Source organism: Actinomyces sp. ZJ308, from assembly GCF_011752065.1.
GTDB lineage: Bacteria > Actinomycetota > Actinomycetes > Actinomycetales > Actinomycetaceae > Actinomyces.
Genome location: NZ_JAAIJY010000005.1, coordinates 57,034 through 172,376, shown reverse-complemented (window position 1 = coordinate 172,376; position 115,343 = coordinate 57,034). Strand labels below are relative to the sequence as shown.

The 115,343-nt window shown below is 68.9% G+C and carries 92 protein-coding genes, 1 pseudogene and 1 riboswitch (2 of these 94 only partly in view); of the genes and pseudogenes, 65 read left to right on the top strand and 28 right to left on the bottom strand.

All coding sequences use genetic code 11. From position 1 onward, the window contains the following. From HCR68_RS04470 to aspS, 3 genes are all read left to right on the top strand, one after another. Positions 1-2,028 carry the 3' portion of a hypothetical protein gene (locus HCR68_RS04470; RefSeq protein ID WP_347878298.1) on the top strand. 150 nt of this gene lie to the left of the window's left edge, so only the last 2,028 of its 2,178 coding nucleotides appear in the window; its start codon lies beyond the left edge, outside the window; its stop codon occupies positions 2,026-2,028. A gap of 171 nt (positions 2,029-2,199) precedes the next feature. Next, positions 2,200-2,892: a DNA-directed RNA polymerase II gene (locus tag HCR68_RS04465; RefSeq protein ID WP_167146680.1), complete on the top strand. Its 693-nt coding sequence runs from the start codon at positions 2,200-2,202 to the stop codon at positions 2,890-2,892. Between the two features lie 145 nt (positions 2,893-3,037). Continuing rightward, complete coding sequence (gene aspS / locus HCR68_RS04460; protein WP_167146677.1) at positions 3,038-4,837, top strand: aspartate--tRNA ligase; 1,800 nt, start codon at positions 3,038-3,040, stop codon at positions 4,835-4,837. A 145-nt stretch (positions 4,838-4,982) separates the two neighbouring features. Here the strand turns inward: aspS and HCR68_RS04455 are convergent, their stop codons facing one another. Next, positions 4,983-6,506 carry a serine/threonine-protein kinase gene (locus HCR68_RS04455; protein WP_243858929.1) on the bottom strand — a complete coding sequence of 508 codons (1,524 nt, stop codon included), beginning with the start codon at positions 6,504-6,506 and terminating at the stop codon, positions 4,983-4,985. A gap of 215 nt (positions 6,507-6,721) precedes the next feature. Between HCR68_RS04455 and HCR68_RS04450 the strand changes: the two genes are divergently transcribed. From HCR68_RS04450 to HCR68_RS04440, 3 genes are all read left to right on the top strand, one after another. Continuing rightward, positions 6,722-8,035 (top strand): MFS transporter, encoded by a 1,314-nt coding sequence (locus HCR68_RS04450; RefSeq protein WP_208320500.1) that lies wholly within the window; start codon positions 6,722-6,724, stop codon positions 8,033-8,035. Positions 8,036-8,127: 92 nt separating this feature from the next. Beyond that, entirely contained in the window at positions 8,128-9,162 is a 1,035-nt protein-coding gene (locus HCR68_RS04445; RefSeq protein WP_167146675.1) for an NAD(P)-dependent alcohol dehydrogenase, read from the top strand. A gap of 39 nt (positions 9,163-9,201) precedes the next feature. Continuing rightward, positions 9,202-10,209, top strand: a complete 1,008-nt coding sequence (locus HCR68_RS04440; protein ID WP_208320499.1) for an AraC family transcriptional regulator — start codon at positions 9,202-9,204, stop codon at positions 10,207-10,209. 126 nt (positions 10,210-10,335) lie between these two features. Here the strand turns inward: HCR68_RS04440 and HCR68_RS04435 are convergent, their stop codons facing one another. Then, a complete protein-coding gene (locus tag HCR68_RS04435) occupies positions 10,336-10,659 on the bottom strand; it encodes a hypothetical protein (RefSeq protein WP_043539125.1) in 324 nt (107 codons plus the stop codon). Beyond that, positions 10,643-10,972, bottom strand: a complete 330-nt coding sequence (locus HCR68_RS04430; protein WP_167146672.1) for a metalloregulator ArsR/SmtB family transcription factor — start codon at positions 10,970-10,972, stop codon at positions 10,643-10,645. The genes HCR68_RS04435 and HCR68_RS04430 overlap by 17 nt, the downstream gene beginning before the upstream one ends. A gap of 69 nt (positions 10,973-11,041) precedes the next feature. Here HCR68_RS04430 and HCR68_RS04425 point away from each other — a divergent pair, with 69 nt between their 5' ends. From HCR68_RS04425 to HCR68_RS14430, 4 genes are all read left to right on the top strand, one after another. Then, complete coding sequence (locus HCR68_RS04425) at positions 11,042-11,815, top strand: glycerophosphoryl diester phosphodiesterase (protein WP_167146667.1); 774 nt, start codon at positions 11,042-11,044, stop codon at positions 11,813-11,815. A gap of 73 nt (positions 11,816-11,888) precedes the next feature. Next, entirely contained in the window at positions 11,889-13,268 is a 1,380-nt protein-coding gene (locus HCR68_RS04420) for an MFS transporter (protein ID WP_167146664.1), read from the top strand. A 95-nt stretch (positions 13,269-13,363) separates the two neighbouring features. Beyond that, the gene (locus HCR68_RS04415; RefSeq protein WP_167146661.1) at positions 13,364-13,981 is read left to right on the top strand and encodes an L-threonylcarbamoyladenylate synthase; all 618 of its coding nucleotides are present in this window, start codon (positions 13,364-13,366) and stop codon (positions 13,979-13,981) included. A gap of 57 nt (positions 13,982-14,038) precedes the next feature. Continuing rightward, positions 14,039-14,170: a hypothetical protein gene (locus HCR68_RS14430; protein ID WP_279586967.1), complete on the top strand. Its 132-nt coding sequence runs from the start codon at positions 14,039-14,041 to the stop codon at positions 14,168-14,170. A 16-nt stretch (positions 14,171-14,186) separates the two neighbouring features. Here HCR68_RS14430 and HCR68_RS04410 read toward each other — a convergent pair whose 3' ends face one another. Next, the gene (locus tag HCR68_RS04410) at positions 14,187-14,744 is read right to left on the bottom strand and encodes a hypothetical protein (RefSeq protein WP_243858928.1); all 558 of its coding nucleotides are present in this window, start codon (positions 14,742-14,744) and stop codon (positions 14,187-14,189) included. A gap of 84 nt (positions 14,745-14,828) precedes the next feature. On the opposite strand from HCR68_RS04410, the gene HCR68_RS04405 reads away from it, so the two are divergent. From HCR68_RS04405 to HCR68_RS04345, 13 genes are all read left to right on the top strand, one after another. After that, positions 14,829-16,235, top strand: coding sequence for a replication-associated recombination protein A (locus HCR68_RS04405; RefSeq protein WP_167146658.1), 1,407 nt, complete (start codon positions 14,829-14,831; stop codon positions 16,233-16,235). A gap of 269 nt (positions 16,236-16,504) precedes the next feature. Then, positions 16,505-17,128, top strand: coding sequence for a 30S ribosomal protein S4 (gene rpsD, locus HCR68_RS04400; protein WP_003782217.1), 624 nt, complete (start codon positions 16,505-16,507; stop codon positions 17,126-17,128). 227 nt (positions 17,129-17,355) lie between these two features. Then, positions 17,356-20,067: an alanine--tRNA ligase gene (gene alaS / locus HCR68_RS04395; RefSeq protein ID WP_167146656.1), complete on the top strand. Its 2,712-nt coding sequence runs from the start codon at positions 17,356-17,358 to the stop codon at positions 20,065-20,067. Positions 20,068-20,098: 31 nt separating this feature from the next. Continuing rightward, entirely contained in the window at positions 20,099-20,614 is a 516-nt protein-coding gene (gene ruvX / locus HCR68_RS04390; protein ID WP_167146737.1) for a Holliday junction resolvase RuvX, read from the top strand. After that, on the top strand, positions 20,611-21,825 hold the full coding sequence (mltG, locus tag HCR68_RS04385) for an endolytic transglycosylase MltG (RefSeq protein ID WP_167146653.1): 1,215 nt from the start codon (positions 20,611-20,613) through the stop codon (positions 21,823-21,825). The genes ruvX and mltG overlap by 4 nt, the downstream gene beginning before the upstream one ends. Continuing rightward, the gene (locus HCR68_RS04380; protein WP_279586966.1) at positions 21,818-22,777 is read left to right on the top strand and encodes a shikimate dehydrogenase; all 960 of its coding nucleotides are present in this window, start codon (positions 21,818-21,820) and stop codon (positions 22,775-22,777) included. The genes mltG and HCR68_RS04380 overlap by 8 nt, the downstream gene beginning before the upstream one ends. A gap of 108 nt (positions 22,778-22,885) precedes the next feature. Further along, on the top strand, positions 22,886-24,106 hold the full coding sequence (gene aroC / locus HCR68_RS04375) for a chorismate synthase (RefSeq protein ID WP_167146650.1): 1,221 nt from the start codon (positions 22,886-22,888) through the stop codon (positions 24,104-24,106). An 85-nt stretch (positions 24,107-24,191) separates the two neighbouring features. Continuing rightward, a complete protein-coding gene (gene aroB, locus HCR68_RS04370) occupies positions 24,192-26,087 on the top strand; it encodes a 3-dehydroquinate synthase (protein WP_167146643.1) in 1,896 nt (631 codons plus the stop codon). Then, the gene (locus tag HCR68_RS04365) at positions 26,084-26,650 is read left to right on the top strand and encodes a shikimate kinase (RefSeq protein WP_167146638.1); all 567 of its coding nucleotides are present in this window, start codon (positions 26,084-26,086) and stop codon (positions 26,648-26,650) included. The genes aroB and HCR68_RS04365 overlap by 4 nt, the downstream gene beginning before the upstream one ends. A gap of 90 nt (positions 26,651-26,740) precedes the next feature. Beyond that, positions 26,741-27,304: an elongation factor P gene (gene efp / locus HCR68_RS04360; protein WP_167146635.1), complete on the top strand. Its 564-nt coding sequence runs from the start codon at positions 26,741-26,743 to the stop codon at positions 27,302-27,304. After that, positions 27,304-27,795 carry a transcription antitermination factor NusB gene (nusB, locus tag HCR68_RS04355; RefSeq protein ID WP_167146632.1) on the top strand — a complete coding sequence of 164 codons (492 nt, stop codon included), beginning with the start codon at positions 27,304-27,306 and terminating at the stop codon, positions 27,793-27,795. The genes efp and nusB overlap by 1 nt, the downstream gene beginning before the upstream one ends. 379 nt (positions 27,796-28,174) lie before the next feature. Next, positions 28,175-28,762, top strand: coding sequence for a hypothetical protein (locus HCR68_RS04350; protein ID WP_243858927.1), 588 nt, complete (start codon positions 28,175-28,177; stop codon positions 28,760-28,762). After that, complete coding sequence (locus tag HCR68_RS04345; RefSeq protein WP_167146629.1) at positions 28,759-29,613, top strand: SDR family oxidoreductase; 855 nt, start codon at positions 28,759-28,761, stop codon at positions 29,611-29,613. The genes HCR68_RS04350 and HCR68_RS04345 overlap by 4 nt, the downstream gene beginning before the upstream one ends. Positions 29,614-29,652: 39 nt before the next feature. Here HCR68_RS04345 and HCR68_RS04340 read toward each other — a convergent pair whose 3' ends face one another. Then, positions 29,653-30,516, bottom strand: a complete 864-nt coding sequence (locus tag HCR68_RS04340; protein WP_167146626.1) for a family 16 glycosylhydrolase — start codon at positions 30,514-30,516, stop codon at positions 29,653-29,655. Between the two features lie 390 nt (positions 30,517-30,906). Between HCR68_RS04340 and pyrR the strand changes: the two genes are divergently transcribed. The 12 genes from pyrR (at position 30,907) to HCR68_RS04280 (ending at position 45,718) form a co-directional block, all read left to right on the top strand. After that, positions 30,907-31,578, top strand: coding sequence for a bifunctional pyr operon transcriptional regulator/uracil phosphoribosyltransferase PyrR (pyrR, locus tag HCR68_RS04335; RefSeq protein ID WP_167146623.1), 672 nt, complete (start codon positions 30,907-30,909; stop codon positions 31,576-31,578). Then, positions 31,575-32,564, top strand: a complete 990-nt coding sequence (locus HCR68_RS04330) for an aspartate carbamoyltransferase catalytic subunit (RefSeq protein WP_167146620.1) — start codon at positions 31,575-31,577, stop codon at positions 32,562-32,564. Before pyrR ends, HCR68_RS04330 begins: the two co-directional genes overlap by 4 nt. Beyond that, a complete protein-coding gene (locus HCR68_RS04325) occupies positions 32,561-33,883 on the top strand; it encodes a dihydroorotase (RefSeq protein ID WP_167146617.1) in 1,323 nt (440 codons plus the stop codon). The genes HCR68_RS04330 and HCR68_RS04325 overlap by 4 nt, the downstream gene beginning before the upstream one ends. Then, on the top strand, positions 33,876-35,099 hold the full coding sequence (gene carA, locus HCR68_RS04320; protein ID WP_167146614.1) for a glutamine-hydrolyzing carbamoyl-phosphate synthase small subunit: 1,224 nt from the start codon (positions 33,876-33,878) through the stop codon (positions 35,097-35,099). Before HCR68_RS04325 ends, carA begins: the two co-directional genes overlap by 8 nt. Before the next feature lies 1 nt (position 35,100). Beyond that, on the top strand, positions 35,101-38,463 hold the full coding sequence (carB, locus tag HCR68_RS04315) for a carbamoyl-phosphate synthase large subunit (protein ID WP_167146611.1): 3,363 nt from the start codon (positions 35,101-35,103) through the stop codon (positions 38,461-38,463). Beyond that, positions 38,460-39,344 (top strand): orotidine-5'-phosphate decarboxylase, encoded by an 885-nt coding sequence (pyrF, locus tag HCR68_RS04310; protein WP_167146608.1) that lies wholly within the window; start codon positions 38,460-38,462, stop codon positions 39,342-39,344. The genes carB and pyrF overlap by 4 nt, the downstream gene beginning before the upstream one ends. Positions 39,345-39,496: 152 nt before the next feature. Then, complete coding sequence (gene mihF / locus HCR68_RS04305) at positions 39,497-39,808, top strand: integration host factor, actinobacterial type (RefSeq protein ID WP_167146605.1); 312 nt, start codon at positions 39,497-39,499, stop codon at positions 39,806-39,808. 69 nt (positions 39,809-39,877) lie between these two features. After that, complete coding sequence (gene gmk, locus HCR68_RS04300; protein WP_167146602.1) at positions 39,878-40,471, top strand: guanylate kinase; 594 nt, start codon at positions 39,878-39,880, stop codon at positions 40,469-40,471. A gap of 45 nt (positions 40,472-40,516) precedes the next feature. Beyond that, the gene (gene rpoZ, locus HCR68_RS04295; protein WP_003782157.1) at positions 40,517-40,915 is read left to right on the top strand and encodes a DNA-directed RNA polymerase subunit omega; all 399 of its coding nucleotides are present in this window, start codon (positions 40,517-40,519) and stop codon (positions 40,913-40,915) included. Between the two features lie 11 nt (positions 40,916-40,926). Further along, positions 40,927-42,255 (top strand): bifunctional phosphopantothenoylcysteine decarboxylase/phosphopantothenate--cysteine ligase CoaBC, encoded by a 1,329-nt coding sequence (gene coaBC, locus HCR68_RS04290; protein ID WP_167146599.1) that lies wholly within the window; start codon positions 40,927-40,929, stop codon positions 42,253-42,255. A gap of 68 nt (positions 42,256-42,323) precedes the next feature. After that, complete coding sequence (gene metK / locus HCR68_RS04285) at positions 42,324-43,529, top strand: methionine adenosyltransferase (protein ID WP_167146596.1); 1,206 nt, start codon at positions 42,324-42,326, stop codon at positions 43,527-43,529. Positions 43,530-43,567: 38 nt separating this feature from the next. Beyond that, positions 43,568-45,718, top strand: coding sequence for a primosomal protein N' (locus HCR68_RS04280; protein WP_167146592.1), 2,151 nt, complete (start codon positions 43,568-43,570; stop codon positions 45,716-45,718). A gap of 27 nt (positions 45,719-45,745) precedes the next feature. Here the strand turns inward: HCR68_RS04280 and HCR68_RS04275 are convergent, their stop codons facing one another. The 7 genes from HCR68_RS04275 to HCR68_RS04245 all read right to left on the bottom strand — a co-directional run bounded on the left by HCR68_RS04275 (position 45,746) and on the right by HCR68_RS04245 (position 53,916). After that, positions 45,746-46,471, bottom strand: coding sequence for a TetR family transcriptional regulator (locus tag HCR68_RS04275; RefSeq protein WP_243858926.1), 726 nt, complete (start codon positions 46,469-46,471; stop codon positions 45,746-45,748). A 113-nt stretch (positions 46,472-46,584) separates the two neighbouring features. Next, a complete protein-coding gene (locus HCR68_RS04270; RefSeq protein ID WP_167146588.1) occupies positions 46,585-47,949 on the bottom strand; it encodes an MFS transporter in 1,365 nt (454 codons plus the stop codon). A gap of 136 nt (positions 47,950-48,085) precedes the next feature. After that, the gene (locus tag HCR68_RS04265) at positions 48,086-49,099 is read right to left on the bottom strand and encodes a DMT family transporter (RefSeq protein WP_167146585.1); all 1,014 of its coding nucleotides are present in this window, start codon (positions 49,097-49,099) and stop codon (positions 48,086-48,088) included. A gap of 181 nt (positions 49,100-49,280) precedes the next feature. After that, complete coding sequence (locus tag HCR68_RS04260) at positions 49,281-50,408, bottom strand: serine/threonine protein kinase (RefSeq protein WP_167146582.1); 1,128 nt, start codon at positions 50,406-50,408, stop codon at positions 49,281-49,283. Positions 50,409-50,621: 213 nt separating this feature from the next. Beyond that, entirely contained in the window at positions 50,622-51,602 is a 981-nt protein-coding gene (arcC, locus tag HCR68_RS04255) for a carbamate kinase (RefSeq protein ID WP_167146579.1), read from the bottom strand. A gap of 3 nt (positions 51,603-51,605) precedes the next feature. Further along, complete coding sequence (gene argF, locus HCR68_RS04250; protein ID WP_167146576.1) at positions 51,606-52,613, bottom strand: ornithine carbamoyltransferase; 1,008 nt, start codon at positions 52,611-52,613, stop codon at positions 51,606-51,608. A 79-nt stretch (positions 52,614-52,692) separates the two neighbouring features. Then, positions 52,693-53,916, bottom strand: coding sequence for an arginine deiminase (locus HCR68_RS04245; RefSeq protein WP_167146573.1), 1,224 nt, complete (start codon positions 53,914-53,916; stop codon positions 52,693-52,695). A 359-nt stretch (positions 53,917-54,275) separates the two neighbouring features. On the opposite strand from HCR68_RS04245, the gene HCR68_RS04240 reads away from it, so the two are divergent. From HCR68_RS04240 to HCR68_RS04180, 14 genes and pseudogenes are all read left to right on the top strand, one after another. Next, the gene (locus HCR68_RS04240) at positions 54,276-54,944 is read left to right on the top strand and encodes an HAD family phosphatase (protein ID WP_167146570.1); all 669 of its coding nucleotides are present in this window, start codon (positions 54,276-54,278) and stop codon (positions 54,942-54,944) included. Positions 54,945-54,982: 38 nt separating this feature from the next. Then, a complete protein-coding gene (gene fmt, locus HCR68_RS04235; RefSeq protein WP_167146567.1) occupies positions 54,983-55,957 on the top strand; it encodes a methionyl-tRNA formyltransferase in 975 nt (324 codons plus the stop codon). 263 nt (positions 55,958-56,220) lie between these two features. Next, positions 56,221-57,612 carry a transcription antitermination factor NusB gene (locus HCR68_RS04230; RefSeq protein WP_167146566.1) on the top strand — a complete coding sequence of 464 codons (1,392 nt, stop codon included), beginning with the start codon at positions 56,221-56,223 and terminating at the stop codon, positions 57,610-57,612. A 36-nt stretch (positions 57,613-57,648) separates the two neighbouring features. After that, complete coding sequence (rpe, locus tag HCR68_RS04225; RefSeq protein WP_167146563.1) at positions 57,649-58,353, top strand: ribulose-phosphate 3-epimerase; 705 nt, start codon at positions 57,649-57,651, stop codon at positions 58,351-58,353. A 410-nt stretch (positions 58,354-58,763) separates the two neighbouring features. After that, on the top strand, positions 58,764-60,608 hold the full coding sequence (locus HCR68_RS04220; RefSeq protein ID WP_167146559.1) for a biotin carboxylase N-terminal domain-containing protein: 1,845 nt from the start codon (positions 58,764-58,766) through the stop codon (positions 60,606-60,608). Between the two features lie 54 nt (positions 60,609-60,662). After that, positions 60,663-62,231, top strand: a complete 1,569-nt coding sequence (locus HCR68_RS04215) for an acyl-CoA carboxylase subunit beta (protein WP_167146725.1) — start codon at positions 60,663-60,665, stop codon at positions 62,229-62,231. Positions 62,232-62,346: 115 nt separating this feature from the next. After that, positions 62,347-71,793, top strand: coding sequence for a type I polyketide synthase (locus HCR68_RS04210; protein ID WP_167146556.1), 9,447 nt, complete (start codon positions 62,347-62,349; stop codon positions 71,791-71,793). A gap of 256 nt (positions 71,794-72,049) precedes the next feature. Next, positions 72,050-72,556: a holo-ACP synthase gene (locus HCR68_RS04205; RefSeq protein WP_167146553.1), complete on the top strand. Its 507-nt coding sequence runs from the start codon at positions 72,050-72,052 to the stop codon at positions 72,554-72,556. Positions 72,557-72,653: 97 nt separating this feature from the next. Continuing rightward, positions 72,654-74,147: a sodium/proline symporter PutP gene (gene putP, locus HCR68_RS04200; protein ID WP_167146550.1), complete on the top strand. Its 1,494-nt coding sequence runs from the start codon at positions 72,654-72,656 to the stop codon at positions 74,145-74,147. A gap of 52 nt (positions 74,148-74,199) precedes the next feature. After that, positions 74,200-75,312, top strand: a complete 1,113-nt coding sequence (locus HCR68_RS04195; protein WP_167146547.1) for a glycerate kinase — start codon at positions 74,200-74,202, stop codon at positions 75,310-75,312. Positions 75,313-75,354: 42 nt separating this feature from the next. Further along, positions 75,355-75,630: pseudogene (locus tag HCR68_RS14160) on the top strand (N-acyl homoserine lactonase family protein); the annotation flags it as partial. A 113-nt stretch (positions 75,631-75,743) separates the two neighbouring features. After that, positions 75,744-76,220 (top strand): hypothetical protein, encoded by a 477-nt coding sequence (locus HCR68_RS14155; RefSeq protein WP_243858932.1) that lies wholly within the window; start codon positions 75,744-75,746, stop codon positions 76,218-76,220. Positions 76,221-76,357: 137 nt separating this feature from the next. Continuing rightward, positions 76,358-76,507, top strand: a riboswitch (FMN riboswitch). Between the two features lie 182 nt (positions 76,508-76,689). Beyond that, positions 76,690-77,601, top strand: a complete 912-nt coding sequence (locus HCR68_RS04185; protein ID WP_243858925.1) for an ABC transporter permease — start codon at positions 76,690-76,692, stop codon at positions 77,599-77,601. A 53-nt stretch (positions 77,602-77,654) separates the two neighbouring features. Then, on the top strand, positions 77,655-78,701 hold the full coding sequence (locus HCR68_RS04180) for an ABC transporter substrate-binding protein (protein WP_167146544.1): 1,047 nt from the start codon (positions 77,655-77,657) through the stop codon (positions 78,699-78,701). 45 nt (positions 78,702-78,746) lie between these two features. Here the strand turns inward: HCR68_RS04180 and hisG are convergent, their stop codons facing one another. The 7 genes from hisG to HCR68_RS04145 form a co-directional block, all read right to left on the bottom strand. Further along, positions 78,747-79,592 carry an ATP phosphoribosyltransferase gene (gene hisG, locus HCR68_RS04175; RefSeq protein WP_167146541.1) on the bottom strand — a complete coding sequence of 282 codons (846 nt, stop codon included), beginning with the start codon at positions 79,590-79,592 and terminating at the stop codon, positions 78,747-78,749. A 49-nt stretch (positions 79,593-79,641) separates the two neighbouring features. Next, complete coding sequence (locus tag HCR68_RS04170) at positions 79,642-79,905, bottom strand: phosphoribosyl-ATP diphosphatase (protein WP_075404422.1); 264 nt, start codon at positions 79,903-79,905, stop codon at positions 79,642-79,644. Between the two features lie 162 nt (positions 79,906-80,067). Next, positions 80,068-81,723, bottom strand: coding sequence for a hypothetical protein (locus HCR68_RS04165; protein WP_243858924.1), 1,656 nt, complete (start codon positions 81,721-81,723; stop codon positions 80,068-80,070). Continuing rightward, the gene (locus HCR68_RS04160) at positions 81,720-82,529 is read right to left on the bottom strand and encodes an ATP-binding cassette domain-containing protein (RefSeq protein ID WP_167146538.1); all 810 of its coding nucleotides are present in this window, start codon (positions 82,527-82,529) and stop codon (positions 81,720-81,722) included. Before HCR68_RS04160 ends, HCR68_RS04165 begins: the two co-directional genes overlap by 4 nt. 98 nt (positions 82,530-82,627) lie before the next feature. After that, positions 82,628-83,416, bottom strand: a complete 789-nt coding sequence (locus HCR68_RS04155; protein ID WP_167146535.1) for a response regulator transcription factor — start codon at positions 83,414-83,416, stop codon at positions 82,628-82,630. Beyond that, positions 83,413-84,846 (bottom strand): histidine kinase, encoded by a 1,434-nt coding sequence (locus HCR68_RS04150; RefSeq protein ID WP_167146533.1) that lies wholly within the window; start codon positions 84,844-84,846, stop codon positions 83,413-83,415. Before HCR68_RS04150 ends, HCR68_RS04155 begins: the two co-directional genes overlap by 4 nt. Next, positions 84,839-86,011 carry a DUF3866 family protein gene (locus HCR68_RS04145; RefSeq protein ID WP_167146530.1) on the bottom strand — a complete coding sequence of 391 codons (1,173 nt, stop codon included), beginning with the start codon at positions 86,009-86,011 and terminating at the stop codon, positions 84,839-84,841. Before HCR68_RS04145 ends, HCR68_RS04150 begins: the two co-directional genes overlap by 8 nt. 68 nt (positions 86,012-86,079) lie before the next feature. Here HCR68_RS04145 and HCR68_RS04140 point away from each other — a divergent pair, with 68 nt between their 5' ends. From HCR68_RS04140 to HCR68_RS04110, 7 genes are all read left to right on the top strand, one after another. Further along, on the top strand, positions 86,080-87,156 hold the full coding sequence (locus HCR68_RS04140; RefSeq protein WP_208320498.1) for a WYL domain-containing protein: 1,077 nt from the start codon (positions 86,080-86,082) through the stop codon (positions 87,154-87,156). Between the two features lie 2 nt (positions 87,157-87,158). Then, positions 87,159-88,175: a WYL domain-containing protein gene (locus tag HCR68_RS04135; RefSeq protein ID WP_167146527.1), complete on the top strand. Its 1,017-nt coding sequence runs from the start codon at positions 87,159-87,161 to the stop codon at positions 88,173-88,175. Positions 88,176-88,295: 120 nt separating this feature from the next. After that, positions 88,296-88,559 (top strand): Sec-independent protein translocase subunit TatA, encoded by a 264-nt coding sequence (gene tatA / locus HCR68_RS04130; RefSeq protein ID WP_167146524.1) that lies wholly within the window; start codon positions 88,296-88,298, stop codon positions 88,557-88,559. A 45-nt stretch (positions 88,560-88,604) separates the two neighbouring features. Continuing rightward, positions 88,605-89,426 carry a twin-arginine translocase subunit TatC gene (tatC, locus tag HCR68_RS04125; protein WP_167146521.1) on the top strand — a complete coding sequence of 274 codons (822 nt, stop codon included), beginning with the start codon at positions 88,605-88,607 and terminating at the stop codon, positions 89,424-89,426. Positions 89,427-89,476: 50 nt separating this feature from the next. Next, positions 89,477-90,448, top strand: coding sequence for a diacylglycerol kinase family protein (locus HCR68_RS04120; protein WP_167146518.1), 972 nt, complete (start codon positions 89,477-89,479; stop codon positions 90,446-90,448). 22 nt (positions 90,449-90,470) lie between these two features. Further along, positions 90,471-93,440, top strand: a complete 2,970-nt coding sequence (locus tag HCR68_RS04115; RefSeq protein WP_167146515.1) for a DEAD/DEAH box helicase — start codon at positions 90,471-90,473, stop codon at positions 93,438-93,440. A 103-nt stretch (positions 93,441-93,543) separates the two neighbouring features. After that, positions 93,544-94,464: a DUF808 domain-containing protein gene (locus HCR68_RS04110; protein WP_167146514.1), complete on the top strand. Its 921-nt coding sequence runs from the start codon at positions 93,544-93,546 to the stop codon at positions 94,462-94,464. A 3-nt stretch (positions 94,465-94,467) separates the two neighbouring features. Here HCR68_RS04110 and HCR68_RS04105 read toward each other — a convergent pair whose 3' ends face one another. Both HCR68_RS04105 and HCR68_RS04100 read right to left on the bottom strand, forming a co-directional pair. Further along, positions 94,468-95,154: a response regulator transcription factor gene (locus tag HCR68_RS04105; RefSeq protein WP_167146512.1), complete on the bottom strand. Its 687-nt coding sequence runs from the start codon at positions 95,152-95,154 to the stop codon at positions 94,468-94,470. Then, a complete protein-coding gene (locus tag HCR68_RS04100; RefSeq protein ID WP_167146510.1) occupies positions 95,151-95,954 on the bottom strand; it encodes a histidine kinase in 804 nt (267 codons plus the stop codon). The genes HCR68_RS04105 and HCR68_RS04100 overlap by 4 nt, the downstream gene beginning before the upstream one ends. A 148-nt stretch (positions 95,955-96,102) precedes the next feature. On the opposite strand from HCR68_RS04100, the gene HCR68_RS04095 reads away from it, so the two are divergent. From HCR68_RS04095 to HCR68_RS04080, 4 genes are all read left to right on the top strand, one after another. Then, on the top strand, positions 96,103-96,834 hold the full coding sequence (locus HCR68_RS04095) for an ABC transporter ATP-binding protein (protein ID WP_167146508.1): 732 nt from the start codon (positions 96,103-96,105) through the stop codon (positions 96,832-96,834). Further along, positions 96,831-98,333, top strand: coding sequence for an FtsX-like permease family protein (locus tag HCR68_RS04090; protein ID WP_167146506.1), 1,503 nt, complete (start codon positions 96,831-96,833; stop codon positions 98,331-98,333). Before HCR68_RS04095 ends, HCR68_RS04090 begins: the two co-directional genes overlap by 4 nt. An 89-nt stretch (positions 98,334-98,422) precedes the next feature. Then, entirely contained in the window at positions 98,423-100,072 is a 1,650-nt protein-coding gene (gene lnt, locus HCR68_RS04085; RefSeq protein ID WP_279586964.1) for an apolipoprotein N-acyltransferase, read from the top strand. Positions 100,073-100,134: 62 nt separating this feature from the next. Then, the gene (locus tag HCR68_RS04080; protein WP_167146502.1) at positions 100,135-100,974 is read left to right on the top strand and encodes a polyprenol monophosphomannose synthase; all 840 of its coding nucleotides are present in this window, start codon (positions 100,135-100,137) and stop codon (positions 100,972-100,974) included. Between the two features lie 12 nt (positions 100,975-100,986). On the opposite strand, the gene HCR68_RS04075 is transcribed toward HCR68_RS04080, so the two are convergent. Beyond that, complete coding sequence (locus tag HCR68_RS04075; protein WP_167146499.1) at positions 100,987-101,346, bottom strand: RNA polymerase-binding protein RbpA; 360 nt, start codon at positions 101,344-101,346, stop codon at positions 100,987-100,989. 263 nt (positions 101,347-101,609) lie between these two features. Here HCR68_RS04075 and HCR68_RS04070 point away from each other — a divergent pair, with 263 nt between their 5' ends. Next, positions 101,610-102,731 carry an ATP-dependent 6-phosphofructokinase gene (locus tag HCR68_RS04070; RefSeq protein WP_167146496.1) on the top strand — a complete coding sequence of 374 codons (1,122 nt, stop codon included), beginning with the start codon at positions 101,610-101,612 and terminating at the stop codon, positions 102,729-102,731. A 26-nt stretch (positions 102,732-102,757) separates the two neighbouring features. Here the strand turns inward: HCR68_RS04070 and HCR68_RS04065 are convergent, their stop codons facing one another. Both HCR68_RS04065 and HCR68_RS04055 read right to left on the bottom strand, forming a co-directional pair. Next, positions 102,758-103,714 carry a hypothetical protein gene (locus tag HCR68_RS04065; RefSeq protein WP_243858923.1) on the bottom strand — a complete coding sequence of 319 codons (957 nt, stop codon included), beginning with the start codon at positions 103,712-103,714 and terminating at the stop codon, positions 102,758-102,760. After that, positions 103,711-106,110 carry an excinuclease ABC subunit UvrA gene (locus HCR68_RS04055; protein ID WP_167146494.1) on the bottom strand — a complete coding sequence of 800 codons (2,400 nt, stop codon included), beginning with the start codon at positions 106,108-106,110 and terminating at the stop codon, positions 103,711-103,713. The genes HCR68_RS04065 and HCR68_RS04055 overlap by 4 nt, the downstream gene beginning before the upstream one ends. Positions 106,111-106,360: 250 nt before the next feature. On the opposite strand from HCR68_RS04055, the gene HCR68_RS04050 reads away from it, so the two are divergent. The 4 genes from HCR68_RS04050 to HCR68_RS04035 all read left to right on the top strand — a co-directional run bounded on the left by HCR68_RS04050 (position 106,361) and on the right by HCR68_RS04035 (position 110,007). Beyond that, the gene (locus HCR68_RS04050; RefSeq protein ID WP_167146491.1) at positions 106,361-107,473 is read left to right on the top strand and encodes an ABC transporter permease; all 1,113 of its coding nucleotides are present in this window, start codon (positions 106,361-106,363) and stop codon (positions 107,471-107,473) included. Next, positions 107,470-108,201, top strand: a complete 732-nt coding sequence (locus HCR68_RS04045) for an ABC transporter ATP-binding protein (RefSeq protein WP_167146488.1) — start codon at positions 107,470-107,472, stop codon at positions 108,199-108,201. The genes HCR68_RS04050 and HCR68_RS04045 overlap by 4 nt, the downstream gene beginning before the upstream one ends. A gap of 44 nt (positions 108,202-108,245) precedes the next feature. Further along, complete coding sequence (locus HCR68_RS04040; protein WP_167146485.1) at positions 108,246-108,869, top strand: SGNH/GDSL hydrolase family protein; 624 nt, start codon at positions 108,246-108,248, stop codon at positions 108,867-108,869. 109 nt (positions 108,870-108,978) lie between these two features. Further along, positions 108,979-110,007: a LacI family DNA-binding transcriptional regulator gene (locus HCR68_RS04035; protein WP_167146483.1), complete on the top strand. Its 1,029-nt coding sequence runs from the start codon at positions 108,979-108,981 to the stop codon at positions 110,005-110,007. A gap of 76 nt (positions 110,008-110,083) precedes the next feature. On the opposite strand, the gene HCR68_RS04030 is transcribed toward HCR68_RS04035, so the two are convergent. The 4 genes from HCR68_RS04030 to HCR68_RS04015 form a co-directional block, all read right to left on the bottom strand. Next, complete coding sequence (locus HCR68_RS04030) at positions 110,084-112,153, bottom strand: PTS beta-glucoside transporter subunit IIBCA (protein WP_208320502.1); 2,070 nt, start codon at positions 112,151-112,153, stop codon at positions 110,084-110,086. A 221-nt stretch (positions 112,154-112,374) separates the two neighbouring features. After that, positions 112,375-113,919, bottom strand: coding sequence for a GH32 C-terminal domain-containing protein (locus HCR68_RS04025; protein ID WP_167146477.1), 1,545 nt, complete (start codon positions 113,917-113,919; stop codon positions 112,375-112,377). Positions 113,920-113,995: 76 nt separating this feature from the next. Beyond that, a complete protein-coding gene (locus tag HCR68_RS04020) occupies positions 113,996-114,241 on the bottom strand; it encodes a hypothetical protein (protein WP_167146474.1) in 246 nt (81 codons plus the stop codon). Continuing rightward, positions 114,238-115,343, bottom strand: the 3' portion of a protein-coding gene (locus HCR68_RS04015; RefSeq protein WP_167146471.1) for an inorganic phosphate transporter. It continues 133 nt past the right edge of the window; the window shows 1,106 of its 1,239 coding nt (coding positions 134-1,239); the start codon falls outside the window, past its right edge — the gene reads right to left on this strand; it ends in the stop codon at positions 114,238-114,240. Before HCR68_RS04015 ends, HCR68_RS04020 begins: the two co-directional genes overlap by 4 nt.

Sequence of the window (115,343 nt, the reverse complement as noted above, 5' to 3'; positions counted from 1 at the left end):
GCCGTCCTGACCGGCTGGTGCCACGACGGCGGGAGAATGCTGTCGGACCCTACGGTCACCGTCAACGTCATTGACGGGGGCACGGTGTCCTCCTACCTCATTCCCCGATTCAAGGTCGAGCTCGATCCAGAGATTGGGGGAGGAGAGCAGAGCGCGTTCGTCCCTACGGAGCTTCTCGTCAAGGCCGTACGGGATGCAACGGGTGATGCTGCTTGGGAGGTCGGCTCCAGGCTCTTCAGCCTCACCTACACCAGCGGAACGGTCAGCGCCACGACGGGCATGTTCTCCTTCGTCAAGCAGGACCCCGACGTCGTCAATCCCTCGTCCCCGGAGCCGACACCCGAGCCCACCTCGGAGCCGACGACCGGCCCGACGCAGGAGCCATCCGCAGAACCGACCAGGGACCCCACGGCCGAACCAACCAGCGACCCCACCGCCGAACCGTCGCAGGAGCCGACTGAGGAGCCGTCTCCAACGCCGTCGCCGTCGCCTGAGCCGACGGCGACCGCCGCACCCACCGAGTCCGCCAGACCGGATCCCGCACCGACTCCATCAGCAGGCCCGACGCCGACTCCGACGAACGAGACCTGTCTGCCGAAGCCGACCGTCACGGTCCTCAACCCCGACGGCTCGGATCCCAGGAACAGTGACCCCGCGTACCAGCCCGAGCACAGCATCAGAGTCTCCGGCAGCGGCTGGTGCGAGAACGGAGCAGCGATCGACGGCGACAGGGCGATCGAGGTCAAGCTGGTCGTCTACAGCGGCTACGTCATTCCACGAACGGCCTCGGTGCCCGTCACCTTCAGCAACGGGGCCTTCAGTGCCCAGCTCGCCCTGTCCTCCCTGTACGCCGGGACGGATCTTGCGACGAACCGCTACTACCTCCAGATCTCGCCGATCGGTTCCGCACAGAGCGGCGTCACCAACATCTTCAGCTACGAGGCGCCGACGACACCTGAGCCGACCCCGACTCCGACGGCCGCCCCCACACCAACCCCGACTCAGAAGCCGACAGCGGAGCCCTCAGCCCCCGCGCCCGCCTCGCCGTCGCCCACCCAGTCGGCCGACCCGGCTCCTGTCCCCTCTCCGAGTCCCTCCACCGAGCCGGGGCCCGAGCCGTCGGCGTCTTCTGCTCCGCCCGCCGAGCCCTCGATCTCCCCCTCCGCTCAGTCCACGCAACCGGCCCGTCCGGCACCGACCTCGGACCCCGCAACATCCTCACCGGACGGGGCGGACCCCGGCACCCCCAACACTCAGCCGGACGCCGGTAATGCAGGTGGAAACAGCTCTGGTGGAGGCGGGGCCCGGAACGCCTCAGGTACAGGAACGTCTGAGACGGGTTCCTCGCCCGCGGGTGTCCCGGCCCAGTCCGAAGGCGATCGGACTCGGACTCGGAGCAGTGGCCGTGGCGATGACTCCGCCCCTAACGATTCCCAGGACTCTGAGTCCTCGGCGCAGGCCTCTGCCGAGGCGAGTCCCTCTGAGGACCGGACTGTCCGTCCCGACCGTAGCCCAGTGCCTCCGGTGACCAGCTCGGCACAACTGAGTGCGGACAACGCCGGTTCCCTGTCCGGGTCGCGCCAGGGCAACATCGTCAACCTCGTGCTTCCCAAGGCCAAGGTCTCGGCGGGGGAGTGGGTGTCGGTCTTCGTCTTCCCCGGAGCCACGACCAAGGGCTGGGTGCAGGTCGATGAGGCCAACAGCGTCTCCATCGATATCTCGACACTCGAGTCCGGCTCCTACGAGCTGGCGGTGGCCGATCGTGACAACAGCCTTCTGGGGTGGGCGAAGCTGGAGATCACCTCGGCATCCTTCGATCCTCGGAGCCCGGCACAGGCTCAGCTTCTGACCTTCCCGGACAAGGACGCCCCCGCCTCCATGGGGCTCAGCGCCAACGACGTACTCCTTGGGGGCGCCGGAGGACTGCTGACTATCGGCGCCGGCAGCCTGCTGGTTGCCGCCCGCTCAGGACTGCCGCTTCGCGCGCCGCGCGTTCCCCGACGACTGCGAATGCCGCGCAGGCACTGAAGGGGCCGCACCAGGAGATCGTCAATGTCATCGTCAAAGAGGCAGAACAGGCAGCCACTCAGAGGAGGTGAGAAACAAGTGACCCGGTTGACTCAACTCATCACCCGGTGCGCTTGGCATGCGCCGCAGGCCCGACGCCGGATCCGCACCCGGCACCTCGAGATACCGCGCGTGCTCGTCATCGTCTGCTCCGTTCTGCTCGCCTCCCTGGTGGCGCTGGTATCCACGAGCCCTGCTGCCAGGGCCGACACCAAGACCGACCCCTCCACCACAGGGACCGCCTCGACCGTCAGTCCTTCGACGGTCGCCGTTGGAGGAACGATCATGTACACGGTCTCAGGGTTTCCCGGTGGCGTGACGGTTCAGGTGCTCATCGACGACGGCGCACTGGTGGCCTCCCGCCCCTCCGAGTCCGAGGTGGTCACGACGATCACGATCAAGCAGGACGGCACGGCCTCCGGCTCCTTCGAGCTGCCCGAGTACGTCGAGCAGGGAAGCCACTGGCTGCGATTCCGGGTCTCCGGGGCCCAGGGGGTGACCGCTCAGGAGGGAAACGCGGCGGACTACACCAACAAGAGCCCCTACTTCACCGTCTCAGGTGTCACAGTCATCGGGGGAGCCGCTCCTCCCACCGTTCCACCGGCACCGACGCCGCCACCCCACCAGGTCGCCGCGACGGGCGGATCGAGCGGTTCCGGAGCATCAGGCATTCAGGCCGCCGGCCCGAGTGCGGAGCCGGCCGGTTTCCCGATCATCGGTACCTCCATTCTCGTGCTCAGCATGATCCTGGTCGTGCTGTCGGTGCTCGTGGCGGTCAACCGGCGCAGAATGGCGGACTACCAGCGCCGTCGGGCTACGATCTGAGCCGGGGCGGGCCACTGCCTGTGCCGCTGCGCGGCGGCTCGGCCTGATGCCGGGCTCCTTGTAAACTGCCGCCGGCGCCCGCCCGTCTCGTGGTGCGCCCCGACGGGCACCGGTTCAGTGCCCCACACGGAAGGAACCCAGCACCGTGCTGCGAACTCGTACCGCAGGCTCCCTGCGCGCCTCAGACATCGGCCAGGTCGTCACCCTCACCGGATGGGTGGATCGACGCCGTGACCACGGCGGCGTGGCCTTCATCGACCTGCGGGACGCTTCGGGCATCGCCCAGGTCGTCATCCGCGAGGAGGTCGCTCACGACCTGCGCGCCGAGTACGTCCTGGCCGTCACCGGCGAGGTGAGCGCCCGACCCGAGGGCAACGCCAACCCGAACCTGCCCACCGGCGAGATCGAGGTCGTCGTCTCCGACGTCGAGATCCTCAACCCCTCCGCGCCGTTGCCCTTCCAGGTCTCCGACCATGCTGAGGACGCCGGGCAGGTCGGCGAGGAGGCGCGTCTGCGCTACCGCTACCTCGATCTGCGGCGCAGCGCCATGCAGCACGCCATCCGCCTGCGCGCCAAGGCCAGCCAGGCGGCCCGCAGGGTCCTGGACTCCCACGACTTCGTGGAGATCGAGACCCCCACCCTGACCCGCTCCACCCCGGAAGGGGCCCGCGACTTCCTCGTCCCCGCCCGCCTGGCGCCGGGATCCTGGTACGCCCTGCCGCAGAGCCCCCAGCTGTTCAAGCAGCTCCTCATGGTCGCCGGCATGGAGCGCTACTACCAGATCGCCCGCTGCTACCGCGACGAGGACTTCCGCGCCGACCGCCAGCCGGAGTTCACCCAGCTCGACGTGGAGATGAGCTTCGTCGAGCAGGACGACGTCATCGCCGTCGCCGAGGACGTACTGCGCGAGGTGTGGGCGCTGATCGGCTACGACCTGCCCACTCCGATCCCGCGCATGACCTACCGCGACGCGATGGAGAAGTACGGCTCGGACAAGCCCGACCTGCGCTTCGGCTGCGAGCTGGTGGACCTGACCGACTACTTCAGGGACACCACCTTCCGCGTCTTCCAGAACCCCTACGTGGGCGCCGTCGTCATGCCCGGAGGGGCCTCCCAGTCACGGCGCACCTTCGACGCCTGGCAGGAGTGGGCCAAGCAGCGCGGAGCCAAGGGCCTGGCCTACGTCACCGTCGCCGAGGACGGGAGCCTCGGCGGCCCCGTCGCCAAGAACATCACCGACGCCGAGCGGGCCGGTCTGGCCGGCGCGGCCGGTGCCGAGCCCGGCGACTGCATCTTCTTCGCCGCAGGCCCCGTGGACTCCTCGCGGGCCCTGCTGGGCGCCGCCCGCCTGGAGATCGGCAAGCGCTGCGGCCTCATCGACGATGACCAGTGGTCCTTCGTCTGGGTGGTGGACGCCCCCCTGTTCAAGCCCTCCGCCGAGGCCCGGGCCGACGGCGACGTGGCCCTGGGCAAGTCCGCCTGGACCGCGGTCCACCACGCCTTCACCTCGCCCAAGCCGGAGTGCCTGGACACCTTCGACACCGACCCGGGAGGCGCCCTGGCCTACGCCTACGACATCGTGTGCAACGGCAACGAGATCGGCGGCGGTTCCATCCGTATCCACCGCAGCGACGTCCAGGAGCGCGTCTTCAACGTCATGGGGATCGGCGAGCAGGAGGCCCAGGAGAAGTTCGGCTTCCTGCTGGACGCCTTCAAGTTCGGGGCCCCGCCGCACGGCGGCATCGCCTTCGGGTGGGACCGGATCGTCTCCCTGCTGACCAGGGCCGAGTCCATCCGCGACGTCATCGCCTTCCCCAAGTCCGGTGGCGGTTTCGACCCACTGACCGAGGCTCCCGCCCCGATCACGCCCGAGCAGCGCAAGGAGGCCGGAGTCGACGCCGAGCCGGACAAGGCCGACAGGCCCGCCGGCGCGAACAGGGCCTGAGATCCGGCCTTCAACGGCGCACCGATAGTCGGTCAACGGGTGTGCGACAGAGTGATCGCTCTGTCGCACACCCGTTGGCCGGCCGCAGTCCTATAACCGGCCCAGGACGCAGGCGAAGCCGCGATTGCCCGCGGCCCACTCCTCATCATTGGGGCCAAGCGTGTTGATCGAGTAGCTGGTGGACAGGTCGAGTACCGTAGCGCTCCGCGTACTCGCTGGTGCAGGCGGCATTGACCTGGGGATCATCCGTCATGGCCTCGGAGGCGCTGGAAGCCGTCGTGGCCGGGTCGAAGGTTCCGCCGGCGAAGACGATCCAGTCGGCCCGGGAGCAGTCCACCTGGCTGACGCTCGTGCCGCCTACGACCGAGGTAGTCCGGCTCAGGCAGGTCCCCAGAGGCCATGGCATCTCGTCGGAGTAGGGAATGCCCTGAGCATTGACCTGCGCGGGAGTCGGGGCGGGCGTGGGAGACGGCGAGGCCTTCTCAGAGCTGAGAGCCGTTGCCCGAGCCGTCGCCGTGGGGGCACTGCTGGCGCCCTGACCCGTCAGGGCGTTGGCGCGCGAAACGGGCGACGCCGAGGCCCGCTGAGCGGCCCGGTTCGCCGAGGAGATTGACGGAGTCAGGATGCTTGCGAGCACGACGGCGGCAATGACGACGCCGGCTGTCAGGCCGAGTGCCACAAGAGCGAAGACCCTGCCTGAGGATCTTCCGCCGGATGCACCGGCCGGGACCGGGGCGGAAACGGGATATGGCGTCCCCATCGCTGGGCTAATCGCTGAGTGAGCCGCCGGGCGAGGGGCGCCGATTGCCGGGCTTGAGACGTCACCGGCTCGGTGCAGCGCCTCGGTGAGCTCGTGGCCGTCTCGGTAGCGCTGTGCGGGGTCGGGGTGCAGCGCACGGTCGAGGAGGGGGCGCAGTGCCTCCGGTATACGCGGGTCCGAGGTGTCCACGGGGACGGAAAGGCCGTTGATGATCTCCGGGAGGCTCAGCGCCCCGCCGTCGGCGGCGCGACGAGGGCCGCGGCCGGTCAGGAGCGTGAACAGGACAGCCCCCATCGACCACACGTCACCGCTGGGTGTGGGGTCCGCCAGAGTGAAGGCCTCCGGTGGAGCGAAGTCCGGCGTCATCGTATCCAGGGTGACGGAGGACTGGATGCCCTCGCGCTGGATGGCTGCGAGTCCGAAGTCGCTCAGGCGCGGGCTTCCGTAGGCGTCGATAAGGATGTTTCCGGGCTTGATGTCGCGGTGCAGGACCCCGGCCTCGTGAGCGGCCCCCAGAGCGGAGGAGACAGCCGTGACGATGCTGACGGCCTGGGCCGCGCCGAGCTCCCCTCGCTCCAGGACCTGGGCCAGGGAGCCTCCGTCGCAGCGCTCCATGACCAGGTAGGGACGCCCGTCGGGCAGTACCCCGGAGTCGATCAGTGAGACCGCGTTCGGGTGGCCGCTGATCCGGCTGGCGGCCGCCATCTCCCGCATGAAGCGTCTACGGTTGCGCTCGTCGTGCAACGGCCTGGAGTCGATCTTGACCGCCACCGGACGCTGCAACGAGATCTGCTCCCCGGCGTAGACGGTGGCGAAGCCTCCCTGCCCCAGCGGCTCTCCCAGACGTACACCGGGCACAGTCGCTGCGACGTGCGCAAAGGCGTCGGGAACAGGGAAGGGACTACTCATGGGCTCATGATCGCTGCGAGCGCACATCGGCGCAAACCCGATCAGACCCGACCCTCACGCCTCCACCCGCTCACTGCCGGATCGAACCGACCGGTCAAGAAAGTATCAGAACCGGGCACACGCACCCATCGTGCGACTCAGGAGCCGGCGGCACTCTGGAACCGTCATTGAGATGCTGCGGAACGGGCCGTGGCGCACACACGATGGAGTGACTGATGAAGAACCTCTCACCACCCCGGATCCTGATCCCGGGACTCATCGCTATCGCGATCTTCATGACCGGCGACGGCTTCGAGCTGACCTTCCTGTCCAAGTACCTCGTCTCTCAAGGACTGGCGGCAGCACAGGCCTCGAGTATCATCACCGCTTACGGTCTGATGGCCGCGCTGGCGGGCTGGGCCTCCGGCGTGCTCGCCGAGACCTTCGGGGTCCGCCGCATCATGCTCGTCGGAGCGGGGCTGTGGATCTCGGTCCACCTGCTTCTTCTCATCGTTGCCGTTCCGAGCGGCTCCTACGCACTCATCCTCATCACCTACGGGGTACGCGGTCTGGCCTACCCGCTGTTCATCTACTCCTTCGTCGTCTACATCACGCAGAAGATCCCCGCCAGCACCCGGGCTTCAGCAATGGGGTGGTTCTGGACGGCCTACTCCGTAGGGATTGGTTGCCTGGGCTCCTGGATCCCCGCACGTACCGTGCCCATCATCGGTGAATACCTCACCCTGTGGCTGTCCCTGGCCTGGACCGTTCCCGGTGCCATCATCTGCCTGCTGCTGGTGGCCAGGGGCGAGCCCCGGAGAAGCGCGAAAGGGCTGCGTGACACACTCGTCGAGCTCTCCGCGGGCGTGAGCATCCTCGGGCGCAACCGCCAGGTCGTCCTGACCGCCGTCGTTCGCGTCATCTGCAATCTCAGTCTCTACGGATTCCCCGTCATCATGCCGCTCTACCTCACCGACAAGCACTACGGCGACGGATGGTTCACCATGAGCCAGTGGATGACGATCTGGGGCATCCAGTTCGCCGTCACCGTATTCGGCAACCTGTTCTGGGGATGGATCGGGGACCGCTTCGGCTGGATGCGACAGATGCGCTGGTACGGCTGCTGGTTCTGTGCGGTCGCCACGCTCGGCTTCTACTACGTGCCCCGGGTGCTGGGCGGCAGCATCATCGCCCTGGCCGCAGCCGCCGTCCTACTCGGCATGGGAGTCACGGCCTTCGTGCCGATGGGTGCTGTTTTCCCCGCACTCGCGCCGAAGGAGCAGGGAGCCGCCATCTCCATCAACAACCTCGCCTCCGGGCTGACCACCTTCGCCGGACCGGGGCTGGTCACACTGCTCATGCCGTTCATCGGCATCGGAGGAGTGTGCTGGACCTATGCCGCGCTCTACCTCTCCGGCTCCCTCATCACCATCTGGATCCGTCCGCCTCAGCCCGGATTCGACGATCGCGGTCGCCGTCTCACGACAGCGACCGGCCGCGAGCCGCGCACCGACCCCACCGCTCCCGTACTGGCAGAGGCCGTTGCCTGATGACAGCGGCGATGCCCTTAACCACCAGCTGACCACCAACTGACCACCACCCCTGCACCCACTCGTTCTCACACCCATTGAGGAGAAGAATCATGAAGGCCGTCGTTCTTGAGAAGCAGCACGAGATCAGGGTCCGCGAGGTGCCCGAAGACCTCACCTGCGGCCCCGGAGAGCTTCGCATCGCACCGCACACCGTCGGTATCTGCGGCTCGGACGTCCATTACTACACGCACGGACGCATCGGCCGGTACGTGGTGGAGGCGCCCATGATTCTCGGTCACGAGGCGTCCGGAGTCGTGACCGAGGTGGGCCACAGTGTCGAGGGCTTCGCCGTCGGCGACCGCGTTGCCATGGAGCCCGGTGTGCCCGATACCGGCTCACGCGCGTCGCGTGCGGGCATGTACAACGTCGACCCGGCCGTGTCCTTCTGGGCCACTCCGCCGGTCGACGGGTGCCTCGTCGAGGAGGTCATCCATCCCGCTGCCTTCACCTACCACCTTCCCGACAAGGTCTCGTTCGCCGAAGGCGCTCTGATGGAGCCTCTTGCCGTCGGTATGCACGCAGCCACCAAGGCTCGTATCACCCCCGGTGATGTCGTGGCCGTCTCAGGCGCGGGAACGATCGGACTGCTCACTGCGGCATCAGCACTGGCCGGCGGCGCCTCGAAGGTCATCATCTCCGACATCTCTCCGGTCAAGCTCGGCATCGCCTCCCGCATCCCTGGAGCCCACGTGGTTGACGGGCGCGAGCAGCGGCTGCTCGACGTCGTCGGCGAGCAGACCGCGGGCTGGGGCGCTGACGTCGTCTTCGAGTGCTCCGGTCACCCCAGCGCTTATGAGGACCTGTGGAAGATAGGCGCCCCCGGCAACCGGACCGTTCTCGTCGGCATCCCCGTTGACCCGGTATCGATCGATATCACCGAGGTACAGGCCCGTGAGACACGCATTGAGAACGTCTTCCGCTATGCCAACGTCTATCAGCGAGCCATCGATCTCGTCGCCGCGGGAAGGATTGATCTGAGTCCCTTCATCACGGCGACCTACGATATGGACCATGCCGTCGACGCCTTCGAGCGGGTTGCCGAGGGACGACCAGGCGACGTCAAGATCCAGATCACGGTCGGCTGAATCCAGCGAGAGTCTCATGGGGAGGCGTGGGAGGCCATCATGGACACCACCTCAGCGTCGGCATCCTCTATGCCCCAACGTGGCGGTGCAGGTGTCGCCGTGGCGCAGTTCCGGCCCGCGACCTCGCTGACGTCGACTACCGGTGATGACGGCACCGGAATCGGCGACCTCGAGGTGGTGCTCCCTGATCTGGGCTCGACGGTGCGATGGTTCCAGCACGGGTACCCGACGCCGCTGGCGCGCTGGCACCACCATCCCGAGATCGAGTTCCATCTCATCGTCGCCTCGCACGGGCAGATGATGGCGGGGGACCGGACGCTGGACTTCGCCCCGGGGCAGGTCACGCTGATGGGGCCCGATCTTCCGCACAACTGGCTCTCGGATCTGGGGCCGGGGGAGTGCCTCAAGGAGCGCGATGTTCTGTGCCAGGTGCTACCGCAGCGGGTTGCCGCCGCGGCACATGCTCTACCGGAGCTCTCGGGCTTCGAGGCGCTTGTTGAGAGATCTCGGCGCGGAATCGTCCTGGGCGGGGCGAGCGCCGCTGCCGCCGCCGAGCTGCTCACCGTGATGGGGCGTCAGCAAGGCATGGGGCGTCTCGGCACGCTTCTGGCCTTGGTCGAGGTCTTTCTCAGTGCCCCGGGCAACGAGTGGCGGCACATCGCTACGCGAGGGTACGTCCCCAGTCTCGATGACGTCACCGCCGGCCGCATCAATGAGGTGCTCACGTACATCGAGGACAATCTTGAGGGAACGCTGTCGATGCAGACGGCGGCCTCCCGGCTGGCCATGAGTCCCTCGGCCTTCTCGCGTTTCTTCCACTCGACAGCCGGCATCACCTTCTCCGCCCTTGTGCGTCGTCGAAGGATCGCGCGCGCCTGCCACCTGCTGCGACGTACCGACCTGCCCGTTGCCCGTGTCGCCGACCTGAGCGGGTACACCAACCTGGCGAACTTCAACCGGCGTTTTCGCGACGAGACCGGAACGACGCCGTCGAGTTATCGCAGGGTGTCGCAGGCGGCGCTTGATGACAGCTTGACGACCGGTTGACGACCGGTTGACGACTCCGCCTTGAGATACGGAGACAACGGGTACTGCCTGCGTGCGGCCCGAATCACTGTCTAAGGATTCGGGCCGCACGCAGGCAGTGATCCCCGCTCGGGCCTGAGCGGCGTCTCAGGCGGCGTGGGTGCAGGTGGGGCAGGAGCAGTCCTCGCAGGCGCACGAGGAGCAGGAGTCCGAGCAGTGCTCGCACGAGCAGGTGTTGTGGTTGCAGGTCGGGCAGGTGCAGTCCTCGCACTCGCACACGGCGCAGGAGTCCGAGCAGTGCTCACAGGAACAGGTGTCGCACTCGTCGTAGTGGCCGTTGTCCTCGTGGTGGGCGTGACCGTTGTGAATGTAGTCCACGTGGTCCCCGTGGATGACGGCGAGGTGGCCGCAGTTCGGGCCGTGGGTGTGGTGGTGGGCCTCGGCGGGGCGGTGCTCAGTGGTGGCAGTCATGGTCATGCTCCTTCGTATGTTCAAGGGTGTCGATGAAGATCGATGCGACGTGGTCGTCGATAAGGGAGTAGCTCTGGCGCCTGCCGTCGCGGACCGACTCGACCAGGTGGGCGTTGCGCAGGACCCGCAGGTGGTGGGAGACCAGAGGCTGCGAGACGCCGAGGAACGTCACCAGCTCGGTGACGTCGGCCGGCGAGCTGATGAGGCGGTAGACAATGCTCGCCCGCATAGGGTGAGCGAGCGCCTTGAACAGCTGCACCACGGCGGAGTCGTCCCCCAAGGGGGCCTCCGGTGGTGTCGCGACCTCTCGCATGCAAGAAAGTTTATATCAAACCGTTTTGATGTCAAGGCTACGTTCGTCGCCTCGTGTAGCATTCCGGCCATGTCATCGGCGACCTCAGACACTGCCAGGTTCTCGTTCGACGGCGAGCGCATGATCATCGGGCACCGAGGCCTGAGCTCACTCGCCCCGGAGAACACGATGGCCGCGTTCCGCGCTGCGGTGGATCATCACCTGGCGTGGGTGGAGGCCGACGTCGACGTCATCGCTGACGGAACCGTCATCATCTGCCACGACTCGACCCTGGATCGGACCACCGACCGGACGGGCCGGTATGACGCCCTGACCGTCGCCGACCTGTCGGGCATTGACGCCGGAAGCTGGTTCTCCCCCCGCTTCAACGGTGAGCCGCTCCCGACCCTGGCACGTCTCATTGACCTCATGAACGAGACCGGCCTCAACGCCAACATCGAGATCAAGCCCAACGAGACCGGGCGAGAGGCGACGCTGCGTCTCATCGACGGCGTGGTCGCGCAGCTCGAGAGACTGCGCCCAGGAGTGGAGGTCATTGTCTCCTCCTTCAGCCATGTCCTGCTCCACCTGTTCAAGCAACGCGCTCCGAAGGTGCCCGTGGGATGCCTCTACGAGAAACACACGCTCTCAGGCGACTGGAGGAGCACGCTGGAGATCGTGGGAGCCGATTACATTCACCCCGAGGACTCGAGCCTGACCCGGGAACAGGTTCAGGCCTTTCGAGCCGAGGGCTACGGCGTCAATGTCTGGACCGTCAACTCGCTCAGCCGGGCTAATGAGCTCTTCAACTGGGGCGTCACCGGCGTCTTCTCAGACATCGCCCACCACATCCCTCGTCGCTGACGACCCTCTGCTCAGCACACATCCCTGACGACATCCCTTGATCAGCATCCCTTGAAAGGACGGGCCTGGCCCCATGACAGCGTCCATCACCGGATCCGACTCCGACTCACCACTGCCCGGAGTCATATCGGAATCGGTGCCCGGTCCTCATGCCGCGGAGCACCATCGCTCCCCACTCCGACGGCGCCCGATATTCCTTCGCCGCGACCGCGTCGGCGCATTCCTCAGCATCGCACTGTCCGGCCAGCTCGTGTACGCCGCCTTCGAGGCGCTCAAGGGCTCCCTCATGCTGCAGGTCTCCGACGTCCTGGGGATCGGGATCGACGGCTTCGGCGCCATGATGAGCGTCATCGGTCTCGCCATGTACATGTACGTCCCGGCCGGATGGATCAACAACCGCTTCACCATCCGCTCGATCCTCGTGACGTGGTGCGCCTGGAGGCTCGGCACGCTCCTGGTCCTCTACCTGGTTCCAGGGGTGTCGTTCACCATGATGCTCGTCATCGCCTTCACCTGGGCGGTCTGGGACGCCATCGGGTGGCCGGCGGTGGTCAATGGCCTCACCTTCATCTCCCGCGATGATCGTCGCCGTGGCAGGGGCATGGTCATGGGCTTCTTCGAGGCGATCAGGCGCAGCGTGGAGTTCATCCTGGCCATGGTCGTCGTCGCCTGCGTCTGGGCCCTCCCTCAGCACTGGAAACCGATCGTCACCGGATTCGCGGTCGGCTACTCCCTGCTGCTCGTCCCCCTCATCGTCTGCCTGCTCCGCTTCGTACCGAGGAGCGCGATCGCCCACCAGGACAGCGCCTCAGCGAATACTGCAGCCCTCATCGGGCTGCTGAAGGTGATCGCGCGCCCCCGCATCTGGCTGGCCGGGCTGGCGGCCATGTGCCTGTACTGGACCTACGTCAATCTCATCTACTCCTCAGCCCCTTACCTCAAGCTCGTCTACAACGTCTCCGACGGCGTGGCGGGACTGTTCGGAGCCACCGCCACCAGCCTCGTCGGCGCCCTCATCTGCATTCCTGCGGGGTTCGTCGCCGACTACGTCTTCAAGTCCTCAACCGCCATGATGACGGCGGCGCTGACCGTCATCGCGATCAGTGCCGCAGCGGTGTACATGCTGCCGTCCTCGAAGACGATGATGTGGCCGGCGATCATCCTCCTCATCGTCATGGCGGTAGGGGTCTTCATGGGCAAGTCCGTCATCCTGGCCCCGATCGCCGAGCTCGACCTGCCCGAGGAGATCAACGGCTCCGCCATGGCGGTCGCCTCGTTCCTCGCCTACGCCTCCATCATCTGGGGCAACTCGATGACCGCCGGGATCGTGGAGTCCCACCGCCACGACGCCTATGCCGGCTACCAGATCATCTTCCTCATCACTCTCAGCGTGGCGCTGGCGGGGGCCGCCTGCGCCTTCGCCCTGACTGTTGTCGGGCGCCGGCGGCCGTAGTCCGACGCAGTGAATGCACAGCGCATGCACGGTGCATCCGCGGTACATGGCCCGGAATGCTGTGTGAGCGCAGTCACCAGGGGTAGGGTGAGAGCATGTCACGCTACATCGAGCTCCACCCCGTCAACCCGCAGACCCGTCTGGTTGAGAAGGTCGTCGACACGCTGCGCGACGGCGGCCTGGTCGCCTATCCCACCGACTCCGGATACGCACTGGCCTGCGCGCCGGGGAACAAGGAGGGTCTGGACCGCATCCGCACCATTCGCCAGCTCGACGGCAAGCACAACTTCACCTTCGTGTGCGCCGACTTCGCCCAGGTGGGGCCCCTGGCCATCGTGGGCAACAACGCCTTCAGGCTCATCAAGCGCCTCACCCCGGGGCCGTGGACCTTCATTCTCAAGGGCACCAAGGACGTACCCCGGATGACGCTCAACCCCAAGAAGCACACGCTGGGCGTGCGCATCCCCGACCATGCCATCACCCAGTCCCTCGTCGCCGAGTTCGGCGCCCCCATCCTGTCATCCACCTTCATCCGCCCCGGCCAGGACGAGCCGGAGACCAACGGGTGGGAGGTCGAGGAGTCCCTGGGGCACCTTATCGACGTCGTCATCGAGGGACCGGTGGGGCACGGGGAGCCGACCACCGTCGTCGACCTGACCGACGACGTCCCCGAAGTCCTGCGTGAGGGCGCGGGCGATATCAGCCTGCTGTAGCGACCGGTTCTCCCACAGCGTTTCCTCGGCGTTTCCCACCGTGTTCGCCGGGTCCGCATGGCGGGCCCGGCGAACACTCTGCGCAACCACCAGTTCCACTCGCCCAGAAGCATCATGGTGGCCGGGATCGGCAGCATGCGGACGATCGAGGCCTCCAGCGTCACTCTCGACGGCGCGGCCCCGGCGTGACATCGCTCGGATCGCGCTACCGACGCCGCCGGTGCCTGCGCCAGTGGCCGACCAGGCCGACCGTCAGGGCCACGGGCCAGGCCAGCATGGGCCCGTAGCACAGGGAGAAGACGACGAGCTGGGCGGGGCTCATGCCCTCGACCGGCGTCCAGGACGGCGGGTCGCGCAGGAGGGCCAGGGTGAAGGAGAGGGCGACGTCGTAGATGATGAGGTAGAGCAGGAGGTTGCCCGCACCGCCCACGATGACGGGCAGTCGGCGGGGGACCGACCGCCCGCCCGCGCCCGGCACCCATGGCGGGAGTCTCTCGCCCCACGGCCGGCACAGTCCCAGGCAGGCCAGGGCGGCGCCGACCTGGATCAGCTCCAGGACCACGACGTAGGCGATCCCGCTCGCGCTGGTGCGGAAGAGCTCCGCCCGCCCGAAGCCCACGTCCGCCCCGGCCAGCATCGCCACCCGCCAGGCGACCGAGGGCAGCGGGCACAAGAACGCCGCCCAGCACGCGGCCGCGGCCCACGGCTGCACCGGCGCGGCGACCGGCGTCAGGACGGGCGGAGGGCGGGTGATAGAGCTCATAGTCGAAAACTACTCGGATTCGGCATTGCCGCATATGCCCGGGCGCGCCCACGGGGCCGACGGCGGGGGAGATAGGGTCCTGCCATGGACCTGTTCGAGTCGGCCGGCACGGATGACACCGGGCTTCCTGCGGACTCCCACGCGCCTCTGGCCGTGCGGATGCGCCCCCGCACGCTCGATGAGCTCGAGGGGCAGGCGCATCTGCTCACCCCCGGTTCCCCGCTACGACGACTCGTGGAGCCCTCAGAGGCGCCGGAGTGCGAACCCGAAGGCACGCAACGCGGCACGACGGCACGACGCCCCGGAGCGTCCCTGTCCTCAGTCATCCTGTGGGGACCGCCCGGAACCGGGAAGACAACACTGGCCTACCTGGTGGCACGTGGCAGTGGGCGACGCTTCGTAGAGCTGTCCGCAGTGACGGCGGGGGTCAAGGACGTGCGCGCGGTCGTCACCGATGCCCGACGACGCCTGGCGGCGGGGGAGGAGACGGTGCTGTTCATCGACGAGGTGCACCGCTTCTCCCGTTCCCAGCAGGACGCCCTGCTGCCCAGCGTGGAGAACCGCTGGGTCACGCTCATCGCGGCCACCACGGAGAACCCGTCCTTCAGCGTCGTCTCACCGCTCCTGTCGCGTTCCCTGCTTCTGACCCTGCACCCCCTGGGTGCCGATGACGTCGGGCGCCTGGTCGATCGAGCCCTGAGCGACGAGCGCGGCCTGGCCGGGGCCGTGCGAATCGGTGAGGAGGCCCGCGAGCAGATCGTGCGCATGGCCGGTTCCGACGCCCGCAAGGCCCTCACCGTGCTGGAGGCCGCCGCGGGAACGGTCCTGGCGAGGCAGACGGATCCCGGCTCGCGTCCCCTCATCGAGATGGCCGACGTCGAGCAGGCCGCCGACGTGGCTGCGGTGCGCTACGACCGCGCCGGCGACCAGCACTACGACGTCATCAGTGCCTTCATCAAGTCCATGCGCGGCTCCGACCCCGACGCCACCATGCACTACCTGGCGCGCATGATCGCGGCCGGAGAGGACCCCCGGTACATAGCCCGCCGCATCGTCATCCACGCCGCTGAGGACGTCGGGCTGGCCGACCCCGCAGTGCTGTCCACGGCCGTGGCCGCGCAGCAGGCGGTCGCCATGATCGGGATGCCGGAGTCGGGACTCGTCCTGGCCCAGGCGGCGCTCGCCGTGGCTACCGCGCCCAAGTCCAACGCGGTCACCGTGGCGCTCAACGAGTCCCTGGCGGACGTGAGCGCGGGCAAGGCCTCGGCCGTGCCCGTTCACCTGCGCGACTCCCACTACGCCGGGGCCGAGGGGCTCGGGCACGGCAAGGGCTACCGCTACCCGCACGACTTCCCCCATGCCGTCGTCGGTCAGCAGTACCTGCCCGAGGGGCTTGAGGGCAGTCGGTACTACCGTCCCAACGGCAACGGCTTCGAGAGGCAGCTGGTCTCCCGCCTCGAGGCGGTCCGGCGCATCCTCGACGAGAGGTAGGCGGAGGTAGGCCCGGATGCCCTCGGAGATCTCCAACCGAGCCACCACTGAGGACCGTCTCACACCGGGCGGTTCCGGCATGGGTTTTGACCGGTGAGCACGCTAGAGTTCTCGAGTTGTCCACATCGGAGACGATCGGCGCCGCCTGCTGGTGCCACCGCTCCACGCCGATGCGGACCTCCTGGGGTCCCGGCCCGAACCGCGGCTGACCCCGCGCCGTCGGCACCAGCCCACGGCGTGCGACCACCAATCCGACAGGAAAGAAACACATGAGCTCTTCGCGCTCCCGCCGTCAGGTGCGTCTGTCTCGCGCCCTCGGCATTCCGCTGACCCCCAAGGCCGTGCGCTACTTCGAGCGCCGTCCCTACGGCCCCGGTGAGCACGGCCGCGCCCGCCGCCGCACCGAGTCCGACTACGCCGTGCGCCTCAAGGAGAAGCAGCGCCTGCGCGCCCAGTACGGCATCCGCGAGGCCCAGCTTCAGCGCGTCTTCGAGGAGGCCCGTCGCGGCCAGGGCCTGACCGGTGAGTCCCTCGTCGAGCTGCTCGAGATGCGCCTGGACGCCCTCGTCCTGCGCTCCGGGATCGCCCGCACCATCGCCCAGGCCCGCCAGGACGTGGTCCACCGCCACATCCTCGTCGACGGCAAGGTCGTGGACCGCCCCTCCTACCGCGTCAAGCCGGGCCAGACCATCCAGGTGCGTCCCCGCTCCCAGGTGATGGTCCCCTTCCAGGTCGCCGCCGCCGGCGCCCACCGCGACGTGCTTCCCCCCGTCCCGGACTACCTCAACGTGGACCTCGAGAAGCTCTCAGCCACGCTGGTGCGCCGCCCCAAGCGCGACGAGGTCCCCGTGACCTGTGACGTCCAGATGGTCGTCGAGTACTACTCGCGCTGACGCCCACGCTTACCTGACGCCGGGGCGCCCCGGACCCATGAGAGGTTCGGGGCGCCCCGGCGTGGGAGTACGCTCACCAGGGAGCAACCCGATCGGCTCCGGCCCACGGCCACCTGGATCCGCCGGCCACCAGGCGGGCCGGTCAACCACACCACACCGTCCACACGTCCCGGCACACGGCCCGAGCGCCGAGTGCCCGGACTCACCTCGAACAGGATGAGGACCCCATGCGCACATCCGAGATCCGCAGCCGCTGGCTGGACTACTTCGCCGCGAACGAGCACGAGATCCGGCCCTCGGTCTCCCTGGTGTCGCCCGAGCCCTCCATCCTGTTCACCGTGGCGGGCATGGTGCCCTTCATCCCCTACATCCTGGGTACGGAGGAGGCCCCCTGGCCCCGGGCGGCCTCGGTGCAGAAGTGCATCCGTACCAATGACATCGACAACGTCGGCGTCACCACGCGCCACGGCACCTTCTTCCAGATGAACGGCAACTTCTCCTTCGGCGACTACTTCAAGGAGGGGGCCATCTCCTACGCCTGGGGCCTGCTGACCGGCAACCGCGATCAGGGCGGCTACGGTCTGGACGGGGACCGGCTGTGGATGACGATCTGGGAGGAGGACAAGGTCTCCTTCGACTACTGGACCCGGGAGATCGGTGTCCCCGCCGAACGCATCCAGCTGCTCCCCTTCAAGGACATCTCCTGGTCGACCGGCCAGCCCGGACCGGCCGGCTCCTGCTGCGAGATCCACTACGACCGCGGCCACGCCTACGGTCCCGACGGCGGCCCCGCCGTCGACACCCAGGGCGACCGCTTCCTGGAGATCTGGAACCTGGTCTTCGACGAGTTCCTTCGTGGAGAGGGCAAGGGACACGACTTCGAGCTCCTGGGCAAGCTCGACCAGACGGCCATCGACACCGGTGCCGGCCTGGAGCGCCTCGCCTTCATCATGCAGGACAAGCCCAACATGTATGAGATCGATGAGGTCTTCCCCGTCATCAAGGTCGCCGAGGAGCTCTCCGGCAAGAGCTACGGCCGAGGCACCGCCGGTCCCCAGGCCGGGGACGCCTATCACGACGACGTGCGCATGAGGATCGTGGCCGACCACGTGCGCTCGGCCCTCATGCTCATCTCCGACGGTGTACGACCCGGCAACGACGGGCGCGGTTACGTCCTGCGCCGGCTCATCCGACGGGCTGTCCGCTCCATGCGCCTGCTCGGCGTCGACGAGGCGACCATGCCCACCCTGCTGACCGCCTCCAAGGACGCGATGAAGGCCTCCTACCCCGAGCTCGAGTCCGGCTGGAGCACCATCTCGGAGGTCGCCTACGGCGAGGAGGACGCCTTCAGGCGCACCCTGGCCGCCGGCACCACGATCCTGGACACCGCGGTGGCCTCGGCCAAGAAGGACGCAGGAAAAACCGGGCGCCCGCTGGTGTCCGGCAGGAGCGCCTTCGAGCTGCACGACACCTACGGCTTCCCCATCGACCTCACCCTGGAGATGGCGGCCGAGCAGGGGGTCGACGTCGATGAGAGCGCCTTCCGCAGCCTCATGAACGAGCAGAAGGAGCGCGCCCGGGCCGACGCACGCGCCAAGAAGACCGGGCACGCCGACATCCGTGTCTTCCGTGAGCTGGAGAAGGAGATGGGCGGCGGTTCGGCCTTCCTGGGCTACACCGACTCCTCCGCCGAGGGAACGGTCACCGGACTCATCGTCGATGGCGTCCCGCAGAGCGTCGTCACCGCCCCGGCCGACGTCGAGGTCATCCTCGACCGGACCCCCTTCTACGCCGAGATGGGCGGTCAGCTCGCCGACCAGGGCACCATTCGCCTGGCCGACGGAGGTACCGTCGAGGTCAATGACGTCCAGGCCCCCGTCAAGGGTCTGCACGTCCACCGCGGCACCCTGACCGAGGGCACGATCGCGGTGGGGGAGAAGGTCTTCGCCCAGATTGACGCGGCCCGTCGCCTGGCGATCGCGCGCGCCCACACCTCCACCCACATGGTGCACAAGGCGCTCCACGAGATCGTCTCCGACAACGCCACCCAGGCCGGCAGCGAGAACTCCCCCTCCCGCATGCGCTTCGACTTCCGCCACGGCTCGGCCCTGGCCGGGGACCAGGTCGCCGGCATCGAGGAGCTGGTCAACGCCAAGCTCTCCGAGGACCTCTCCGTGACCGATGAGGTCATGGACATCGACGCCGCCCGTGCTGCGGGTGCCATGGCGCTGTTCGGGGAGAAGTACGGCAAGGAGGTGCGGGTCGTCTCCATCGGCGGCGACTGGTCCAAGGAGCTGTGCGCCGGGACTCACGTACCCACCACCGGGCACATCGGCCGCATCGCGGTGGTGGGCGAGTCCTCGATCGGCTCGGGCGTGCGTCGTATCGACGCTCTCGTCGGTGACGGCGCCTACGGCTACCAGGCCAAGGAGCACGCCCTGGTCTCTCAGCTCTCCACCTTGGTCGGGGGACGCCCCGAGGACCTGCCCGAGCGCGTCGAGGGGCTCATGACACGACTCAAGGAGGCCGAGAAGCGCCTGGCCGCGGCCGAGCATGCCGCCCTTTCCGCACGTGCAGCAGGTATCGTCTCCGACGCCGCGCGCGTCGGCGGGGTCAGGCTCGCCTCGGCCGACCTCGGCAGTATCGGATCCGCTGACGCCGTGCGCTCCCTCGCCCTCGACGTCCGCAGCCGGCTCGGTGACTCCGAGCCCGCCGTGGTCGCCGTCGGTGGTGTTGTCAACTCACGCCCGGTCGTGGTGGTCGCCACCAATGCCGGCGCTCGTGACCAGGGCATTCGTGCCGGCGCACTCGTGCGCGCCGCGGCTCAGGCGCTGGGCGGCGGAGGCGGCGGCAAGGACGACCTGGCCCAGGGCGGCGGACAGAACCCCGAGGCCATGGACGAGGCTCTGCGCGCCGTCGCCGACCAGGTCACGGCCTGATCCGGTGAGCCCCTGCTCCCAAGCGGATCACGTGACTGAGTCATCAGCGAATCCGGCTCCCACGGGGTTCCGTCCCGGGGTGCGACTCGCCTTCGACGTCGGAAAGGCACGTATCGGTGTCGCTCGTTGCGATCAGGACGCGATCCTGTCGTTTCCTGTGGCAACTCTCAGGCGGGACCGTTATGGTGCTGATCTCGATGAGGCCGTTGACCTCGTCGAGGAGCACGGTGCCTTCGAGGTGATCGTCGGTCTGCCCAAGCACATGGGCGGCGGCAGCTCGAGCTCGACCAGGGACGCCCGCAGATGGGCCGGTGACCTGGCGAGTCTCCTTCCGCGGCAGGTGTGCGTGAGGATGGTCGACGAGCGGCTCACCACCGTCACTGCTCACCGGGATCTGCACGCGGCCGGTCTGAAGGAGAGGAGCTTTCGCGGTATCGTCGACCAAGCGGCAGCGGTCGTCATCCTTGAACAGGCCATCACAACCGAGCGGATGTCCGGGGTTCCGGCCGGTGAGCGAGTCCCCCCGATCAAGAGAGGCAGAGCGTGAGCCACGACGATTTCTTCGCCGAGCTCGGCATCCAGCGCGATGAAGATGCTGGTGACGCCACAGAGAAGCCCAAGAGTCGTAAGCAACGACGCATGGAGAAGGTCGAGCGCCGTCAGCGCAAGCGGCGCCGGCACTGGCTGACGAGCCTGGTCATCGTCATCATCCTCGCGGCCGTCGGCGTCCTGGGCTACAAGGCCATCGGAATCATGCGAGACGCCTCCGCTCAGTCCACCCGCGCCGAGGACTACCAGGGCAACGGCGAGGGCGAGGTCACAGTGACGATCCCCGACGGGGCCTCGGGACTGGATATCGGCGACATCCTTCAGGAGAAGGGCGTCGTCGCCTCCGGTAAGGCCTTCACCAACGCGGTGAAGAACAATCCGAAGGGCAACACGATCCAGCCGGGCACCTACAAGCTCAAGAAGAGGATGTCCGCCAACGCCGCGCTTCAGGCGCTGCTCGATCCCGAGACCAAGGGCGACCACACCCTGACGGTCTCTGCGGGCAACACCAAGCAGATCGTCAAGGACCGGCTCAAGCAGGTATCCAACTTCACCGATGAGCAGATCGAGGCGGCATACGCCGACACCGCGTCCATCGGTCTGCCGGCCGAGGCCGGCGGCAACGTCGAGGGCTGGCTCGCTCCGGGGACCTACGACGTCACCGAGAACGCGACCCCCACGGACCTGGTCAAGCAGATGGTCTCCCGCACCCAGACCCAGCTCAATGACCTCAAGGTTGCCAAGGAGGACTACCAGGCGGTCCTGACCAAGGCCTCCATCGTCGAGCGCGAGGTCAACGACCCCAAGTACTACGGGCAGGTGGCACGGGTCATCGAGAACCGCCTGGCCCAGGTGGACGGAGAGACTCAGGGCAAGCTCCAGATGGACTCGACGGTGCAGTACGGTCTGGGGCGCTTCGGTGGTATCCCCAGCTCCACCGAGCTGGGGGACGCGAACAACGCGTACAACACCTACGTGCACCAGGGGCTCCCCCCGGGACCGATCGGCAGTCCCAGCGAGGAGGCCATCAAGGCGGTTCTCAACCCGCCGGCCGGAAGCTGGCTCTACTTCGTCACGGTCAACCTCGAGACCGGGGAGACCCTGTTCTCCTCCACAAGCGAGGAGCAGGCCGCCAACACCAAGAAGCTCGACGAGTACTGCAAGAACAACGAGGAGATCTGCAACGGCGGAAAGAAGAAGAGTGGATGACACGGAGGGCGTAGGGTTGCGCCGCCGAGCCGCCGTCATCGGTATGCCGGTGAACCACTCGCTGTCTCCCGTTCTGCACCGGGCCGCCTACACCGGGCTCGGCCTGAGCGACTGGTCCTATGAACACCGCGAGACAGAACCCGAGGCTCTGCCGGGGCTGCTCGACGAGCTGGCCGCCCCGGCTGAGACCGGGCCGATCTGGGCGGGCCTGAGCGTGACCATGCCCCACAAGCAGGCTCTCCTGACACACCTGGACGTCATCGATCCCCTGGCCGAGGCCGTAGGAGCGGTCAACACGGTGGTCGCCCAGCGCAGCGGCGCAGGGGAGGCGCTCCTGGCGGGCTTCAACACCGACGTCGCCGGCATCGTCGGTGCGCTGCGGGAGACCGCCGGCCAGACGATCACAGGCGCCGCCCACAGCCTCCCCCGTGTCGGCCGGGCCGTGGTCCTCGGGTCTGGCGCCACCGCCTGCTCGGCGCTGGCGGCGCTCGGCGAGCTCGGGGCCGGCCATATCACCGTCGCCGCACGCCGCCACGCCGGCCCCGGCCGGGCGCTCAGTGCCGCGCACCGCATGGGGCTGGGCGTCGAGGCTCTCACCTGGAAACCGACCGACCCGGCTTCTCACACCGAGGTGGCGCGGCGCCTGGCCGTGGCCGACGTCGTCGTCTCCACCCTGCCCGCAGGGGCGGCGGACCCTCTGGCCGGTCCGCTGGATGAGATCTTGGACCGCTCGGGCGGAACCCGGCCTGGAGCTCTCATGCTCGACGTCGTCTACGCCCCCTGGCCCACGCAGATCGCCGAGGTCTGGGCGCGCGGCGGGGGAGCCGTCGCCCCGGGGTGGCTCATGCTCCTGCACCAGGCCGTGCCCCAGGTCCAGCTCATGACCGGGAAGCAGCCGGACATCGAGCCCATGCGCACGGCGCTCCTGTCAGCACTGACGACTCAGCCCTGACAGTCCTGACAGGGTCCTCAGTCCCCGTCACTGACTGACTCCCACCGGGTGGGCGATCTACGATGCGGCGCAGCGGAGACACCGTGAGGGTGTGAGAGTATCTGTCTCATGCTTCGATGGATGACGGCCGGGGAGTCCCACGGCGAGGCCCTGACCGCGGTGATGGAGGGCGTTCCCGCAGGTGTGCGGATCTCCAGCGAGGAGATCCGGGCCGCGCTGGCCCGCCGTCGTCTGGGGCACGGGCGGGGCGCCCGCCAGGCCTTCGAGCGCGATGAGCTGCGGATACTGGGCGGAATCCGCCACGGCAGCACCATCGGCAGCCCCATCGCGCTGCAGATCGGCAACTCCGAGTGGCCCAAGTGGTCCACGGTCATGAGTGCCGATCCGGTGGACCCGCGTGACCTGCTCATCGACGCAGGCACCGGCGACGAGCGCGAGATCGCTCGCAACCGTCCCCTGACTCGCCCCCGGCCCGGGCACGCGGACCTTCCCGGCATGCTCAAGTACGACCTGGATGAGGCGCGACCGGTTCTGGAACGGGCCTCGGCCCGTGAGACCGCCGCCCGGGTGGCGCTGGGGGCGCTGGCCGAGGCCGTCCTGGAGCAGGTCGCCGGTATCCGGCTGGTCAGCCATGTCGTGCGCATCGGAGCCGTCGCCCTGCCCGACGATGTCCCCCCTCCCACCGCTGACGACACCGAGCGTCTCGACGACGACCCCGTGCGCTGCACGGATCCCGCCACCAGCGCCGCCATGGTCGCCGAGATCGACGCCACCAAGAAGGACGGGGACACTCTGGGCGGCGTCGTCGAGGTCGTCGCCACCGGTGTCCCGGTGGGGCTGGGCAGCCACGTCTCGGCCGATCGCCGCCTTGACGCCCGGCTCGCGGCCGCGCTCATGGGTATTCAGGCCGTCAAGGGCGTCGAGATCGGTGATGGCTTCGCTGAGGCGGCCAGGCGCGGCTCGGCCGCTCACGACGAGATCGTCTCGGTCGCCTCCGGGGAGCTCACGCGGGCCACGAACCGTGCCGGCGGCATCGAGGGCGGAATCTCGAACGGCTCCGCGATTCGGGTGCGGGCCGCCTTCAAGCCGATCTCCACGGTGCCTCGGGCCCTGCGCACCGTCGACATGGCCACCGGTGAGGCGGCCACCGGGCTGCACCAGCGCTCCGACGTGTGCGCCGTCGTGCCCGGTGCCGTCATCGCCCAGGCCATGACCGCCCTGGTTCTGGCCGATCTTCTCCTGGACAAGACCGGTGGCGACTCGGTGGCTGAGGCCCGACGCAACCTTGAGAGCTACCTGGCCCGCATCGCGGAGCGGACGCAGTGGTGATCACGGCGGTGAACCGAGTGGTGAGTCGGGCGGTGAGCGCGATACTGGTGTCCACGGTGAGCTCAATGGTGAGGGAGACACGATCATGACCTGGAAGCACGTTCCGACCATCGCCTTGCGCGACGACCAGCTGCCCCTGGTGCTGGTGGGACTGCCCGGTGCGGGCAAGACCACCCAGGCCCGCCTCCTGGCCCAGGCCCTGGGTGTCCAGGTCACCGACACCGATGCCGAGATCCGCCGTCGTGCCCGGATGACGATCCCCGAGATCTTCTCCATAGAGGGGGAGGAGGGCTTCCGCGACCGTGAGCACCGGGCCATGCGGGCCGTCCTGGACTCACCGGCGGCCGCCCAGGGTGTCATCGCCCTGGGCGGGGGAGCAGTGCTGCGCCCCGAGAACCGCGAGCTGCTGCGCGGTCACACCGTCATCCACCTGTCGGCCTCCCCGCGCACGGCCGCCAGGCACGTGGGCGATGGCGCAGGCCGTCCCCTCATGACACCGGACGCCGACTCCGACCAGACGCGCGCCGCCCGGCAGCGCAGTGAGAGCCATGATGAGAACTACGGCGAGAACCCTGGTGAGAGCCGCGGTGAGCACGACGGCGTCCTGGCACGGATGGAGGCGCTTCACGCGCAGCGCTCAGCGCTGTACTCCGAGGTGGCGACCCTGACCGTGCCCACCGACGGGCTCAGCCCCCAGCAGGTCGCCGCCCTCATTCTCGTGGCCCTCGGGGTCCACACGCCCCAGGCGGTCAAAGTCCTGGCACCCATGGCGGACAGTCCGACGGCCTCGGCGACGGCCCCCGGCGGCTCACCCCAGCGCCGCCGCATCCGGCCGTCCGGGACACCCGAGACCCGCAGCGGCTCCAGACGTGTCACCGTCTCCGGTGACCGCTCCTACGATGTGCTCATCGGCCACGGGCTTCTGACCGACCTGGACCGTGTCGTCCGGGATGCTCCGGGCGCAGGCGCCGGAGGCGTCGCCCTCATCCATGCCAAGGCCCTGGCAGAACGCGCCGCCGGCATCGAGACGCAGCTCGTCTCCCAGGGATTGCGTGTGCTTCGGATCGAGGTGCCCGACGGCGAGGCGGCCAAGAGGGCACGCGTCCTGGAGCACCTGTGGGAGCGGCTCGGTTCCTTCCGCCTGGGGCGTGACGGACTCGTGATCGGTCTCGGTGGCGGAGCGGCAACGGACCTGGCCGGTTTCGCGGCCGCCACCTGGCTGCGTGGAGTGCCTGTGGTGCAGGTGCCCACGACCCTGCTGGCCATGGTGGACGCCGCCGTCGGCGGCAAGACGGGGATCGACACTCCGGCAGGTAAGAACCTGGTAGGCGCCTTCCACCCACCGGCCGCCGTGATCGCCGACCTGGATACGCTGTCGACCCTGCCGGTCGCCGAGCTGCGGGCAGGGCTCGGCGAGGTCGTCAAGTGCGGGCTCATCGCCGACCCGGTCATCCTCGATCGCGTCCTGGCCGAGCCCGCCGACTGCCTGGCCTGGGACTCCCCGGTCCTGGCCGACCTGGTGGCCCGTTCGGTCGCGGTCAAGGCCGCCGTCGTGGGGGAGGACCTCACCGAGGCGGGGCTGCGGGAGATCCTCAACTACGGGCACACCTACGCTCATGCGATCGAGAAGGTCACCGGGTACTCCTGGCGGCACGGAGAGGCCGTCGCCGTGGGCTGTGTCTTCGCCGCCGAGGTCGCCCACCGCAGCGGCAACCTGAGCAGCGACGCGCTGGCGCTGCACCGTCAGAGTTTCGAGGCGGTCGGTCTGCCCGTCTCCTTCCCCGAGGGCCGCGGCCGGTGGGAGGAGCTCAAGGCGGCGATGCTGAGCGACAAGAAGGTTCGTGGCGGTCGGCTGCGTCTCGTCCTGCTCGACGACGTCGCCAGGCCCGTAAGGGTGCAGGCTCCCAGCGAGGACGTCCTCCTCAAGGCTCACGAGGCCGTCACAGCTCATACCGGCTCGGCTGGAAGGAACGGGGCTTGAGCACCCGCTCACCCAGCGTCCTGGTTCTCATCGGTCCTCCGGGAGCGGGCTGCTCCAGCGTGGGGCGAGCCCTGGGAAACGCCGAGAACCTGCCCGTTCTCGACCTGGGTCGCAGCGTCGCCGACGAGCTGGGAACCAGCCCCGACCTGGCGCTCGTAGCGGTGCCGGAGGCCGAGTACCGCCGGGTCGAGGCCGATACCGCGCTCCGGCTCCTGGAGCGTGCGGCGGCCGGGGGCGGCGTCGTGGCCCTGGGCTCGGGCTGCCTGGGGGATCGTCGGATACGCGAGAGCCTCGCGGACCCGCGGCTCGGCCAAGGCCGGGATCTGCGAGTAGTGGCGCTGACCTGCGCCACCCGGGTGCTCGCCACCCGAAACGGTTTGGACGCGCCCCGGTCCGTGGCCCTGGGCACCGTCCACCACCAGTTCGTCCAGATGCTCCACGAGCGCCGGACCAGGTGCCGGGAGCTGGCCGACGTCGTCGTCGACACGACCTCGACCACGCCCGAGGAGGCCTGCGACGAGATCATGCGCACCGTGAGATCCGGTTTCTCCCGCCACTCGTGACGGGCGTGACACACCCGTGGCCGGGTGAGCCCAGCACGTCGCGGTAGGATCAGCGAGTCCTAGACGCAACGCAACAGTGAGGAAACCCTCGTGGCAACGACGAACGACCTGAAGAACGGCATGGTGCTCAACCTCGAGGGCCAGCTGTGGCAGGTAGTGGAGTTCCAGCACGTCAAGCCCGGTAAGGGCCCCGCCTTCGTGCGCACCAAGATCAAGAACGTCCTGTCCGGCAAGACCGTCGACAAGACCTTCAACGCCGGTCTCAAGGTCGAGACGGCAACCGTTGACCGGCGCGACATGCAGTACCTCTACAAGGACGGGGATGACTACGTCTTCATGGACGTCAAGTCCTACGAGCAGACCTACGTCCCTTCGGCCACTGTCGGTGAGGCCGCCACCTTCATGCTCGAGAACCAGGACGTCATCGTGGCCTTCCACGAGGACGCCGTCCTATTCGTCGAGCTGCCGGCCTCCGTGGTCCTGACGATCTCCCACACCGAGCCGGGTCTTCAGGGCGACCGCTCCAGCGCCGGCACCAAGCCCGCCACCGTTGAGACCGGTGCCGAGATCCAGGTCCCGCTGTTCCTCAACACCGGTGACAAGGTGAAGGTGGACACCCGCTCCGGCTCCTACATCTCCCGCGTCACCGACTGATGGCCGAGAACCCCGAGGAGGGCTCGGCCCACTCGAGCCCCGCATCGCGTCATCCGGTCACCGCCCGTACCAAGGCGCGTCGGCGTGCGATCGAGATCCTCTTCGAGGCCGACCAGCGTGGGATGCTGACCTCCCACGACGCCGAGGAGCTGCGCTCCTTTGCGCAGCTGCGCGCCGTCAGCTCGGCGAACCACACCGAGGCCCCCGCCTACACCCGGGAGATCCTCGACGGCGTGTGCGATCACCTGGCCGACGTCGATGAGACGATCCAGACCTATGCCCAGGGCTGGACGCTGGGACGCATGCCGGCCGTCGATCGGGCCATAGCCCGAGTCGCCACCTGGGAGATCGTCTACAACGATGACGTCGACGCCCCCGTCGCCGTGGATGAGGCCATGACGCTCAGCCGAATGCTCTCCACGGACGAGTCCCCCCGGTACCTCGGGGGACTCCTGGGGCGCATCGGCGACCTCGCGGACACGTTGCGTTGAGCTCCTGGATGCCTTGCTCACGACATGGGGCGTACTCCCTATGCCGTGATCCGGGCGCGACCGACCGGCGTAACCTAGCCTGGACCACGTCCATCCGCCGATGCCGGAGCCTCCTGTGACCCAGCTACCTCCCCATGACCCCAGTGACTACCCCTACATCAAAGGGGATTCGGCGTCCTCAGACGGGGCGCATATTCCGCAGGACCCCGTACGGCCGAGCTCCGGTCCTCTCAACGTCGACCGCCCGGCCCAAGGGCCGGGAGCGGGCTATCCCGGTGGACCACCGCCCCTGGGAGGCAACCAGCCGCCTCCGGCAGGACCTGGCGGCTATCCGTGGGGCGTTCCCGGCCCTGTCCCGTACGTTCCCTACCCGCCACCGGTGCTGGTTCCGGTCCCAGGGGGAAACTGGAATGATCCGGCCCTCATCGCAGAACGCAAACGCACCACGAACCGCCGGGTCGCGGTATCGGGCAGCATCGTTGGGCTCATCACCACGATCATTCAGCTCATTGTCACCGCAACCTTCTTCGTTGCCTCCGAGTACCTGGGACCTGACGACATCGGTCTGATCGTGCTGGCCATGCTGATCCTCTTCTTCGGCCCGATCGTCGTCGGCGTCGGGTGGATCAGCAGCTTCGTCGTCTCCCTCATCGCCTGCATACAAGCGCACTCCCAGACCGACAGGACTCAGCCCGACGGCTGGACCGAGGCCAAGATGCCGACATCGGCGCTGCTGGCCGCCAGCATCGTGCTCGGCATCCCCACCGTGATCATGTACGCGACCCTGATCGAGGCTGCGGAGAGCGACAGTGATCGGCTGATCAACGGCACTCTTGGACCGATGACCGTCTTCTGGGCCGTGGTCCAGGTCCTGCTGACAGTGGGGTACATCTATCTTCTCAGGAGGATCACAGCACTGGACGCCAGTGTGAGTCCACGCTCGACGTCGGAAGGAGAACCGCAATGAGCACACCTCTGATCGCCGTCACAGGCGCCACCGGGAAGATCGGCGGTGCGGTAGCCGAGCAGCTGCGCGATGCCGGTCTTGCCCCACGGCTCCTGGTCAGGGACGTCTCCCGGGCTCCCGCGTGGGCGGGCGACGTGTCCGTGGCCGACTACGGGAACGAGCAGGACGCCGTCCAGGCCCTCTCCGGTGTCGACCTCCTCTTCATGGTCTCGGCGGCCGAGTCCGAGGACCGCCTGGAGCAGCACCGCATCTTCATCGCCGCCGCGGCGCGGGCCGGGGTCAAGCACGTGGTGTACACGTCTTTCCTAGGGGCCTCCCCGCAGGCAACCTTCACCCTCGCCCGCACCCACTGGTACACCGAGGAGGCTCTGCGAGACTCCGGGATGGGCTACACCTTCCTGCGTGACTCCTTCTACACCGACTTCTTCATCGAGATCGGGGCCGAGGGCTCCATCACCGGACCCGCCGGCGGCGGGAGAGTAGGGGCGGTGGCGAGAGCCGACGTCGCCGCAGCCGCAGCCGCGATCCTCAAGGATCTTGCTACCGGTGATCGGCGCCATGACGGCGCCACCTACGACCTCACCGGCCCGCAGGCCTTCACCATGGAGGAGGCGGCGCAGATCATGACCGAGGTCACTGGGAGGAGGACGGTCTACCACGAGGAGACCGTCGAGGAGGCCTACGCCTCCCGTGCCCACTACGACGTTCCCGACTGGGAGAAGGACGCGTGGGTGAGTACCTACACCGCCATCGCCACCGGTGAGCTCGACGTCGTCTCGGACGCCGTCGAGCGGCTGACCGGCAGACACCCCCTCAGCCTGCGCGACCTGCTCAGCCAACCCCGCCCGTAGGGAGCCGACCAGGGGCGGAGGCCAGGGACATCGATCCGGCTACCCGTCCATCGCACGGACAACGATGTAGTCGATGTCCACCTGGGCCTGAGTGAAGCCCTCGTGATTGAGCCGTCCTCGATGAATGCTTCCGGTGTGCGTGGTCATGCAGAGGTGGTACGAGGAAGCGGGACCGAAGCAGGCATCGAACTCCTGCTGCGAGGCCGAACGCGGCACCTCGTGGTACGGCTGACCGTCGAAGAGGAAGAGGATCCTCTCAGGAGTCCTCTCCATCCCGTAGGTGTGCCACTGGGTGAGATCGGGCCGCGGTGAGACCCCCAGGTTGCTTCCCGTGCCTCCCGCCTGTCCGAAGTGGACGGTCGACTCGGCGATGCCGGTGGCGCTACCGCCGCCGTAGGTCTCGACCACATCGATCTCACCTCCGTTCCTCTCGTCGTCCGCTCTCAACCAGATCCCGGCGAACAGCCCCTCATCCGACTGAGGGAAGCGCGCCCTGGTCTCCAGCGAGCCGTAGACGAAGGAGAAAAGCCCCTGCGTGGTGACGAAGGTCTGGTCGACGTAGCGAACGGTCTCCTCCTTGTCGAAGCGATTCTGGAAACCCTTGAGCGCAGTGGCGCGCTTGCGCCACAGGAGGTGCCCGACGCCATCACTGACGCTGTGGGTGTCATGCGTGAACACCCCCCAGTCGTAGCTCGTGCAGGACTCGGGCTCCAAGCGGTTGTCCCGCCATCGGGACGAGGAGAAATCGGGTCCTTGAGAGAACTGCTCATCGAAGATGACGGAGCCGAAGCTGTGCGCCGGTTCGGCTCCGACGGCGGGCGGGTGGGAGAGCAGGCCGGCAGCGGCCAAGCCGGTCCCGGCGCCAAGACCTGCGATGACTGAACGTCGAGTAGGGAGAGTCATATCATTCCTTGCTTGAGAAGAAGTCGCTGACGCGGCAGCGACCCGGGTCCTTACCTGCCTCGCGACATCGTTCAGCTCTCAATCGGGCTCAGACGGATCCGGCACTCACTTCTCAAGCTCTCGACATATTGTGACGATCTCGCTGTCCAACGTCTGACGACGCTGCGGCATTGGAGCAAGAGTATGACATTTTCACGGAGCTTCTGTAGATGGGGATCACTCCCTCTTGCGATCCGCACCAGGCACCGGACCGATTCACCCTGCGCCGGCGTGATCTTCGTCTCGGAGAGTCCTTCGGTTCTGTCGCGCGGAGCCCATCGCGGCGACGTAAACTTACGGTCGACCGACATCCTTTAAGTCCGTCCGGAGAGGCGGGGAAGGAGGCCTGAAATGGCCGAACGTTTGTCAGGCGCTACCAGCGCACCATCCTCGGGCAAGGAGATCCTCGGACCTCCCGAGATAGCCCGATCCCTGTTCCGTATTGCGCACGAGATCCTGGAACGCAATCACGGATCCCAGGACGTCGTCGTCCTGGGGATCCCCAGCGGGGGAGTACCTCTTGCGCTCAGACTCGTCGAGGCGCTCGCCGTCGCCTCGAAGGAGGGGACCCGGCAGAGCGAGCCGGCGGGGCAGTCGAAGGTGACCGGTGCAGGGGTTCCGGTCGGCACCCTGGACATCACCATGTACCGAGACGATCTGGGACGTCACCCCATCCGCGTGCCTCGTCCCACGGAGATCCCCCAAGGGGGTATCGACGGCAAGGTCGTCATCCTCGTTGACGACGTCCTCTACTCCGGGCGCACGATCCGGGCCGCCCTCGACGCCCTGGGCGCTATCGGACGTCCCCGGGCCGTGCAGCTGGCCACCCTCGTCGACCGTGGTCACCGGGAGCTGCCCATCCGGGCCGACTACGTGGGCAAGAACCTGCCGACGTCCCGTGCTGAGAAGGTCGTGGTCTCCCTGACCGAGCTCGGCGCCTCCACCGACGCCGTCACCATCGTTCCTGCAGACGTCCCCACTGAGCGTTCGAGTGAGCGCACCGACCAGGAGGCCACCCGATGAAGCACCTGCTCTCCGCCAAGGACCTGACCCACGACGAGGCGGTCATGGTCCTGGACACCGCCGAGGCCATGGCCGCCACCCAGAGCCGCGCGGTCAAGAAGCTTCCCACTCTGCGCGGTAAGACCGTGGTCAACCTCTTCTTCGAGGACTCCACCCGCACCCGCCTGTCCTTCGAGGCGGCCGCCAAGCGCCTGAGCGCCGACGTCATCAACTTCTCCGCCAAGGGCTCCTCGCTTTCAAAGGGGGAGTCCCTCAAGGACACCGCCCAGACGATCATGGCCATGGGAGCGGACGCCGTCGTCGTACGCCACTCGGCCTGCGGCGCCGCCCACCTGCTGGCCCACGCCGGCTGGATCAACGTGCCCGTGCTCAACGCCGGTGACGGCACCCACCAGCACCCCACCCAGGCGCTTCTGGACGCCATGACCCTGCGCCGCTGGTACGTCCCCGGTGCCCCCGACACCGCGGACGGCAGCCCCGCCCCGCAGGGGCGCGACCTGGAAGGAGCGCGCGTCATCATCGTCGGAGACGTCCTGCACTCCCGGGTGGCCCGCTCCAACGTGGACCTCATGACGGCGCTCGGTGCCGAGGTCACCCTCGTGGCACCTCCGACGCTGCTTCCCATCGGCATGGAGAACTGGCCCTGCGAGGTCTCCTACAACCTCGACGAGGCGATCGAGCGGGTCCGGCCCGACGCCGTCATGATGCTGCGCGTCCAGCGTGAGCGCATGAGCGCCGCCGGCGGCGGCTTCTTCCCCAGCCCCGCCGAGTACTCCAGCGTCTACGGCCTCAACTCCGCCCGTCGACGGGCCATGCCGGAGCACGCCATCGTCATGCACCCCGGCCCCATGAACCGCGGCCTCGAGATCACCGCCGAGGCCGCCGACGACCCCCGCTCGCGCATCATCGAGCAGGTCGGCAACGGCGTCTCCGTGCGCATGGCCGCCCTCTACCTCCTCCTCGCTGACGAAGGGAACCAGCTGTGACCTCCCACCTCCTGACCGGTGTCCGCCCCTACGGTGAGGACCCCACCGACATCCTCATCACCGACGGCACCATCACCGCCATCGGCCCCGACGCCGTGGCGAAGGCCCCCGCCGACGCCGTGCGCCACGACCTGAACGGGCTCATCGCCCTGCCCGGGCTCGTCGACATCCACACCCACCTGCGTGAGCCGGGCGGGGAGTCGGCCGAGACCGTCTACACCGGTACCCGGGCCGCAGCCGCCGGCGGCTACACCGCCGTCTTCGCGATGGCCAACACCACCCCCGTCCAGGACAGCGCCGGCGTCGTCGAGCAGGTCCTGCGGCTGGGACGAGAGGCCGGCTGGGTTGACGTCCAGCCGGTCGGCGCCGTCTCCGCCGGTCTGGCCGGCGAGCACCTGTCCGACATGGGCGCCATGGCCGCCTCCGCCGCCCGGGTGCGCGTCTTCTCCGACGACGGCAAGTGCGTCTCCGACCCCGTCCTCATGCGCCGGGCACTGGAGTACGTCAAGTCCTTCGACGGCGTCATCGCCCAGCACGCCCAGGACCCCCGCCTCACCGAGGGCTCCCAGATGCACGAGGGCGTCGTCTCCGCCGAGCTGGGCCTGCGCGGATGGCCGGCCGTTGCCGAGGAGTCGATCATCGCCCGCGACGTCCTGCTGGCCGAGCACGTCGGCTCGCGCCTGCACGTATGCCACCTGTCCACCGCCGGCAGCGTCGACATCATCCGCTGGGCCAAGGCCCGCGGCATCAACGTCACGGCCGAGGTGACCCCGCACCACCTCCTGCTGACCGATGAGATGGCCCGCACCTACTCGCCCCTGTACAAGGTCAACCCGCCGCTGCGCACGGCCGAGGACGTCGAGGCCGTCCGCCAGGCCCTGGCCGACGGCACCATCGACGTGGTCGGCACCGACCACGCCCCCCACCCGCTGGAGGACAAGGACTGCGAGTGGCAGGCCGGCGCCTTCGGCATGACGGGGCTGGAGACCGCGCTGAGCATCCTGATCGAGACGATGGTGAGCACCGGTCGCATGACCTGGCGCGACATCGCCAGGGCCATGTCCTCGGCACCGGCCCGCATCGGTCGCTTGAGCGACCAGGGGCGTGAACTCGAGATCGGTGCCCCGGCCAACGTCACTGTGGTGGACCCCCAGGTACGTCGCACCGTCGACGGCGCCACCCAGTGGACCAGCTCCACCAATACCCCCTACGCGGGCATGGAGCTGCCGGGACAGGTCATGGCCACCTTCCTCCACGGCCGCCCCACCGTCCTGGACGGGGCCCCCGTCGAGGCCCCTGCCGGCTCGGCCCATGCCTGAGTCAACCCACCGCCCAGCCGCCCTCCTCGTCCTGGAGGACGGCTGGGCCCTGCGGGGCCGTAGCTACGGGGCTCAAGGACGCACCATCGGGGAGATCGTCTTCTCCACCGGGATGACCGGGTACCAGGAGACCCTCACCGACCCCTCCTACCACCGCCAGATCGTGGTGCAGACCGCGCCGCACATCGGCAACACCGGAGTCAATGACGAGGACGCCGAGTCCGACCGCATCTGGGTGGCCGGATACGTCGTGCGCGAGCCGGCCCGGCGAGCCTCCAGCTGGCGGTCCCGTCGAGAGCTGGAGGACGACCTGCGCGGCGCCGGCATCGTCGGGCTCTGCGAGGTCGACACCCGGGCCCTGACCCGGCACCTGCGCGAGGCCGGCGCCATGCGCGGCGGCATCTTCTCCGGAGAGGCCCTGCCGGCCGGCGCCACCGATCCCGGTGGTCCCAGCCGGGCCTGCATCGACATCTGCCTGGAGGCCGTGCGCAGCGAGCCGCCCATGACCGGCCGCGCCCTGGCCTCCGAGGTGACAACCCCCTCGGGCTACGTCGTCGAGCCCAGCGGGCCGACCGAGGGGAGCGAGCCGGTCGCGGTACTGGCCGCCATCGACCTGGGCATCAAGTCGCGCACCCCGTGGCAGCTCGCCGAGCGCGGCGTGCGCGTCCACGTCCTGCCCCAGTCCACGACTCTCTCCGAGATCCTCGCCCTCAGGCCCGACGGGGTCCTGTTCTCCAACGGCCCCGGTGACCCGGGAACCGCCGACGCCGAGATCGGGCTTCTCCGGGGCGTGCTCGACGCGGGTATCCCCTTCTTCGGCATCTGCCTGGGCAACCAGCTCCTGGGACGGGCACTGGGATACGGCACCTACAAGCTCGCCTACGGGCACCGAGGCGTCAACCAGCCCGTCCTGGACCGCGCCACCGGCAAGGTGGAGATCACCGCCCACAACCACGGCTTCGCCGTCGACGCACCGGTCGACGCCCCTTCCGTCGCTCCCTTCGACAACGGCCGCTACGGGCGGGTGGAGGTCTCCCACCTGGGACTCAACGACGGCGTCGTCGAAGGACTGCGGGCACTGGACCTACCGGCCTTCTCCGTGCAGTACCACCCCGAGGCGGCCGCCGGCCCCCACGACGCCGAGCACCTCTTCGACCGATTCATCCGCCTCATGCGGGAGCACCGCCAGGGCCAGGACCGCGAGGACACGAACTGACATGCCTGCTCGCCCTGATATCACCTCCGTCCTGGTCATCGGATCGGGCCCCATCGTCATCGGGCAGGCCTGCGAGTTCGACTACTCCGGGACCCAGGCCTGCCGCGTCCTGCGCAGCGAGGGCATCCGTGTCATCCTGGTCAACTCCAACCCGGCCACGATCATGACCGACCCCGACGTCGCCGACGCCACCTACATCGAGCCGATCACCCCCGAGGTGCTGACCACCATCATCGCCAAGGAGCGGCCCGACGCCCTCCTGCCCACCCTGGGCGGGCAGACGGCTCTCAACGCCGCCATGAGCCTGGTCGAGCGCGGCGTGCTCGAGGAGTACGGCGTCGAGCTCATCGGCGCCTCCGCCGCGGCCATCAACGCCGGGGAGGACCGGGACGAGTTCAAGGACGTCGTCGAGCGCTGCGGCGCCGAGGTCGCCCGCAGCGTCATCGCCCACACCATGGACGAGTGCCGCGCCGGGGTCGATGCCCTGGGCGGCTACCCCGTCGTCGTGCGCCCCTCGTTCACCATGGGCGGCCTGGGCAGCGGCGTCGCCTTCGACGACGCGGACCTGCGTCGCATCGCCGGCGCCGGCCTGGCCGCCTCCCGCACCACCGAGGTCCTCCTGGAGGAGTCGATCCTGGGATGGAAGGAGTACGAGCTCGAGCTCATGCGCGACACCGCCGACAACGTGGTGGTCGTCTGCTCCATCGAGAACGTCGACCCCGTGGGCGTGCACACCGGAGACTCGGTCACGGTGGCCCCGGCCCTGACCCTCACCGACCGTGAGCTCCAGCGGCTGCGGGACATCGGCATCGCCGTCATCCGCGAGGTCGGGGTCGACACCGGCGGCTGCAACATCCAGTTCGCCGTCGACCCGGCCACCGGGCGGATCATCGTCATCGAGATGAACCCCCGAGTCTCCCGGTCCTCCGCCCTGGCCTCCAAGGCCACCGGCTTCCCGATCGCCAAGATCGCCGCCCGCCTCGCCGTGGGCTACACGCTCGACGAGATCCCCAACGACATCACCTCCTCCACGCCGGCCTCCTTCGAACCGACCCTGGACTACGTCGTCGTCAAGGTCCCGCGCTTCGCCTTCGAGAAGTTCCGGGGCGCCGACCCCCGGCTCACCACCACCATGAAGTCGGTGGGGGAGGCGATGGCCATCGGTCGGTCCTACACCGAGGCCCTCCAGAAGGCCATGCGCTCCCTGGACAAGAAGGGCACCGTCTTCCACTGGGACGGACCGGCCCCCACCGCGCAGCAGACCGCCGATCTGCTGGAGTCCATCGCCACCCCCAGTGAGCACCGGCTGGTCGACCTCCAGCAGGCAGTGCGCGGCGGCGCCACGATCGAGCAGCTTCACGCGGCCACTCGCATCGACCCCTGGTTCCTGGACCAGATGCTGCTTCTGCAGGAGGTGGCCCAGGAGGTCAAGGCCGCGCAGGCTCTCACCCCCGAGGTCCTGGCCCTGGCCAAGCGCCACGGGTTCTCCGACGTCCAGCTCGCCGCCCTGCGCGGCATCAGTGAGGACACGGTGCGCGAGGTCCGCCATGCCTACGGTCTGCGGCCCGTCTACAAGACCGTGGACACCTGCGCCGCCGAGTTCGCCTCACGCACCCCCTACCTCTACTCCAGCTACGACCTGGAGACCGAGGTGGCGCCCCGCGAGCGTGAGGCCGTCATCATCCTGGGCTCGGGCCCCAACCGCATCGGCCAGGGCATCGAGTTCGACTACTCCTGCGTCCACGCCGCCATGGCGCTGTCCGAGCGCTACGAGACCGTCATGGTCAACTGCAACCCCGAGACCGTCTCGACCGACTACGACGTCTCCGACCGGCTCTACTTCGAGCCCCTGACCTTCGAGGACGTCATCGAGGTCTACGAGGCCGAGCTGGCGGCCGGCCCGGTGGCCGGCGTCATCGTGCAGCTCGGCGGGCAGACACCGCTGTCCCTGGCGGCCAGACTGGCCGAGGCCGGGGTGCCGATCCTGGGGACGAGTCCCGAGGCGATCGACGCCGCTGAGGACCGCGAGGCCTTCGGTGTCGTCCTCGCCCGCGCCGGGCTGCCCTCGCCGGCGCACGGCACCGCCCTGAGCGACGAGCAGGCCCGTTCGGTGGCCCAGGGCATCGGCTACCCGGTCCTGGTGCGCCCGAGCTACGTGCTCGGCGGGCGCGGCATGGAGATCGTCTACGACGCCCAGGGGCTCGACGACTACCTCCAGCGCGCGGGTCACGAGCCCGGAGGCGTCTACGGGACCGGGCCGCTGCTCATCGACCGCTTCCTCGACGACGCCATCGAGATCGACGTCGACGCCCTCTACGACGGCACCGAGCTGTTCCTCGGCGGGGTCATGGAGCATATCGAGGAGGCGGGGATCCACTCCGGCGACTCGGCCTGCGTCATGCCCCCGATGACACTGTCCGACACGGAGATCGCCCGCATCCGACGCTCCACCGAGGCGATTGCCGCCGGGGTGGGTGTGCGCGGGCTGCTTAACATCCAGTTCGCCCTGGTCTCCGACGTCCTCTACGTCATCGAGGCCAACCCGAGGGCCTCGCGCACGGTCCCCTTCGTCTCGAAGGCCTCCGGCGTGCAGCTCGCCAAGGCGGCGGCCCTCATCATGACCGGGGAGACGATCGCCTCGCTGCGCCGCTCCGGTCGTCTGCCGGAGTCCGACGCCGGCGTCACCGACCCGGACGACCCGATCGCAGTCAAGGAGGCGGTCCTGCCCTTCAAGCGGTTCCGCACCACCGAGGGGCGCGTCGTCGACACGATCCTTGGACCGGAGATGCGCTCCACCGGCGAGGTCATGGGCTACGACGTCGACTTCCCCCGGGCCTTCGCCAAGTCCCAGGCCGGCGCCTACGGGGGCCTGCCCGGTGAGGGCACGCTGTTCGTCTCTGTGGCGGACCGTGACAAGCGCGCCATCATCCTTCCCGTGGCCCGGCTCGCCGAGCTCGGCTTCACGGTCCTGGCCACCACCGGGACGGCCCAGGTACTGCGCCGCAACGGGATCGACGCCATGGCCGTGCGCAAGATCAGCCAGGGCGTCGGCGTCCACGGTGAGCAGACGATCGCCGGTCTCATCGAGTCCGGCGCCATCGACATGGTCGTCAACACCCCCAAGGGACAGGGCGCCCGCGCCGACGGGTACTCCATCAGGGCGGCCACCACCAGCGCCGACCGGCCCATCATCACCACCGTCCAGCAGCTCCAGGCGGCGGTGCAGGCCCTTGAGGCCCAGCTGCGCGGTCCTTTCCAGGTTCGCAGCCTCCAGGAGCACATCGCCTCCCGCCGGTCACGGCAGAACGCGGTGTCTGAACCTCATACCGTTCCTCGTACCGTTGCCGACAAGGAGACTCGATGAGCCCCGCCGCATCTCACCAACCCGGTCGGCCCAGGAGCCCTTTCGGAGCCCGCCTGGCCGATGCCATGGACGACCGGGGACCCCTGTGCGTCGGGATCGACCCCCACCCGAACCTGCTTGAGGAGTGGGGCCTGAGCGACTCGGCCACCGGACTGCGGGACTTCGCTCTGCGGACCGTCGACGCGGTCGGTGGGCGCGTGGCCGCCGTCAAGCCGCAGTCCGCCTTCTTCGAGCGCCACGGCAGCGCCGGCATCGCGGTCCTCGAGGAGACCCTGGCGGCCCTGCGCGACGTCGGCACGCTGTCCGTCCTCGACGTCAAGCGCGGCGACATCGGCTCCACGATGGCCGGCTACGCCCAGGCCTACCTGTCCGACGGCGCGCCCCTGGCCGCTGATGCCATCACGGTCTCTCCCTACCTGGGCTACGGCTCGCTGACCCCGGCGCTGGACCTGGCGGAGGCCGGCGGCCGTGGCGTCTTCGTCCTCGCCCTGACCTCCAACCCCGAGGGGGCCACCGTCCAGCACGCCGTCAGCGGCGAGCGGGCCGTGGCCGCCGGCGTCGTCGAGGGCGTGACCGCGTCCAACGCAACGGCCAGCGGTGAGGGCAGACTCGGCAGCATCGGACTGGTCGTCGGCGCCACGATCGGTGAGGCCATCTCCCGACTGGGAATCGACCTGCTGCGCGCCAACGGCCCCTTGCTGGCACCGGGCGTCGGCGCGCAGGGTGCGGGTCCCGCCGAGTTGGAGTCCGTCTTCGGGCCGGCTCGCCGTCATGTCCTGGCCTCCACCTCACGCGGGGTTCTCCAGGCGGGGCCCTCCATCGAGGCGTTGCGGGCAGCGGCGCTCACGGCGACGCACGAGGCTGTGACGGCTCTTCGCTGAGGCTCTCCGGACGTGGACCCACCGCCGCCTGGGCGTGTGTTCGGGAACACGAAGTCGGTGCCGGAATACCGTCCCCTGCGAATGCGAGTGCACCCAACCCGACTTATGCTTGTGGTGCGGGTCACTGGAGTTGGACCGGGGAGGAGACCATCATGACGCTTCCTACACTGACACCTGAGCAACGGGCTCAGGCACTGGAGAAGGCCGCCGCTGCGCGCTCGCAGCGCGCTCGCATCAAGTCCGAGCTCAAGAGCGGAGAGCTCAAGCTCTCCGAGTTCTTCGTGGCCTCGGAGACCGACGAGGTCCTGGGCAAGATGAAGGTCAGGGCGCTGCTCGTCTCCCTCCCACGCGTAGGGACCACTACGGCCGACGCCATTCTCTCCGACGTGCACATCGCCGAGTCCCGGCGGGTGCGCGGCCTGGGGGCGAACCAGCGGGCCGCACTGGTGGAGCGCTTCGGCTGAGACCCGCGACAAGACGCCTGGTGAGACGCCGGGTCGTGCCGGCAACGCCAGGTGGGTCATGATGTGACCATGACCGACGCCGTTGCCACCGACTCGTCCGCCCCCGCCCCTGCCCGCCTCACCGTTCTGGCGGGACCCACGGCGGTGGGCAAGGGAACCGTCGTCACCGAGCTGCGCAGACGTCATCCCGACCTCTTCGTCTCGATCTCCGCCACTACCCGCAAGCCCCGCCCCGGTGAGGTCGATGGCGTGCACTACTACTTCGTCACCATCGAGGAGTTCGACTCGCTCGTGGCGACCGGTCAGATGCTGGAGTGGGCCATGGTCCACGGGGCGCACCGTTACGGCACCCCCCGTGGACCCGTCCAGGACCAGCTCGACGCCGGACGTCCCGCGCTTCTGGAGATCGACCTGGCCGGCGCTCGTCAGGTTCGCCAGGTCATGCCGCAGGCGCGACTCGTCTTCCTCGCGCCGCCGAGCTGGGACGAGCTCGTCCGCAGGCTCACGGGGCGCGGCACGGAGGACCCTCAGGAGCAGGAGCGGCGCCTGGCCACGGCGCGTACCGAGATGGATGCGGCCGACGAGTTCGATCACGTCGTCATCAATGACACCGTGGCGAGCGCCACCGCCGAGCTCGAGAGACTCATGGGACTTGGCAGTTAGAATATCGTGGCTCTGAACTATCGAGATTGAACCGGAGGCATGCACATGCTCGGAACCTCTCCCCAGCCCGAGGGCATCACCAACCCGCCGATCGACGACCTTCTGGAAAAGGTCGACTCCAAGTACGGGCTCGTGGTGGAGGCCGCCAAGCGCGCCCGCCAGATCAACACCTACACCCAGCAGCTCGAGGACAACCAGTTCGAGTTCTTCGGGCCGCTGGTCGACTCCGAGGTCGGTGAGAAGTCGCTCGGCATCGCCCTGCGCGAGATCGCCGAGGACAAGCTCGAGGTCATTCCCGGGGACGTTGCCCGCGCCCGCCGCGCCGAGGCCGAGGAGGCCCGCCGTGCCGCCGAGGCCGACATGTTCAGCGACATCTCCCTGGACGCTCCGGTCTCCCTCGAGGAGGGGGAGACTCCCACCAGCCTCGACGACATCCAGTTCTGAGCCATGCTCGTATGAACGAGCTGCAGACCGCTGTGAGTGAACGCGCCGCGACCGCCGCCCCGGGGCCGCGGCGCGTCGTCGTCGGCGTGGCCGGATCCATCGCCGCCTACAAGGCCCCCTTCGTCATTCGTCTGCTGCGCCAGGCCGGGCACCAGGTCAAGGTGGTGGCCACCGAGTCGGCGCTGCGGTTCATCGGGGCTCCGGCGCTGGCGGCGGTCAGCGGCCAGACCGTGTCCACCGGTGTCTTCGACGATCCGGCCGCGGTCGAGCACGTGGCGGTGGCCGAGTGGGCCGATCTCGTCCTGGTCGCTCCGGCGTCGGCTGACCTGCTGGCGCGGGTACGCGCGGGACGGGCCGATGACCTGCTCACCGCAACGATCCTGACTAGTCAGGCCCCCGTCGTCCTGGCCCCGGCCATGCACACCCAGATGTGGCTCAATCCCGCTACCCGGGAGAACGTCGCCGTGCTGCGTGAACGAGGGCTGAGAGTCATCGAGCCCGACTCCGGCCGCCTGACCGGCGAGGACTCCGGGCCCGGTCGCCTGCCCGAGCCCGAGCGGATCGTCTCCCAGGCCCTCGCCGTCCTGCAGCAGGAGCACAGGAGGGGCGACGCCGTCGAAGAGGGGCGTGGCGGCCTCCTCAACGGACGGCACGTCGTCGTCTCCGCCGGCGGCACGCGTGAGCCGATCGACCCGGTGCGCTACCTCGGCAACCGGTCCTCCGGTCGCCAGGGGTGCGCGCTGGCGGCCGCCGCCGCTGAGCAGGGCGCCCGCGTCACGCTGATACAGGCGCACGTCGCCTCGGAGCTGCTCGACGCCCTGCCACCGAGTGTCTCCGTCATCGCCGCCGGCACCGCCCACGACATGCTTCACGCGGTGCGAGAGGCCGCCCGTGATGCCGACGCCGTCATGATGGCCGCGGCCGTCGCCGACTACCGGCCCGTCAGTGTGCCGGCCACCAAGATCAAGAAGCAGGCGCCGGCCGGGGCTGGGCGCGCAAGCGGCCCGATGATGTCCATTGAGCTCACCGCCAACCCGGACATCCTGGCCGGCTTGGTGAGCGATCCGCCTCGAGCGGGCCAGATCGTCGTCGGATTCGCCGCCGAGACCGGGGACGACGACGGCGACGTGCTCTTCCATGGACGGGCCAAGGCCCGTCGCAAGGGGGCGCACCTGCTGGCGGTCAACGCGGTGGGGGAGGACCTCGGCTTCGGCGACGTCCCCAACGCGGTCGTGGTCCTTGACGCCCAGGGATCGGAAGTGGCTCGCAGGCAGGGCAGCAAGAAGGAGATCGCCCGGCTTCTCATCTCCCTCACTGCGGGCCTGGTGAACGGTTCCTGAAAGCCCGCGGTGCACTTTCGTGGGTAACGCCACCACGGATCACTACCGGTGGTGACTACGATGGGCGGGTGAGTTCCTCCTTGCGTCTGTTCACCTCCGAGTCGGTCACCGAAGGACACCCGGACAAGGTCTGCGACCGCGTCTCCGACGCGATCCTCGACGCCATCCTTGAGCAGGACCCCACCGCACGCGTTGCGGTCGAGACGATGGTGACGACCGGACTGGTGCATGTGGCCGGCGAGGTGACCACCGAGCGGGCCTACGTCGAGATCCCCGAGATCGTTCGCCAGGAGATCTCGGCCATCGGCTACACCTCCTCGGAGGTCTGCTTCGACGCCCGCTCCTGCGGGGTCTCGGTCTCGATCGGCCAACAGTCCCCGGACATCGCCGCCGGGGTCGACAAGTCCCTCGAGGCCCGCCAGGACGTTGGAGACATCGATCCCCTCGACCTGCAGGGCGCCGGCGACCAGGGACTCATGTTCGGCTACGCCTGTGACGACACCGCGGCTCTCATGCCGCTGCCCATCCACCTGGCGCACCGTCTGGCGGAGCGTCTGGCACTGGTACGCAAGCAGGGGATCGTCCCGGGCCTTCGTCCCGACGGCAAGACCCAGGTGACCATCGGCTATGAGGGACAGCGCCCGGTGAGCCTGGAGAACCTGGTCATCTCCACCCAGCATGACGAGGACCGCACCCGCGCCTGGCTCACCGACGCCCTCCAGACCGAGGTCATCGCGCCGGTGCTGGCGGCCGAGGCCGAGGCCGGCACCGAACTCGCCACCGCCGGCGCCGAGATCCTCATCAACCCCTCGGGTCAGTTCGTGATCGGCGGCCCGGCCGGAGACGCCGGGCTGACGGGTCGCAAGATCATCGTGGACACCTATGGCGGCATGGCTCGCCACGGCGGGGGCGCCTTCTCCGGCAAGGATCCCTCGAAGGTGGACCGCTCCGCCAGCTACGCCATGCGCTGGGTCGCCAAGAACGTCGTCGCTGCGGGACTGGCGAAGCGCTGCGAGATCCAGGTGGCCTACGCCATCGGCTCGGCCCACCCGGTGGGCGTCTATGTGGAGACCTTCGGGACGGCGACCGTTCCCGAGGAGCGCATCATGGCCGCCGTCAACGAGGTCTTCGACCTGCGCCCGGCGGCGATCGTGCGGGACCTCGATCTGCTGCGCCCCATCTACCGCGCCACCAGCGCGTACGGGCACTTCGGACGTCCCGGTTTCACCTGGGAGGCCACCGACCGCGCCGAGGCGCTGCGCCAGGCCGTCTGAGGCTCGTCACCAGCCGGCGGAACCGTTCCAGAGGCCGCATGTCATCCGGGTACGACGACGCTCCCACCCTTGATGAGTCGGGGGCCCGTGCACGTCGCAACGGGCTGAGTCGACAGGGAGAGCTGCTGGACCTGCCCGAGCCCGGTGAGCGCACGGTGACGGTGCCCGGTGTGGCGGACCCGGTTGCCAGGGTTCTTCTGGACTCCCCGGTACCGCATCTGGACCGCACCTTCGACTACTCAGTTCCGGCGGCGATGGACCAGCAGGCCCTGCCCGGGACCCGGGTGGTGGTCCGTTTCGGTGAGCAGGAGATGCGGGGCTGGATCTGGCAGCGGGCGGCCTCGACGACGCACATCGGCCGGCTTGCCCCTTTGCGTCGTGTGGTCTCCGACCTGCCGGTGCTTCCGGAGAGCACGCGCCGTCTCATCGAGGCCGTGGCCACCCGCAGCGCCGGGACGCGCTCCGACGTCGTCCGGCTTGCTCTGCCTGCCAGGCACGCCACCACTGAGAAGGCCGAGCGGGACAAGGCCCCGCGCGATCTGCCCACCTGGAAGCGGCCCCCCACGGGGTGCGGCTGGCAGCACTACGACGGGGGTGAGGAGCTTCTCGGACGGCTGGCCGACGGTGAGGCGCCTCGGGTGGCCTGGTGCGCACTACCGGCGCAGGCGGAAGACGGCCCGAACGAAGCGGCCTCGGCGTCGGCCGGCGGGGGAGACCCGGGGGCCGCGACCAGGCCCTGGCAGGTGTGCCTCGCCCGCGCGGTACAGGCCTGCCTGGCGGGATCCCGAGGTGCAGTCATCATCGTGGCGTCCACTGAGCAGGCCGAGGACCTGGCCGGCAAACTTCGCCAGGAGTTGGGGGAGGAGCCGGTGGTGGTGCTCTCGGCCGAGCACGGCCCGGCCCGGCGCTACCGGGCGTTCCTGGCTCTGCTGCTGGGGCGTGCGCGGGTCGTGGTGGGGACCAGGGCGGCGGCCTTCGCTCCGGTGCGTCGGCTGGGTCTGGCAGCCATCTGGGATGACGGTGACAATCGACTGGCTGAGCCTCACGCGCCTTACGTTCATACGCGCACGGTGCTGGCTCTGCGATCCACCTTCGAGGGCGCCGGGCTGCTCATCGGTGGTTTCAGCCGCTCCGTTGAGGCGCAGTCGTTGGTTGAGCAGGGCTGGTGCAGGAACCTGACGGCGCCTCGGCGCATAGTGCGCAGCGTGGTGCCTCGCACCGAGGCGCCCGGCCCGGCCGAGCTGGACCGGGAGGGCGCCTCCGGGGCGGCTCGGATCCCGTCCCTGGCGCACCGGGCACTGCGCAGCGCCCTGCAGGACGGCCCGGCTCTCATCCAGGTGCCGCGCGCCGGCTATGCCCCGTTGGTGGCCTGCGCCCGGTGCCGCACCGCCGCCCACTGTGCTGTCTGCGGCGGCCCGGTGGCGATGGACCGCGAGGGACGCACCTCCTGCCGGTGGTGCGCTCGGACACTGGTGCAGTGGAGCTGTCACGAGTGCGGCGGCCACGCCTTGAGGATGGTGGCGGTCGGATCAGTGCGTACGGGTGAGGAGCTGGGACGGGCCTTTCCCGGCATACCGGTGGTGGTCTCAGGCGCGCGGGAGGCTCATGGGGTGGTCGGCGAGGTTGACGGGTCACCGCGCCTCGTCGTGGCCACGCCCGGGGCCGAGCCGGTGGCCGAGGGCGGCTACCGGGCCGTGCTGCTGCTTGACGGCGGTGCCCTGTCCTCGCGCCCTGATCTGGGGGCCGCCGGTGAAGCGCTACGGCAGTGGACGAATGCGGTGGTGCTGGCAGCACCGTCGGCTCGCGTCATCTTGCTGGGCGGGCCGGATCCGGTGGCGGCGCAGGCACTGGTGAGGTGGGATCAGACGGGATTCGCCCGCAGAGACCTCATGGAACGGGCCGAGCTGCATCTACCACCGGCGTGGCGAGTGGCTCGCCTGGACGGTCCGGTACGCGGCGTGGAGACCATGCTGGCTCAGGCCGACGCCGATGGTTTCGAGATCCTGGGACCGGTGACACCACCGCCGGTCAACGGTCAGGTCGCCCCGGGCATGGCGAGAGCACTGGTTCGCGCTCCTCGCTCACGCGGTAAGGAGCTGTCCGAGATGCTTGCGATGAGACTGCGCGACCGTTCGGCGCGGCGGGAGGAGCAGGTCCGTGTCGAGATGGACCCCACCCGTTTGTGGTGAACCGCCGACGCCAGTGAGACGGAGAGCTCAGTGGGCGCTGCTGCTCGAATCCGCTGCCGCAGGCACCTTCGCCTTCAACTCGGAGGAGGGCGCTGATCCGCCGGGAACCTGGAAGGACGGCATGCCGTGCGCCAGGGTGATGAGGTCTGTCAGCAGCCCCGCCGCGGTCGACTTGACGTTCCATCCTTCACTGAGCGCGGTGACGGCCGCACCGTCGACGACGGCGATCACCATCTCCGGCTCAAGCGGGCTGTCGAGCTGACGGAGGACACGACGTAACGCGACATTGAGGCGTTGGCGCCCTTGCCGATAGGCCTGTTTGACGGGAGCCGACTGACTGGCGGAGATCAGCTGGAGATAGTGCCCGAAGTAGCCTCCATGAGCCGGTAAAGTGGCCTGAAGGATGAAGCGGACGCGTTGGGACAGGTCCGGAACTCCTTTGAAGGCCTCCACCCGGTCGGCCACCCTCTCCGCACGGGAGGCCCACAGTCCGATGTTGACCAGACCGGCCTGGTGGAGAAGATCCTCCAACCCGTCGAAGTAGTAGGTCGTCGCAGACAGGGAGCACCCCGCACGCTTGGCGACGCTGCGGTGACTGACCGCTGACGGCCCCGATTCACGGATGATGGCCGCTGCTGCGTCGATAATGGCCTGGCGCCGGTCCTCACCTCGTGGTGTGACCCGAGATTCAGTTCGAGAACGTGCATGTGCAGCAGCGTCGTTGCTTACCGCGTCTGCATCTGTACCATCCATGCCCATCATCCTACGACGGTTGGACAGCCTTGTCCGTAACAAGACGGTGATAATGACCTCTCGTAGAGGCAAACTGTGTTCGACTTGTTGACAACTGCTCTTGATGGGTCTGCTCAGGTTGGCAGCTGAGTCTGCTCCTCGGTCAACTCAGACCCGTGAATCGTACGGGACTGGAAGATCGCCACCATCGCGATCAACGCGATCACAGTGAGATAAACCGCAGGAGCCAAGGTAGAGCCAGTCACCTTAATGAGCCAGGTCACTATGAACGGTGTGGTACCCCCAAGGAGTGCATTTGCTCCATTGAAGGACAATGCAAACCCTGAGTATCGCACGTTGGTCGGAAACGATTCCGCCAGAAAGGTTGCCAGCGTTCCATCATTGGCCGTGAGAGCGATCGCGAAAACGATTTGACACGCGATCACAACCAGAAGCATTCCATGGGCCCTGGTCATCACTAGGAACAACGGTATCGTCAGCACAATAAATGCAACACAGGCTGCGATGAGCATCCGGCGACGCCCGAAGGAATCAGACAGATGCCCCATAAGGAAAATCGATGCAATATAAACCACAAGCATCACCGAGGTGGCCAGCGTGGCAGTATCCTGAGAGAAACCAAGTTCCTCGTGAACGTAGGTCGGCATGTAGGTCAACAGCATGTAGAAGGCAACGGCATTGAGACAAGAAACACCGAAGGTGATGAGTGTCTCATGCAGGTGATCCCGCAAAAGAAGGCGTAATGGTTCCGACCAACTTGACGACTTCGGCTCCTGGGGCAGTTCGGCACGCATCTCCTGGTAAGCCGGCGAGTCCTCCAAATGCACCCGGATGTAACGGCCAACTAGCCCTAGGGGGCCGGCCAGAAGGAAGGGAATGCGCCACCCCCAGGTGTTCATGGCACTGTCACTCAGTACCGTGAACATCCCCGTCACCATGAGAGAGCCGGCAAGTAAGCCGCAGGCGGTGGATGCGGGAACCAGGGACGTATAGATGCCTCGACGCGAGGGGGGTGCGTACTCAGCCAGGAAGGTTCCAGCACCTGCATACTCGCCCGATGCCGAGAAGCCTTGGACCATGCGCAGCAGTAGCAGGCCGATGGCACTTAACATACCGATAGTAGAGTACGTGGGAAGAAGCCCAATGAAGAAGGTAGACCCCGACATAATGAGAATAGACCAGGATAAAGCCCAGCGACGTCCCCACCGATCACCCCAGGCCCCCCACACGACGGCCCCGATCGGTCGCAGGATGAAGGACATGGCGAATACGGCGTACGTCGACAGCAGCTGGACGGACTTGTCCGACTCAGGGAAGAAAGCGAAGCCGATGACGGTGGCCAGATAACCGTACGAGGCGTAGTCGAACCACTCGATGAAGTTTCCGATGAAGCTTGCTTTTGCTGCACGCCTCAGTGCGAGACCTCGCTCAGGATCCAGGTGATGGTCGGTCGTGCTTCCTAGGTGGACGGTATTCATAGCCTACGGCTCCGGCTCGGTCGATGTCGACGATGTTATGTATGGACTCGTGATAATGCGTGGATGATTACGCCGATTCCTGTCTGCCTGCGACTCAGCTGCGCATACATCGCAGGCAGACAGGAAGGCATGGTGCTCAGGCCTCGGAGACGCGGGCCCTCCGGGTGACGGCATCCAGGACAATGGGTGCCAGCCCGCCTCCGACAATGAGCAGACCCCCGACCATTCCCACGGGAGTGAGTTGCTCTCCCCAAACAAGGAGACCACACAGAATGGCAACCGGACACTCCCAGTAGGAGATCGTCGAGTACTCCACGGCAGGGAGGTTGCGTCCCGCCACAACCAGGAACCCCAGGGCGAAGAGGCCGCAGATGAGGAAGAGGGCCACCGCCCACATCCAGTTGGTGGAGGTGAAGGACGAAACGCCATGCCATGGGCGCAGGATGATTGACATCACCAGAGTAGCAGACGCCGCCCAGAAAAAGTTCCAAACGCCGCGTACAACTGAGTCAACATCCTTGCGGTAGCCGTAGAAAAACATCGCCAGGCCGTAGAAGACACCTGACAGCAGGCCAAGAAGATCTCCCAGGCTCTTGCGCGGGAACTCGGGGGACGAGGCCGACAGGTCCAGCCCGAAGGTCAGACTTCCATTCTTGAAGTCGATGATGCCGATGGTCAGCAGCATGCCGACGAACACAAGAGACAGGAAGATCCCCGAAAGCACGCTGATCTTCTCCTTACGGAAGATGCGTGCGAGCAGCGCACAGAACAGAGGGCCGGTGTAGATGAGGAAGACGGCGTTGGCGATCGACGTCATCAGTGTCGAGGAGATGTAGCAGCCCAGTGACAGGCCGATACTGACCCCTCCCAGGATCACGGTGGTGCTCAGGCGGGTGCGCCGGAAGAGTCCGGTCTTTCCGGTGAGGACAAGAATGAGGATGAAGCCGAGCAGTCCAACGGTCATACGCCCGAAGGCCAGGAACGATCCGATGACGGCCTTGTCGGCATCAGCGAGACCAGCGGTCGTACCACGGCTGATGGTACCGACGAGCCCCATCCCGGTGGCGGATAGAAGCATGGCAACGGCGCCGAGCTTCTTGTTCATCACGTACTCTGTGACAGAGGATTCGGTAGACGAAGTCTGTGACATGGCAGTTGTGTCTCCTGAGTTCTCTCCCGGCGGGCGCAGCATCATTGCTGGGCCTCGTGCAGCCGGGCCGGTTCTCTCCGCCTCCACGGGGAGTCCGGCAGCCGCGCTGCGAGTACCCGAGCCGGGAACGGTGCGGGGCGGCAGCCCGATCCATGAGCCGCCGCCCCGCACCCGCTTGGAATCAGACCAGAGTCGGGTCAGCGACCTGGTTCGGGAAGTAGTCCTCACAGCCACCCTCGCGGTACACGTCCGCCGTCGCGCAGTGCAGACCACCGCCGAAGGCGTAGGCGTCGCGGAAGGGAACCGGGATGACGTTCATGCCCAGCTTGTCCATCTGCTCCATCTGGTGGACCTCACTGGCCTCGACGCACACGGTCTTGTGGTCGATGACGAGGCAGTTCATGGACAGCCAGACGGAGGAGTAGCACAGCGGCGGCGGAACCTCGTGAGCCGGGGGAGCGGCGTCGACGATCTGCCAGTCATTGGCCTCGAAGATCTTGCGCTGCTCCTCGGGCAGGCGGCGGTGCGGGTTGTTGATGATCAGCCCGGGCCGCAGCGGCACGAAGGTGGCGTCGATGTGGATCGGGTAGGGGTCGCCGGGGAAGTTCACCGCGTGCACCCGCAGGTCGGGGTAGTAGCGCTTGAACCACTCCATCGCCTTGCGGTTGGTGGTCAGACCGTGCTGGATGAACAGGTCCTTGCCCACGCGCATGACGTCGGCGGCGTCCCACATCGGCTCGACCTCAGTGGTCACGAAGTCCTTGGCGGCAGTGCGCTCAAGGCGCTCCTCCAGGGAGATCCGCTCGTCGTAGTAGTTGTGCTTGTAGGACTTGTCCGTCAGCCGCGGGCGAGGAGCCTGGGTCCACTTGAACTCCGGGTCCTCCTCGAAGTACTCGTTCATGAGGGGCCAGTAGGCGAGGTACTCGAAGTACCGGCACCGGAACGAGTTGGCCGACGACATGATCTCATCACCGATGGTGAGCAGGATGTCGCGCGGGGGCATCTGGGTGAAGCCCGACTCCGTGCGGAAGTCAGGCGTCTGGATGGCCTGGTTCCACTGCAGCGGCGTGGGGCGGTCCACCTTGACGCCCAGTCCCTCGAGGATCTTGACGTAGTTGTCGAGCTGCTCGTTGGCGGCCTCGACGGTGGCGGTGGGGCGGGGGCCCCACATACCGCGCATCTCGGAGTCGATCGGCACCTTCTCGGAGGTGGCGGGCTCCTCGGGAGGAATAACCGAGAAGTCTGCGCGCCCGACGATGACGTGCTTGAGCGGGTCGAAGTCGTTCCAAGAGTTGACGATCTTCGTCATGAGTGAGTCACTCCTTTGTGCTCGTTGTGTGGTGTGTGATGAATTGAGACAGATGGATATGTCTACGATTCAACGCTCTCATTCTATCCTGAAGGAACTTCAAAAGTAACCGCAGGAGTATCTGTGTAAAAGAATGACGGCTGAACCATGGCATGGTCATATGTGGTTGACGGCTCTCACCACCTCCTTGCAGGACCGATGCCGTCATGTCGGTCAGGCCCTGCGAATGCGAGTGTCAATTTGCTCGGGAATCGGGGGATGGATATCGTCGGGGCCACCGTAGTTGCCCCCAGGGGTCACGATAGTCCCTGCCTGTCCGTCAATGATGGAAACGGCGTCCTCAAGACGACCGATTGCCGCCATGTCTCCGGTCAGCTCGACAAATCGGCACACCGCCTCGACCTTTGGTCCCATGGATCCACTGGGAAGACCCATGGCTCGCAGCGCCGCCGGCGTGGCTCGTGGAACCTGTTTCTGGTTCTCGGTCCCGAAGTCCTCATAGACGCCGTCGACGTCGGTGAGGATGAGGAGCGCATCGGCCTCCAGTGCCTCGGCCAGGACCGATGCGGTCAGGTCCTTGTCAATGACGGCCTCGATGCCCTTGAGCTTGCCTTCGGCGCTGCGGATGACGGGGACCCCGCCTCCGCCGGAGCAGATGACGATGGCTCCGGCCTCCAGAAGCGTTCGCACCAGCCGGGTCTCGATCACCCTCTGCGGCTTGGGGGAGCCGACGACGCGGCGGTAGTGCTCGCCGTCGGGCTTGACCACCCAGTCGCGTTCCTCGGCCAGCTTCTCCGCCTCCTCCTTGGTGTAGACCTCGCCGACGAACTTGGTCGGGTTGGAGAAGGCGGGGTCGCCGGCCAGAACCAGGGTCTGGTTGACCATCGCGGCCACATGGCGACCCGGCAGGGCGTTCTGCATGGCCTGCAGCAGCCAGTAGCCGATCATGCCCTGGGTCTGTGCGCCGAGGGTGTCGAAGGGGTAGGGCTCCGAGAGCCGCTCGTCGTTGGCGGACTCCAGCGCCAGGACGCCCACCTGAGGGCCGTTTCCGTGGGTGAGGACCAGCTCGTGCTTCTCCGCCAGCTTCGCCAGCTCACGCGCCGCAACCTCGACGTTGTGAATCTGGGTGCTGGCGTCGGGCTTCTCGCCCCTGCGCAGAAGAGCGTTTCCGCCGAGGGCAACAACGATTCTCACGACTCAGTCCCACTCTCCGAGGGTTGCGACCATGACGGCCTTGATGGTGTGCATGCGGTTCTCGGCCTGGTCGAAGGCGACGTTGCGCTCGGTCTCGAAGACGTCGTCGGTCACCTCCAGCCCGTCCATGCCGGTCTTGGCGAAGATATCCTCGCCCACGGTGGTGTGGCGGTCGTGGAAGGCGGGCAGGCAGTGGAGGAACTTCACATCGGGGTTGCCGGTGGCCTCCACCATCTCGGCATTGACCTGGTAAGGACGCAGCAGGGCGATGCGCTGATCCCAGACCTCCTTGGGCTCACCCATCGAGACCCACACATCCGTGTAGAGGAAGTCGACGCCCTTGACGCCCTCGGCGACGTCGTCGGTGACGAGGATGCGGGCTCCGCTGTCCTGGGCCAGCTTCTCGGCCTGGGCCACGACCTCGGGAGGCGTCTGCAGCTCCTTGGGAGCCACCATCCGCACGTCCATCCCCATGAGGGCCGCCGAGATGAGCAACGAGTTGGCGACGTTGTTGCGGGCGTCTCCGAGGTAGGCGAAGGAGATCTCCTCGATCGGCTTGCCCGCGTGCTCCAGCATGGTCAGCTGGTCGGCGAGCATCTGGGTGGGGTGCCACTCATCGGTCAGCCCGTTCCACACCGGCACGCCGGAGAGCTCGGCCAGTGCCTCGACGTGCTCCTGCTTCTTGCCGCGGAACTCGATGCCGTCGTAGAAACGACCCAGGACCCGGGCGGTGTCCGCCACGGACTCCTTGTGACCCATCTGGGAGCCCGAGGGGTCCAGGTAGGTGACCTGCGCGCCCTGGTCGTAGGCGGCGACCTCGAAGGAGCAGCGGGTACGCGTGGAGGTCTTCTCGAAGATGAGGGCGATGTTCTTGCCGGTCAGCCGCTTGACCTCGCGGCCGGCCTTCTTGTCCTCCTTGAGCTGGGCCGCCAGCTGGAGCAGGATGCTCCACTCCTTGGCGGTGAAGTCGAGCTCCTTGAGGAAGCTGCGGTTGTGCAGGGGATGGGTCATGAGGACTCCTTCGTCCAGTGTGGGTGATGGGGTGTACTTACTTCATTGACGCCGAAGGCGCTTGATGGGCGGGGCCGGTTCAGGCGACCGGGTCCCGCAGGGTCGGACAGCTCATGCAGTGCGGGCCGCCGCGGCCGCGGCCGACCTCCGAGCCGGGGATGGTCAGGACCTCGATGCCGCGAGAGGTGAGGTACTCGTTGGTGTTGACGTTGCGCTCGTAGGTGACGATGACACCGGGGGCGATGGCCAGCGAGTTGGAGCCGTCGTCCCACTGCTCACGAGCCGCGGCCATGGAGTCCTGGGGAGTGATGAGGATGGTGAGGTCGTCGATGCCCAACGCCTGGGCGATGACGCGGTACATGTCCTCGGGGTCGTTGCGGGTGACGTTGATCTGCCCGCCCTCGCCCGGGCGCAGGGTGAGCGTCGGCAGCATCCCCAGGCCTCCGTAGGTGGTGAAGGTGCCGACGTCGACCATGGTCATGACGGTGTCCAGGTGCATCTGCGCGCGCGTCCGGTTCATCTCGACGGCGACCACCCGGTCGACCCTCCCACCGGCGAAGAGCCGACTGGCGAGCCTCTCGATGCCCTGGGCGGTGGTGCGCTCCGAGACCCCGACCAGGACGGAGCCGTTGCCGATGATCTGGACGTCGCCGCCCTCGACGGTGGCGGGACCGGCCTGGGTGCCCTCGGACCACACGGGGAAGTCCGCACTCGCGAACCGGGGGTGCCAGCGGTAGATCGCCTCGTAGTTGATGGTCTCGCGCTGCCTGGCCGGCATCATCATCGAGTTGATGGACACGCCGTTGTAGATCCAGCAGGACGTGTCGCGGGTGAAGAGGTGGTTGGGAAGCGGCGCCAGGAGCAGGTCGTCGTCATCCATGGACGCCAGAACCAGCGAGTCGGGGCAGGAGGTCCGCTCGAGCAGCTCGGCCTTGGTGATGCCGGCGATGAGCACCTCGGCCAGGTCTGCGCCGGACAGTCCCTGCGCCAGGGTCCGCAGCGGCTCGGCGGCGCTGGGGCCGTTGGTGTTCTCGTTGACGACGCGGTCCAGGACGTAGTCCCTGGCCTCGGCCACCTCCAGAGTCTCGGCCAGAAGGTCGCCGAGGTAGAGCACCTCGATGTCGCGGTCGGTCAGCACCCGCGCGAACTGGTCGTGCTCCTCCTGGGCCCGCTCGAGCCACAGGACGTCGTCGAAGAGGAGGTGCTCCTTGTTCTGCGGAGTGAGTCGGAGCATCTCACTGCCAGGCCTGTGCAGGATGACCTGCCGGAGCCTGCCGATTTCGGAATCTACGGAAAGATCCATGACTCCCTCTCTGACACAACGCTGTGTCGTTGATGTGGATCATGATGCGCATCACGCGCTATGACGATTGAAGTGGTACGCCTGTACCGGATTGGTACGAGCGTACCAGGATCGACGTGGATTGGAAACCCCCTGGTACGACTGAGTTCCAGGTAAGTTGATCGAGCAACAGTCACCTGTACGTGATATTCGTTTCACCTGGCGCCGATGCTGCTGACGGTCTCGTCAGACGTGACGTGCCAGACAGGTGGCTGCCGGGCATGTTCATAGATGCCATACAAATCGCTTCACCCATCTCACTCCGGGTGGACGGCTGCGACGCCTCCGCCGCATCCGGAGGACGTGGGAGGCTGCCGGGCATGACCGCACTGAGCTCCACCGAGACCGTCTCCCCCTCCGGGCCCGTGCGCGCCGTCGTCCTTGACTACGGCAACGTCCTGTACACCTGGGAGCCGATGGCGGCTGTGGCCGGTTACGTCTCGGTGGAGGCCTGGGAGGAGTTCGTGGCCGACGGCGACTTCCTCGCCTGGAATGAGAGGCTGGACCTGGGGGAGCCCTTCGAGCGAGTGCTCGCCGACTGCGCCCGCGCCCATCCGGACCGCCCCGACTGGGTGGAGATCCTCTCCCTGTACCGCCAGCGCTTCGCCGCCTCACTGACCGGTCCCGTGCCCGGTATGGCCGCCGTGCTCGAGGATCTCCTGGAGGCGGACGTGGCACTGTACGGCCTGACCAACTTCGACGCCGCCCCCTTCGAGCGGGCCCGGCTCCTGGTGCCCCAGCTCGAGCGGTTCGCCGGCATCGTGGTCTCCGGACGCGAGCACCTGGCGAAGCCCGACGCCGCCATCTTCACGCTTCTCCTGGAGCGTTACGGCCTGCAGGCCGCCGGCACGCTGTTCGTCGATGACTCGTCGGTCAACATTCGGGCCGCCGACCGGCTGGGGCTGCGCACCCACCACTTCACCGGCGCGGGGCGCCTGCGTGCCGAGCTCATCGCTGTGGGACTGCTTCCCACGCCGGGCCAACGCTGAAGCCGCATTCGGCGGGGTGGAGCCGTAGACTCGGCCTTATGCGTGTGCTTTTCGCCGGAACGCCCGAGGTGGCTCTGCCCACCTTGGAGGCCCTCATCGCCAGTGAGCACGACGTCGTCGGGGTCCTCACCCGTGCGGACGCCCGCAAGGGCCGCGGCCGCACGCTGCATCCCTCGCCGGTGGCCGCCGTGGCCCGTGAGGCCGGACTCGACGTGCGCACTCCGACCACGCTCAAGGGTGAGGGAGCCCAGGACGTGCGCGCCTGGGTGCGCGGCCTCGAGGCCGACGTCGCCGTCGTGGTCGCCTACGGGCGCCTGGTGCCGGCCGACCTGCTGGATGCGCCCGGGCACGGGTGGCTGAATCTCCACTTCTCCCTGCTGCCGGCCTGGCGCGGAGCCGCCCCCGTCCAACGGGCGATCATCGCCGGGGAGGAGGTCACCGGCGCGTGCGTGTTCCGCCTCGAGGAGGGGCTCGACACCGGCCCCGTCTACGGCCGCATCACCGAGGCGATCGGCACCAGGGACACCAGCGGCGACCTCCTGGAGCGGCTGGCGCGTGCGGGAGCCCCTCTGGTCCTCGACGTCCTGCACTCGGTGGAGGAGGGCGGCGTGCGCCCCGAGCCGCAGGACGACGCGCTGGCCACCCTGGCACCATTGCTCTCCACCGCCGACGGCGAGGTCCGCTGGGATGATCCCGCACTGACCATTGATCGCCGGATCCGAGGCGTGAGCCCGGCTCCGGGCGCTCACACCACCTACCTCGGGGCCAGGTTCCGCCTGGGACCGGTCGTTCCGGTACCGGAGGTCACCGATCTCCTGCCCGGCCAGGTGCGCGCCTCCAAGCGTGAGGTCCTCGTGGGAACCGGTGGCTGCGCCGTCCGCCTGGGGCAGGTCGCGCCCGCAGGGCGTAGCTGGATGCCCGCCGACGCCTGGGCCCGCGGGGCCCGTCCAGAGGTGGGCACCGTCCTGGGGGCTCCGGCTCCCACGAGCGACGACGGCGAAGGGGCACGCTGATGGGGGAGCGACCGGCGCGCCGGGGTGCGCCGGATAATCACGATAATCCCGGTAGTTCCAGTAATTCCGGTGACCACCGCCGCGACCGGGCCGGACGACGGCACGGCAACCACTCTGAACGCGGCAACCACAGTGACCGGACCGGCCGAGGCGGTCGAGTGTCTCGACATGATCGAAGGCGGCGTTCCGGCAGACCGACCGGGACCGCAGGGGCCAGACGCTCACCTCAGCCGTCTCAGCGGCGCTCGGACCCGGCGCGCCGGGTGGCGCTGGAGGTCCTCACCCGGGTGCGTCGTGACGACGCCTTCGCCAACCTCCTCCTGCCCGAGCTTCTGGACTCCGCCGACCTGGACCGGCGTGATGCCGGGTTCGCCACCGCACTGACCTACGGGACCCTGCGCCTGCAGGGACGCTACGACGCCATGATCGCCACCTGCACGGACCGGCCCCTGGAGAGGATCGACCCGGCGGTGCTCGACGTCCTGCGCCTGGGCGCCCACCAGCTCATGGGCATGAGAGTGGCCCAGCACGCCGCTGTGAGTACCACCGTGGACCTGGCGGCCGACTCCTGCGGGCGCGGCGCCGCCACCTTCGTCAACGCCATCATGCGCCGCCTGAGCAGCCAAGGGCCGGAGGCCTGGCTGGCGCTCCTGGAACAGGACGCGCCCGATGAGACAGCCGCCCTGGCTCGCACCCAGTCCCATCCGGAGTGGATCGTCAAGGCGCTGCGTCAGGCACTGGTCACCCACGGCCGCAGTGCCGAGGAGCTGGAGGCGCTCCTGGCCGCCGACAACACGGACCCCGAGGTGGCCCTGTGCGCCCGGCCCGGCCTCATCGCGCCTGAGGCCCTGGCCAAGGCGGCCCGCAAGGCCGACCGGGTCCACGACGCTGAGCCCCGCCTGGGGCGGATCAGCCCGCTCGCCGTCGTCCTGGTCGGGGGAGACCCCGGAAGGATCGAGGCGGTCCGGGACTCCCGGGCCGGGGTCGAGGACGAGGGCAGCCAGCTGGTGGCTCTCATCGCCGCCGAGGCCCCCATCGAGGGGCGCGACGAGCGCTGGCTCGACCTGTGCGCCGGTCCCGGCGGCAAGGCTGCGCTGCTGGCGGCGAGGGCAGACCAGAAGGGCGCTCACCTGCTCGCCAACGAGGTCAGTGCCCACCGGGCGGAGCTGGTGCGCTCCGCCCTGCGCGCGGTGCCGCGGGACGTGGCCCGGGTGCGCTGCGGGGACGGGCGGGACCTCGGCCGCGATGAACCGGGCGCCTACGACCGGGTCCTGGTCGACGCGCCCTGCACGGGGCTCGGTTCGCTGCGCCGTCGGCCGGAGGCCCGGTGGCGTCGGAGCCCCGGGGACGTCACCGTCCTGGCCGAGCTCCAGCGCGAGCTCCTGGCCAGCGCGCTGCGCGCCGTGCGACGCGGGGGAGTGGTGACGTACGTGACCTGCTCACCGCATGCGCTGGAGACCAGTCTCGTGGTGCGCGACGTCACCCGGCTCCTGGAGCGCGAGGGTCTGAGCACCGAGATCCTGCACGCCGGGGACCTCGCCACCCGGCTGGCACCTCAGCCACCGGCCGGCGCCGACCGCGAGATGCTTCAGCTCTGGCCCCACCTCGACGGTACCGACGCCATGTTCTGCGCCCTGCTGCGCCGCACCAGCTGACCCACGACGACCCCGCCCATCAAGAGGAGCACCCCGATGACGGCCATCCACCCCTCGATCCTCAACTGCGACATCGCCCATCTGGCCGACGAGCTCGACCGGATCACGGGCGACGGCGGAACCGAGGGCGTCACAGGGGGTGACGGTGCGGACGGGATCCATGTCGACGTCATGGACAACCACTTCGTGCCCAACCTGTCCTGGGGGCTGCCTGTGGTCGAGGCGGTGCTCGCCCACACCTCGCTGCCCGTGGACGCCCATCTCATGATCCGCAACGCCGACCGCTGGGCCCCTGCCTACGCCGAGGTCGGCTGCCAGATCGTCACTCCTCATGCCGAAGCCACAACGGCCCCGGTGCGGCTGGCGCGCGAGCTCCACCGGCTCGGCGCCGGAGCGGGGATCGCCCTGAGGCCCGCCACGCCGCTCGAGGCCGTCGCCGACGTGCTGGGGGAGTTCGACCTCCTCCTGCTCATGACCGTGGAGCCGGGATTCGGGGGCCAGTCCTTCATCGAGTCGATGCTGCCCAAGATCCGCCGTGCCCGCGAGCTCGTGGGAGCCAGGGGGCTCGACCTGCGCATCCAGGTCGACGGCGGCATCACCTCGCAGACGATCGAGCGGGCGGCCGAGGCCGGGGCCGACGTCTTCGTCGCCGGCTCGGCCGTCTACCGGGCCGACGACGCCCTGGCCGCCATCTCCGAGCTGCGCGATGCGGCATCCTCCCACCGGCATGATCACCAATGATCACCCTTGATTACTGCCATTGACGGCCACTGAGAGCGGTTGCCGACTGTCTGCGCGGCCGCGCCCCCACCTCGAGAAAGGAGATACTCATGAGATGGATGTGACAGGTGGTGCCTTTGGTCACCCCCACCCACAAACCTTGTGGGAAACCTCAAAGGCCTTCAGGGAGTGAAAGAGGCCTTTGTGAGGCGCCCGTTATGCCGCACCATTACTGGTGTCTCGGTTGTTACACCAACGCAACTCTCGGTCTTTGTGAGGTTTCCACAAATGGATTGTGGTGCCCTGACCACGTAACGTCGTCGTCCAGCGGATCTGTCAACCTGCGCTTGTAGGGAAGACACGGATCCACCACCCCGGCCCAAGGAGGGCCCCGCCGCCAACCCGGCACTGTCCAGGCAAGGAGACTCTTGGTGACCCTCTCCCGCATCCTCATCGCCAACCGCGGTGAGATCGCACTGCGTATCGTGCGAACCGCCCGTGATCTCGGGGCGACATCAATCCTTCCGTACACTCCCGAGGACCTCATGAGCCCGGCGGCCGAGCTCGCCGACGAGGCCTACGCGCTGCCCGAAGGCTCGTCCTACACCGACGCGACGGCAATCCTCGAGATGGCCCGCACCACCGGCGCCGACGCCGTTCACCCCGGCTACGGCTTCCTGGCTGAGGACGCCGACTTCGCCCGTTCGATCATCAAGGCCGGCATCACCTGGGTCGGTCCCTCGCCGGAGGCCATGGACGCCCTCGGAGACAAGATGAGTGCCCGGGCCACCGCCGAGCGGGCCGAGGTCGCCCCGGTGCCCGGCATCACCGACTCGGTCACCGACGCCGACACGGTCATCCGCTTCGCCGCCACCCACGGCTACCCGGTCGCCCTCAAGCGCACCGACGGCGGCGGCGGGCGCGGCATCACCGTCCTGCACAACGACGACGAGGTCAGGTCCACCCCCGCCTTCGAGTCCGCGGCGCTGGGCGGGGGCACGCTCATCCTGGAGCGCTTCGTCACCGCCGCCCGCCACATCGAGACCCAGTGCGCCCGGGACTCCCACGGCGGCTTCGCCGTCGTCTCCACCCGCGACTGCTCCCTGCAGCGACGCAACCAGAAGCTCCTCGAGGAGGCCCCGGCCCCCTTCCTGCCCGAGGGCGTTCACGACCGTCTCGTCGAGGCCTCCCGTCGCCTCCTGGAGACGGTCGACTACGTCGGGGTGGCCACCTGCGAGTTCCTCCTGACCCCCGAGGGCGACCTGTGGTTCCTCGAGGTCAACCCCCGGCTCCAGGTGGAGCACTGCGTCTCCGAGGAGGTCACCGGTACCGACCTGGTCGAGGTCCAGCTGCGCATCGCCGAGGGAGGCCGTCTCGGCGAGCTCAATGAGCCCCGCGGTCACAGCCTCGAGCTGCGCATCACCTGTGAGGACCCGGCCCGAGGCCTGGCTCCCTCCACCGGAGCCATCACCCGCCTGCGCTGGCCGGCCGGCCCCGGCATCCGCATCGAGTCCGGCGTCACCGAGGGCGACGTCGTCACCCCCATGTTCGACCCGATGCTGGCCAAGATCGTCGTCACCGGCGCCAGCCGGGAGCAGGCCATCGCCCGCGCCCGGCGCGCCCTGCGTGAGACGGTTGTCGAGGGCGTCACCGTGTGCACGGCTCTGCACGCAGAGGTCCTGGGGCGCCCCGCCTTCACCACGCCCGATGAGGCAGGGCGCCTGACCGTGACCACGCGGTGGATCGAGCACGAGGTACTGCCGGACCTCGCCGACGACGCGGCGTCGTCGGGCACCGATGGGTCCCCGAGCGCAGCGGATACGGTCACCAGTCCGCGCACCCGGTCCAGCTACATCATCGAGCTCAACGGCCGGCGGATGCAGCTGACGCTTCCCGACGGGATCCTCGCCCCATCCAACCCGGCGCGCAGCTTCAGCCCGCGCGGCAACCGGGCCCAGCCTCTGCGCGGCCGCCCCGGCGGGGCCACGCGCTCGACCCGCGGCGGCTCCGGTGGAACCGAGGCCGCCGGCTCCGAGCCCGGCGTCATCGCCGCCCCGATGCAGGCCATCGTCACCCGTATCTGCGTCGAGCCGGGCCAGCAGGTCCTCCAGGGCGATCTGCTCGTGGTCCTGGAGTCGATGAAGATGGAGAACTACGTCCACGCTCTGAATGACGGAACCATCTCGGAGATCCCCGTCAGCGCCGGGCGCACCGTCTCCGCCGGTGACGTCCTGGTGCGCATGCACACCCCCGAGAACAGCTCAGAGGAGGACTGAACCGTGAGCACCGACGCCAGCCCCGGCTCCAGCACGCCGGCACAGGGAACCACGATGGCGGACTCGCCCTCCACCTCGGCCTTCCGCCAGCGCATCGCCCGCGTCGACCGGGAGGCCGAGGAGCGCGCCGCCGCCCGCCAGCACGCCAAGGGCAAGCGCACCGCCCGGGAGCGCATCAACGACCTGCTCGACGACTCCACCTTCCTGGAGATCGGCCGATACACCGGCTCCGGCGCGGGGGAGAAGGCCCGCCCCTCAGGCGTCGTCACCGGCTTCGGCCAGATCGACGGCCGCCAGGTGGCCGTCTACTCCCAGGACTTCTCCGTCTCCGGCGGCGCCCTGGGCACCATCGAGGGCGACAAGATCGTCCGTCTCCTGGACGACGCCCTGCGACTGCGCATTCCCGTCATCGGGCTCATCGACTCCGGCGGCGCCAAGATCCAGGAGGGCGTGGGCGCCCTGCGCCAGTACGGGCGCATCTTCAACCGTACCTGCGCCGCCTCCGGCCTGGTCCCGCAGATCAGCGTCATCCTCGGCCCCTGCGCCGGCGGCGCCGTCTACAGCCCGGCCCTGACCGACTTCGTCATCGCCACCCGCCAGGCCTCCCACATGTTCGTCACCGGCCCCGACGTCGTACGCGCCGTCACCGGTGAGCAGATCAGCGCCGAGGACCTCGGCGGCGCGAAGATCCACGGCTCGGTCTCCGGCGTCGTCCACTACGTGGCCGAGGACGAGGAGGACGCGCTGGGACAGGTCCGCAGCTTCCTGGCCTACCTGCCCTCGTCGGCCGAGGTCGACGCCCCCCTGTACGCCTACGACGACTCCGACGCCCAGGCCGATGCCGAGGCCGCCCGCGGCGTCGGCGAGATCGTCCCTGCCTCCACCCGCCAGGCCTACGACGTCGTCGAGGTGGTCTCGGCGGTCGTCGACCACGGTGAGCTCGTCCAGGTCCAGGAGGAGTTCGCCGCCAACGTCGTGGTCGGCTTCGCCTGCTTCGAGGGCCACCCGGTGGGAATCGTCGCCAACCAGCCGCTGGTGGACGCCGGAACCCTGGACGTCGACGCCTCCGAGAAGCTCGCCCGGTTCGTGCGCTTCTGCGACGCCTTCGGTCTGCCGGTGGTCACCTTCGTCGACGTGCCCGGCTACCGCCCCGGCGCCGAGCAGGAGCACGCCGGCATCATCCGCCGCGGCGCCAAGGTCATCAACGCCTACGCCACCGCCACCGTGCCGCTGGTGACGATCGTCCTGCGCAAGGCCTACGGTGGTGCCTACATCGTCATGGGCTCCAAGGCCATCGGCGCCGACCTCAACTTCTGCTGGCCGGGGGCCGAGATCGCCGTCCTGGGCGCTGCCGGAGCCGTCGGCATCATCCACCGCCGGGACCTGGCCAAGGTCCGCGACGAGCAGGGTGAGGAGGCCGCCACCGCCGAGCACGAGCGGCTCGTGGCCGAGTACACCGACGCCGTCATCAACCCGGACAAGGCCGTGGCCATCGGTGAGATCGACGCCGTCATCGCCCCCGAGGACACCCGCAGCGTCATCGTCGACTCGCTGGCCGCGCTGCGCGCCAAGAACGACGCCCGCCCCGACTCGCCCAAGAAGCATGACAACATCCCCCTCTAGATCCCAGGCCGACTCCCACTCGCAGTCAGCTCCTCCGTCCTCATCCGATCCCAGTTCTGGTAACCGTTCCGAGACCTCCGACCACGCCGTCGCAACACCGAAGGACACCACTACCGTGCATACGACCTCGCAAGCCCCCAGCCCCGCGACCACCATCGCTGAGCGCCTGAGCGGAGGCGAGCCCTACATCATCACCTTCGGAGGCCAGGCCACCCCCTGGCGCCAGACGCTCGCCGACCTGGTCGCCCTGGACCAGGCCCTGGCCGATGACGCCGTGGCGGTCGACCGGGCCGTGTCCGAGCGCCTGGCCCCCGTGGCCACCGACCTGCTCACCGTGACCCCGCGCGGCTCACGGCTCCTGGACGACGCGGCCGCTCCGGTGGTGCCCCAGCACCGCACCACCGCCGACGGCGCCGACGTCTCCGTGCCCGGCATCCTCATGGCCCAGCACGCCGCCCTTGCCTCGCTGCCGGCAGCCGGCATCGACCCCACGGCCCACGCCCCGATGGCTGCCATCGGCCACTCCCAGGGCGTCCTGGGCGTCAGTCTCCTTGAGGCCGTACGGGCCGGGGACCGCGAAAGCGTCGTCCAGGTCCACGCCATCGCCCGCCTCATCGGTGCCGCCGCCACCCGGACCACCCGCCGCCTCGACCTGGGCACGGTGGGGGAGTCCACCCCGATGCTCTCAGTGCGCGGCGTGACCCGCTCGGTGCTCGACGCCGTCCTGGCCCGGGTACCCGGCTCCGAGAGGATCTCCGTGGGCGTCACCAACGGGCTCCAGGCCCACATCCTCTCCGGGAGCCCCGCCGACCTCGAGCGCGTCGTCACCGCTCTGGAGGCCGCCGCCGCCCGCAGCGCCAAGGCCCGCAAGGACCGCCGCCGCGGAGGCGCGGTCCTGAACCCGGTCACCGAGTTCCTCACCACCTCGGTGCCCTTCCACACCCCGCTGCTGGCCGGCGCCGTCGACGACGTCGCCACCTGGGCGGCCGCCTGCGGCCTGGACGAGAAGCTGGCCCGCGACCTGGCCACCGCCGTGCTCATCGACCCGGTCGACTGGCCCGGCCTGGTCACGGGCGCCCTGGGGACCGGCTCGGCCGACCCGGTGCGCACCGTTTTGGACCTGGGGCCGGGCAACGTCCTGGTCCGTCTCACCGAGGGCATCGTGGCCGGCACCGGCACGACCGTCGTGCCCGCAGGGACCGCCCAGGCCATCGACGACCTCGACCGCACCGGCGCCGCCCCCAGGCCCAGCGTCGACCGCTCCCGCTTCGCGCCGCGCATCACCCGCCTGCCCGACGGCCGCCTCACCCTGGACACGGCCTTCACCCGCCTGACGGGCCGCAGCGCCGTCCTCCTGGCCGGAATGACCCCCACCACGGTGGATCCCGCCATCGTGGCGGCCGCCGCCAACGCCGGCTACTGGGCCGAGCTCGCCGGCGGCGGGCAGACCACCCCCGCCGTCCTGACGGAGAACCTCGAGGGCCTGGAGGAGGCGCTCGAGCCCGGCCGCACCGCGGCCTTCAACGCCATGTTCATGGACCGCTACCTGTGGAACCTGCACCTGGGTACCCAGCGTCTGCTGTCCAAGGCCCGCGCCGGCGGCGCCCCCATCGACGGCATCACCATCTCCGCGGGCATCCCCGAGCTCGACGAGGCCACCGCGCTGCTCGAGCGCCTCCACGCCGAGGGCTTCCCCTACATCGCCTTCAAGCCCGGCACCGTGGACCAGATCCGCCAGGTGCTGGCCATCGCGCGCGCCGTGCCCAACAGCCCCGTCATCATCCAGATCGAGGACGGGCACGCCGGTGGCCACCACTCGTGGGAGGACCTGGACACCATGCTCCTGGCCACCTACGACGCCATCCGCGCCGTGAACAACGTCGTGCTCGTCGTCGGAGGCGGTATCGGTACGCCCACCCGCGCCGCCGACTACCTCACCGGTCGCTGGGCCGAGGCCTACGGAACGGCCGCGGCCCCCGTCGACGGTGTCATGATCGGCACCGCCGCCATGACCTGCCTGGAGGCCAAGACCAACGACGACGTCAAGCAGCTGCTCGTCGACACCCCCGGGATCCCCGAGGACTCCGGGGTCGAGGGCGGCTGGGTCGCCTCCGGGGAGTCCATCGGCGGCATGACCTCGGGCCTGTCCCACCTGCGCGCCGACCTCTACGAGATCGACAACTCCTCGGCCCGGGCCTCGCGCCTCATCCAGGAGCTCGCCGGTGACGAGGCCGCCATGGCCGCTCGCCGTCAGGAGATGATCGACGCCCTGGCCAAGACCGCCAAGCCCTACTTCGGCGACGTCGAGGAGATGACCTACCTTCAGTGGGCCACCCGCTACGCCGAGCTGTGCGTCGCCCCGCACGAGGGCCGCCCCGCCACCCGAGCCGACTGGGCCGACGAGGGCTGGTACGACCGCTTCCTCGACCTGCTGCACCGCATCGAGGCCCGCCTGAGTCGGGCTGACCACGGCGAGATCCCCACGCTCTTCGCCGACTACGACGCCGTCATCGACTCCGACGCCGCCCTGGCCGCCCTGGCCGAGCGCTACCCGTCGTCCGCCTCCACCCTCGTGGAGCCCGTCGACGCCGCCTGGTTCGTCGACCTGTGCCGCAAGCACCCCAAGCCCGTGCCCTTCGTTCCCGTGGTCGACGCCGACATCCTGCGCTGGTGGGGAACCGACTCCCTGTGGCAGTCACAGGACCCGCGCTACACCGCCGACCAGGTGCGCATCATCCCCGGTCCCGTGGCCGTCGCCGGCATCACGACCATCAACGAGCCCGTCGGCGAGCTGCTGGGCCGCTTCGAGACCGCCGCCGTCGAGGCCCTCCAGGACGCCGGCACCGGTGAGCAGGAGGCCGCCGGCCGCCTGGGCGCCGATCCCGCCCTGGCCGACGGGGCCCTGGCCGCCCCCGTTGCCGACGCCAAGGAGCTCGTCCAGGTCGCCCCTCACGTCCTGTGGAACGGCCACCTGACGGTCAACCCCGCCACCGTCCTGAGCGATGACGCCTACAACGTCGTCGCGCGCCCGGACGTCGCCGAGGACGCCTACGACCTCGACATCCACCTCGACACCCACTGGGACGGAACTCCCGGAGGCGAGAGGATCCACGCCGTGCGCCGCCTCGTGGTCCCGCTGCGACTGGCCCGCGCCTGGGACGGCGCCGCCCCGCTGGTCGACCCCGAGCGCATCAGCGAGACCATGAACGACCTGCTGCGCGCCACCGCCGGTGTGGGCGCCGTGTCCATCACCGGCGACGACGTCGACCACCTGCCCGAGGTCCGCCCCGCGCAGTCCGGCGCCACGGACGCCCTGGGCCGCCCCGCCACCCAGCCCTTCGGCACCATCCACGGATCCTTCACGCTGGCGAGCACCCTGGGCCACGACCACGCCTCGGTGACGGCCGACGCGCTGCCCGTGGACCTCTCGGCCGCCCCCTTCGTTCCCGACGCCCTGCTCGGCCCCTGCTGGCCGGTGGTCTACGCGGCCCTGGGCAGCGTCGTCGAGGACGGCATGCCGCTCATCGAGGGCCTGCTCGGTGCGGTCCACCTGGACCACACCATCGACCTGCACCTCACCCTCCACCAGCTGCAGGCCGCCGCGGCCACCACCAGCCCCACGATCAACGTCACCGGCTGGGTGGCGGCCCTGGAGGAGTCCAGCGCCGGGCGCGTCGTCGACGTGCGTCTGGAGCTGACCGATGCCAGTGACGGCACCATCGTGGCGCTCTTGCGCGAGCGCTTCGCCATCCGCGGCCGCGCCTCCGGCAATGCCGTGCCCAGCGCGCCCGAGCTGGCCGGCGGCACCGGACGCGAGACCGCTCCGGCCGCCCGTCGCATTTTGCGCCGCACCACCGTCACCGCGCCCGCGGACATGACGGCCTTCGCCCGGGTCACCGGTGACTTCAACCCGATCCACACCTCCTACAACGCCGCTCACGTGGCCGGCATGGACGCCCCGCTCGTCCACGGCATGTGGCTGTCGGCCACCGCCCAGCAGGTGGCGGCCTCCGCCGCCGCCGACGGCTCGCGCCACGTCCTGGCGGGCTGGACCTACGTCATGACCGGTCCGGTGGAGCTGGGCGACGACGTCGAGATCACCGTGGAGCGCACCGGCCTGGTGGTCGGAGGCGGCTACGTCCTGGAGGTCGTCTGCCGCATCAACGGCGAGGTCGTCTCCCGGGGCACCGCCGTGACGACGCCCGAACCCACCGCCTACATCTACCCCGGTCAGGGCATTCAGGCCCCCGGCATGGGCCTGGACGAGATGAGCTCCTCCAGGGCCGCCCGCGAGGTCTGGGAGCGCGCCGACGCCCACACCCGCGCCGAGCTGGGCTTCTCCGTCATCAACCTGGTGCGCGACAACCCCACCGAGATGACCGCCCGCGGCGTCACCTACCGCCACCCCGAGGGTCTGCTCAACCTCACCCAGTTCACCCAGGTGGCCCTGGCCACCGTGGCCATGGCGACCACCGCGCGCCTGGCCGAGGCCGGCGCCCTGGTGGAGAACGCCGCCTTCGCCGGCCACTCCCTGGGCGAGTACACGGCCCTGAGCGCCTACGGGCGCGTCATGCCGGTAGAGACGACGATCTCGATCGTCTTCCAGCGCGGCTCCACCATGCACTCGCTGGTGCCCCGCGACGCCGACGGCGCCTCGAACTACCGCATGGGCGCCCTGCGTCCCAACCAGGCCGGGATCAAGGCCGACGAGGTCGAGGCCTACGTGACGTCGATCTCCCAGGAGACCGGTGAGTTCCTCCAGATCGTCAACCACAACCTGGCCGGCGTCCAGTACGCCGTGGCCGGCACGATCAAGGGACTGGACGCCCTGGCCGCGGACGCCCGCGCCAAGGCCAAAGCCCGCGGCGGCAAGAACCCCTTCATGTTCGTGCCCGGCATCGACGTGCCCTTCCACTCCGAGGTGCTGCGCCCCGGAGTCCCGGAGTTCCGTGGCCGCCTGCTCGAGCTCGTTCCCGACGACCTGGACGTCGAGCGCCTGGTGGGCCACTACGTGCCCAACCTCGTGGCCCGTCCCTTCGCGCTGACCCAGGACTTCGCCCGCTCGATCCTCGAGGTCGTCCCCTCCGAGCCGATCGAGGAGATCCTGGCCGACTGGGACTCCTGGGTGAAGCGCCCCACCGAGCTGGCCCGAGTCCTGCTCGTCGAGCTCCTGGCCTGGCAGTTCGCCTCCCCGGTGCGCTGGATCGAGACCCAGGAGGTCCTGCTGTCCTCCCCGAGCGAGGGCGGCCTGGGCATCGAGCACATCGTCGAGGTGGGCCTGGCGGGCTCGCCCACGCTGGCGAACCTGGCCACCAACACCCTGCGCCTACCCCAGCACGCCGGGCGCCACGTCACCGTGCACAACGCGCGCCGCGACGAGGCCCGTGTCCTGGCCACCGACACCGACCCGGCCGTGGAGCTCACCGAGCCGGAGTTCGACGTCCCGACCACCGAGGAGCCCGCCGCCGAGGCCAGTGCTCCTGCTGAGGCCGCTGCCGAGCAGGCCCCGGCTTCTGCGGCCGAACCCGCACCCGCTGCGGCACCGGCTGCGGGCGGGCCGGTGGATGACCTGCCCTTCGGCGCGACCGATGCCCTGACGGCGCTGCTGGCCCACGCCTCGCGGATCCGTCCCGAGCAGATCGGTGCCACCGACACCACCGAGACACTCACCAACGGGGTCTCCTCGCGCCGCAACCAGCTCCTCATGGACCTGGGCACCGAGCTCGAGCTCGCCTCCATCGACGGCGCCGCCGACGCCGACATGACGGCGCTGGCCGCCACGGTGGCCAAGGGCGCTCCCGGCTACAAGGCCTTCGGCCCGGTTCTCACCGAGGCCATCCGCGTGGGTCTGGGCCGTCTCCTGGGCCCCTCCGGTGTGCGCGCCTCCCGGATCGCCGACCGCGTCACAGGCACCTGGGGCCTGGGTCAGGGCTGGGTCTCCCACGTGACCGCCGCCCTGTTCCTGGGCACCCGGGAGGGCGCCTCGATGCGCGGGGAGGACCTGGCCTCCCTGGGCTCCTCGGCCCCGCTGACCAGTGCCGGAGCCGTCGACACCCTCATCGACGCCGCAGTCCAGGCCGTCGCCGCCGACCACGGGGTGTCCGTCTCCAAGCCGAGCGCCGGCGGCGCCGGTGGAGCGGTCGTCGACTCCGCCGCCCTGGACGCCTTCGCCCAGAGCGTCACCGGTGGTGAGGGCGTGCTGGCCACCACGGCCCGCACCCTCCTGGACGCCCTCGGCCTGGCCGAGAAGGCCACCGTCCCGGCCGACGCCGATGACGAGGCCGCCCGCACCCGGGCCGCCCTGACGGCCCTGGACGCCGAGCTCGGCGCCGGATGGGTCAAGTCCGTCACCCCGGCCTTCACCCCCGAACGCGCCGTCCTCATCGACGACCGCTGGGCCACTGCCCGCGAGGACGTCGCCCGCCTGGGCTCCGGAGAGACCGATCTGGACGCCTCCCGCCACCTCCTGGACCCCGAGCGCTTCGTGGGTCTGGGGCAGGCGGTGGCCGACCACGCCACCTGGTGGGCAGGGCAGGTCAAGGGCTCCCAGCTGGCCGACGCCGCCGAGCGTGCCGCCATCCTGTCCGAGATCGCCCAGGCCGCGCCGCAGGCCCCCCAGGCCGGTGGCCCCACGGTCCGCTGGTCCGAGGACGTCGCCGTCGTCACCGGCGTGGCCCCCGGCTCGATCGCGGCGGCCGTCGCCGGGGATCTCCTGTCCGGCGGCGCCACCGTGGTGGCCACCAGCTCGCGCCTGACCCACGAGCGCCTTGATTTCGCCACCACTCTCTACCGTGAGCACGCCGCGGCCGGCGCCAAGCTGTGGATGGTTCCCGCGAACCTGTCCTCCTACCGCGACGTCGACGCCCTGGCGGAGTGGATCGGCAACGACCAGGTGGTTACCTCCGGTGGCTCCACCAAGGTCGTCAAGGAGGCGCTGGTCCCCACCCTCCTGTTCCCCTTCGCCGCACCGCGCGTCTCCGGCACGCTGGCCGACGCCGGCCCGGCCGCGGAGGCCCAGACCCGTCTGCTGCTGTGGTCGGTGGAGCGCACCATCGCGGCCCTGAGCGCGATCGGCACCGACACCCACGTCGACCACCGGCTCCACGTGGTCCTGCCCGGGTCCCCGAACCGGGGCACCTTCGGGGGCGACGGGGCCTACGGCGAGGTCAAGTCCGCCCTGGACGCGATCGCCAACCGCTGGTCGTCCGAGCGGGCCTGGGCCCAGCGCGTGACGCTGGCCCACCCGCGCATCGGCTGGGTGAGGGGCACCGGCCTCATGGGCGGCAACGACCCGCTGGTCGCCGCGGTCGAGGCCGCCGGGGTCCGCACCTGGACCACCGAGGAGATCGCCTCCGAGCTGACCGACCTGTGCACCACCGAGGTGCGCACCCGGGCGGCTCAGGCCCCCGTGGACGCCGATCTGACCGGCGGCCTGGGCGACGACATCGACTTCGTGGCCCTGCGTGAGAACGCGGCCGCCCAGGCGGCCGCCCCCACCGAGGAGACCGAGGCCCCGGCCGTCATCAAGGCCCTGCCCACCCCGGTCGTCCCGACCCAGCCCACCGCCCCCCAGTGGGGTGAGGTGAGCGCCGACCTCGACGACCTCGTCGTCATCATCTCCACCGGAGAGGTCTCCACCTGGGGCTCGGGGCGCACGCGCCGCGAGGCCGAGCTCGGCATGAGCGGCGGGGAGGACGTCGACCTGACCGCCGCCGGCGTCCTCGAGCTCGCCTGGGGCATGGGCCTACTCACCTGGCAGGACAGCCCCAAGGCCGGCTGGTACGACACCGACGGCGAGATGGTCGAGGAGTCCGACATCCTGGACCGCTACCGTGACGAGGTCGTGGCCCGCTGCGGCATCCGCGAGTTCGTCGACGACGGAGTCATCGCCCCCATCGCCGACGAGGAGGTCACCGTCTACCTCGACCACGACATCACCCTGTCGGTTCCCGACGAGGCCACGGCCCGCACCATCGAGGCCTCCGATCCCGAGCACACCCTCGTGGTGCCCGACGCCGAGACCGGCGAGTGGACCGTCACCCGCCTGGCCGGCTCGCTGGCCCGGGTGCCGCGCCGCGCGGCGCTGTCGCGCACGGTGGGCGGTCAGTTCCCGCGCGACTTCGACCCGGAGCGCTGGGGCATCCCCGCCTCGATGACCCAGGGCATGGACCCGATCGCCTCGTGGAACCTGGTCACCGCCGTCGACGCCTTCCTGTCAGCCGGCTTCACCCCGGCCGAGCTGCTCAAGGCCGTCCACCCCTCCGACGTGGCCTCCACGCAGGGCACCGGGTTCGGCGGCATGGAGTCGATGCGCAAGATGTTCGTCGGCCGGTTCCTGGGGGAGGAGCGTCCCAGCGACATTCTCCAGGAGGCGCTGCCCAACGTCGTGGCCGCCCACGTCATGCAGTCCTACATCGGCGGCTACGGCGCCATGGTCCAGCCGGTGAGCGCCTGCGCCACCGCGGCCGTCTCCATCGAAGAGGGCTGGGACAAGATCGCCCTGGGCAAGGCCGACGTCGTCGTGGCCGGAGCCATCGACGACATCTCCATCGAGTCGGTCGTCGGCTTCGGCAACATGAACGCCACCGCGGAGGCCGCGGCCATGCGCGCCAAGGGCATCTCCGACCGTCACTTCTCGCGCGCCAACGACCGTCGACGCGGCGGCTTCGTCGAGGCCGAGGGCGGCGGCACCGTGATCCTGGCCCGTGGCTCGGTCGCGGCCCGGCTGGGCCTGCCGGTCGCCGGTGTGGTCGGCTTCGTCTCCTCCTACGCCGATGGCGCCCACACCTCGATCCCGGCTCCCGGACTGGGGGCCCTGGGCGCCGGCCGCGGCGGACGCGGCTCGCGCCTGGCCAAGGCCCTGGCGGCCCTGGGTGTGGAGGCCGACGACATCGCGCTGGTCTCCAAGCACGACACCTCCACCGGTGCCAACGACCCCAACGAGTCCGAGCTGCACACGCGTCTGGCGCGGGCCCTGGGCCGCTCCGAGGGCAACTCGCTGGTGGCGGTCTCGCAGAAGACCATCACCGGTCACGCCAAGGGCGGCGCCGCGGTCTTCCAGGTCGCCGGCCTCACCGAGATCCTCGCCTCCGGCGTGGCTCCCGGTAACGCCTCCCTGGACGTCGTCGACGCCCCGCTGGCCAAGGACGCCTTCTGGGTCTGGCCACGCAGGCCCATCCGCCTGTCCGGCCGCGGCGGTGAGGGCGGGCGCGTTCCGGGCGCCGGCCCGGTGCGTGCGGGCCTGCTGACCTCACTGGGGTTCGGGCACGTCTCGGGTCTTATCGCGATCGTCCACCCCGGTGCCTTCGAGGCCGCGCTGCGCCAGGCCGCGGGCCAGGAGGCGGTCGATGCGTGGCTGGCCTCGGCCAATGCCCGTCTTGCCGCCGGCACCCGGCGCCGCCGCGCCGGAATGATCGGTCGGGCCCCGCTGTTCGAGCAGGTCCAGGGCCGCCGCCTGGGTGAGGAGTCCAAGCAGCGCGATCCGCACGAGGTCGAGGCCGCCATGCTCCTGGATCCCGACGCCCGGCTGGGTGCCGACGGCGTCTACCACACGGGGGAGTGACCTGATCCCTCTCAGGATCACAGCCCACCGCTGAGGCAGGCGCTGCGAGAGCAAGGAGACGACGGGGCCGGCCTGGTGAGCACGGAGATCATCCACAGCTCGCCGGGCCGGCTCCTCGTCATATCCTCTTCACCGCTTAAGCGTCCTCCTGCCCGGAGGAGGACATCTTGATCTTGCGCATGATCCATAGCGCTTCTCACCGTTATCGCTATTCTGTATAAATTGTTCCCGAGCGTCCCATTGCGAGGAGTTCACGATGGCTGAGCCGCAGATTCCTGAAATACCGCAGACGTTCCCGGGCACGACGGTCCTGACGGTGGGCACGGACCTGGTGCGCATTCCGGACTTCGAGGCCCAGCTCAATCAGCCCGGAACTGTTTTTGCGCAGCGGGCCTTCACTGCACGCGAGCTTCGCGAGGCTCATCGTCGTGCACAGGAAAAGGGATCGCGCCCTGCGCAGCACCTGGCGGCCAGGTGGGCGGCCAAGGAGGCTTTCATCAAGGCCTGGAGCCAGGCGCACGCACAATACGCCAACGGTCGCGGAAATAGCGCCTCCCCGGTTATCCTGAGCGAGGACGTCGACTGGCGCGAGGTTGAGCTTGTCACTGATCGGTGGGGACGGCCATCCTTGCGCCTGAGCGGCGCTATTGCCCACGCTGTTGAGCACAGCCTCGGACAGGAGGTATCGACCCCAGGGTGCTGGCCGGTTTCTCTGAGCCATGACGGCGACTATGCAGTCGCAATCGTCCTGCATTCACGGTGAGGCCACGCCGGCACAAGACAAAAAGCGGAGTCATCGATTCTGTCGCGCGCAATCGGCCGCGACACGTCTCACCGCTGACTGACATGAGGACATAAGAATGACTGATACCACTTATCAAGCCATTGCGATGATCGTCTATTTCGTGGCCATGCTCGCCATCGGAGGCTGGGCCTACCTGCGGACGGACAACTTCGACGACTACATGCTCGCCGACCGCGACCTCAATCCCTGGGTGGCGGCGCTTTCCGCCGGAGCCTCGGACATGTCGGGATGGCTGCTCATGGGACTGCCGGGCGCCCTGTACGCCAGCGGCCTGGTCGAGGGCTGGATCGCCGTCGGGCTGACGATCGGAGCCCTGGCGAACTGGCTGCTGGTCGCGCCCCGCCTGCGCGCCTACACCGAGGTCGCCAACAACTCCATCACGGTCCCGAGCTTTCTGGACAACCGGCTCCACGACGAACGCCGGCTGCTGCGCTGGTCCAGTGGTCTCATCATCCTGGTCTACTTCACCTTCTACGTCTCCTCCGGCATGGTCGCCGGCGGGAGGTTCTTCGAGTCCTCCTTCGGGATGGACTATCACCTCGGCATGGTCATCGTCGCCGCCATCACGGTGGTCTACACGCTCATCGGCGGGTTCCTGGCCGTGTCCTACACCGACTTCATCCAGGGGCTCATGATGGTGGCCGCCCTGGTCATGGTGCCGATCGCCGGAGTCATGCACGTGGGTGGAGTGTCCAACCTGGTCAAGGCCGTCTCCGAGGTCGATCCCCACTACTGGGCCGTCTGGGGGTCGACGACGACGCTGATCGGCGTGATCTCGGCCCTGGCCTGGGGCCTGGGCTACTTCGGTCAGCCGCACATCATCGTTCGTTTCATGGCCATCCGCAGCCCCAAGGAGGCCGTGGCCGGGGGCACCATCGGGATCGGCTGGATGCTCTTCGCCGTGCTCGGTGCGGCCGGCACCGCCATCGTCGGCGTGGCCGTCTACCAGCACGACAAGAGCAGGCTGGCCGACCCGGAGACCGTCTTCATCACCCTGGGCCAGCTGCTCTTCCACCCGCTGGTCGCCGGGTTCATGCTTGCCGCCATCCTTGCCGCCATCATGTCGACGGTCTCCTCCCAGCTGCTCGTCACCTCCTCGGCGCTCATCGAGGACCTCTACGGATCGATGAACCGCACCCGTGGCAACAACATCAGCAGCAACCGGATGGTGCTCTACTCGCGCATGGCGGTCTTCGCGATCGCCCTGGTCGCGGCCGTCATGGCCTGGAACCCCAGCAAGACGATCCTCGACCTCGTGGCCTTCGCCTGGGCCGGGTTCGGGGCCTCCTTCGGGCCGACTGTTCTGCTGTCCCTGTACTGGAGGCGTCTGAGCGCCATGGGAGCCTTCGCCGGGATGATCACCGGCGCCGTCATCGTCATGATCTGGGGGAACGTCTCCGGCGGTCCCGGAGGCATCCTCGACCTCTACGAGATCGTCCCCGGGTTCCTGGGCAACCTGGTCGTGGCCTGGGCCGTGTCCCGCAAGAACCGCCCCTCGGAGGAGATCTCCCAGGAGTTCGACGCCGCCGTCGCCGCCTCGCGGGCGTAGCCGGGGCAGACCGGTCGGGTCGGAACAGAGCCGTGATCATGAGGACCTGAGCATGAGGATCGTCGTCGCCCCCGACTCCTTCAAGGAGTCCATGACCGCAGTGCAGGCGGCTCGGGCCATGGCCGCCGGCATCCGGGACGTCCTGCCCTCGTGCGCGGTTGCCCGGGTCCCGGTCTCCGACGGAGGTGAGGGCTTCGCCGAGGCCGTCACCGCCGCCTGGGGCGCCTCGTGGCGAGAGGTGACAACCGTCGACGCGCTGGGGCGACCCCGGATAGCCGGATTCGGCCTCGACGGCGAGCGCGCCGTCGTCGACCTGGCCTCCAGCGTGGGACTGGAGCATGTCGCACCGGGGGAGCGGGACGTCATGCGCTCCTCGACTCTCGGACTGGGCCGGGTGATCGCCGCCGCGGTCGACGCCCGCGCCCGTTCACTGCTCATCGGACTGGGCGGCTCGGCCTCCAACGACATGGGCCTGGGGATGCTCGTGGCGCTGGGCGCGCGGTGCCTGGATGGCGAGGGAGGCGAAGTGGAACCCGTTCCTGCCGAGCTCTCTCGCATCAGGAGCATCGACGCTGAGCCCGCTCGCCGTCGGCTTGAGGGCATCAGTATCACAGTGGCCGGTGACGTGACGAACCCACTGACGGGTCCCCACGGTGCGGCCGCCGTCTTCGGGCCGCAGAAGGGACTGACCGAGCCCGCCATCACGCGGGTCGACGGCGAGATGGCGCGCTTGGCCGACGTCCTCGGCCTGAGCCAGTGGGTCTCCCGCCCGGGTACCGGGGCGGCCGGTGGTACCGCCTTCGCTCTGGCCGCCGTGCTCGGGGCGCAGCTCGCCACCGGTATCGACCACCTGACCCGCGTGGTGGGGCTGCGCGAGCAGCTGAATGGCGCTGACCTGCTGCTGACGGGGGAGGGAGCGCTGGACGGGCAGTCCCTGGACGGCAAGGCGGTCAGCGGCGTGCTCCGCCTGGCCCACGAGTGCCGTGTCCCCTCAATCGTCTTCGCCGGACGGGTCAGCATGGGCGTGCAGGCCCGCCGTCGTCTGGCCGACCTGGGAGCCCGGGATATTGTCCAGATCTCCGACCCCTCAGAGCCGTTGGAGACGTCTCTGAGACGGGGCCCGGATCATCTGCGCCGGGCAGTCGCGCATGCTCTGCGGCAGTGAGACCAGCCCTGCGATCCTACCCAGGGAGTTTAGTCTGACCGGATGAAATTGGAGATTCTGCACACGGGAGCCGTTGTCATTGACGAGACTCTTCCCTACCACCGGCCCACGGACCGCCCGCTGTCATGGACCCACCTCGGGCGGGGACGACGCCATCTGACCGAGGCTCCGGTCTCCTGCTACCTCGTCGAGGCGCCGTCGGGCCTGGTCCTGATCGACACCGGCTGGCACACCAGCAACCGCACCCGCCTGGGGCAGCTGCGCAACCTACGTCACCAGTACGCGGTGAACAAGGCGCGCCTGCCCCAGGGGCAGGCGATCCACGAGCAGCTCGAAGCCAGGGGGATCCGGCCTCGGGACCTCGACCTGGTTCTCCTCTGCACTGCGATCACGCCGACGGACTGCGTCTGGTTCGGCAGGCGCCCAGGATCATGGTGGCCGCCACTGAGCTGCGGGCCGCGGAGAAGGACCGGGCCCGTTACCTCCCGCACGAATGGAACGGGGTGGACCTGCAGACCTTCAGCTGGGACACCCGTTTCGGGCCGGTCCAACGAGCCTGGGACGTCTTCGGCGACGGCAGCATCCTCATGGTCTCCGCCCCCGGTCACGCCTGGGGCCTGTGCGCCACGATCCTGCGGGGCGAGGCCTCTGGCGAAGCGGCTCCGGAGTCGTCCAACGGGGCGACCAACCTGCTGGGAGACGATCCGCGAGACGTCGTCATCCTCACCAGCGACGTCGGTTACGGGCGGCCGTCCTTCGAGCAGGGCCTGCGTCCCTCTGTCGTGGTTGATGCCGACCTGGCCCAGCGATCACTGAACTGGGTGCGGGCTGCGGCCAAGGACCCTCGGGTGAAGCACCTGATCGCCAACCACGACCCCGAGCAGCGGCCCAGGACGATCGATTTCTAGAGTCCGCCCGCCGTGGGGAGCGCTGGATCGGATGGCCGAACGTATCCCGTGCCGCTCCATGAAGTGAGCGCGCCCACGCGGATTGAGAAGTTTCGGGTATCGCCGTGGAGCGATCCACGTTGTAGTCTTACCGGCAGCAACGTGCTCCGGGGTCGGTGAAAGTCCGAACCGGCGGTAACAGTCCGCGACCCGCTCGTGCCAGGACTGCCTCAGGCAGCCGGGGACCAGCGGTTGAGCCGGTGGAACTCCGGCACCGACGGTGAGAGTCCGGATGGGAGGATGCGCGTGGCGCCCCGCGGGGAGACCCGCAGCTCAGGGCGATCTCCGGGATCCCACGGTTCTCGTGGGGCCGCCGGATATCAAGCGGGGTGGGCGCCCAGCACGTGTGTGCGCCGGCAGACGGCGCACAGGCGGACCCCGGTGCAACCCGGGGGCACTCGCTCCCGGAAGGACCCGGGAGGAGATCGCCGTGTACAGCCCCAGCCCTATCGGCAAGGCGGCGCAGGCTCAGGCGCCCCGCGCCGTACCCCCCAGCGACCATTCCGAGCCATCGAGCTCGACAGGCTCATCGCCCAGGCCGCCGGCTCGCCGCCGGCGTCGCATCCGCGCTGCAGAGAGCAACGGGCTCTGGCCGGCCATCGGCCTGGGTGCCGCCCTGCTCGTCATCTGGCAGCTCACCACCGGATCAGGCGCCGTCCCTGAGATCTTCCTGCCCAGCCCGCTGGCCGTCGTCGAGCGCCTGTGGCTGAGCCTGACGCAGGCCGAGTTGGGCTGGAGGGCCTGGATCACGCTGCGCGAGGCCCTCCTCGGCTGCCTTCTGGCCGCCGTCCTCGCCCTACCCCTGGCCTGGGGGCTGTACCGCTGGCGGCTGTTCTCACGCGCCGTCCTGCCATACGTGGCTGCCAGCCAGGCGGTTCCCGGCGTTGCCGTCGCCCCCCTGCTGGTGCTGTGGATCGGTTACGGGACTCTTCCGATCGTGGTCCTGTGCGCCTTCATGGTCTTCTTCCCCATCACGATCACGGTGCTCCTGGGGCTGCGCAGCCTGGACAGCGACGTCATGGACGCGGCCCGGCTCGACGGCGCCCACGGTCTGAGCCTGCTCATCCACATGGAGCTGCCCATGTCGCTGCCCGCGATCTACACCGGGCTGCGCACCGGCTTCACCCTGTCGGTCACCGGCGCGGTCGTCGGCGAGCTCATCATGGGCGGCGAGGGTCTGGGCACCGTGCTCTCCACCCAGCAGAGCCGGGGCGACACCACCGGCGTGTTCGCCACGATCACCCTCCTGTGCGTCCTGGCCACCTCCATCCACTGGGTGCTCCACGAGCTCGAGCGACGCAGCCGCACCGTGGACGCCCTGCGGGGCCGGCGCGCCACCTGAGCCCTTTGCAGCAGCCCCCTTCCGATCCTCCGACAGCAAGGAAACCTCTCGCCATGACCATCTCTCGCCGCCTCGTCTCTCAAGCATCCCTCTCACGCCGCCACCTGCTGGCAGGCGGTCTGTCCCTGGCCGGAGCCGGCATGCTCTCCGCCTGCTCCTCGGGGACCGCCAGCCGGGCGGCCTCCGCCTCAGCCGCCGGAGGCGCGCTGACCATCGGCCTGACCTACACGCCGAACATCCAGTTCGCCCCCTTCTACATGGCCAAGAAGGACGGAAAGTACCCCGCGAACGTGACGCTGCGCCACCACGGGTCGCAGGACGCTCTCTTCGACGCCCTCCAGAGCGGGGAGGAGCACCTCGTCATCGCCGGTGCCGATGAGGCGGTGGTGGCCACCTCCAACGGGAGCGACCTCGTCGTCGTGGGTGGCTACTACCAGTCCTACCCGGCCTGCCTCATCGTGCCGGAGAGCTCCTCGATCAACGCCCCCGCGGACCTCAGGGGCAAGACCGTGGGCACTCCGGGCAAGGAGGGGGAGACCTGGTACGCCCTCCAGCTGGCCATGGACGCGGGCTCCCTGACCGAGTCGGACCTGACGATCCAGGAGATCGGCTACACCCAGCAGGCCGCCATCGTCGGCGGCAAGGTCGACGCCGTTGTCGGCTTCTCCAACAACGACGCGATCCAGATGAGCCAGGCCGGCACCCCGGTGCGCACCATCCAGGTGGCCGACCAGATCCCCCTTGTGGGCGCCTCGCTGGTGACGACCCGCTCCCTGCTGGACTCGCGTCGCCAGGACCTCGAGGCCGCGGTGAAGGCCTCGATCGAGGGTATGACCGCCTTCGCCAAGGACCCCGACGCGGCGGTCGAGGCCACGAAGGACCAGGTGGCCGACCTCAAGGTGGATCAGACCCAGGCGGATCGCGCGCGGGAGGTCGCCGTGGCCACCGGCAAGCTGGTCAGCGGCGACGGCTCCCAGCCCATCGGCTCGGTCAGGGTCGACGACGTCGCCTCGATGATCGAGTTCCTGTCCTCCCACAAGCTCCTGGGGGGCAAGAAGACCCCCCAGGCGTCCGAGGTCTGCGTGCCCTTGGGACAGTAGGTGCGCGGAGCCCGTGAGCCGGTCCCCGGCCTCGTAGAGATCGCCCTACAACCGGCAGGCCAGCAGTGAGGAGACGAGGATGGCGCGGGCCCCGACCTCGTAGAGCTCATCCATGACCCGGTTCATGTCCACCCGCGGCACCATGGCCCGCACCGCCACCCAGTCGGGGTTCTGCAGCGGGGAGACGGTGGGGGACTCGATGCCCGGGGTGAGGGCCGCCGCCAGGTGCAGCTTGTTCATGGGGACGTCATAGTCCACAAGCACGTAGGCACGGGCGCGCAGCACCCCCTCCAGGCGCCGCACGAGCGTGGCCAGCCCGGGCTCACCGCGGAACTGCTCGGTGGTGATGAGCACGGCCTCGCTGATGAGGATCGGGTCCCCGAAGGTCTCCAGGCCAGCGGCCCGCAGCGTCGTGCCGGTCTCAACGACGTCGGCGATGAGGTCGGCCACGCCCAGCTGGACGGAGGACTCCACGGCGCCGTCGAGGTGGACGGTCTGGGCCTCCACCCCCCGGGAGGCCAGATAGCTGCGCACCAGGACGTCGTAGGAGGTGGCCACGCGCCGCCCGGCGACGTCGGACAGGGAGGTCATGGTCCCCTTGGGGGCGGCGAAGCGGAAGGTGGAGCGGGCGAAGCCCAGGGGCAGGTGCTCGACGGCGTCGACCCCGGAGTCCAGGAGCAGGTCGCGTCCGGTGATGCCGGCGTGCACGGTACCCTGGCCGACGTACACGGCGATGTCCCGCGGACGCAGGAAGAACAGCTCGACGTCATTGGTCTCGTCGACGAGCACGAGCTCACGGCCCGTGCGGCGGGTGCGGTAGCCCGCCTCGGAGAGCATGGTGATGGCGGGCTCGGACAGGGAGCCCTTGTTCGGGACGGCGATACGCAGCACGGCGGTTCCTGATCTGTGGTGAGGTTGTCGATGAGGAGGGGATCGAGGTCTACAGGTAGCGGTACACGTCCTGAAGGCTGTAGCCCTTGGCGACCATCATGACCTGGGCGTGGTAGAGCAGCTGGCTGATCTCCTCGCAGGCGGCCTCGTCGGACTCGTGCTCGCAGGCCATCCAGGCCTCGGCGGCCTCCTCGACGAGCTTCTTGCCGATGAAGTGGACCCCGCGGTCCAGCTCCTCCACCGTCCCGGAGCCCTCGGGGCGGGTGGCCGCCTTGTGCTGCAGCTCGTTGAAAAGGTCCTCGAAGGTCTTCATGGCCCTAGGTTATCGGAAAGTCGGTGGGCCACCGACCGACCGATCCCTGAGCACGTCCTCCTCCTCGACTGCCCTCTCACCGCGGGTGGGTGCCCTCCCTGAGTGAACAGCACCCACCCGCGGTGAGGGGCCGCCTCATCCCCGGATCAGCCCCAGGGCGTCTCAGTCCCGGACGGCCGCACGCCGGGAGGCCAGGGTTGCGAGCCCCATCGCCACCGAACCGATGAGCAGGCTGAGCCCGACGATCGTCAGCCAGCGTCCCGGGAACTGGTGGGCGACGCTGATCCAGCCCCAGGGAGCGATCCGCCACAGCCAGGTCTCCGCCAGGACGTCATTGCCGCCGATGAGCAGCCCCATGACCACCAGGATGACGTTGAGGACGATCGCCACGACGATCCGGGTGCTCAGCGCCACCGCCAGGCTGACGGCCGCGATCATGAAGGCCACCGCCGGCATCACCATGAACCCGTACACGGGGCCGGTCAGCGCCGGCAGGTCCGGTGCGGTCCGGGTGAGAGTGTCGCCCAGGACTGTCACGGTCCAGGAGGCGACGAGGACCGGGAGGAGGAAGAGAGCGCCCAGGATCGCGGTCGAGGTCAGGATACTGCCGGCTCCCCGGCGGGTGATGAGTACCCGCCAGGCCGGCTGGAGCCGCCCCCAGACCGTGATGCCGACGACGGCTGAGGCGACCGGAGCCCCCATGAGCTCGAGGACGCTCTGCCCGTACCCGGGCGGGTAGGCGGTGTGAAGAACTCCCAGGAGGACCAGCAGCAAGGCCGCCAGGACCGCCCACACCGCCCAGGGCAGGACCCCGGTCATCGCCAGAACAGCACTGCGAGGCCCAGGGACACGGGCCACGCGGGTGGCGGGCGTGGACCGATGCTCCCGGGCGGCCTGCGACACCGACGTAGGAGCCATCTGGAAGGCGGCCTCCGAGGGGGCGTCGTCGCCAGCCCTCCTGCCGGGAAGCAGCCGGCTGAACCGGGAGAAGGAAGGGGCGGAGAGCTCTACGCCCCCGGGAGGACCCGCGAGGACGGCCAGGGCAGTACCGATCAGCGTCAGGGCGCTCGTCAGCAGGAACCCGGGCGCAAGCGGGTAGCTCCACACCGGCGAGTCCTCCTCGAGCAGCACGCTGTTGCCGTGCACACCCAGCAGGGGCAGCGCCGCCCTGGCCGTCCAGGCCCACGGGAACATCCACCAGTCGTCCCGCTCCGCCTGGACCGCCCCCGCCACGGACCAGACGAAACCGAGGACCGGCGCGACTCCGACGGCGACGGCCCGCGCCACCAGGAAGGCCGCCATGCCCCAGGCGCAGGCGCCGGTGACGACGATCCACATGTAGAGGGCGAACAGGAGGTACCTGTCCCAGGGTCCCCACCCGCTGCCGACGATGAGGGCGTGCCCCACCACGGGGGCGACGAGCGCCACCTGGCAGGCCAGGGCCGACAGGCTCAGCACCACCAGACGGGCGACCACCACCCGGCGCGGATCGACGGCGCGCCAGGCCGTTCCGCCCTGGCGCCACCTCTGCTCGCGCCACTGGGCCATCGCCCCGGTCAGCAGCCCCAGAGGAACCGCGAAGGCTCCGGCGTACATGTGCATCCACGCCAGCGCGTTGCCGTTCCACTGAAGCTCCTCGACCACGCCCGAGGAGACCGAGGCGTTGGCCAGGATGATGGTGTGGACCGTGAAGACGAGGGTCGCCCCGATGACGCCCCAGGTGAAGGTGCGCCGGCTACGGGTGATCTCGGCGCGTACCAGGTCCCACAGGCGCACGTTCATCGCGGCCCGTACCCTGACCGGCGTGAGGGCGCTCATGCGCGGGTCTCCGTCTCAATGCCGTGCCCGCTTGCGGCGACGGCCGCCAGGAAGGCCTTCTCCATGGCCCGCTCGTCGTCGGCGTCGGCGAAGTCGACCAGCGGCCCCTCATAGACGAGTCGGCCTGTGGCCAGGACCCCGATGTCGTCGCTCATGCGGGCGATCTCCCCGAGCTGGTGGCTGGAGACGACGACGGTACGGCCCTCGTCCGCCAGGTCCCGTACGAGGTCGCGCAGCTCGATGATGCCCTGAGGGTCCAGGCCGTTCTGGGGCTCGTCGAGGATGAGGACCTCCGGGTCGGCCAGGAGCGCCATGGCCAGGGACAGCCGCACCTTCATGCCGGTGGAGAAGGAGCCGGCGCGCTTCCTGCCGGCGCTCGCCAGGCCCACGCGCTCCAGGAGCGGCGCAATGGTCTGCGGGGAGGTGCCGGTCAGGCGGCAGTGGACGAGCAGGTTGCGTCGTGCGGACAGCTGGGGGAAGAGGGCGGGCCCGTTGATGGAGGCACCGACCCGGGCCAGGCTGCGCCGGGTGAAGGGGGCGCCCTGGATCTCCACACGACCGGCGTCGGGCCTGAGCAGCCCCAGGGCGATGTTGAAGGCGGTCGACTTACCCGCGCCGTTGAGGCCGAGCAGACCGTAGACGCGGCCGGAGTAGGCCGACAGGTCAAGGCCCGTGAGCACTTTCTGACGACCGAAGGACTTCGATATCCCGGCCAGCCTCAGCCCGGGGGTGACACCGGTGGCATGGGCGGGGGAGGGGCGAGGTACTGCTGTCGTAGCAGGTGTCATGGATGTCGTGGATGTCATGACCCCATGCTCGTGCGCGACGGCACTGCGGCGGATCCCCACCAGGGATACAGACCGCACCCGCCACCGCCGCCGCGTCTCCCCCCTGGGGAGGAGAGCTACTGCGGCTGGACGAGCCCGGTGGTCAGGGCGTAGATGACCAGCTCGACCCGGTTGCGGCAGCCGGTCTTGCCCAGGATCGTCTTGACGTGGGACTTGACCGTCGACTCGGCGACATGGAGGCGCTCACCGATGCGGGCGTTGCTCAGTCCCCGGCACACCAGGGCGAGCACGGCCTCCTCCCGCCCGGTCAGCGGCTCGTAGGGTCCCGCTGGCGCCCCAACGACGGGCACGGCGCCGCCGGTCGAGGCTGCCGATGAGGTCGGGGGCCTCGGGGCGCCCGCGGCGACGCCAGTCCCCGCACTCGCATCACCGGCTGGTCGGCCGTCCGTATCAAGGTGGGCCAGGACGGTGCCGGTGACGGCCGGGTCCAGCCAGGACCCGCCGCGGGCGACGACACGAATCGCCTCCAGCAGCGTCGTCGGCTCGGCGTCCTTGAGGAGGAAGCCGTGGGCCCCGGCGCCCAGGGCCGCCAGGACGAGCTCGTCGTCATCGAAGGTGGTCAGGACCAGGATCCGCAAGGCTGAGGTGGCAGACGCGGCGCGCAGCTCACGGATGGCGCTGACCCCGTCCATGACCGGCATCCGCAGGTCCATGATCACCAGATCGGCCCGCCCACCGGCGCTGCCGGCCGGATCGGGGCGCGTGAGCGCATCGGTGGCCTGGCGTCCGTTGGAGGCCTCGAGCACGACCTCCATGTCCGGCTGCGCGCCCACGAGGGCGCTGAAGGCGCTGACCAGCAGCGGCTGGTCGTCGACGACGGCGACCCTGATCGTGCCGGGGGTCATCGGGAGCCTCCTTCTCCTGTCTCATCCGGTCCTTCCTCGCCATCGTGCTGGCCTGGCACCGGGGCGCTCGCGGGCAGCTCGAGCGGGGTGACCGGGAAGTCGACGTCGAGGGTGAAGAAACCGCGGCGGTCGTCGCGCTGGACGCCGTGGGTCATGGTTCCGCCCACGAGCCTGAGCCGCTCCTCGAGGCCCACGAGCCCGCTGCCGCCGACAGGCGAGTGCTCCGGGGGCTCGGAGACCGGGTTGGCGACGTGAAGATGACAGGAGGCCGGTGACAGCGTCAGGCTCAGCTCGATCTGCCCGGATCCGTGCCTGACGGCGTTGGTAAGGGCCTCTCCGACGAGCCGGACGAGGGTCAGGCGCTGTATCGCCGACCATCCCTCGTTGCAGCGTTCCAGAATCTCAGGCGCGGGGATCACCGCGTTGATCCGGGCGCCCGAGCCCCGGGTGGTCTCGATGAGAACCGGGATGGTGCGCAGGTCCGCCAGGGGAGTGATCTCGCCGGCGTCGGAGCGCAGGACGGAGACGAGCCGGCGCACGGAGTCCAGGGAGGCGTCTGCGGTGTCTCGCACGGTGATCAGGGTGGTGCGCAGCCGTTCCTCACCGCCCAGGGCCAGTCCGGTGGCGGCCTGCACCTTGATCGTGGTGAGGCTGTGGCCCACGAGGTCGTGAAGCTCCCTGGCCAGGCTGAGGCGCTCGGCCGCGACCGCCTGGGCCGCGGCGATGGAGACGTCGCGGGCCTGGTTCTCGGCGACTCGGCGTCGGGAGGAGGCCAGCAGGTAGGTCAGGACCACGGCGCCGACGAAGACCAGGCCGGTGAGCGTGCGGCCCACGAGAACGGACCAGGTCAGGCCGGTGCCCGCCGTCTGGGTGGCGCCGGGCTCGTACGGTCTGGCGTAGGAGGCCAAGGTGACCGGGTTGACCAGTGCCCCGGCCAGGGCCAGCAGAAGTGCCGTGGTACCCCAACGGCGATCGGGCTCCCAGCGGGTGACGGTGTAGAGGCTGGTGACCGCCGTGGCGATGATCGGGTTGAGGCCGAGGTTGACCGGGGAGAGGGCCACGAGGATCGCATAGGCCGCCAGCAGGATGTAGGTCACCATGAAGGAGACGCGCAGGAGGCGCAGCCTGCCGAGCTGCGTCAGCGCCAGCGCCAGGCACAGAACGAGGTCTGCCACGTAGACGGCGTAGCCACCGAAACGGAGGATGAAGGTGACCGTCTCCAGGGCGAAGACGAGGAAGACGGTCCCCAGGGCGAGATCCACCACCGGGATGGAGTACCGCGACCAGCGACTTCCCCGCCCCGGCATCATGCGGTGGCGGGCGCGCCAGTCATAGGCGGCCGACAGGCTCGTCGTCAGCGGCGGTGCTTCGTGGACCGGCGCCTCCCGATCCGGCCCGCTGTCATCCGTCCTGCCGTCTCGGTCAGCCATGCGCCGTCCCCGCGTTCAGGATCCGGCGCACATGGCGGCCGGCCGCGGCCGCGGCGATGAAGGCGGCCGCGTCATCCTTGAGGCCCCTCCGCATGGTGGACAGCCTGATCCCGGTCTCCTCCTCAGCCGCTCGCAGCCGCTCCATGAGCCCGTCGGAGGGGATCTCGATGAGCCGGTGCTGCGCGGCACCCGGCCGAGGTGCGCACAGCGCCTCGGCCTCCGCGCGGACCTGCGCCCCCAGCGGACCGTGCAGGTCGGGAACGACGACGTCGGCCTCCGCCAGCGCGACCCGCCCGTAGGCGGTCATCGAGTGGTGCGAGACGCCCAGGTGGCGGGGGCGGGCGTCGGCCTGGGAGACGCGCAGGCAGGCCACCGGGCGCCCGCCCAGCGCGGCGACGGCGTTGACCGCGTCACCGCAGGCCACTCCGGAGAAGCCCCAGGGCGTCTCGGTGCCCAGGTTCCCGGGCCCCTGGATGACGACGGCGACATCGGCGTGCAGAACGTGCCTGGCCGCCAGGAGCGCGTTGTGGACGCTGACCGCCTCGATGTCACCGCCCCAGGCCTGCCCGGCCGTCACGGTCCCGGCCAGCCAACCGGCCTCGCTCAGGGCGGACACGAGGCGGGAGTAAGCCAGGGGCAGGGCCCCGCCGTCGGTCATGACGTAGACGACCCGAGGCTGCTCCTCACCCCGGGGGGCGCGCAGTCCGGCGAGCACGGCAGGCAGGCTCGAGTGCAGGTCGGCCACGACCACCGGCATCCCCTCCAGGTCGAGACTGCCGATCGGCCGGGACAGCAGACCGTGGTGGGCGGTGCCCTGCTCGTCGACACCGGTGACCATGACCTGGTCGGGCATGTAGCGAGCCTTGACCAGATGGCCCTCGCGCGGCGAGTCAGGAGGCAAGACGTCCAGGCGGGCGCCGACCATGGCGTGCCCGCCCGTTCCCAGGGCTCGGTCGAGGGCTGAGACCTCCAGTCTCACCCGCTCCCCGAGCGCGGGCACTCCGGTGAGGGCCTCGTAGGCGACCGCCCGGACCCGTCGGCCGGGAAGCAGGCTGATCGCGCCCTCCGGAGCACCGGTGAGCTCCACCTCCAGCTCCGCGCAGGAGCACCCCTCGCCTCCCCACACCGACCTGGTCCCGGTCACTACGCCGTCGCGCCACATCATGGCCGAAGACTATCGGGGCACGCGCGCCACAAGCCGCAGGCCGTCCAGTTCTCCTAGGCTGGGACACCGTGAGCCAGCAGACCCGCAGCACCGAGGAGCGCCTGGTGAGCCTCCTGCTCACCCTGCGCAACACCACCACCGGGCTCAGCGCCGAGGAGCTCGTCGCCAGCGTGCCCGGTTACGCCTCGAGCGACCCGGCCACCAACCCCGTCTCGGCCCGCCGCAAGTTCGAGCGGGACAAGGACACGCTGCGCGAGCTCGGTATCGAGGTGACCACCACCGGACGCCCCGACGAGCCCCGGTACCGGATCGATGAGGACGACTACACCCTGCCCCCGCTGCACCTGAGCGCCGAGCAGGCCGCCTGCCTGAGCCTGGCCGCCTCCGCCTGGCGAGACGGCGACCTGCCCGCCACGGCCCGGCGGGCCCTGACCAAGTTGCGCGCCGTCAGTGAGGGACCGGCGGGAAGCAGCTCCGCCGGCCTTCCGGCTCTCACCGCGGACCTGTCCGGTGCCGAGGTCCCCGAGGCGCTCGTCGCCGCGGTCGACGAGCGCCGCCTGGTCACCTTCGACTACGTCTCCGCCCGCTCGGGCAGCACCCGGGCCCGCACTGTCGAGCCCCACCACCTGCGCCTGAACGAGGGCGCCTGGTACCTCGACGCCGTCGAGCCGCGCACCGCCGGCGACACGGAAGACGCCCGGGACGGGGAGGGTGCCAAGGACACAACAGAGGACGCAGGGGATCCGGAGGAGGCAGGAGGCACCGCCGTCACGCTGCGGACCTTCCGCCTGGCCCGTATCGCCGGGTCGGTGACCGTCCACAGCCGCCCCGGAGCCTTCACCCGACTGCCCGCCAGCGCTCCCGCCCGCCGGCGCGCGCTCATCGCCGCGCTCCCGGGCCGGGCCCTGGGGCTGCGCCTGGCCGGGGCCCACCTCGACCCGGCGCAGGAGCCGCAGGCCGGGGTGCCCGGGCACCTGAAGGGGCGAGACCTCATCGCCGTCGACTACGAGGATCCCTTCTCCTTCGCCGGTACCCTCGCCGCTCTCGGCGATGCCGCGGTGGTTCTCGCCCCCGAGCCCCTGCGTCAGGCGGTCCTGGCGCATCTGAGGGGCGCCGCCGTGCTCGCCGCACCGAAGGGGGAGTGATGATGGCGCGCGTATCCGCCTCCGACCAGCTCGCCCGGCTGCTCGCCCTGCCCGCCTGGGTCGCGGACAACCCCGGTGTGTCCATCGAGAAGGCCGCCGAGCACTTCGGCGTCACCCCGGCCGTCATTGAGCGTGACGTCAACACACTGTGGGTCTCCGGCCTGCCGGGCGGTCTGCACGGGGACCTCGTGGACTTCGACGCCGTGGACTTCGACGCCGGCCGCCTGCGCCTGGCCGAGCCTCTGGGGCTGGATCGTCCGGTTCGCCTCACCCGGCAGGAGGCGATCTCCCTGCTCATGGCCCTCAGGGTCCTGGCTGACCTCCTCGCCGACGACGAGGCCTCGGCTGCCGGGCTCACCTCCACCCAGCAGGCGCTCACCGACCTGCTGGCCGCGGGTGCCTCCAACGACGTCGATGCGATGGCCGTACCCCGTGCAGCTCTGCCCGTCGAGCGTCCCGGTCACTCCACTCGGACGGCGCAGGTCCTGGGCACCGTGCGCCGCGCACTGCGGGACAAACGGCGCCTCCACCTGGTCTACGTCTCCGCCACCGACACTCCCTCCGAGCGCGATGTCGACCCCATCACCCTGAAAAGTGATGGATCACATATGACTCTCGTGGCCTGGTGCCTCAGTGCCAAGGCCGAGCGCAGCTTCAGGCTCGACCGGATCGAGTCGGCCCAGCTTCTCGACACCCCGGCCATCCGTCACCGCAGCCCACGTCGGAAGGCCGGGCCCGAGACCGATCGGTCTGCGGGGGACAGGCCCCGCGCCAGGTTGACCCTGCGGCCGACGGGCCGCTGGCTCGTGGAGCAGATCCCGTGCGTCTCCCAGGAGGAGACCGCGGACGGCAGCCTCAGGGTCGTTGTGGAGGGACGCGACCGCGCCTGGCTCGTGGGCCTGGTCCTCTCAGCGGGTCGCCACCTCATCGCCGTCGAGCCCGCCGACCTCGCCCAGGATGCCGCAGCGGCCGCCGAACGGGCCCTGGCCTCATATGACACGGGTACGGAAAGACGCTGACGCTAGGCGAGCCGGATCCGTCCGCCTTGGGGAGAACCGGCGGGGGCGGCGTTCGGAGATGCTTCATGCGGCGGCTACACTCGGCCCGTATCGATAGACCCCTACCTCAAGGAGCGCGCCGTGAAGTTCTCTCCGACGCATATCGTCGTCCTGCTTGTCCTCGTCCTGCTGGTTTTCGGTTCCAGCAAGCTGCCTGACATCGCCCGGAGCGTGGGCCAGTCCATGAAGGTCTTCAAGAAGGAGGTCAAGGAGCTGCGCGACGAGGACGACACTGACAAGCCCGCCGCACAGATCCAGCAGCAGCCCCAGGAGGGCACCTACTACACCGAGCCCACCCAGTCCGGTCAGACCGCCCAGAGCACCGAGGGCTCTTCCCAGAAGTGACGTCATCCGGCGAGAGCCGGTGACCTGGAGACGAAGGAGGCCGTGGTGCCCAAGCTCCCTCGGATCAAACGATCGAGGCGCAAGGACAACCCCGAGGCACGCATGTCCATCGGGGACCACCTGCGCGAGCTGCGCAACCGGCTCTTCATCTCGGCCCTGGGTGTCCTGGTCATGTCGGTCGTGGGATACCTGCTCTACGAGCAGGCCTTCTCCCTCATCACCCGACCGATCGAGGCCGCCAATGCGCGAGGCGCCAACCTCACCTTGAACTTCGACACGATCCTGGCCTCCTTCGACATGAGGCTCAAGGTCTCCATCTGGTTGGGCGTCCTGTTCTCCGCACCGTTGTGGATGTACGAGTTCTGGGCCTTCGTGGGGCCGGGCATGACCCGCAGGGAGAAGGCCTACACCTGGGCCTACGGCGTTGTGGGGCTGCTGCTCTTCTCCGCCGGCGCCGCCCTGGGCATGTGGATCATGCCCCACGCGGTCGCCATTCTCACCAGCTTCATCCCCAACGGCCCCACCGCGGGTCTTATCAACGCCGGTGTCTACCTCGCATTCGTGATGAGACTCGTCCTCGTCTTCGGACTGGCCTTCCTCCTGCCAGAGCTTCTCGTCGCCCTCAACATGCTCGGGCTCATGAAGGGCACGACGATGCTCAAGGGATGGCGCTGGGCCGTCGTCGTGATCTTCACCTTCATGGCCTTCGCCAACCCACTGCCCGACCCCTGGTCCATGATCTTCATGGCCCTGCCCGTCACCGGCCTGTACTTCCTGGCCTGCTTCATCTCGATCCGGCATGACAAGCGGGTGGAGCGGAAACGCGCTGAGCTCGACGCCGAGCTGGAGGCCGCCCTGGCCGAGTAGCCGAGGCAGCCGGGCACCCGATCGTTCTTCCTGACTTCATCTACTCCCTCATGCGCATTGCTCTGCTGTCCAACCCGTCCTCGGGACGCGGCCGTCACGCTGCTGCCGACGAGCTCGTCCGCGGGGTCCTGAACGAGGCCGGGCACGAGGTTCTTCACGTGCGCGGAAGCTCGTATGAGCAGGCGCGTCGTGCCGGCCGGGCGCTCCTGGGGGACGGGCCGAGCAGGAGCGTTGAGGCTCTGGTCGTCGTCGGCGGGGACGGCATGGTGCACCTGGGCGTGGACATCGTCGCCACCACCGGCGTGCCGCTGGGCATCGTGGCCACCGGAACCGGCAACGACATCGCCAGACACTTCGGCCTGCCCAGCCGGGACGCAGCCTCCTCCGCCCGCATCATTGACCAGGCGCTGTCCGGTGACGGCGCCATCATGGCCACTGACGCGATCTACGCCTCCCGCCCCGACGCCACCCTGCTGGACCCGCAACGGCGCTGGTCTCTGGCCGTGGTGAGCGCCGGCCTGGACGCAGCCGTCAACGCCCGCGCCAACGCCCTTTCCTGGCCCGCCCGCGAAGGACGTTACGTGCGCGCCTTCACGGCCGAGCTCGCGGCGCTGGCACCCTACGGCTACCGGGTCACCACAGAGAAGGGCACCTGGGAGGGACCGGCGCTCCTGCTGGCGGTCGCCAACACCCGCTACATCGGCGGCGGCATGGACCTGGCTCCCCAGGCCGACCCCACCGACGGCCTGCTGGAGGTCCTGCGCCTGGACCCCGTGGGACGCCCCCACCTGGTCTCCCTGTTCTCCCGGCTCTTCAAGGGAACGCACCTGGATGACCCGGCCGTCCACATCGAGCGCAGCCGCACCGTCACCATCGAGGCGCTCGACGAGCCCACCGGCCGTGACCGGGGTCTGCGCCCGCCCCCGCACCCCTTCGCCGATGGCGAGCCCCTGGCCCAGCTGCCCCTGCGCCTCGAGGCGGTACCCGACGCCGTGCGGCTGCTCCTGCCGGCCCAGCGATGATCCAAGCCGTAGTGTGGCTCCCATGAGCTCACCAGCCGAGCGCTATGCCGCATCCCGTCGTCGACAGGCCGCCGCCAGCAGTGAGCTCGCACGCTTCGCCCGAGGCTACGACTTCCCCCTCGACCCCTTCCAGGAGGAGGCCTGCGCCGCCGTCGAGAGGGGAGAGGGGGTCCTCGTCGCGGCGCCGACGGGTGCAGGCAAGACGGTGGTGGGGGAGTTCGCCGTCCACCTGGGCCTGGCTCAGGACCGCAAGACCTTCTACACCACACCGATCAAGGCGCTGAGCAACCAGAAGTACCTGGACCTCGTGGCCCGGCACGGCGAGGAGAGGGTAGGGCTGCTCACCGGCGACACCTCGGTCAACCCCCATGCGGACGTGGTGGTCATGACCACTGAGGTGCTGCGCAACATGCTCTACTCGGGCTCACGCGACCTGGATCGGCTGGGCTTCGTGGTCATGGACGAGGTCCACTACCTGGCCGATCGCTTCCGCGGGCCGGTGTGGGAGGAGGTCATCATCCACCTGCCTGCCGAGGTCCAGGTGATCTCCCTGTCCGCCACGGTCTCCAACGCCGAGGAGTTCGGCGACTGGCTCGGCCAGGTGCGAGGAAGGACCGCCGTCGTCGTCTCCGAGCAGCGCCCCGTCCCGCTGACCCAGCACATGATGGTCGGGCGCCGTCTCCTGCCGCTGTACTCCCGTCCCGTCGATCCCGCCGGGCCCGCAAGGCTTCCGGAGCATCGCGACGACGCCGGCGAGGGCGCCGAGGAGGTGCAACCCGAGACCTCGACGCAACCTCCGCTCAATCCCGAGCTGCTCAAGGCCGTCAAGCAGGCCCGACGCGCCGCCGCCTCCGGGGGCGCCTCCAAGAACAGCCACCGCAGCCGTGGCGGTGGCTCCGCCCGGGGTCCGCAGCCCTGGAGGCGCTCGGCAGGCGGTGGACGCGCGCCTCGTCGCGGGGAGGGCGGAGCCCGTACGGCTCGGCTCAAGCCTCCCTCCCGGCTGCAGGTCGTCACAGCGCTGGAGGAGGCGCGTCTCCTGCCCGCCATCGTCTTCGTCTTCTCCCGGGCCGGCTGCGAGCAGGCCGTCCACCAGGTCGTGGGCGCCGGTGTGGACCTGACCACCGAGGCGGAGGCGGCGCGCATCCGGGAGATCATCGAGCGGCGTACCGCCGACATCCCGGCCGGTGACCTGGGGGTCCTCGGCTTCCACTTCTGGGCCCACGCCCTGGAGCGCGGCGTCGCGGCTCACCACGCGGGGCTGCTGCCGGTGTTCAAGGAGACGGTCGAGGAGCTCTTCAGCGCGGGCCTGGTCAAGGTCGTTTACGCCACCGAGACCCTGGCGCTGGGCATCAACATGCCCGCGCGCACGGTGGTACTGGAGTCGCTGCGCAAGTGGAACGGGTCGGCCCATGTCACCCTCAGCCCGGGGGAGTACACCCAGCTGACGGGGAGGGCGGGTCGGCGCGGCATCGACGTCGAGGGTCACGCCGTCGTCCTGGCCGCCGACGACGTCGAGCCGGCCACGGTCTCCTCCCTGGCCTCCCGGCGCACCTACCCACTGGTCTCCGCCTTCCGCCCGACCTACAACATGGCCGTCAACCTGCTCGAGCGCATGTCCCGAGCACGAGCACGTGAGGTGCTCGAGCAGTCCTTCGCCCAGTTCCAGGCCGACCGCGGCGTCGTGGAGCTGGCCGCCCAGGCGCGCCGCAAGCGCCGCAGCCTGGAGGCTCTGGAGAAGGACATGACCTGCCGCCTGGGCGACTTCCGGGAGTACGCCGCCCTGCGCCAGGCCATCGCCAACGCCGAGGCGGACCTGTCCCGGGACAAGGCCGCCTCACGCCGCAGTGAGACGGGGCGGGTGATGAGCGCGTTGGGGCGAGGGGACGTCGTCGTCTTCCGCAAGGGCCGGCGCCGCCGCCACGGCATCGTCCTGGAGGTCGGTGCCGACCGGACCGGGACCCCCACCGTCACGGTCCTGGGGGAGGACTCGCGGGTGCTCGCCCTGACCCCGGACACGTCGCCGGACGGCGTCATGCGCGTGGGCGCGCTGCGGGTGGCCGACTCGATGGACCCTCATCGGCCCCGTGACCGCGACCGGCTCGTACAGCGCCTGGTCGATGCGCTGCGGGCCGGAGACCTGGAGGGCGAGACGAGGCGCACGCGCACCCGCTCGAGCCGAGCGCAGGCCCGCCGGGACAGTGCTATTGAGAACCTTGAGCGCCTGCGCCACGAGATGCGCTCCCACCCCTGCCACGGTTGCCCCGACCGGGAGGAGCATGCCCGCGTGGGCCGCAAGTGGTCACGGGCCAGGGCCGAGGCCGAGCGCCTGCAGCGACGCATCGAGACCCGTACCGGCACCATCGCCCGCCTCTTCGACGCCGTGTGCGAGGTGCTGCTCGAGCTGGGCTACCTACGGCCCGTGGACCGCGGTCACCCGGAGCGCGAGCTGCGGGTCACCGGGGCGGGGAAGGTCCTGGCCCGGATCTACGCCGAACGCGACCTGCTCATCGCCGAGTGCCTGCGCACGGGTGTCTTCGAGGACCTCGGCTCCGGCGAGCTCGCCGGGGCGCTGAGCGCCTGTGTCTACGAGCCGCGCCTGAGCGCGCAGTCCATTGGGCTGCCGGTGTCGCCTGGGTCGAGGCTCGGCCAGTGCCTGCGCGCCCAGCTGGGGGTCTCGCACCGAATCCACGACCTGGAGTCCCTGGCCCGTATCGAGGCCTCCTCGGGTGCGGAGCCGGCGCTGGCCGGGGCGGTCCAGGCCTGGTGCGACGGCGCGCAGCTGGCGGACATCCTCGATGCCACTGAGCTGACGGCCGGGGACTTCGTGCGCTGGTGCAAGCAGCTGCTCGACGTCGTCGGCCAGATCGCTACCCTCTCACCGCCACCTGATGCCGACCCCGAGCAGGCCAGGGCAGTCACCGACCTGTCGCTACGGGCCGCCGAGGCCTCCCTGGACCTCGACAGGGGAGTGGTGAGCTGGTCCGCCGTATGAGACGCCTGCGCACTGAACCCCAGCCATCTGTGTCGGGCCTCGGCGAGTAGTCTCGTTCAGTCTCATTGCGGCCGACACCTCGAACGACAGGACCCACGCCCTCATGTCAGGCTTCTTCGCCCTTCTCGACGACATCGCCACGCTGGCCAAGCTGACGCTGTCCACCGTTGACGACACGGCCTCGATCGCCGTCAAGACCTCCGCGAAGGTGTCGGCGGCGGCCGTCGACGACGTGGCCACCACGCCCCAGTACGTCACCGGCATCACCCCGGATCGCGAGCTGCCGATCATCAAGCGGATCACACTGGGGTCCCTTCGCAACAAGCTCCTCATCATCCTGCCGATCGGTCTGCTGCTGACGGCGGTGGCGCCGGCGCTGCTGCCGGTGGCGCTCATCGTCGGCGGAGCCTACCTGTGCTTCGAGGGCGGGGAGAAGATCCTCGAGCGCTTCGTTCACACCGACCACGTCCCGGAGCAGGCCGGCCCGGTCGACGAGGCGCAGATCGTCCGTCAGGCCATCACCACGGACTTCGTGCTGTCCACTGAGATCATGCTGCTGGCCCTGGCCGAGGTGGAGGGGGAGTCCTCCGTACGGCGCATCATCGTCCTGGTCCTCATCGCCCTGCTCATCACCTTCGCCGTCTACGGCCTGGTCGCCGCCCTCATCAAGCTCGACGACGCCGGAGCGCATCTGGCCGGCCAGGGCCGTACGGGTGCCGTCCGATCCGTGGGGCGCGTGATCGTGAAGTCGGCACCCGCTCTTTTCAGAGGCATTGGGATCGTCGGCACCGTGGCGATGCTGTGGGTCGGCGGCCACATCCTGGCGGTGAACCTTGCCAAGGTCGGCGTCCACCCGCTGCACCACGCCATCGAGTGGGCCGAGGAGCTCACCCACAACCCGGTCCTGTCCTGGATCACCGGGACGGCCATGTCCTGCCTCATCGGGGCCGTCATCGGCACGCTGCTGGCCCTGGCCTGGCAGCCCGTGCACCACGCCCTGGCCCGTCGCCGGTCCACCGACTAGTGTCTACTGACTGAGCCTGTCGCCGAGGAAGGCCAGAATGGCGCGCACGCGCCGGTTCTCCTCGGAGGGGTCCAGCCCCAGCTTGAGGAAGATCGCCGAGACGTGCTTGGCCACCGCCGCCCCCGACACGATCATCCTTGCCGCGATCTGGCTGTTCGACAGTCCTCGGGCCATGAGCTCGAGAACCTCGAGCTCACGCGGCGTCAGGTCTGCCAGGCCCGAGTGCGAGCCGCGCACCATGGCCCGGGTGACCTCGGGGTCGGTCACCATGCCCCCGGCCAGGACCACTCGCAAGGACCCCAGGAAGTCCGCGACCTCCGAGACCCTGTCCTTGAGCAGGTAACCCGTCCCGCCGGCGTCGGGTGGCGCCTCGGCGGCGAAGAGCTGCTGGGCATAGGTCGCCGACACGTACTGGCTGAGCACCATGATCGCCACGGCCGGATGGCGGCGACGGATGGTCAGCGCGGCCTCCAGACCGTCGTTCCTCATGGACGGCGGCATGCGGACATCAGTGATCACCGCATCGGGCGGGCGCCCCTGGGTACCCAGGTGATCAATGCGCTCAACCAGCGCCGGCGCACTGCTCTCCCGGGCTACGACGTCGTAGCCCTGACGCTCCAGCAGGCCCGCAAGGCCCTCGCGCAGCAGGGCCGAGTCGTCGGCGAGCACCAGGGAAGGGGCTGTGCTCATAGCTCCTGCCTTTCCGCGTTGTTCCCGCCGTCCCCATTGTCCGTGTTGTCCGTGTCTGGGCTGTCCGGGCCGATTCCGCTCTCGCCACGAGCCAGGAGGAGCGGTAGGTGCGCCGCGACCTGTGTCGGCCCGCCGGGAGGACTGGACAGCAGGAGCTCTCCACCGAAGGCCGCGAGCCGCTCCCTCATACCCACCAGACCGTGTCCTGGCCGGAGCCGGGCCCCGCCGGGTCCGGTGTCGACGACGCACACCCTCAGGCTCCTGTCCACGGTCAGCAGGATCGTGACCTTGGCACCGGGGGCGTGCTTGAGGGCGTTGGTCATTGCTTCCAGAGCGAAGAAGTAGCCCGCCGCCAGAACACCCTCAGGCATCGTCGGCAGGGGATGAGGACAGACGACTCTCACAGTCCGACCACTGCCGTCAGCCCTATCAACCGCCTCCCGGAGAGCCTCAGCCAGGCCGAGCTCGGTCAGTACCCGGGGGTGGATACCGCGCACCGTGGTGCGCAGTGAGTCCAGCCCGCCGGCGATGGCCGCCTTGGCCTCGCTCAAGAGCGAGGCGAGAGCAGGATCCGCAGCGACAGCGGGGGAGATCTGGGCCTCGCCAAGCTTCATGAGCCCGACGACGAGCCGTTGCTGAGCACCGTCGTGCAGATCGCGCTCGATGCGGCGGCGCTCGACCTCGTAGGCCGCGACGATCGCTCGCCGGGATGCCGTGAGCTCGGCGATCCGCCGAGAGGCGAGCGCCTCGTGGGTAGTCGTGGCTCTGCCGGGCCATCGCAACGGAAACCTGAGCTGCACGGTACCAAGGTACCGTGTCCCGTCCGACGGTGTCCCTGAGCAGGACACCGTCGGACGATAGTCGGCGGGGTGGGGTATACCCAGCACTACCTCACCAGGAGTGCGTGCGCTATCGCTATCGCGCGGAGAAGACGGTGAGATAAGAGGTATGAACACTCCACTGATCATCACCAGAGACATCGTCAAACGCTTCGGCACGGTGACGGCCCTGGCCGGCGTGAGCATTGACGTCGCTGCGGGCGAGACCGTCGCGATCATGGGCCCCTCGGGATCGGGTAAGTCGACGCTGCTGCACTGCCTGTCCGGGGTCCTCGTCCCGGACCACGGGGCCGTGGCCTTCGGGGGCACTGAGATCTCCCGCCTCACTGATGCCCAGCGTTCTCATCTACGGCTGCGCGAGCTGGGATTCGTCTTCCAGGACAGCCAGCTCGTCCCCGAGCTGCCCGCCCGTGAGAACGTGGCGCTGCCGCTCATGCTCACCGGTACCTCGACACGGCCGGCGCTGCGTGCCGCCGACGAGATGCTCGCCCGGCTCGGCCTGACAGAGCTCAGGGGCCGCCTTCCCGCCCAGATGTCGGGTGGACAGGCTCAGCGCGTGGCGATCGCCCGGGCGCTGGTGGGCAGCCCCCGTGCGATCTTTGCCGATGAGCCCTCCGGCGCCCTGGATCAGGCCACCGGCCACGAGATGATGCAGCTGCTGACGGCAGCCGTCTCCATGGCAGGTGCGACGCTGGTCGTTGTGACGCACGACCTCAACGTCGCACGCTGGTGCTCTCGTCTCATCGAGATCCGCGACGGACTGGTCCACTCCGACCGACTCCTCAAGGTCAGCACCGCGCCCAGCTCCGTACAGACGGTGGAATCGGGGGCGGCCCGATGAGCAGCTTCGCGAATGCCTCAGCTCCTGTCTCCGTGGCCGCAGCCGCAGCAGGTTCGTCCCGCAGCGCAGCGGGCCGTCCTGGCGCCCTGGCCCTGACCCGTCTCACTGCTCGTCTCACTCGTGCTCGACTTGCCTCCCGCGAAGGGGAGACGCTGCTGTACCTGGCCAGCATCCTGGCCTACACCGTGGCCACCTGCGCGGCTCTGACCGTGGCCGGAGGCACCTGGATGTTCTACAGCCGCGGCGAGCATCCGGAGCGGGTTACCGCCTGGCAGGCCGCGGCCCAGAGCTCGGGCTACGGCTTCGACCGCGTGGCGCAGCAGTACCTCTTCATGTCCCTTCTGGCCTGCGCCATGCTGGTGCCGGCCATGGTGGGGCTGGCCTCCAACGCCGCGGTGCTGGGAGCACGCAGCCGCGAGCGGCGCCTGGCGGTCCTGCGCCTGCTGGGTCTGTCCGGGGCCGATGTCACCCGCATGTCTTTGCTGGACGCCTTCGTTCAGTCCGCCGCCGGCGCGGTCATCGGTACCGTCGTCTACCTGGTCACGCTCCCCGCCTGGGGCGGCCTCACTGTCATGGGCACCCGGATCACCCCCGGTGAGATGATCCTGCCACTGGGATACCTTGCCGTTGTCCTCGTGGGAGTGATCCTGATTGGCCAGCTCTCGGCCTGGCGGGGTCTGCGTCAGGTACGGATCTCCCCGCTGGGTGTCTCCCGGCGAGCCAATGGACCGCGAGCCGGCGTCTGGCGCGTCATCGTGTTCCTTGGAACGATGTTCGCCGCTCCGCATGTCATCGGATCGGTGCCTTCGCAGTACCGCGCCTTCATCGTGTACGCCATGATCATGGCGGTCATCTTCGTCTTCGACCTGGCTGGTTCGTGGTTCACGCAGCTGCTTTCTCGAGGACTGGCCAGGCTTCGCGGCCCGGTCATGCGCTGGACCGCTCGCCGGATCCAGGCCGCGCCCACCGCGACGTGGCACCGGGTCTCCGCCATGGGGCTGCTGGCCTTCATCGGTGGTTTCATCAGCAGCTTCATGTCGCTCATGCCTCAAGGCTCCGATACCGGGACGGCCGCAGAGGCAGGATCGGCTGAGGCCTTCGTCTACTCCATCATGTGGGACTGCGAGAAGGGGGCCATTATCACCCTGGCCTTCGGGTTCGTTCTGACGGCCACGTCGATCCTCATCAGTCAGGCATCGGGGACCATCGAGCGCGCGGAACAGTCCCGCAGCCTGCGCCGCATGGGCGCCCCTGCGGGGTACGGCCTGCGCGTCATGTGGATGGAGACCTATACGCCACTCCTGCTCGCCGTTCTCGGCGGTGCTGGTCTCGGCATTCTCATGGCCTCGCTGCTGACGAGGATGTCGCCGGTTTCCGGTATCTCCCCGTTGATGCTCGGCATCATCATCGTCGGACTGGTGCTGACGGGTCTGGCACTGAGAGCCTGTCACCCGCTGTACTACCGTCTCCTCGGGGAGACGGAACGCCACAACGACTGACGCCGCCGCGCGGACCCGGTTCCAGAGAACCTCTGCCCACAGCCACCCATAAGGCGAGACGACATCACATTGCCCGTATGCTTCACCGCGTGACAGTAGCTTCCCGGTCTATCCGCTGGCTTCGCCGATCAGTCCCCGCAGCCGTTGCGCTACTGGCCGGTCTGGCCACCTACACGGCCTTCCCGCCGATGAACCTGTGGTGGTCGGCCCTCGTTGGTCTCGGGGCGTTCATGCTCCTCATCCGGGGCCGGGGGTTCTGGTCCGGGACGGGGCTGGGGCTGCTCTACGGCGTCGGCCTGTTCACGCCTCTGCTGCACTTCACGATGGTGGGGATGGGCAACCCGATCGGCTGGATCGCGCTGACGGCCTTCGAGTCGCTCTACCTGGCCGGGCTCGGCGGGGCCTGGGCCCTGGTGAGCCGCCTCCCGCGGCTTCAGGGCTCATCCGGGGACTCGTCCAACGGACTGCCTCTGCTGCGCCGTGTACCCGCGGGCGCTGCGAGGGTGCTCGCCTTCGCTCTGCTGTGGTCGGGGGTTGAGGAGCTGCGCTCCGTGTGGCCGCTGGGTGGCTTCCCCTTCGGCCGGCTGGCCTTCGCCATGGCCGATGCACCCGTCCTGCCGGCGGCCGCCTATGTCGGCAGCGCCGGGGTGGGGCTCCTGGTGGCCCTGGCGGCGGCGTGCCTCGCCCACGCGGCTCAGGCCATCTATGAGCGCCGCGTCGTCCCCGTGGTCATCTCCGCTGCTGTCGCGGCCTGTCTGCTCGTCGCGCCCCAGGTTCTGCCACTGCACACCCGCGCGGAGAACGGCACTGTTCGCGTCGGCGCCGTCCAGGGCAATGTGGCCACCGACTTCGAGGACGCCTTCAACCGCGCCCTGGAGGTGACCGGCAACCACGCTGAGGCCACGAGGAAGCTGGCCGACGACGTCGGCCCCGGCAACCTGGACATGGTCATCTGGCCGGAGAACTCGGCGGACCTGGACCCGCGCGACTACCCGGCCTCGGCCGCGATCGTCGACGAGGCCGCCCAAGCCGTCCAGGCACCGGTGCTGGTCGGCGCTGTTCCCTTCGTCGACGACATCCGCTACAACGACGTGCTCGTGTGGACTCCCGGCGACACCGCCGGGCAGGAGAAGCACGCCTACTACCGTAAGCACCGGCCCGTCCCCTTCGCCGAGTACATTCCCGCCCGCTCCCTCGTACGTCGACTCACCACCCAGGTCGACCGCGTCGGCGTCGACATGCTGCCCGGCACCGGACCCAGCACGCTCACGATTCCCGCCGCCACCCAGGGCCGCGACATCACCTTCGCCATGGGGATCTGCTTCGAGGTCGCCTACGACGACGCCCTGCGCACCGGTGTCAAGCAGGGCGGACAGGCGATCGTCATCCCGACGAACAACGCCTCCTTCCTCGACTCCGGCGAGGCCGCCCAGCAGCTCGCCCAGGGCCGCGTCCAGGCGGTGGTCCACGGCCGCAGCGTCATCCAGGCCTCAACCGTGGGCTACACCGCGATCATCAGCCCCCGCGGTGAGGTGGAGCAGGCGACCCGTCCCTACACGCAGGCGAGCCTCGTGGCCGATGTCCCGCTGCGCAGCTCTCAGACGCTCGCCGACAGGCTCGGTCCTGTCCCCGGCATCATCCTCCTGGCCGCCGCGGGCGTACTGCTCGGGGCCGGTATCCTGGGCCAGGTGCGCCTGGGGCGCGAGGCAGCTGCTCCGGCTCGCCGTCCTCGCCGCTGATCTCGGATACCCTCTGTCTCAGGTAGCCTCGGCACCACGCGAACCCAACCTTGGAGAGAGAAGTGAAGGCACTCGTCGTCATCCCGACCTACAACGAGATCGAGTCCCTGCCCACGGCACTGGACCGGGTCCGCGAGCACGCTCCCGAGGCGGACATTCTCGTCGTCGACGACGGTTCCCCTGACGGCACCGGAGACTACGCCGACACCCGGGCGAACGAGGACTCCCACATCCACGTCCTGCACCGCTCGGAGAAGAACGGGCTGGGACCGGCCTACCTCGCCGGATTCTCCTGGGCGCTGGCAGCCGGATACGAGCTCATCGTGGAGATGGACGCCGACGGCTCCCACCGGGCCGAGGACCTGGCGCTGCTCATCCAGCGCGCTGAGATGGCCGACGAGCCCGACCTCGTCATCGGCTCGCGGTGGGTCTCCGGCGGTGCCACGGAGGGATGGGACGCCAAGCGCGTGGCCCTGTCCAAGGCCGGGAACCTCTACATCAACGCCATGCTGGGGCTGCGTGTCAAGGATGCCACCGCCGGCTTCCGGGTCTTCCGCGCCTCCGTCCTGCGTCGCATGGACCTGAGCAAGGTCGAGGCCCTCGGGTACGGCTTCCAGGTCAACATGACCAAGCTCGTTGACGAGATCGGTGGCCGCATCGTGGAGATGCCCATCACCTTCCTGGAGCGGGAGGCCGGACAGTCCAAGCTCTCCGGGGGAATCTTCACCGAGGAGCTGTCCCTGGTGACTCGCTGGGGTGTCGCCAAGCGATCCAGCCAGCTGATCGACGCCGCGAAGATCGCCGGAAGCCGACTGCGTGCGGCCCGGGACCAGCGCCGTCGGGCAGCCGCCGGCTACCGCCAGCAGCGCCCGTCGAGCTCATCGTGCCAGAAGCGCTCCTGAGACGGGGAGAACTCAGCCGCTGACTCTCTCGCGGTAGACCTCGCCACTGCGCAGCGCCTCAAGGCGCTCATTGAGAAGAACCTCGAGCTCCTCGACCTTACGACGCTCCAGGAGCATGTCCCAGTGGGTACGCGGGGTCTTCTTGGGCTCGTCGGGCTCGGGCTCGTCCTCTCCGCGCCGAGCGGCGGGCTGGCCGCACTCGGGACACTCCCAGGTAGGAGGCACCTCGGCCTCGGTGGACATCGGGATCTTGGTGAGGTGCGCCATCGGGCACTCGTAGCTGACGATCATCCGCTCAGCGAACTCAACGCCATCCTCCGACTCCATCGACTTCGCGCCGATAGTCATGCCTCGCAGTGCGCGGTCTGCCATGCTTGTGGCCTCCTCGTGGCTCGTCTGTCTCGGTGTCCCCTCCGGCAGCGCATGCGGCTCGCGTACGATCTCCCTCCGGGACACCGGTGCGTCAACACCGGGGGAGGACGATTTGTTCCCACCGACCCCGACGCGGTCCGGATAACGGATCATACCGGTTGGCGGAGTGTAGGACGTCGCCGGGCGGGACCGGCCACGACGCAGCAGTGGGAACCGACGTGTACGGCGTGTACGTCGCCACAGAGCGCGGCATACTTTGCCTCATGGCTCAGCGCATCGGCATTCTCACAGCGGGCGGCGACGCCCCGGGACTCAACGCGGCGATCCGAGGCTTCGGGAAGGCGGCGATCCAGCAGCACGGCTGGGAGCTCATCGGCTTTCGCGACGGTATGCGGGGTCTGGCCGAGAACCGCTTCACCGAGCTCGATGCCGCCGCCCTGTCCGGCATCCTCACCACCGGTGGAACCATGCTGGGAACCAGCCGGGACAAGGTGCATCGCATGATGGTGGACGGCGAGCCCCGCGACATGGTGGCGACCATCGTGGAGAACTGCGAGAAGGACGGGATCGACGCGCTCGTGTGCCTCGGAGGCGGTGGGACCGCGAAGAACGCCAAGCGCCTCATGGACGCCGGCCTCAATGTCATCCACCTGCCCAAGACCATTGACAACGACATCGTCCACACCGACTCCTCCTTCGGCTTCGCCACGGCCCTGGAGATCGCCACGGAGGCCGTGGACCGGCTGCACTCGACGGCGCACTCCCACCACCGCATCATCCTCACCGAGATCATGGGGCACCGGGCGGGGTGGCTGGCCCTGGGCGCCGGTATCGCCGGCGGGGCGGACGTCATCCTGCTGCCCGAGATCCCGTACTCGGTGGACGCGATCGCGGACAAGATCGAGAGACGCCGCTCCCACGGCTCCTCCTTCTCGGTGGTGGCCGTGGCCGAGGGGGCACTGTCGGTGACGGACCACGCCGAGCTGGAGCACGCCCGCGCCCTGGTCAAGGACGCCTCCAGCCCCGAGCGCAAGGCGATGGCCAAGCGGGGCGTCAAGCGCCTGGAGGCCTCCCACCGCGCCAACACCTTCACCCTGGCCGAGCAGCTGGAGAACCTCACCGGCCTGGAGGCCCGCGTCTCCATCCTGGGGTACGTCCAGCGCGGCGGCTCACCCTGCGGGGCGGACCGCCTGCTGGGCACGCGCCTGGGGGTGGCCGGCGCCGATGCGATCGCCGAGGGCCGGTACGGCGTCATGGTGGCCGACCGCGGTCACGGCACTGAGCTGGTGCCTCTCAAGGAGGTGGCCGGACGTACCAAGTTCGTTCCGGCCGATCACGAGTGGATCCAGGCCGCGCGCGCCGTGGGGACGGCCCTGGGGGACTGAGAGTCTTCGGCCTGAGCTCTGTGACGTCACGCCTCAGCGGACAGAAGCGGCCCCGGAATCCAGGCGACCTCTCCGGGTTCCACTCCGGCTGGGGCGTCACCGGAGACGATGACATCCGCGCGCTCCCAGGGGCGGTCCTTGGCGAAGAAGGGGCGCTCGCCGGCCATCCACCAGTGCCAGAAGCGCACTGACTCCTTGGCGTTGCCGTTGACTCCCTCTGCGATATCGCGGCTGATGCCCCGACGTTCGGCGACGTCATCGCCGGTCTGGACCCACGCGTGGGCGTCAATGAGACCGCTGACGGCGCTGAGGCCGGCCCCGGTTCCCTCGACGACGACCAGGGGAGAGCCGGCAGGGATCCGGATGGAGCCCTTACGTCCGTGCTCCCGCCACTTGGCTGGGACCAGGTCGAGCGAGCCGGTCTCACGCAACTGGGTCAGAGCGTCAACGAGTCGCTGGTCCCACTGGTAGAGGGGCTCGTTCCAGATGAGGTCGTCCAGGTGGAAGGTCTGGGAGCCCGGCACGGCTGCGGTCAGTGCCTTGGTGAGCGTGGTCTTACCGGATCCGCCTCGTCCGTCGACGGCGATGATCGCAGGCCTGTCCTTGGGTGATCCGACGAGATCCAGCAGGTGCGCGACGAGGTCCGCGGTTGCGCTGGCCCGCCACTGGGCCACGGCGGGTTCCTCGGGCTGCAGCTCGACGGACTCAGCCGCACGCACGAGCCGAAAGCGGCTGTCGTCAGCAGGATTCTGGTTGTCACTCATCATGGGACCTTTCAGGGAGCGGCTCATGAGGGTCAGGTCAAGGATCCGTCCCAGCTTCTCGCCGGCCTGCGGGATGGTGCCGACGGTGCTGAAACCATAGCGCTCATGCAGCCGCACGGAGGCCGTGTTGCCGGCCTCGATGAGGGCGATCATGGTGCGGGAGCCCGCCATGGTCGCCGGGCGGATACGGTAGGTGTCTTCGGTGTATGCGAGAATCATGCACCGTTCCTCTGGACGTACTGGGCCAGGTGCTGGGCCGTCAGAGTCGTCGGGGCGGTCACCATCTGGGCGGGTGCCCCGGTGAACACGATGCGACCGCCGTCGTGGCCCGCGCCGGGCCCGAGGTCGATGATCCAGTCGGCGTGCGCCATAACGGCCTGATGGTGCTCGATGACGACGACGGTGCGTCCTGAGTCCACGATCCTGTCCAGCAGGGCCAGCATGGCCTCGATGTCGGCCGGGTGGAGTCCGACGGTCGGTTCATCGAGCACGATGACGCGACTGTCCTGGGCGAGGTGGACGGCGAGCTTGAGCCGCTGGCGCTCACCGCCGGACAGGGTGGTCAGCGCCTGGCCGAGGCGCAGGTAACCGAGCCCGACGTCCTCAAGTCGAGACAGGATCCTGGAGGCTGCAGGCAGGCGCGCCTCTCCCTGGGAGAAGAGCTCACGAGCCTCGTGGGCGCTCATGTCCAGGACATCGGCGATACTGCATCCACCCAGACGGTAGGCGAGCACCTCGTCGTTGAAACGGCGTCCTCGGCAGGCCTCGCACCGGGACTCCACGGTCTCCATGAAACCGAGCTGTGTCTCGATGACTCCGGTTCCACTGCACACCGGGCAGGCGCCTTCTGAGTTGGCTGAGAAGTACGAGGGCTTCGCGCCTTTCTCCTTATTCGCCTTGGCGAAGGCCTTGCGAATATGATCGAGCATTCCGGTGTAGGTGGCTGGATTCGATCTTCGGGAGCCCTTGATCGGGGTCTGGTCAATCGTCACCACGTCATCCATGGGGGAGAGGTGGCCATGAATGAGGCTCGATTTTCCTGATCCTGCGACGCCGGTGACGACGGTGAGAACTCCTACAGGAATATCGACGTCGACGTCGCATAGATTGTTCGTGTCGGCTCCGCGAATCTCAATGACTCCCGTGGGGGAGCGGTGGGTGGTTTTGATGTGCACCCGATCGGCCATGTGGTGCCCGGTGAGGGTGTCGGAGCTGAGCAGTTCCTCAACGGTTCCTTCAAAGCAGATTCTGCCGCCCTGGCTGCCGGCTCCCGGCCCCAGGTCCACCACATGATCCGCGATCCGGATCGTCTCGGGCTTGTGCTCGATGACGAGCACCGTACTTCCTTTGTCCCGCAGGGACAGCAGCAGCTTGTTCATCTGGTGGAGGTCGTGCGGGTGCAGGCCGATGCTGGGCTCGTCGAAGACATAGGTGACGTCGGTAAGAGCCGATCCCAGGTGGCGCACGAGCTTGGTGCGCTGAGCCTCACCGCCCGAGAGCGTCGAGGCCGGACGATCCAGTGACAGGTAACCCAGACCGATGGAGACGAATGCGTCCAGCATTTTCTTCAGGTTGGCAAGCAGGGGAGCGGCATCGAGTAGAATTCCCTGGAGATGAGTAACCCACTGCGCAAGATCGGATATCTGCATGGCGCAGGCATCAGCAATGGATTTTCCGTCGATGAGGCAGGAGCGAGCCGGTTCGGCCAACCGGGTTCCGGCGCACTGCGGGCACACTCCGAAGACGACGGCCCGTTCCACGAAGGCGCGAATATGGGGCTGCAGCGCCTCGGGCTCCTTGGAGAGCATCGACTTGCGGATCCTGGGGACGAGCCCCTCGTAGGTGACGTTGATGCCGCCGACCCTGATCCTGGTCGGCTCCTTGTAGAGCAGGTCGTCGCGCTGTTTGGGCGTGAAGGCGGAGACCGGCTTGTCAGTCGGGAAGAGACCGGACTCGGTGAAGCTGCGCAGCTGCCAGCCGCCCGCCGAGTAGCCGGGCACGGTAATCGCACCGTCCTGCAGGCAGAGCGTCTCGTCGAGTACCTGGGCCAGGTCGATATCGGAGACCTTTCCCAGACCTTCGCAGCCCGGGCACATCCCGCCCTGCACGGTGAAGGTCTTGCGCTCAACGATCTTGCGGCCTCCGCGCTGCGTGGTGACCGCGCCGCCGCCGGTGACCGATGGAACGTTGAAGGCGAAGGCCTGGGGTGAGCCGATATGCGGCGCACCCATGGTCGAGAACAGCACCCGCAGCAGGGCGCCGACGTCGCTGACGGTACCGAGCGTGGAGCGCGGGTTGGATCCCATGCGCTCCTGGTCCACGACGATCGCCGGCGTCAGTCCTTCCAGGCGATCGACGTCTGGACGCGCGCTGGCATCCATGAACCCCTGAACGAAGGCCGGGTAGGTCTCGTTGATGAGACGGCGCGACTCGGCGGCGATCGTGGCGAAGACGAGTGAGCTCTTGCCGGAGCCCGACACGCCGGTGAACACCGTGAGCCTACGCTTGGGGATGACGACGTCGACACCGCGCAGGTTGTTCTCGCGCGCTCCGACGACGCGGATGACGTCATGGTCGTCAGCAGGGACCCGTCCAGCAGCCTCTCCAGCAGTCACAGGAGGAATTGTGCCGGATGCCGCCAGTACCGCGCACACATCTACCGCCGATAATGTACATTATGTCATTCTCGGCGAGGGCTCCGTTCCCTCGGCACGCGCCACGCCAGCCTGACGGCCACCCTGACGACCGCGACCCTCACCTCCGCTCAGCACCAAGCACTCTCGCGTCGCACGAGACATGGAGGCCATGTAGCCTTCGCGGAGCGCGCCATCAGGCCCGTTGCCAGTAATTTCCTCAGGGAGCCCCATGTTCCTCGCGCTGCGCGAGATCCGGCACGAACCCGTGCGCTTCGGACTCATCATCTCCGTCATCACCCTGGTGGCCTATCTCACTTTCTTCCTGGCCTCGCTCGCCGTCGGACTGGCCCACCTCTACCGAGCCGGCATCGACGGCTGGGACACCGCGAGCGTGGCCATCACCGACGCCTCCAACGAGAACCTCTCCGCCTCGCGCCTGAGTGACGAGCAGCTGAGCACCACCGAGTCCCTGGCCCAGGACAACGGGACCACGGCGTCGACACTCATGAGCACCGCCGCTGTCGCCCAGGCCCGCGACGTCAAGGACGAGGACGGCGAGGCGCTGCGAGACGACGTCTTCGCCTTCGGCATCGACCTGGACGGAGAGCTCAGCCCGACCGTGTCCAGCGGACGAGCGATCTCCGATCCCAGCACGGAGATCCTCGTGGACGACTCCCTCCAGGCCAAGGGGCTCAGGACCGGCGACACGCTCCGGCTCCTGGGATCCGATCACGACTGGACCGTCGTCGGCTTCACCCACGACACGACCTTCCAGTCGGCCCCCGTAGTGACCCTGGACGGTGACGCCCTAAGGCAGTACGGCCCCACCAGCCTGTCCCCCGCGGTCTCGGCCGTCGTGTTCAAGGCCGACCTGACCGAAGACAGCAGGGCCGTGAAGTCCGCCCAGGACGCGGGCCTGACGATCCTGACCAGTGAGGAGCTCATTCAGACGCTGCCCGGATACTCGGCGCAGGTTCTCACCTTCAGCCTCATGATCGGCTCGCTCATCATCATCGCGTCCACGGTGCTGGGCATCTTCATCTACGTGCTGACCCTGCAGAAGAGACCGGTTCTGGGAATCCTCAAGGCGCGTGGCGTCCCCACCAGCTACCTCATCCGGTCCGGTTGCGCCCAGACGCTCGTGCTGTCGGTCGCCGGTATCGGAGCCGGCCTGCTGCTGACGGTGGCGACCTCCCTGGTTCTGCCCAGTGCCGTCCCCTTCAGGCTCTCCGGTCTTCTCGATCTGTTCGTCGCCACCGTCTTCGTTCTCGTCTCGGTTGTCGGCGGCCTTATCTCCGTGCGGGTCGTCTCCCGCATCGACCCTGTGGAGGCCATCTCATGACGACGTCGAAATCAGCGACCGACACGGCAACCGCAGTCATGTCCCTGGAGTCGGTGACCCGGGACTACCGTCAGGGCGATGAGACCGTTCACGCGCTGCGCAGCACCGATCTTCAGCTCCGCACCGGCGAACTGGTCGGGATCCTGGGACCGTCCGGATCGGGAAAGTCGACGCTGCTGACCATCATGGGCGGCTTGCGCTCCCCCTCCAGCGGCACCGTCACCATCTCGGGTGAGCCGTTCTCCGCCTTGCCGGAGAAGCGCCGGGCCCAAATCCGACTGCGGCGCATCGGTTTCGTTCTCCAGGCCTCCGGTCTGGTTCCCTTCCTGAGGCTCAACGACCAGTTCGGCCTCTACGACCGGGTCACGCGCACGAAGTCCGGCACGAGCAGGCGGGATCACCTCCTGGACTCTCTCGGCATCTCGAAGCGAGCACACGCCTACCCCTCCGAGCTCTCCGGGGGTGAGCGCCAGCGCGCCGCCATCGCGGTGGCGCTCTACCACGACCCCGACATCATCCTGGCCGACGAGCCGACCGCCGCCCTGGATACCCGACGGGCTCAGGACGTCGCCCGCCTGCTCGCCGATCAGACCCACGAGCTGGGCAAGGCCACCGTCATGGTCACGCACGACGAGCGGTTGCTTCCCGTGTGCGACCGGGTCCTGGTCATGCACGACGGCGTCCTGGCGGAGCAGGGCGATGGCGACGGCGAAGCTGATGCCGACTGAGCCGCGCTGGCTCCTCCCAGCCCGGAGAACTACAGTCGTGAGCCGTGTCCACGATCCCGAACTCCGACCACTTCCCCACCGCCGTCTTCCTCGGTGACTCCGTCACCACCGGCTGGCGGGCACTGAGCCATCCCCGCAACCGTTGGACCTCCCTGGTGTGCGAGCACCAGCGGTGGCGGGAGGTGAACCTGGCGGCGGACGGTCTCGGGTTCTTCGCGCGTCGTGGAGGCCATCTGCCCGGTGGCCAGCGCTCGCCGTCGTGCCGCGACACGACCTGGCTGGAGGCGGTTCTGCGCTGTGAGCCCGACGTCGTCACGATCAGCCTGGGGCTGAACGACGCAGCCTTCCTCCCCTCTCAGCGCGAGCTGGTCGAGCAGGCGATCGACCATGACCTCAGCTTCATCTCCACCCGCTTGCGGGGCGCGGCGGTCATCATCGCCCCTTACTTCCCCTCCCTGGAGACCGGTCCGCGTTTCCAGGCCATTCACCGGCTCGTCCATGAGAAGGCGACCTCCCTGGCACTGACCTCGACCGACGCCCTGACCACGGCGATCAACGGAGACGAGGACCGGCTGGCCATCGACCAGATCCACCCGGATGACGCCGGCCACGCCCAGATGGCCCGAGCCATGATCTCCCTCTACTCCGAGATCCTGCCGATCGCGTAACGCTTGGCCCGCGTTTACGCAGGTCAGTTGGGTAATGCGGCCTTCGAGGCATATGCTTGAGAGCAGATCGCACTGTCCGTGAACGACTCAGGAGCTCGAGGACCCACTAGTGGAGTCACACCGCGAACCCACACTGGCTGATGTTGCCCAGGCTGCAGGCGTCTCGCTGACTACAGTCTCCCGCGTGCTCAACAACCGCGGCTATCTCTCCCAGGAGACACGGGAGCGGGTAGCCGAGGCGATCGCGCAGCTCAACTACCGCCCCAATCAGATCGCCCGGGCGCTGCACGGCAAGTCGACGCAGTCGATCGGGCTGATCGTCCCCACAGTCGCGCTGCCCTTCTTCGGTGAGCTCACCGAGCACGTCGAAGACTTCCTGGCCGACCACGGCTACAGGACATTCGTCTGCAACTCCATGGGCAAGGCGGACCGAGAGCGCGAGTACCTCGATCTCCTGGTCTCCCACCGGGTCGACGGCATCATCTCCAGCGCCCACAACGACGGCCTGGCCGACTACAGCTCGATCCACCTCCCCGTGGTCAGCGTCGACCGGGACCTCTCCCCCACCGTCCCCAACGTCCGTTGTGACAACGAGGCCGGTGGTCGTCTCGCCGCAGAGCACCTGCTCAAGAGAGGGGCATGTCGTCCGGCGCTGCTGACCTCCCGCACCGGCATCCACAACCTGCGGGAGAAGGGGTATCGCCAGGTGCTCCAGCAGGCGGGCATCGAGCCCGTGGTCCTCACCGTCGACTTCAACACGCCTGACGCCGAGCGCCCCGGTCTCATCCGCGATCGGCTCGACCTCGTCGCCGACGACATCGACGCGGTCTTCGCCACCGACGACCTCACCGCCGCGCAGGTGATGGAATGGGCCGCCGAGAAGGGCTTGAGGGTCCCGGAGGACTTCAAGGTGGTTGGTTTCGACGGCACGATTGCGATGCGTCGCGCCCTGCCGTCGCTGACCACCGTCCAGCAGCCCATTGCCAAGCTGGCCCGAGCCGCGGTCGACCTGCTCCTGAACCGGATCGAGCCCGCCGCCCCGGCCTCCTCGGACACGGATCACTCCGACCGGCCACGGAAGAAGCTTCGGGTCCCCTCACCCATGGCAGTCAGGCTGTTGGCGGGCCGTACCGCCTAGTGAGCCGTGAGTGACAGTGAGGCCCCGACTGTTGACGTCGGGGCCTCACTGGTTGTCTGTCACGTCGCCCGGCGACTCAGGCCTTGACCTCCGCGGTGTCGGCCTGGGCGCCGGCCTTGTCGTCGGCGGGATCTTCGGCCTTGCGCACGACGTCGAAGAGGGCGTCACCTCGGTGGATCGTTCCGGAACCGTGCTCCTCGATGCCCTCGTAGCTCTGGACGTTGGAGACGACGATCGGAGTGACGGTCTGGTAGCCGGCGGCGCCGACCGCGGCCCAGTCGACGTCCACCAGCGGCATGCCGCGCAGAACCTTGTCTCCGGCCTTGACCTTCGGGCTGAAGTGCTTGCCGTCGAGCTGGACGGTGTCCATCCCGACGTGGATGAGCAGCTCGACGCCGCTGGCGGCGCGCAGGCCGTAGGCGTGCCCGGTCGGGAAGGCCACGAGAACCTCTCCGTCCACCGGGGAGACGACGGGCCCCTCGGCCGGGGCGATGGCCATGCCCGGGCCGAGCATGCCGGATGCGAAGGTCTGGTCCTCCACCTCCGACAACGGCATCGCGCGTCCCTGGATCGGGGCGGTGACGGTGAAGTCCTCAGCGGCCTCGGCGGGCAGCTCGACGGTCTCGGCGTGCTCGGCCATGGCCTCTGCCTCCAGGGCCGCCTCGTCCGCGCCATCGACGTCGTCGCCGGCCAGCGAGGCCTTGCCACGGGTCTTGCCGTAGGCGAAGGCAGCGGCGAACGCGGCGATGAAGACGATCACCTCGAGCACGAGGTACTTGACGATGTCGTCGGGGACGATCGACACGAAACCGACGAATCCGGCGGCGCCCAGGGCCTGGTTGTGGATGTCGAGCAGGGCGACGGCGGCGCCGCCGAGGGAGGCCACCCCCATTCCGATGAAGAAGGGCCAGCGCAGACGCAGGTTGACACCGAAGATGGCGGGCTCGGTGATGCCGACAATCGCGGAGACGCCACCGGCGCCGGCCAGTCCCTTCATCTTGGAGTCCTTGGTCAGGAAGAAGACCGCCAGGGTCACGGCGCCCTGGGCGATGTTGGCCATGGAGGCGATCGGGAAGATGAAGGAACCGGGACCGCCGCTGCTCATCTGCGCGATGAGCGGCAGCTCTACCGCCGGGAAGGACTGGTGCAGACCGGTGACCACGATCGGTGAGTAGACCAGGCCGAACAGGAACCCGCCCACGGGACCGGCGGTCGTGTACAGCCAGCTCAGGCCGTTGGTGATGCCGTCGGAGAGCTCGCGCGCCAGCGGGCCGACGACGACGAAGGTGAGGAATCCGGTCACCAGGAGGGTGATGAGCGGGGTGAGCAGGAAGTCGGCCGTTCCGGACAGGCGCTTGTGAAGCCACTTCTCGATGTAGGCCAGCAGCCAGGAGACGCACAGGACGGGGATGACCATGGCCTGGTAGCCGATCTTGTCCACGGTCAGGCCGAAGAGGTGCCACACCTCGATGGACCCGGCCTCCCGGGCCGTCTCGATCTCGTAGGCGCTGGTCAGCTGGGTGGAGACCATGGCGGCGCCCATGGCCGCCCCCAGGTAGACGTTGCCGCCGAAGCGCTTGACCGCTGAGAAGCCGACGAGCACCGGCAGGAAGGCGAAGGCCGCTGAGGAGACGAGGTTGATGACGTCGTCGTAGTCGGCGAGCCAGGAGAACCTGTCGACGAGCCCGTAGGCGCCTGTGGGGTTGTCGGGGGCGACGAAGGAGGGCGAGGTGAAGAAGTCGGCCGTCAGGACGTTGTGGATCGCCATCATGAGACCGCCGGCGACCAGGGCCGGGAGCAGCGGCACGAAGATGTCGGCGATCGCCTTGATGAAGCGGGACAGCGGGTTACCGCTCTTGGCCGCCTGCTCCTTGGCCTCGTCCTTGGAGACCTCCTTGACCCCTCCGGTGTGGATCATCTCGGAGAAGACGAGGTCGACGTCTCCCGGTCCGACGATGATCTGGAACATGCCTCCCGCGATGAAGGTGCCCTTGAGGTCGGGATCCTTGTCGAGAGCCTTCTGGTCGACCTTGTCCATGTCGTTGAGGACAAGACGCAGACGCGTTGCGCAGTGCGCTGCTGCGTTGATGTTGTCGGCGCCACCGACGTACGTCAGGACGTCCTTCGCCACGCGGGCGTGATCCATTGCCACCCGGGGGTTCCTTTCTCGTGATGGGACCGCAACAGCTGGGAGGGCTGGGAAACCCACTGGTCGGGAACGTCGCTGACTCCCGGCGGCCACACCTGTGTCAATCGATAGTCACAGTACAGTGCGTCACAGCACCCTGCAACCGGAGAGGGAAGTCCCGGTCAATTCCTCATCTCCGCGCGATTGAGTCGCCGTCTCTCCCTCTGATGACGGGGTCCTCAGAGCATCTCGGGAGCCGGTGTGAAAGTCCTGGCACTGCCGGCTTTGAGCGCGAGCGGTCCCTCCACCACGAGCCGCGCCCCCGAGGTGCCAACGTCGACGAAGCTGCGCAGTGTGAAGGTCAGGGCCCCGTCGCCGACGAAGACCTCGGTCAGCGAGCGGTCGTGAATGACCTCCAGCACCGGTGCACAGCCTTCAGGAAGCGTCACCGTACGCGTGGAGCCGTGCTGACAGTAGCGGGAGGTCGAGCGATCCACCCGGAGCGCTCCCCCGCCCAGAACGATGTCCACGTGAGACTCCTCGCCGCCGATCCTCAGTCCCCAGGCGCCTGAACCGCCCGCCGCCCCGGCCTCCAGACGCAGCTGCCAGCTGCGGTGCCCGCGCAGCTCGGCAACCTCGTACCGGCCCGCCGCCAGGACCGCATCCACCAGAGCCGGCTGCCCGATGTCGTGGGGCAGGTCGGTCGAGGGACGTTGGATGAGCCGGCCGCCCTTCAGGCTCAGGGCTCGAGGCAGGCTCAGCGCGTGGACCCACCGACCGGTATCGATCGAGGGCTGGTCGTCCTCGGAAGCGTTGCCGGCCCAGGCGGTCAGCAGCGTCGGTCCCGGCTCGGAGGGCCGACGGGCGAAGACCTGGGGGGCGTAGAACTCGAAACCGCGATCGACCTCGTGGAAGGTGCCGTCGGTGTCTCGCAGCTCGGTACCCACGAGGTGCCCCACCGTATAGACGCAGGGGAAGATGTTCTCAAAGCCCTCTGCCTGCGGGGCGATGCCCTGAGGGCACCAGATGAGAACGTCCCAGTCCTCGCCGGTGTCCTCGTCGGTCACCCGCACCAGGCCGGGGCACTCCCACATGTATCCGAAGGAGTCGAAGACGCCGCCGGCGTCGGGGAAGGTCAGCTCCCCCTCAAGCTCCCAGGAGACCAGGTCCCGGGACCGGTACAGGACTGCGGCACCGGTCTCGTTGACGCGCTGGACGCCCAGGAGCATCCGGTACTCCCCCGGCCGGTCCGGGTCGCGGAAGACCTGCGGGTCCCGGTAGTGGGCCGTGTAGCCCTCGGCGTTGGCGGGGATGAGGGGGTTACCGGGCCACTTGGTGAAGTCGGTCAGGTCACCGCTGGTCACCAGGCACTGACTGGCGGTGCGTTCATCGGTGACGGGGTCCTTGAGGTTGCCGGTGTAGAAGAGCTGGTACGGGGCCCGGGCCGGGGCTCCGTCGAGCTCGCTGCCCTCCAGCACGATCGCGTTGCCGGAGTAGGCGCCGGAGAGGTCGTAGAAGGAGTCCGGGATGATGGTTGGCTCATGGTGGTGCCAGTGCAGGAGATCCGTCGAGGAGGCGTGCCCCCAGTAGACCAGCTTGCGGTGGGGATGGAAGGGGCTGAACTGGTAGAAGGCGTGGTAGACGCCGCCGTCGACCAGGAGCCCGTTGGGGTCGTTGAGTCGTCCCACCGGTGGGACGACGTGGAAGCAGGGGTAGTCCGGGTCATCGGCCGCGGTGGAAGTAGCAATCTCATCCAGGGCCAGGCCCTTGAGGTCCTCAGTCACGGTCGGATGTTAGCAGGACCACTCCCCCGTACCGGGTGCGCGCCCAGTAGGTGACCGCTGGACGGCCGATGAACGATCAGTGGAAGTACGGAATGATGAGCCACAGGCCGAACAGCGCGATCATGGCGGCGATGGTGATGAAGACGCCCGCCAGGACCTGGGCCGTACGCACGCCCTCGACCTCGCCGGCCTCGTGCTTGGCGTGCACGGTGGCCAGCATGCGGGCCGCCAGAGAACAGATGATGAGGATGAACGCGGTGCCCAGTACCGTCACCGCGGTCACCAGTCCCAAGGAGGCCCAGTCGATCGTCATACCGGTCATGCCATGGATCCCGTCGTCATCCGCTGCGTGTTCTCATGATCCGTCGAGCCACTGACGATCTCGGAACGCACCTCCTCGAGCGTACGCGGTTCGCGTCCCAGCTCAGGGTCCTGCTTGGCGACGACGACCTCTGAGGCGTCGTTGACGTTGGAGAAGTCCACGCGATTGTGACCGGCCTGTCTGATGATCGCCAGGGCCCCGAGGATGAGCAGGCAGATGACCGCGATCGTGCCCGGTACCCCGCCTCTGACTGCGACGTAGGACGTGGCGGCACCGACCAGGCCTGAGCACGGAAGCGTCACCAACCAGGCGACCCCCATCTTCCCGGCCGTCCCCCACGACACCTTGGTGCCCCGGCCGATTCCCGAGCCCAGGATCGAGCCGGTGCAGATGTGGGTGGTGGACAGGGCGAAGCCCAGGTGGGAGGAGGCCAGGATCGCCACCGTCGAGGCGGTCTCGGAGGCGAAGCCCTGGGGAGCCTCGACATGAACCAGTCCGCGTCCCATGGTGCGCATGATGCGCCACCCGCCTGAGTAGGTGCCCAGGCCGATGGCCAGTCCTGCTGCTCCGATGACCCACCAGTGGGGTCCGGTACCGGCCTCCTGGTAGCCACCGGCCACGAGCGCCAGGGTGATGACCCCCATGGTCTTCTGCCCGTCGGATGTGCCGTGGGACAGCGCCACCAGGGAGGCGGTCACTCGCTGACTGTTGCGGAAGAGCCGCTGCGAGTAGGGGTTGCTCGGATGGGCGATACGGTAGGCGAGCGCCGTGGCCAGCGCCGCCGCCACCCCGGCCACCACCGGCGCGATGACGGCCGGGAGGATGATCTTGGAGATCACTGTCCCCCAGTGGACGCCCTGGACCCCGGCGGCCACGACCACTGCCCCGATGAGTCCCCCGAACAGCGCGTGCGACGACGACGACGGCAGTCCGAACAACCACGTCGCCAGGTTCCACAGGATAGCGCCGGCCAGACCCGCGAAGATCATGGCCGGCGCCGCCTGGATCACCGCGTCGTCGAACATCCCGTGAGAGATCGTCTTGGAGACCTCGGTGGACAGGCAGGCGCCGATCACGTTGAGTACGGCGGCGACCAGAACCG

Excerpts from the sequence above, each read along its gene's own strand:
- HCR68_RS04455 (WP_243858929.1), bottom strand. The coding sequence starts at position 6,506 with ATGAGTAGTCCCTTCCCTGTTCCCGACGCCTTTGCGCACGTCGCAGCG.
- HCR68_RS04450 (WP_208320500.1), top strand. The coding sequence starts at position 6,722 with ATGAAGAACCTCTCACCACCCCGGATCCTGATCCCGGGACTCATCGCT.
- HCR68_RS04445 (WP_167146675.1), top strand. The coding sequence starts at position 8,128 with ATGAAGGCCGTCGTTCTTGAGAAGCAGCACGAGATCAGGGTCCGCGAG.
- HCR68_RS04440 (WP_208320499.1), top strand. The coding sequence starts at position 9,202 with ATGGACACCACCTCAGCGTCGGCATCCTCTATGCCCCAACGTGGCGGT.
- HCR68_RS04435 (WP_043539125.1), bottom strand. The coding sequence starts at position 10,659 with ATGACTGCCACCACTGAGCACCGCCCCGCCGAGGCCCACCACCACACC.
- HCR68_RS04430 (WP_167146672.1), bottom strand. The coding sequence starts at position 10,972 with ATGCGAGAGGTCGCGACACCACCGGAGGCCCCCTTGGGGGACGACTCC.
- HCR68_RS04425 (WP_167146667.1), top strand. The coding sequence starts at position 11,042 with ATGTCATCGGCGACCTCAGACACTGCCAGGTTCTCGTTCGACGGCGAG.
- HCR68_RS04420 (WP_167146664.1), top strand. The coding sequence starts at position 11,889 with ATGACAGCGTCCATCACCGGATCCGACTCCGACTCACCACTGCCCGGA.
- HCR68_RS04415 (WP_167146661.1), top strand. The coding sequence starts at position 13,364 with ATGTCACGCTACATCGAGCTCCACCCCGTCAACCCGCAGACCCGTCTG.
- HCR68_RS14430 (WP_279586967.1), top strand. The coding sequence starts at position 14,039 with ATGGCGGGCCCGGCGAACACTCTGCGCAACCACCAGTTCCACTCGCCC.
- HCR68_RS04410 (WP_243858928.1), bottom strand. The coding sequence starts at position 14,744 with ATGAGCTCTATCACCCGCCCTCCGCCCGTCCTGACGCCGGTCGCCGCG.
- HCR68_RS04405 (WP_167146658.1), top strand. The coding sequence starts at position 14,829 with ATGGACCTGTTCGAGTCGGCCGGCACGGATGACACCGGGCTTCCTGCG.
- rpsD (WP_003782217.1), top strand. The coding sequence starts at position 16,505 with ATGAGCTCTTCGCGCTCCCGCCGTCAGGTGCGTCTGTCTCGCGCCCTC.
- alaS (WP_167146656.1), top strand. The coding sequence starts at position 17,356 with ATGCGCACATCCGAGATCCGCAGCCGCTGGCTGGACTACTTCGCCGCG.
- aroC (WP_167146650.1), top strand. The coding sequence starts at position 22,886 with ATGCTTCGATGGATGACGGCCGGGGAGTCCCACGGCGAGGCCCTGACC.
- aroB (WP_167146643.1), top strand. The coding sequence starts at position 24,192 with ATGACCTGGAAGCACGTTCCGACCATCGCCTTGCGCGACGACCAGCTG.
- nusB (WP_167146632.1), top strand. The coding sequence starts at position 27,304 with ATGGCCGAGAACCCCGAGGAGGGCTCGGCCCACTCGAGCCCCGCATCG.
- HCR68_RS04345 (WP_167146629.1), top strand. The coding sequence starts at position 28,759 with ATGAGCACACCTCTGATCGCCGTCACAGGCGCCACCGGGAAGATCGGC.
- HCR68_RS04340 (WP_167146626.1), bottom strand. The coding sequence starts at position 30,516 with ATGACTCTCCCTACTCGACGTTCAGTCATCGCAGGTCTTGGCGCCGGG.
- pyrR (WP_167146623.1), top strand. The coding sequence starts at position 30,907 with ATGGCCGAACGTTTGTCAGGCGCTACCAGCGCACCATCCTCGGGCAAG.
- HCR68_RS04330 (WP_167146620.1), top strand. The coding sequence starts at position 31,575 with ATGAAGCACCTGCTCTCCGCCAAGGACCTGACCCACGACGAGGCGGTC.
- carA (WP_167146614.1), top strand. The coding sequence starts at position 33,876 with ATGCCTGAGTCAACCCACCGCCCAGCCGCCCTCCTCGTCCTGGAGGAC.
- carB (WP_167146611.1), top strand. The coding sequence starts at position 35,101 with ATGCCTGCTCGCCCTGATATCACCTCCGTCCTGGTCATCGGATCGGGC.
- pyrF (WP_167146608.1), top strand. The coding sequence starts at position 38,460 with ATGAGCCCCGCCGCATCTCACCAACCCGGTCGGCCCAGGAGCCCTTTC.
- mihF (WP_167146605.1), top strand. The coding sequence starts at position 39,497 with ATGACGCTTCCTACACTGACACCTGAGCAACGGGCTCAGGCACTGGAG.
- gmk (WP_167146602.1), top strand. The coding sequence starts at position 39,878 with ATGACCGACGCCGTTGCCACCGACTCGTCCGCCCCCGCCCCTGCCCGC.
- rpoZ (WP_003782157.1), top strand. The coding sequence starts at position 40,517 with ATGCTCGGAACCTCTCCCCAGCCCGAGGGCATCACCAACCCGCCGATC.
- coaBC (WP_167146599.1), top strand. The coding sequence starts at position 40,927 with ATGAACGAGCTGCAGACCGCTGTGAGTGAACGCGCCGCGACCGCCGCC.
- HCR68_RS04280 (WP_167146592.1), top strand. The coding sequence starts at position 43,568 with ATGTCATCCGGGTACGACGACGCTCCCACCCTTGATGAGTCGGGGGCC.
- HCR68_RS04275 (WP_243858926.1), bottom strand. The coding sequence starts at position 46,471 with ATGGATGGTACAGATGCAGACGCGGTAAGCAACGACGCTGCTGCACAT.
- HCR68_RS04270 (WP_167146588.1), bottom strand. The coding sequence starts at position 47,949 with ATGAATACCGTCCACCTAGGAAGCACGACCGACCATCACCTGGATCCT.
- HCR68_RS04265 (WP_167146585.1), bottom strand. The coding sequence starts at position 49,099 with ATGTCACAGACTTCGTCTACCGAATCCTCTGTCACAGAGTACGTGATG.
- HCR68_RS04260 (WP_167146582.1), bottom strand. The coding sequence starts at position 50,408 with ATGACGAAGATCGTCAACTCTTGGAACGACTTCGACCCGCTCAAGCAC.
- argF (WP_167146576.1), bottom strand. The coding sequence starts at position 52,613 with ATGACCCATCCCCTGCACAACCGCAGCTTCCTCAAGGAGCTCGACTTC.
- HCR68_RS04245 (WP_167146573.1), bottom strand. The coding sequence starts at position 53,916 with ATGGATCTTTCCGTAGATTCCGAAATCGGCAGGCTCCGGCAGGTCATC.
- HCR68_RS04240 (WP_167146570.1), top strand. The coding sequence starts at position 54,276 with ATGACCGCACTGAGCTCCACCGAGACCGTCTCCCCCTCCGGGCCCGTG.
- fmt (WP_167146567.1), top strand. The coding sequence starts at position 54,983 with ATGCGTGTGCTTTTCGCCGGAACGCCCGAGGTGGCTCTGCCCACCTTG.
- rpe (WP_167146563.1), top strand. The coding sequence starts at position 57,649 with ATGACGGCCATCCACCCCTCGATCCTCAACTGCGACATCGCCCATCTG.
- HCR68_RS04215 (WP_167146725.1), top strand. The coding sequence starts at position 60,663 with ATGGCGGACTCGCCCTCCACCTCGGCCTTCCGCCAGCGCATCGCCCGC.
- HCR68_RS04205 (WP_167146553.1), top strand. The coding sequence starts at position 72,050 with ATGGCTGAGCCGCAGATTCCTGAAATACCGCAGACGTTCCCGGGCACG.
- putP (WP_167146550.1), top strand. The coding sequence starts at position 72,654 with ATGACTGATACCACTTATCAAGCCATTGCGATGATCGTCTATTTCGTG.
- HCR68_RS04195 (WP_167146547.1), top strand. The coding sequence starts at position 74,200 with ATGAGGATCGTCGTCGCCCCCGACTCCTTCAAGGAGTCCATGACCGCA.
- HCR68_RS14155 (WP_243858932.1), top strand. The coding sequence starts at position 75,744 with ATGGTGGCCGCCACTGAGCTGCGGGCCGCGGAGAAGGACCGGGCCCGT.
- HCR68_RS04180 (WP_167146544.1), top strand. The coding sequence starts at position 77,655 with ATGACCATCTCTCGCCGCCTCGTCTCTCAAGCATCCCTCTCACGCCGC.
- HCR68_RS04170 (WP_075404422.1), bottom strand. The coding sequence starts at position 79,905 with ATGAAGACCTTCGAGGACCTTTTCAACGAGCTGCAGCACAAGGCGGCC.
- HCR68_RS04165 (WP_243858924.1), bottom strand. The coding sequence starts at position 81,723 with ATGAGCGCCCTCACGCCGGTCAGGGTACGGGCCGCGATGAACGTGCGC.
- HCR68_RS04160 (WP_167146538.1), bottom strand. The coding sequence starts at position 82,529 with ATGACATCCACGACATCCATGACACCTGCTACGACAGCAGTACCTCGC.
- HCR68_RS04155 (WP_167146535.1), bottom strand. The coding sequence starts at position 83,416 with ATGACCCCCGGCACGATCAGGGTCGCCGTCGTCGACGACCAGCCGCTG.
- HCR68_RS04150 (WP_167146533.1), bottom strand. The coding sequence starts at position 84,846 with ATGGCTGACCGAGACGGCAGGACGGATGACAGCGGGCCGGATCGGGAG.
- HCR68_RS04145 (WP_167146530.1), bottom strand. The coding sequence starts at position 86,011 with ATGATGTGGCGCGACGGCGTAGTGACCGGGACCAGGTCGGTGTGGGGA.
- HCR68_RS04135 (WP_167146527.1), top strand. The coding sequence starts at position 87,159 with ATGGCGCGCGTATCCGCCTCCGACCAGCTCGCCCGGCTGCTCGCCCTG.
- HCR68_RS04120 (WP_167146518.1), top strand. The coding sequence starts at position 89,477 with ATGCGCATTGCTCTGCTGTCCAACCCGTCCTCGGGACGCGGCCGTCAC.
- HCR68_RS04115 (WP_167146515.1), top strand. The coding sequence starts at position 90,471 with ATGAGCTCACCAGCCGAGCGCTATGCCGCATCCCGTCGTCGACAGGCC.
- HCR68_RS04110 (WP_167146514.1), top strand. The coding sequence starts at position 93,544 with ATGTCAGGCTTCTTCGCCCTTCTCGACGACATCGCCACGCTGGCCAAG.
- HCR68_RS04105 (WP_167146512.1), bottom strand. The coding sequence starts at position 95,154 with ATGAGCACAGCCCCTTCCCTGGTGCTCGCCGACGACTCGGCCCTGCTG.
- HCR68_RS04095 (WP_167146508.1), top strand. The coding sequence starts at position 96,103 with ATGAACACTCCACTGATCATCACCAGAGACATCGTCAAACGCTTCGGC.
- HCR68_RS04090 (WP_167146506.1), top strand. The coding sequence starts at position 96,831 with ATGAGCAGCTTCGCGAATGCCTCAGCTCCTGTCTCCGTGGCCGCAGCC.
- HCR68_RS04075 (WP_167146499.1), bottom strand. The coding sequence starts at position 101,346 with ATGGCAGACCGCGCACTGCGAGGCATGACTATCGGCGCGAAGTCGATG.
- HCR68_RS04070 (WP_167146496.1), top strand. The coding sequence starts at position 101,610 with ATGGCTCAGCGCATCGGCATTCTCACAGCGGGCGGCGACGCCCCGGGA.
- HCR68_RS04065 (WP_243858923.1), bottom strand. The coding sequence starts at position 103,714 with ATGATTCTCGCATACACCGAAGACACCTACCGTATCCGCCCGGCGACC.
- HCR68_RS04050 (WP_167146491.1), top strand. The coding sequence starts at position 106,361 with ATGTTCCTCGCGCTGCGCGAGATCCGGCACGAACCCGTGCGCTTCGGA.
- HCR68_RS04045 (WP_167146488.1), top strand. The coding sequence starts at position 107,470 with ATGACGACGTCGAAATCAGCGACCGACACGGCAACCGCAGTCATGTCC.
- HCR68_RS04030 (WP_208320502.1), bottom strand. The coding sequence starts at position 112,153 with ATGGATCACGCCCGCGTGGCGAAGGACGTCCTGACGTACGTCGGTGGC.
- HCR68_RS04020 (WP_167146474.1), bottom strand. The coding sequence starts at position 114,241 with ATGACCGGTATGACGATCGACTGGGCCTCCTTGGGACTGGTGACCGCG.